Annotated in this window: 107 protein-coding genes, 1 pseudogene and 1 riboswitch (2 of these 109 running past the window's edge); of the genes and pseudogenes, 61 read left to right on the forward strand and 47 right to left on the reverse strand. The window is 51.6% G+C overall.

The features are described from left to right. Both AC5JLP_RS16640 and recN read right to left on the reverse strand, forming a co-directional pair. On the reverse strand, positions 1-14 hold the start of the coding sequence (locus tag AC5JLP_RS16640) for an alpha/beta hydrolase fold domain-containing protein (RefSeq protein ID WP_496069047.1). It extends 1,255 nt beyond the left edge of the window; 14 of the gene's 1,269 nt are visible here — the first part of the coding sequence; its start codon is at positions 12-14; its stop codon lies beyond the left edge, outside the window. Positions 15-41: 27 nt separating this feature from the next. Beyond that, the gene (gene recN / locus AC5JLP_RS16645; protein WP_496069048.1) at positions 42-2,021 is read right to left on the reverse strand and encodes a DNA repair protein RecN; all 1,980 of its coding nucleotides are present in this window, start codon (positions 2,019-2,021) and stop codon (positions 42-44) included. A 254-nt stretch (positions 2,022-2,275) separates the two neighbouring features. Here recN and AC5JLP_RS16650 point away from each other — a divergent pair, with 254 nt between their 5' ends. The 3 genes from AC5JLP_RS16650 (at position 2,276) to AC5JLP_RS16660 (ending at position 6,994) form a co-directional block, all read left to right on the forward strand. Further along, positions 2,276-4,207, forward strand: coding sequence for a tetratricopeptide repeat protein (locus tag AC5JLP_RS16650; protein WP_496069049.1), 1,932 nt, complete (start codon positions 2,276-2,278; stop codon positions 4,205-4,207). Between the two features lie 112 nt (positions 4,208-4,319). Beyond that, a complete protein-coding gene (locus AC5JLP_RS16655; RefSeq protein ID WP_496069355.1) occupies positions 4,320-4,697 on the forward strand; it encodes a GNAT family N-acetyltransferase in 378 nt (125 codons plus the stop codon). Positions 4,698-4,930: 233 nt separating this feature from the next. Then, positions 4,931-6,994: an ABC1 kinase family protein gene (locus AC5JLP_RS16660; RefSeq protein WP_496069050.1), complete on the forward strand. Its 2,064-nt coding sequence runs from the start codon at positions 4,931-4,933 to the stop codon at positions 6,992-6,994. Positions 6,995-7,156: 162 nt separating this feature from the next. Here the strand turns inward: AC5JLP_RS16660 and lexA are convergent, their stop codons facing one another. The 6 genes from lexA to AC5JLP_RS16690 all read right to left on the reverse strand — a co-directional run bounded on the left by lexA (position 7,157) and on the right by AC5JLP_RS16690 (position 11,843). Further along, positions 7,157-7,792, reverse strand: coding sequence for a transcriptional repressor LexA (gene lexA / locus AC5JLP_RS16665; protein WP_496069051.1), 636 nt, complete (start codon positions 7,790-7,792; stop codon positions 7,157-7,159). Positions 7,793-7,874: 82 nt separating this feature from the next. Next, a complete protein-coding gene (locus tag AC5JLP_RS16670) occupies positions 7,875-9,104 on the reverse strand; it encodes an aspartate aminotransferase (protein WP_496069052.1) in 1,230 nt (409 codons plus the stop codon). After that, positions 9,101-10,312, reverse strand: a complete 1,212-nt coding sequence (locus AC5JLP_RS16675; RefSeq protein WP_496069053.1) for an iron-containing alcohol dehydrogenase family protein — start codon at positions 10,310-10,312, stop codon at positions 9,101-9,103. Before AC5JLP_RS16675 ends, AC5JLP_RS16670 begins: the two co-directional genes overlap by 4 nt. Before the next feature lie 99 nt (positions 10,313-10,411). Continuing rightward, on the reverse strand, positions 10,412-10,930 hold the full coding sequence (locus AC5JLP_RS16680; RefSeq protein ID WP_496069054.1) for a Ycf51 family protein: 519 nt from the start codon (positions 10,928-10,930) through the stop codon (positions 10,412-10,414). Positions 10,931-10,974: 44 nt separating this feature from the next. Then, positions 10,975-11,397, reverse strand: a complete 423-nt coding sequence (locus AC5JLP_RS16685; protein ID WP_496069055.1) for a tetratricopeptide repeat protein — start codon at positions 11,395-11,397, stop codon at positions 10,975-10,977. 89 nt (positions 11,398-11,486) lie between these two features. Further along, on the reverse strand, positions 11,487-11,843 hold the full coding sequence (locus AC5JLP_RS16690; RefSeq protein WP_496069056.1) for a HesB/IscA family protein: 357 nt from the start codon (positions 11,841-11,843) through the stop codon (positions 11,487-11,489). 327 nt (positions 11,844-12,170) lie between these two features. Here AC5JLP_RS16690 and AC5JLP_RS16695 point away from each other — a divergent pair, with 327 nt between their 5' ends. Further along, on the forward strand, positions 12,171-13,802 hold the full coding sequence (locus AC5JLP_RS16695) for a DUF6930 domain-containing protein (RefSeq protein ID WP_496069057.1): 1,632 nt from the start codon (positions 12,171-12,173) through the stop codon (positions 13,800-13,802). Positions 13,803-13,842: 40 nt separating this feature from the next. Here AC5JLP_RS16695 and AC5JLP_RS16700 read toward each other — a convergent pair whose 3' ends face one another. Then, positions 13,843-14,772 (reverse strand): Sll0314/Alr1548 family TPR repeat-containing protein, encoded by a 930-nt coding sequence (locus AC5JLP_RS16700; RefSeq protein WP_496069058.1) that lies wholly within the window; start codon positions 14,770-14,772, stop codon positions 13,843-13,845. Positions 14,773-15,201: 429 nt separating this feature from the next. Between AC5JLP_RS16700 and AC5JLP_RS16705 the strand changes: the two genes are divergently transcribed. From AC5JLP_RS16705 to AC5JLP_RS16725, 5 genes are all read left to right on the forward strand, one after another. Continuing rightward, positions 15,202-15,876 carry an ABC transporter ATP-binding protein gene (locus AC5JLP_RS16705; RefSeq protein WP_496069059.1) on the forward strand — a complete coding sequence of 225 codons (675 nt, stop codon included), beginning with the start codon at positions 15,202-15,204 and terminating at the stop codon, positions 15,874-15,876. A 19-nt stretch (positions 15,877-15,895) separates the two neighbouring features. Beyond that, a complete protein-coding gene (gene rsmG, locus AC5JLP_RS16710; protein ID WP_496069060.1) occupies positions 15,896-16,852 on the forward strand; it encodes a 16S rRNA (guanine(527)-N(7))-methyltransferase RsmG in 957 nt (318 codons plus the stop codon). 64 nt (positions 16,853-16,916) lie between these two features. Further along, positions 16,917-17,123, forward strand: coding sequence for a DUF4258 domain-containing protein (locus tag AC5JLP_RS16715; protein WP_496069061.1), 207 nt, complete (start codon positions 16,917-16,919; stop codon positions 17,121-17,123). A 94-nt stretch (positions 17,124-17,217) separates the two neighbouring features. Further along, on the forward strand, positions 17,218-17,460 hold the full coding sequence (locus AC5JLP_RS16720) for a YgiT-type zinc finger protein (protein WP_496069062.1): 243 nt from the start codon (positions 17,218-17,220) through the stop codon (positions 17,458-17,460). A gap of 175 nt (positions 17,461-17,635) precedes the next feature. Further along, complete coding sequence (locus AC5JLP_RS16725) at positions 17,636-19,531, forward strand: M48 family metalloprotease (protein ID WP_496069063.1); 1,896 nt, start codon at positions 17,636-17,638, stop codon at positions 19,529-19,531. Between the two features lie 91 nt (positions 19,532-19,622). On the opposite strand, the gene AC5JLP_RS16730 is transcribed toward AC5JLP_RS16725, so the two are convergent. Beyond that, complete coding sequence (locus AC5JLP_RS16730) at positions 19,623-21,011, reverse strand: DEAD/DEAH box helicase (protein ID WP_496069064.1); 1,389 nt, start codon at positions 21,009-21,011, stop codon at positions 19,623-19,625. Positions 21,012-21,220: 209 nt separating this feature from the next. Beyond that, the gene (locus AC5JLP_RS16735) at positions 21,221-21,943 is read right to left on the reverse strand and encodes a pentapeptide repeat-containing protein (RefSeq protein ID WP_496069065.1); all 723 of its coding nucleotides are present in this window, start codon (positions 21,941-21,943) and stop codon (positions 21,221-21,223) included. A gap of 634 nt (positions 21,944-22,577) precedes the next feature. On the opposite strand from AC5JLP_RS16735, the gene AC5JLP_RS16740 reads away from it, so the two are divergent. The 5 genes from AC5JLP_RS16740 (at position 22,578) to kefC (ending at position 29,472) form a co-directional block, all read left to right on the forward strand. Next, complete coding sequence (locus AC5JLP_RS16740; RefSeq protein ID WP_496069066.1) at positions 22,578-23,483, forward strand: hypothetical protein; 906 nt, start codon at positions 22,578-22,580, stop codon at positions 23,481-23,483. Between the two features lie 424 nt (positions 23,484-23,907). Further along, positions 23,908-25,470: a peroxidase family protein gene (locus AC5JLP_RS16745; RefSeq protein ID WP_496069067.1), complete on the forward strand. Its 1,563-nt coding sequence runs from the start codon at positions 23,908-23,910 to the stop codon at positions 25,468-25,470. Positions 25,471-25,888: 418 nt separating this feature from the next. Next, positions 25,889-26,821, forward strand: coding sequence for a WD40 repeat domain-containing protein (locus tag AC5JLP_RS16750; protein ID WP_496069068.1), 933 nt, complete (start codon positions 25,889-25,891; stop codon positions 26,819-26,821). A 118-nt stretch (positions 26,822-26,939) separates the two neighbouring features. Further along, positions 26,940-27,590: a glutathione-regulated potassium-efflux system oxidoreductase KefF gene (gene kefF / locus AC5JLP_RS16755; RefSeq protein ID WP_496069069.1), complete on the forward strand. Its 651-nt coding sequence runs from the start codon at positions 26,940-26,942 to the stop codon at positions 27,588-27,590. Then, positions 27,583-29,472, forward strand: a complete 1,890-nt coding sequence (gene kefC / locus AC5JLP_RS16760; RefSeq protein WP_496069070.1) for a glutathione-regulated potassium-efflux system protein KefC — start codon at positions 27,583-27,585, stop codon at positions 29,470-29,472. The genes kefF and kefC overlap by 8 nt, the downstream gene beginning before the upstream one ends. 80 nt (positions 29,473-29,552) lie before the next feature. Here kefC and AC5JLP_RS16765 read toward each other — a convergent pair whose 3' ends face one another. Continuing rightward, positions 29,553-30,533, reverse strand: a complete 981-nt coding sequence (locus tag AC5JLP_RS16765; protein ID WP_496069071.1) for a DMT family transporter — start codon at positions 30,531-30,533, stop codon at positions 29,553-29,555. A gap of 145 nt (positions 30,534-30,678) precedes the next feature. On the opposite strand from AC5JLP_RS16765, the gene AC5JLP_RS16770 reads away from it, so the two are divergent. Together AC5JLP_RS16770 and AC5JLP_RS16775 are read left to right on the forward strand one after the other, a co-directional pair. Next, a complete protein-coding gene (locus tag AC5JLP_RS16770) occupies positions 30,679-33,255 on the forward strand; it encodes a single-stranded-DNA-specific exonuclease RecJ (RefSeq protein WP_496069072.1) in 2,577 nt (858 codons plus the stop codon). A gap of 73 nt (positions 33,256-33,328) precedes the next feature. Next, on the forward strand, positions 33,329-34,033 hold the full coding sequence (locus tag AC5JLP_RS16775) for a hypothetical protein (protein ID WP_496069073.1): 705 nt from the start codon (positions 33,329-33,331) through the stop codon (positions 34,031-34,033). A 92-nt stretch (positions 34,034-34,125) separates the two neighbouring features. Here AC5JLP_RS16775 and AC5JLP_RS16780 read toward each other — a convergent pair whose 3' ends face one another. The 5 genes from AC5JLP_RS16780 to AC5JLP_RS16800 all read right to left on the reverse strand — a co-directional run bounded on the left by AC5JLP_RS16780 (position 34,126) and on the right by AC5JLP_RS16800 (position 38,409). Next, positions 34,126-34,467: a Dethiobiotin synthetase gene (locus AC5JLP_RS16780; RefSeq protein ID WP_496069074.1), complete on the reverse strand. Its 342-nt coding sequence runs from the start codon at positions 34,465-34,467 to the stop codon at positions 34,126-34,128. 107 nt (positions 34,468-34,574) lie between these two features. Continuing rightward, on the reverse strand, positions 34,575-35,636 hold the full coding sequence (gene aroF, locus AC5JLP_RS16785) for a 3-deoxy-7-phosphoheptulonate synthase (RefSeq protein WP_496069075.1): 1,062 nt from the start codon (positions 35,634-35,636) through the stop codon (positions 34,575-34,577). Between the two features lie 54 nt (positions 35,637-35,690). Then, positions 35,691-36,218: a PAM68 family protein gene (locus AC5JLP_RS16790; protein WP_496069076.1), complete on the reverse strand. Its 528-nt coding sequence runs from the start codon at positions 36,216-36,218 to the stop codon at positions 35,691-35,693. 35 nt (positions 36,219-36,253) lie between these two features. Further along, positions 36,254-36,523, reverse strand: coding sequence for a 30S ribosomal protein S15 (rpsO, locus tag AC5JLP_RS16795; RefSeq protein WP_496069077.1), 270 nt, complete (start codon positions 36,521-36,523; stop codon positions 36,254-36,256). Between the two features lie 224 nt (positions 36,524-36,747). Beyond that, the gene (locus AC5JLP_RS16800; RefSeq protein WP_496069078.1) at positions 36,748-38,409 is read right to left on the reverse strand and encodes an alpha-amylase family glycosyl hydrolase; all 1,662 of its coding nucleotides are present in this window, start codon (positions 38,407-38,409) and stop codon (positions 36,748-36,750) included. 349 nt (positions 38,410-38,758) lie between these two features. On the opposite strand from AC5JLP_RS16800, the gene AC5JLP_RS16805 reads away from it, so the two are divergent. Next, entirely contained in the window at positions 38,759-39,178 is a 420-nt protein-coding gene (locus tag AC5JLP_RS16805; protein ID WP_496069079.1) for a hypothetical protein, read from the forward strand. Between the two features lie 201 nt (positions 39,179-39,379). Here AC5JLP_RS16805 and AC5JLP_RS16810 read toward each other — a convergent pair whose 3' ends face one another. The 3 genes from AC5JLP_RS16810 to AC5JLP_RS16820 form a co-directional block, all read right to left on the reverse strand. Beyond that, positions 39,380-39,622, reverse strand: a complete 243-nt coding sequence (locus tag AC5JLP_RS16810) for a hypothetical protein (RefSeq protein WP_496069080.1) — start codon at positions 39,620-39,622, stop codon at positions 39,380-39,382. A gap of 280 nt (positions 39,623-39,902) precedes the next feature. Further along, a complete protein-coding gene (locus tag AC5JLP_RS16815) occupies positions 39,903-40,763 on the reverse strand; it encodes an alpha/beta fold hydrolase (RefSeq protein WP_496069081.1) in 861 nt (286 codons plus the stop codon). Between the two features lie 107 nt (positions 40,764-40,870). Beyond that, positions 40,871-42,292, reverse strand: coding sequence for an amidohydrolase (locus AC5JLP_RS16820; protein ID WP_496069082.1), 1,422 nt, complete (start codon positions 42,290-42,292; stop codon positions 40,871-40,873). 174 nt (positions 42,293-42,466) lie between these two features. Between AC5JLP_RS16820 and AC5JLP_RS16825 the strand changes: the two genes are divergently transcribed. The 10 genes from AC5JLP_RS16825 (at position 42,467) to AC5JLP_RS16870 (ending at position 51,259) form a co-directional block, all read left to right on the forward strand. After that, positions 42,467-42,763 (forward strand): DUF8820 family protein, encoded by a 297-nt coding sequence (locus tag AC5JLP_RS16825; protein WP_496069083.1) that lies wholly within the window; start codon positions 42,467-42,469, stop codon positions 42,761-42,763. A gap of 126 nt (positions 42,764-42,889) precedes the next feature. Beyond that, positions 42,890-43,225 carry a DUF433 domain-containing protein gene (locus tag AC5JLP_RS16830; RefSeq protein WP_496069084.1) on the forward strand — a complete coding sequence of 112 codons (336 nt, stop codon included), beginning with the start codon at positions 42,890-42,892 and terminating at the stop codon, positions 43,223-43,225. Then, positions 43,197-43,532, forward strand: a complete 336-nt coding sequence (locus tag AC5JLP_RS16835) for a DUF5615 family PIN-like protein (RefSeq protein WP_496069085.1) — start codon at positions 43,197-43,199, stop codon at positions 43,530-43,532. Before AC5JLP_RS16830 ends, AC5JLP_RS16835 begins: the two co-directional genes overlap by 29 nt. Before the next feature lie 8 nt (positions 43,533-43,540). Further along, entirely contained in the window at positions 43,541-44,584 is a 1,044-nt protein-coding gene (locus AC5JLP_RS16840; RefSeq protein WP_496069086.1) for a DUF6745 domain-containing protein, read from the forward strand. Between the two features lie 43 nt (positions 44,585-44,627). Further along, on the forward strand, positions 44,628-44,819 hold the full coding sequence (locus AC5JLP_RS16845; protein ID WP_496069087.1) for a hypothetical protein: 192 nt from the start codon (positions 44,628-44,630) through the stop codon (positions 44,817-44,819). Positions 44,820-44,871: 52 nt separating this feature from the next. Further along, the gene (gene sat / locus AC5JLP_RS16850; RefSeq protein ID WP_496069088.1) at positions 44,872-46,098 is read left to right on the forward strand and encodes a sulfate adenylyltransferase; all 1,227 of its coding nucleotides are present in this window, start codon (positions 44,872-44,874) and stop codon (positions 46,096-46,098) included. Between the two features lie 213 nt (positions 46,099-46,311). Beyond that, positions 46,312-48,627 (forward strand): caspase family protein, encoded by a 2,316-nt coding sequence (locus AC5JLP_RS16855; RefSeq protein ID WP_496069089.1) that lies wholly within the window; start codon positions 46,312-46,314, stop codon positions 48,625-48,627. Positions 48,628-48,781: 154 nt separating this feature from the next. After that, positions 48,782-49,843, forward strand: coding sequence for an LLM class flavin-dependent oxidoreductase (locus AC5JLP_RS16860; RefSeq protein WP_496069090.1), 1,062 nt, complete (start codon positions 48,782-48,784; stop codon positions 49,841-49,843). A gap of 110 nt (positions 49,844-49,953) precedes the next feature. After that, on the forward strand, positions 49,954-50,343 hold the full coding sequence (rutC, locus tag AC5JLP_RS16865) for a pyrimidine utilization protein C (RefSeq protein WP_496069091.1): 390 nt from the start codon (positions 49,954-49,956) through the stop codon (positions 50,341-50,343). Positions 50,344-50,542: 199 nt separating this feature from the next. Continuing rightward, positions 50,543-51,259 carry an isochorismatase family protein gene (locus AC5JLP_RS16870; RefSeq protein ID WP_496069092.1) on the forward strand — a complete coding sequence of 239 codons (717 nt, stop codon included), beginning with the start codon at positions 50,543-50,545 and terminating at the stop codon, positions 51,257-51,259. Positions 51,260-51,319: 60 nt separating this feature from the next. Here AC5JLP_RS16870 and hemB read toward each other — a convergent pair whose 3' ends face one another. Further along, positions 51,320-52,303, reverse strand: a complete 984-nt coding sequence (hemB, locus tag AC5JLP_RS16875) for a porphobilinogen synthase (RefSeq protein WP_496069093.1) — start codon at positions 52,301-52,303, stop codon at positions 51,320-51,322. Between the two features lie 322 nt (positions 52,304-52,625). Here hemB and AC5JLP_RS16880 point away from each other — a divergent pair, with 322 nt between their 5' ends. Continuing rightward, positions 52,626-53,009: a nuclear transport factor 2 family protein gene (locus AC5JLP_RS16880; protein WP_496069094.1), complete on the forward strand. Its 384-nt coding sequence runs from the start codon at positions 52,626-52,628 to the stop codon at positions 53,007-53,009. A gap of 65 nt (positions 53,010-53,074) precedes the next feature. Here the strand turns inward: AC5JLP_RS16880 and rpiA are convergent, their stop codons facing one another. Further along, positions 53,075-53,788, reverse strand: a complete 714-nt coding sequence (gene rpiA / locus AC5JLP_RS16885; RefSeq protein WP_496069095.1) for a ribose-5-phosphate isomerase RpiA — start codon at positions 53,786-53,788, stop codon at positions 53,075-53,077. A gap of 224 nt (positions 53,789-54,012) precedes the next feature. On the opposite strand from rpiA, the gene AC5JLP_RS16890 reads away from it, so the two are divergent. Then, complete coding sequence (locus AC5JLP_RS16890; RefSeq protein WP_496069096.1) at positions 54,013-55,011, forward strand: tetratricopeptide repeat protein; 999 nt, start codon at positions 54,013-54,015, stop codon at positions 55,009-55,011. A gap of 235 nt (positions 55,012-55,246) precedes the next feature. On the opposite strand, the gene AC5JLP_RS16895 is transcribed toward AC5JLP_RS16890, so the two are convergent. From AC5JLP_RS16895 to AC5JLP_RS16925, 7 genes are all read right to left on the reverse strand, one after another. After that, positions 55,247-56,569, reverse strand: a complete 1,323-nt coding sequence (locus AC5JLP_RS16895; protein WP_496069097.1) for a voltage-gated chloride channel family protein — start codon at positions 56,567-56,569, stop codon at positions 55,247-55,249. A 69-nt stretch (positions 56,570-56,638) separates the two neighbouring features. Beyond that, positions 56,639-56,731, reverse strand: a riboswitch (Fluoride riboswitch). A gap of 117 nt (positions 56,732-56,848) precedes the next feature. After that, positions 56,849-57,076 carry a hypothetical protein gene (locus AC5JLP_RS16900; protein WP_496069098.1) on the reverse strand — a complete coding sequence of 76 codons (228 nt, stop codon included), beginning with the start codon at positions 57,074-57,076 and terminating at the stop codon, positions 56,849-56,851. Between the two features lie 99 nt (positions 57,077-57,175). Continuing rightward, a complete protein-coding gene (locus tag AC5JLP_RS16905; protein WP_496069099.1) occupies positions 57,176-57,691 on the reverse strand; it encodes a hypothetical protein in 516 nt (171 codons plus the stop codon). After that, positions 57,681-58,082: an alr0857 family protein gene (locus AC5JLP_RS16910; RefSeq protein WP_496069100.1), complete on the reverse strand. Its 402-nt coding sequence runs from the start codon at positions 58,080-58,082 to the stop codon at positions 57,681-57,683. The genes AC5JLP_RS16905 and AC5JLP_RS16910 overlap by 11 nt, the downstream gene beginning before the upstream one ends. Before the next feature lie 79 nt (positions 58,083-58,161). Then, a complete protein-coding gene (locus tag AC5JLP_RS16915; RefSeq protein WP_496069101.1) occupies positions 58,162-58,410 on the reverse strand; it encodes a hypothetical protein in 249 nt (82 codons plus the stop codon). A gap of 248 nt (positions 58,411-58,658) precedes the next feature. Continuing rightward, complete coding sequence (locus AC5JLP_RS16920) at positions 58,659-59,402, reverse strand: precorrin-8X methylmutase (protein ID WP_496069102.1); 744 nt, start codon at positions 59,400-59,402, stop codon at positions 58,659-58,661. After that, entirely contained in the window at positions 59,360-59,620 is a 261-nt protein-coding gene (locus AC5JLP_RS16925; protein WP_496069103.1) for a hypothetical protein, read from the reverse strand. The genes AC5JLP_RS16920 and AC5JLP_RS16925 overlap by 43 nt, the downstream gene beginning before the upstream one ends. 137 nt (positions 59,621-59,757) lie before the next feature. Between AC5JLP_RS16925 and AC5JLP_RS16930 the strand changes: the two genes are divergently transcribed. Further along, positions 59,758-59,919, forward strand: coding sequence for a hypothetical protein (locus AC5JLP_RS16930; RefSeq protein WP_496069104.1), 162 nt, complete (start codon positions 59,758-59,760; stop codon positions 59,917-59,919). A gap of 328 nt (positions 59,920-60,247) precedes the next feature. Continuing rightward, a complete protein-coding gene (locus AC5JLP_RS16935; RefSeq protein ID WP_496069105.1) occupies positions 60,248-61,069 on the forward strand; it encodes an HAD-IC family P-type ATPase in 822 nt (273 codons plus the stop codon). A gap of 206 nt (positions 61,070-61,275) precedes the next feature. Here the strand turns inward: AC5JLP_RS16935 and AC5JLP_RS16940 are convergent, their stop codons facing one another. The 4 genes from AC5JLP_RS16940 to AC5JLP_RS16955 form a co-directional block, all read right to left on the reverse strand. Continuing rightward, a complete protein-coding gene (locus AC5JLP_RS16940; protein ID WP_496069106.1) occupies positions 61,276-62,853 on the reverse strand; it encodes an FAD-dependent oxidoreductase in 1,578 nt (525 codons plus the stop codon). Between the two features lie 296 nt (positions 62,854-63,149). Beyond that, positions 63,150-63,575, reverse strand: coding sequence for an NUDIX hydrolase (locus AC5JLP_RS16945; RefSeq protein ID WP_496069107.1), 426 nt, complete (start codon positions 63,573-63,575; stop codon positions 63,150-63,152). A 96-nt stretch (positions 63,576-63,671) separates the two neighbouring features. After that, positions 63,672-64,133: a DUF3531 family protein gene (locus AC5JLP_RS16950; RefSeq protein WP_496069108.1), complete on the reverse strand. Its 462-nt coding sequence runs from the start codon at positions 64,131-64,133 to the stop codon at positions 63,672-63,674. A gap of 25 nt (positions 64,134-64,158) precedes the next feature. Further along, positions 64,159-65,523 carry a glycosyltransferase gene (locus AC5JLP_RS16955; RefSeq protein ID WP_496069109.1) on the reverse strand — a complete coding sequence of 455 codons (1,365 nt, stop codon included), beginning with the start codon at positions 65,521-65,523 and terminating at the stop codon, positions 64,159-64,161. A gap of 122 nt (positions 65,524-65,645) precedes the next feature. Here AC5JLP_RS16955 and shc point away from each other — a divergent pair, with 122 nt between their 5' ends. From shc to AC5JLP_RS16975, 4 genes are all read left to right on the forward strand, one after another. After that, a complete protein-coding gene (gene shc, locus AC5JLP_RS16960; RefSeq protein WP_496069110.1) occupies positions 65,646-67,685 on the forward strand; it encodes a squalene--hopene cyclase in 2,040 nt (679 codons plus the stop codon). Between the two features lie 316 nt (positions 67,686-68,001). Next, on the forward strand, positions 68,002-68,262 hold the full coding sequence (locus tag AC5JLP_RS16965; RefSeq protein WP_496069111.1) for a hypothetical protein: 261 nt from the start codon (positions 68,002-68,004) through the stop codon (positions 68,260-68,262). Between the two features lie 94 nt (positions 68,263-68,356). Continuing rightward, complete coding sequence (locus tag AC5JLP_RS16970; RefSeq protein WP_496069112.1) at positions 68,357-68,581, forward strand: hypothetical protein; 225 nt, start codon at positions 68,357-68,359, stop codon at positions 68,579-68,581. A gap of 18 nt (positions 68,582-68,599) precedes the next feature. Next, positions 68,600-68,809, forward strand: coding sequence for an STAS-like domain-containing protein (locus AC5JLP_RS16975; RefSeq protein ID WP_496069113.1), 210 nt, complete (start codon positions 68,600-68,602; stop codon positions 68,807-68,809). Between the two features lie 190 nt (positions 68,810-68,999). On the opposite strand, the gene AC5JLP_RS16980 is transcribed toward AC5JLP_RS16975, so the two are convergent. The 3 genes from AC5JLP_RS16980 to AC5JLP_RS16990 all read right to left on the reverse strand — a co-directional run bounded on the left by AC5JLP_RS16980 (position 69,000) and on the right by AC5JLP_RS16990 (position 71,982). Next, positions 69,000-70,226 (reverse strand): cytochrome P450 family protein, encoded by a 1,227-nt coding sequence (locus tag AC5JLP_RS16980; protein WP_496069114.1) that lies wholly within the window; start codon positions 70,224-70,226, stop codon positions 69,000-69,002. A 120-nt stretch (positions 70,227-70,346) separates the two neighbouring features. Next, the gene (locus AC5JLP_RS16985) at positions 70,347-70,928 is read right to left on the reverse strand and encodes a TetR/AcrR family transcriptional regulator (RefSeq protein WP_496069115.1); all 582 of its coding nucleotides are present in this window, start codon (positions 70,926-70,928) and stop codon (positions 70,347-70,349) included. A gap of 265 nt (positions 70,929-71,193) precedes the next feature. Then, a complete protein-coding gene (locus AC5JLP_RS16990) occupies positions 71,194-71,982 on the reverse strand; it encodes an OB-fold protein (protein ID WP_496069116.1) in 789 nt (262 codons plus the stop codon). 238 nt (positions 71,983-72,220) lie between these two features. Between AC5JLP_RS16990 and AC5JLP_RS16995 the strand changes: the two genes are divergently transcribed. From AC5JLP_RS16995 to map, 6 genes are all read left to right on the forward strand, one after another. After that, positions 72,221-72,883 carry a hypothetical protein gene (locus AC5JLP_RS16995; protein WP_496069117.1) on the forward strand — a complete coding sequence of 221 codons (663 nt, stop codon included), beginning with the start codon at positions 72,221-72,223 and terminating at the stop codon, positions 72,881-72,883. Positions 72,884-73,409: 526 nt separating this feature from the next. Continuing rightward, the gene (locus AC5JLP_RS17000; RefSeq protein ID WP_496069118.1) at positions 73,410-74,108 is read left to right on the forward strand and encodes a Crp/Fnr family transcriptional regulator; all 699 of its coding nucleotides are present in this window, start codon (positions 73,410-73,412) and stop codon (positions 74,106-74,108) included. Positions 74,109-74,151: 43 nt separating this feature from the next. Then, positions 74,152-74,553, forward strand: coding sequence for a response regulator (locus AC5JLP_RS17005; RefSeq protein WP_496069119.1), 402 nt, complete (start codon positions 74,152-74,154; stop codon positions 74,551-74,553). Positions 74,554-74,846: 293 nt separating this feature from the next. Next, positions 74,847-75,428, forward strand: a complete 582-nt coding sequence (locus AC5JLP_RS17010) for a hypothetical protein (protein ID WP_496069120.1) — start codon at positions 74,847-74,849, stop codon at positions 75,426-75,428. Between the two features lie 32 nt (positions 75,429-75,460). Continuing rightward, positions 75,461-76,048 carry a pseudouridine synthase gene (locus AC5JLP_RS17015; protein ID WP_496069121.1) on the forward strand — a complete coding sequence of 196 codons (588 nt, stop codon included), beginning with the start codon at positions 75,461-75,463 and terminating at the stop codon, positions 76,046-76,048. Between the two features lie 11 nt (positions 76,049-76,059). Continuing rightward, positions 76,060-76,845 (forward strand): type I methionyl aminopeptidase, encoded by a 786-nt coding sequence (gene map / locus AC5JLP_RS17020; protein WP_496069122.1) that lies wholly within the window; start codon positions 76,060-76,062, stop codon positions 76,843-76,845. 81 nt (positions 76,846-76,926) lie between these two features. On the opposite strand, the gene AC5JLP_RS17025 is transcribed toward map, so the two are convergent. Then, positions 76,927-77,073, reverse strand: a complete 147-nt coding sequence (locus AC5JLP_RS17025) for a hypothetical protein (protein WP_496069123.1) — start codon at positions 77,071-77,073, stop codon at positions 76,927-76,929. A 69-nt stretch (positions 77,074-77,142) separates the two neighbouring features. Here AC5JLP_RS17025 and AC5JLP_RS17030 point away from each other — a divergent pair, with 69 nt between their 5' ends. Further along, positions 77,143-77,991: an Rpn family recombination-promoting nuclease/putative transposase gene (locus AC5JLP_RS17030; protein ID WP_496069124.1), complete on the forward strand. Its 849-nt coding sequence runs from the start codon at positions 77,143-77,145 to the stop codon at positions 77,989-77,991. A 133-nt stretch (positions 77,992-78,124) separates the two neighbouring features. Then, a complete protein-coding gene (locus tag AC5JLP_RS17035) occupies positions 78,125-78,763 on the forward strand; it encodes an HD domain-containing protein (RefSeq protein WP_496069125.1) in 639 nt (212 codons plus the stop codon). Here AC5JLP_RS17035 and AC5JLP_RS17040 read toward each other — a convergent pair. The 3 genes from AC5JLP_RS17040 to AC5JLP_RS17050 all read right to left on the reverse strand — a co-directional run bounded on the left by AC5JLP_RS17040 (position 78,704) and on the right by AC5JLP_RS17050 (position 81,281). Continuing rightward, positions 78,704-79,270 (reverse strand): DUF2808 domain-containing protein, encoded by a 567-nt coding sequence (locus tag AC5JLP_RS17040; RefSeq protein ID WP_496069126.1) that lies wholly within the window; start codon positions 79,268-79,270, stop codon positions 78,704-78,706. The two genes, AC5JLP_RS17035 and AC5JLP_RS17040, sit on opposite strands and share 60 nt — an antisense overlap. An 86-nt stretch (positions 79,271-79,356) precedes the next feature. After that, the gene (locus tag AC5JLP_RS17045; protein WP_496069127.1) at positions 79,357-79,935 is read right to left on the reverse strand and encodes a DUF2808 domain-containing protein; all 579 of its coding nucleotides are present in this window, start codon (positions 79,933-79,935) and stop codon (positions 79,357-79,359) included. Between the two features lie 161 nt (positions 79,936-80,096). After that, the gene (locus AC5JLP_RS17050; protein ID WP_496069128.1) at positions 80,097-81,281 is read right to left on the reverse strand and encodes an NAD(P)H-quinone oxidoreductase subunit H; all 1,185 of its coding nucleotides are present in this window, start codon (positions 81,279-81,281) and stop codon (positions 80,097-80,099) included. Positions 81,282-81,533: 252 nt separating this feature from the next. Here AC5JLP_RS17050 and rsmH point away from each other — a divergent pair, with 252 nt between their 5' ends. Further along, the gene (gene rsmH, locus AC5JLP_RS17055; RefSeq protein WP_496069129.1) at positions 81,534-82,460 is read left to right on the forward strand and encodes a 16S rRNA (cytosine(1402)-N(4))-methyltransferase RsmH; all 927 of its coding nucleotides are present in this window, start codon (positions 81,534-81,536) and stop codon (positions 82,458-82,460) included. A 389-nt stretch (positions 82,461-82,849) separates the two neighbouring features. After that, complete coding sequence (locus AC5JLP_RS17060) at positions 82,850-83,512, forward strand: class I SAM-dependent methyltransferase (protein WP_496069130.1); 663 nt, start codon at positions 82,850-82,852, stop codon at positions 83,510-83,512. 189 nt (positions 83,513-83,701) lie between these two features. On the opposite strand, the gene AC5JLP_RS17065 is transcribed toward AC5JLP_RS17060, so the two are convergent. After that, positions 83,702-87,886 (reverse strand): CHAT domain-containing protein, encoded by a 4,185-nt coding sequence (locus tag AC5JLP_RS17065; RefSeq protein ID WP_496069131.1) that lies wholly within the window; start codon positions 87,884-87,886, stop codon positions 83,702-83,704. Between the two features lie 339 nt (positions 87,887-88,225). Between AC5JLP_RS17065 and AC5JLP_RS17070 the strand changes: the two genes are divergently transcribed. From AC5JLP_RS17070 to AC5JLP_RS17080, 3 genes are read left to right on the forward strand one after another with little or no spacing between them, the layout of a single operon-like run. Next, positions 88,226-88,606 carry a trypco2 family protein gene (locus tag AC5JLP_RS17070; protein ID WP_496069132.1) on the forward strand — a complete coding sequence of 127 codons (381 nt, stop codon included), beginning with the start codon at positions 88,226-88,228 and terminating at the stop codon, positions 88,604-88,606. 21 nt (positions 88,607-88,627) lie between these two features. After that, a complete protein-coding gene (locus AC5JLP_RS17075) occupies positions 88,628-91,240 on the forward strand; it encodes a CHASE2 domain-containing protein (protein WP_496069133.1) in 2,613 nt (870 codons plus the stop codon). Continuing rightward, positions 91,237-92,079, forward strand: coding sequence for a DUF928 domain-containing protein (locus AC5JLP_RS17080; protein WP_496069134.1), 843 nt, complete (start codon positions 91,237-91,239; stop codon positions 92,077-92,079). Before AC5JLP_RS17075 ends, AC5JLP_RS17080 begins: the two co-directional genes overlap by 4 nt. Before the next feature lie 43 nt (positions 92,080-92,122). Here the strand turns inward: AC5JLP_RS17080 and AC5JLP_RS17085 are convergent, their stop codons facing one another. Then, entirely contained in the window at positions 92,123-92,737 is a 615-nt protein-coding gene (locus tag AC5JLP_RS17085; protein ID WP_496069135.1) for a Uma2 family endonuclease, read from the reverse strand. A gap of 118 nt (positions 92,738-92,855) precedes the next feature. Between AC5JLP_RS17085 and AC5JLP_RS17090 the strand changes: the two genes are divergently transcribed. Both AC5JLP_RS17090 and AC5JLP_RS17095 read left to right on the forward strand, forming a co-directional pair. Beyond that, positions 92,856-93,437: a Crp/Fnr family transcriptional regulator gene (locus tag AC5JLP_RS17090; RefSeq protein WP_496069136.1), complete on the forward strand. Its 582-nt coding sequence runs from the start codon at positions 92,856-92,858 to the stop codon at positions 93,435-93,437. A 61-nt stretch (positions 93,438-93,498) separates the two neighbouring features. Then, positions 93,499-93,936, forward strand: coding sequence for an SRPBCC family protein (locus AC5JLP_RS17095; RefSeq protein WP_496069137.1), 438 nt, complete (start codon positions 93,499-93,501; stop codon positions 93,934-93,936). A gap of 134 nt (positions 93,937-94,070) precedes the next feature. Here AC5JLP_RS17095 and AC5JLP_RS17100 read toward each other — a convergent pair whose 3' ends face one another. Further along, a complete protein-coding gene (locus tag AC5JLP_RS17100; protein ID WP_496069138.1) occupies positions 94,071-94,235 on the reverse strand; it encodes a hypothetical protein in 165 nt (54 codons plus the stop codon). A gap of 28 nt (positions 94,236-94,263) precedes the next feature. Continuing rightward, positions 94,264-95,133, reverse strand: coding sequence for an oxygen-dependent tRNA uridine(34) hydroxylase TrhO (trhO, locus tag AC5JLP_RS17105; RefSeq protein WP_496069139.1), 870 nt, complete (start codon positions 95,131-95,133; stop codon positions 94,264-94,266). A gap of 364 nt (positions 95,134-95,497) precedes the next feature. Here trhO and AC5JLP_RS17110 point away from each other — a divergent pair, with 364 nt between their 5' ends. From AC5JLP_RS17110 to AC5JLP_RS17120, 3 genes are all read left to right on the forward strand, one after another. Further along, positions 95,498-95,989, forward strand: coding sequence for a hypothetical protein (locus AC5JLP_RS17110; protein ID WP_496069140.1), 492 nt, complete (start codon positions 95,498-95,500; stop codon positions 95,987-95,989). A gap of 84 nt (positions 95,990-96,073) precedes the next feature. Beyond that, complete coding sequence (gene speA / locus AC5JLP_RS17115; RefSeq protein ID WP_496069141.1) at positions 96,074-98,173, forward strand: biosynthetic arginine decarboxylase; 2,100 nt, start codon at positions 96,074-96,076, stop codon at positions 98,171-98,173. Positions 98,174-98,365: 192 nt separating this feature from the next. Then, entirely contained in the window at positions 98,366-98,674 is a 309-nt protein-coding gene (locus tag AC5JLP_RS17120; protein ID WP_496069142.1) for a hypothetical protein, read from the forward strand. Positions 98,675-98,790: 116 nt separating this feature from the next. Here AC5JLP_RS17120 and AC5JLP_RS17125 read toward each other — a convergent pair whose 3' ends face one another. Both AC5JLP_RS17125 and AC5JLP_RS17130 read right to left on the reverse strand, forming a co-directional pair. Beyond that, complete coding sequence (locus AC5JLP_RS17125) at positions 98,791-99,087, reverse strand: ankyrin repeat domain-containing protein (RefSeq protein ID WP_496069143.1); 297 nt, start codon at positions 99,085-99,087, stop codon at positions 98,791-98,793. A gap of 67 nt (positions 99,088-99,154) precedes the next feature. Further along, a pseudogene (locus AC5JLP_RS17130) lies at positions 99,155-100,696 on the reverse strand (ankyrin repeat domain-containing protein); the annotation flags it as partial. 316 nt (positions 100,697-101,012) lie between these two features. Here AC5JLP_RS17130 and ccmP point away from each other — a divergent pair. The 4 genes from ccmP (at position 101,013) to AC5JLP_RS17150 (ending at position 104,234) form a co-directional block, all read left to right on the forward strand. Further along, the gene (ccmP, locus tag AC5JLP_RS17135; protein ID WP_496069144.1) at positions 101,013-101,654 is read left to right on the forward strand and encodes a beta-carboxysome protein CcmP; all 642 of its coding nucleotides are present in this window, start codon (positions 101,013-101,015) and stop codon (positions 101,652-101,654) included. 115 nt (positions 101,655-101,769) lie between these two features. After that, positions 101,770-102,681: a pentapeptide repeat-containing protein gene (locus AC5JLP_RS17140; protein WP_496069145.1), complete on the forward strand. Its 912-nt coding sequence runs from the start codon at positions 101,770-101,772 to the stop codon at positions 102,679-102,681. Between the two features lie 211 nt (positions 102,682-102,892). Further along, on the forward strand, positions 102,893-103,291 hold the full coding sequence (locus tag AC5JLP_RS17145; protein ID WP_496069146.1) for a hypothetical protein: 399 nt from the start codon (positions 102,893-102,895) through the stop codon (positions 103,289-103,291). A gap of 208 nt (positions 103,292-103,499) precedes the next feature. Next, positions 103,500-104,234, forward strand: a complete 735-nt coding sequence (locus AC5JLP_RS17150) for a Uma2 family endonuclease (RefSeq protein WP_496069147.1) — start codon at positions 103,500-103,502, stop codon at positions 104,232-104,234. Between the two features lie 162 nt (positions 104,235-104,396). Here the strand turns inward: AC5JLP_RS17150 and AC5JLP_RS17155 are convergent, their stop codons facing one another. Continuing rightward, on the reverse strand, positions 104,397-105,032 hold the full coding sequence (locus tag AC5JLP_RS17155) for a peroxiredoxin (protein ID WP_496069148.1): 636 nt from the start codon (positions 105,030-105,032) through the stop codon (positions 104,397-104,399). Positions 105,033-105,309: 277 nt separating this feature from the next. Between AC5JLP_RS17155 and AC5JLP_RS17160 the strand changes: the two genes are divergently transcribed. The 4 genes from AC5JLP_RS17160 to AC5JLP_RS17175 all read left to right on the forward strand — a co-directional run. Next, the gene (locus AC5JLP_RS17160) at positions 105,310-105,471 is read left to right on the forward strand and encodes a hypothetical protein (RefSeq protein ID WP_496069149.1); all 162 of its coding nucleotides are present in this window, start codon (positions 105,310-105,312) and stop codon (positions 105,469-105,471) included. A 342-nt stretch (positions 105,472-105,813) separates the two neighbouring features. After that, complete coding sequence (locus AC5JLP_RS17165) at positions 105,814-106,590, forward strand: peptidylprolyl isomerase (RefSeq protein ID WP_496069150.1); 777 nt, start codon at positions 105,814-105,816, stop codon at positions 106,588-106,590. Continuing rightward, on the forward strand, positions 106,587-109,181 hold the full coding sequence (locus AC5JLP_RS17170; protein WP_496069151.1) for a type I secretion system permease/ATPase: 2,595 nt from the start codon (positions 106,587-106,589) through the stop codon (positions 109,179-109,181). The genes AC5JLP_RS17165 and AC5JLP_RS17170 overlap by 4 nt, the downstream gene beginning before the upstream one ends. 365 nt (positions 109,182-109,546) lie before the next feature. Further along, positions 109,547-115,055: the 5' portion of a cadherin-like domain-containing protein gene (locus AC5JLP_RS17175; RefSeq protein ID WP_496069152.1), read on the forward strand. It continues 2,696 nt past the right edge of the window; the window shows 5,509 of its 8,205 coding nt (coding positions 1-5,509); its start codon is at positions 109,547-109,549; the stop codon falls past the right edge of the window.

The following is a 115,055-nucleotide window of genomic DNA, read 5'->3' on the forward strand; positions in this document are numbered from 1 at the left end:
AGTAAATTCTGCATTCAAAGAAAACTGTAAACGGTGTGCGATCAGCTTTTGCGAGAAGCTTTGCTTTTAGTGGTTTTGGCTTTTGGTTCAGGTGCAATAGCTAGTGTGTCAACCGATCGTGCCTCCCGTAAATTGGCAGCTTGGGTCAGCAGAGAATCGGCAAACGCATAGGCAACGGCATCGATCGTGTCACTGGCTTCAGAAGTAGATTGTCCGCCAGCCAGTTGAGCCAATTCTTCGCGCCGTTGTTGACTGTCAAGCGGCGTCACGCGGACAACTGTGCGAACATCGGAGTCAAGGGAGTGGGGAGTCGGGAGTGGAGAGTCGGAAAGGGAGGACGCGAAAGTTTTAAGTTTTGAGTTTTGAGTTTTGAGTTTGCCATTCTTTGTCTCCCCTGCTTCCCCCTCTCCCCTTGCTTCTTCTGTACCTCCTACCTTCTGCCTTTTGCCTTCTGCCTCCTGCCTCTCCAACTCAATCACTTGTTTACTCACCCGCCAGTGATGGTCTGCCATCGCCGCGACGATCGGCTGGTGGGTTACGCATAGCACTTGATGATGCTGGCTAAGCTGGTGGAGCTTTTCTGCGATCGCTTGCGTCACGCGCCCCGAAACGCCCACGTCAATTTCGTCAAAAACCAGGGTACCAACCGGGTCAATTTGAGAGAAGCTGGCTTGCAATGCCAATAGAAAGCGGCTCATTTCGCCACCAGAGGCAATTTCGGTCAACGGTTGCAGCGGCTCACCTGGATTGGGACTGAAAAGGAACGTCACGCGATCGGCTCCCAGTGCTGATGGCGCAGCGGGGGAAATCCCAACCTGAAACTTTACCTTCTCCATTGCCAGCGGCTTGAGTTCGGCCACTAACCGCTCCTCTAAATCTTTTGCCGCTGTTTGTCGTCGTTGGGTTAAGACCGCGCAAGCGGCTGTTAAAGCCTCCTGACGTTCCTGGTAAGCGTGTTCTAAATCTTCCAGAGATTGTCCACCACCCGTGAGTTCGTCCATATCAGCTTGCAGGCGCTGATAAAGGGCGATCGCATCCCCCAGAGTCGGACCATACTTGCGACAAACCTGCTTCAGTTCAACAATCCGCTCCTGTACTTCCTGAAGCCGTTGTGGGTCAGCCTCCAGCGTTTCTCCATACATATTGATTTCCCGTCCGGCTTGCTCTACTTGGGCCAGAGCATTGCTGACGAGTTCCAGAATGGGCTGGATCTGTGCGTCATATTCCACCATTTCTTGGAGGGTGATTTCGGCTTTGCCTAGCAAATCAGCACAGGCTTCTGCGCCTTCATCGTTTTGATAAAGCGCCTGGTACACCTGATAGCTCTGATGCTGAAGCTCAACGCTGTGGCTGAGGCGTTTGCGTTCTTGCTCCAACTGCTCTAGCTCATCCGGCTCGGTGAGATTGGCAGCACTCAGCTCCTTCAGTTGGTACTCAAACAGGTCAAGCTGCTGAAGGCGCTCTTGTTCCGATTTGCGGCGCTTTTCTAAGGCTTGGAGCGCTTGTTGATACGCCGCAAAGGCTGTCGTCACGATCGCCCGCTTCTGAAGCAAAGCATCGCCACCATAACTGTCTAGCCATTCGCGCTGGAGAGGAGGCTGACCGATTTGCACCGTTTGTCCTTGTGCCGTTAGTTCAACCAGCCGATCGCGCAAGTACTCTATTTGCTGCTTGTTGACCAGCACACCGTTGATGCGCGATCGACTCCGCTGACTGCTTTGACTGGCGACAATTTCGCGGCTACAGATCAGTTGCTTCTCGTCCGTCAGTGAAATCTCTTGCTGCTCTAGCCAGGTAGCCAGGTCAGGTTCCAACCGAAAGATGGCTTCTACGACGGCGCGATCGGCTCCTGTCCGAATGGCACGACTGGTTACTTTGCCACCCAACACGGCGTCGATCGCATCCAGGATGATTGACTTCCCTGCACCCGTTTCGCCAGTGAGTACAGTCAGCCCTGCGCTCAGCCCTAGCTCTAGGCGGTCTACCAGGGCGAAATTTTCGATTCGCAGGGAAAGCAGCATGGGCGGGGAAAGAGTAAGGGGTGTAGGGAGTGGGGGATAAGGGGGAAGGATGAGGAAGTGTAATGGATGAGCAATGAGAGCGTTTAGACTAGAATTTTGGGATGACTAGAATTTTGGGATGTAGTTGTAGTGTACTACCAGGGTCTGACTGTGCTGACTGGTTGACAGATTGACTCGCTGATAGAGTGTTTCCATTTCTCACACCCTACACCCTACACCCTACACCCTACACCCCATTCCCCACGCCCCTCTAAATGGTAGCGATCTCTGAAGTAATGGCAACGGCTTTGCAAGCGTACCGAGTGGGAAATTTGGTGCAGGCAGAATGGTTGTGCAATCAGGTGCTGGAACAACAGCAAACCTATGTGCCTGCGCTACACCTGTTGGGCGCGATCGCGCAGCAAACGGGCAGGCTAGAATCGGCGATCGCTCACTATGAAAGGGCGATCACGCTTGACCCCCGACATGCCGAAGCGCATGGCAATCTGGCAGTAGCATTCCAGGAGCGTGGGGAGTGGGAGAACGCAGCAACACACTTCCAGCGATCGCTGGCACTCAACCCAAATCATGCTCCAACCCATTTCAATGCTGGAAATCTGGCATTAACGCAAAAGCGATTGGATGAGGCGATCTTGCACTATCAACATGCTATTGCGCTTAACCCTAACTACGCCAGAGCTTATACCAATTTAGGGAATGCATTCAGAGCACAAGGTCAGCTTGAGGCGGCGATTGTGCAGTACCAACAGGTGCTCACGCTGGTTCCAACCGATGCGCAAGCCTACACCAATTTTGGAAATGCCCTACAGGCGCAGGGACAGCCAGAAGCCGCGATCGCCTACTATCAGAGCGCTCTGGCGCTTCAACCCACAAACGCTGAAGTGTACTTCAATTTGGGCAATGCGTTCAGGCTGATGATGCAGGCAGAGAACGCGATCGCCCACTACCAGCAGGCGCTGACTCTAAAACCCTACTGGGCAGCCGTACACAGCAACCTGGCACTGTGCTTGCAGGAAGAACAACACTATGAAGCTGCGATCGCCCATTTTCAGCAGGCTGTAGACCTGGAACCGACTGATGCTGAGGCACACAACAATTTGGGCGTGATGCTGTATGAGATGAACGAGTTAGCGCGCGCAATCGCACATTGTCAGCAGGCGATCGACCTCCAACCTGAGTTTGCCGAAGCTCACCTAAACCTGAGCATGGCGCTCTTAGCGAATGGGGATTATCACCAGGGCTTTCGTGAATATGAGTGGCGCTGGCAGGCTCAAGATGCGAAACAACCGTCTTTGCCAGGAAGCAGATGGGATGGCTCGGCTTTAGAAGGACGCACGTTATTGCTTTACACAGAACAGGGCCTGGGCGATGCGATCCAATTCATTCGCTACGTGCCACTGTTGGCAAGGCAGCATCGTGTCCTTGTCGAGTGCCCCAACCCCTTACTCCGCCTGTTTGGGATGATTCCAAACGTAGAACTGATTCCTCAAGGTTCTTCCTTGCCTGCGTTTGACGTTCATCTCCCGCTGATGAGCTTGCCGTACATTCTCGGCACCACTCTGGAAACAATCCCTCATCAGGTTCCTTATCTCTCAGTGCCAGCAGACTGCAAATGGTCGATCGCTGATCGCACACATTCTCTCGAAACCAGCACCGAATCTAGCTCTGAACGCGCAACCGGAAAACGGGTCGATCCCCCTCTCAGACTCGGCATTGTTTGGGCGAGTGGTTTACCCAAAGACCCTAGGCAGCGCAGATTCTCTCGCAATCGCACCGCGCCTCTTACAGCCTTTATGAACAGGTTGCGCCCGCTTAAGGTGGAGTTGTACAGCCTCCAGGTTGGTGTTCATGCGGCTGATATTGCTCGGTACGGGTTTCAAACCTGCCTGCATGACTTGAGTTCCCAGCTTCGGGATTTTGGAGACACCGCAGCCGCGATCGACCAGCTCGATCTCATCATCTCAGTAGATACGGCGGTGGCTCATCTAGCAGGCGCACTGGCGAAACCTGTATGGATTGTGCTGCCGTTTGCGGGTGACTGGCGCTGGCTACTGCATCGGAAAGATAGCCCCTGGTATCCCACTATGCGCTTGTTTCGCCAACCGTCTCCCGGTGATTGGGAAGGCGTGATGGCTGAAGTCGTACAGGCATTAGAAGAAAGGCTTGACCATGAACATTCGTCCTGAGACCCCTACTGATCATGCGGTGCTCGCAGCGGTGCTCACTCAAGCTTTTGGTCAAGCAAATGAGGCGCAACTTGTGGATCGCATTCGGTAGAGCGATCGCTGTATTCCTTCGCTGTCGCTTGTTGCAGAGCGTGATAAGGCAGTGGTTGGTCACATTTTATTCAGCTACGTTGATCTGGTTAGCGATGAGACACGACGCATCTTGGCACTGACTCCGGTTGCCGTACTACCCACATATCAAAATCACGGCATTGGGAGTGCATTGGTGAACGCAGGGTTAACGATCGCAGATTCAATGGGAGAAGCGTTAGTCGTTGTCCTGGGACATCCACTGTTCTACCCTAAGTTTGGGTTTGCACCTTCCATACAGTACGCGATTGCAGCCCCTTTTCCAGTGCCAGAAGATGTTTTCATGGTCAAACCGCTGAAACACTTCCAGCCCATGTATCGAGGCAACGTTGTTTACCCACCTGCCTTTAATGATGCTTAGTTCGGGAAGTTCGCCTTGCATTTGTCCCGCTGGGCAGAGCACAGTAGAGAGGCGTGATGGTTAACTTAAAGAAGGCGTGCCTTTTGCAAACTTTCGGCGTAGTAACCGATGTCTGACCAGTGCTCATCAACGGTAGACATGAAGGCTGAGACGCTGACGGTCACAGAGGTCAGTTAACGCAAAGATATTGTTACAATGTGTTACATCACTAGCTCTTATCCGGCTGCACCCTCATGAATGTTAAGACCGCACCGCATAAATCAGATTCATTTGCGCCAGAGCATACTGCTTTAAATTCTACAGAGCAGCGACATCATGAGGCGGAAGGAACCCTCGTCACGCCCACGCTGGTGTTGGATAGTGAGATTTCGATCGAAGAAGAGGAGCGCCTACTGCTGGCAAACATTCTTCCGGCTGACGAAGAAGATGGTTCGTTGCGCTACGACCCAGTGGCGATCGCGGCTCATTATCGCCAGCATCCCTTTCAGGTGTGGGGACGGGTTTTTAATATCTTCTTTCCCTTCCTGACATTTGGGCTGAAATGGTGGTTGAATTCTCGGCTTGGCTTTACTGTGCAGAAGCATCGCCAACAGGCTGTTCGTCTGCGTGAAATGTTGACGCGTATGGGGCCTGCTTTTATTAAAGTGGGTCAGGCGTTGTCCACTCGCCCCGATCTGGTGCCGTCAGATTATTTGGAAGAACTCACCCATCTGCAAGACCAGTTGCCACCGTTTGATAATGCGGTTGCCTATCGGTTTATTGAAGAGGAACTGGGCGATTCGCCTGACATGATTTATGCGGAGTTGACTGCAAGCCCGATCGCGGCGGCTTCTTTGGGGCAAGTGTATCGCGGTCGGCTTAAAACGGGTGAGGAGGTTGCTGTGAAAGTGCAGCGTCCTGGCCTTGCTCAAAGTATTGCGCTGGACACCTATATTTTGCGTGGTTTGGCGGCCCTCACCATGCGACTGGTCAAGCGAGTGCGCAGTGACCTGGTCGGCATTATGGACGAGTTCGCTGCTCGCATCTTTGAGGAGATGGACTACAACCAGGAAGGGCGAAATGCTGAACGCTTTGCTCAACTGTATGGGCACATGCAAGACATCTATGTGCCTAAGATCTACTGGCAGTACACGGGACGGCGAGTCCTGACAATGGAGTGGATTACGGGCACTAAGCTGACTCAGCCAGAAGCGATTCGAGCGCAAGGTGTTGATGCCAGCTACCTGATTGAGGTGGGTGTGCAGTGTTCTTTGCGCCAGTTGCTCGAAAATGGTTTTTTCCACGCTGACCCCCATCCTGGCAATCTCTTGGCAACGCCCGACGGCAAACTGGCGTATCTGGACTTTGGCATGATGAGCGAAGTCAAACCCGCCCAGCGGTATGGCTTAATTGAGGCGATCGTCCATCTGGTCAACCGTGATTTTGAAGGCTTGGCTAAGGATTACGTCAAACTGGAATTCTTGACGCCCGATACAGATCTGACACCCATTATTCCTGCCTTTGCCACCGTTTTTAGCGATGCACTGGGAACCACCGTTGCTGAAATCAACATTAAAAGCATCACCGATCAACTTTCCGCGCTGATGTACGAGTTTCCGTTTCGGGTGCCTGCCTACTATGCGCTCATTATTCGATCGCTCGTGACGCTAGAAGGCATTGCCATCAATGTTGATCCCGAATTTAAGGTGCTTAGCAAGGCATACCCCTATGTCGCCAAGCGCTTGCTCACTGACCCGGCACCCGAACTGCGAGCCTCTTTGAAAGACTTGCTGTTCAAAGACGACAGTTTTCGCTGGAATCGTCTAGAAAACTTGCTGCGAAATGCTCGTAGCAGCACAGATTACGACTTAAGCAAAGTTGTGGATCAAACGCTGGACTATCTGTTCTCAGAGCGCGGCGGCCTGATTCGCCATCAGATTGTGGAAGAGGTTGTAAAAGGCGTTGACTCGATCGGCAGCAATGCGCTCAACAACCTTCGATATAGCTTTGCCGAACGGTTTGGTTTGACTGTTAATCGCGCCGATGCCGTGCCAACCGAAAGTCAGCAAACGTTAGAGCATCTCAAGCGCATCTGGGACATCTTGCAAGAAACGCGCGGGTTTGACCCCACTAGGCTGTTGCCAGTGCTTCCAAAGCTGTTGTTTAAGCCAGAAGCACACCAGATGGGTCAGCAAATTGCTGAGGGATTGGCTCAGCGTGCGATCGCTCGCTTCATCCGCGAATTTCTTCTTGCTGATGAACCAACCCGTGCGACTCCCCCTACAGCCCAACCCCGACTACCCGCATCTCGTGCCTGACCGTATGGAAGGCTGATGCAAAGCCTGGTTATACCAGTTCTCAGTTTTGAGTTGAAGAGCGGTCAGCGGTCAGTGGAGAAGTGTTGAGTGTTGAGTGCCCGAACCTTGGTAGTATCGCTGTTTGAAGCACATCACCTGTAGCTCAATGAAAGGGAAATGGTATTAGACCAGTCCTCTCAGTAGACCGACATAAATGCCTTGAATCTCTAGCTCTTCAACGTTCATATCAACTACTGTTGGCTCGTAGGCTGTGTTGGCAGGCTGAAGTGTAATCTGCTGTCCATGCCGATAGAGATATTTGAGTGTAGTCGTCCCGTTCTTTCTCGCTGCGACGATCGTGCCGTTACGAATGGCACGCGGGTTCGTTTCTCGCCGCATGATGACGACATCGCCATGATCAATCAATGCGCCTGTCATGCTGTCGCCCCGCACCTGAAGTGCAAAATGCTGGGAACGCTCGTGCTGAGAAAGATGTACCAGTTTCGGTAAACAGGAAAGCTCCAAGTGCTGTTGCTCCTGATCAGAAAAGGTTTCTACCAGGCTATGCGCCGCGATCGCCCCAATCAGCGGAATGCCATTACTGGGGCGCAGGATTTTGAGCGATCGAGATTTGCGGGGGGCATGGCTGATGAGTCGCTTGGTTGTCAACGCATCAATGTGAAGTTGCACCGACGCGAGCGATCGGTACCCCAATCCTTTCTGGATTTCACGGTAGGTGGGGGCCATCCCATACTGCGCCATGAAATCCTCAATCCAGGTAAGCACCCGTTGCTGCGAGGCGGTAAGTAGCGGCTGCATAAAGCGACAAAAGAGCGTTTGTACTACTTTACACTATTTTTCTACTAATGGCGGTCATCTTGCCAAATCTAGCGCCCTTTAGTCAGGCTCTGGTGCTGCGCTGATCGGCGCTGGAGACGAGATCACTGGATTGGTAGCGGATGCCTGCTTGCTTGAAGCGGTGTAGGGCTTCACCGAGGCGATCGCACTCGGCAATCAAACTAATCCGCACGTAGCCTTCACCACCCGTCCCAAAAGCATTGCCAGGAGTCACCACGACCCCGGTTTCTTGCAAGACAGAGAGCGCGAAATCAGTGGAGCCAATGCCAGGAGGACAGGCAACCCAGAGATACATTGTGGCGTTAGGTTTAGGCACCGTCCAACCCAGGTCTGCCAACCCTTGAATAAGAAAATCGCGACGGGTGCGGTAGCGTGCCTGCACCTCATGCAGATACACATCTGGAAGCTGTAGTGCGGTTTCGGCGGCGGTTTGTAGGGCTGCAAAAATTCCGTAGTCCAGGTTGGTTTTCAGCGTGCGTAACCCTTGCACAATGTGGCGATTACCGACGACGAAGCCTACGCGCCAACCTGCCATGTTGTAGGTTTTAGAGAGGGTGTGAAACTCGACCCCAATGTCTTTCGCACCGGGAATTTCGAGCAGGCTGGTGGGCTGGTAGCCATCAAAGGCTAGTTCGGCATAGCAAAGGTCATGCACCAACAGAATGTCGTAGTGGCGTGCGAAGGCAACGATCTCTTCAAAAAACTCGCGGGGTGCCGTAGCAGCCGTCGGATTGCTGGGGTAGTTGAAATAAAGGATTTTAGCTTCTCTGGCGATCGCCTCAGGAATGGCTGACACATCAATGAGCCAGTCATTTTCAGGCTTGAGGATCAGGCTATGAATGGTTGCCCCTGCAATCAGCGGGCCTCGAAAGTGCGCCGGATAAGCAGGGCTAGGCACCAAGACTAGATCACCCGGATTCACGTAAGCCAGCGCCAGATGCGTTAAGCCTTCTTTAGACCCCAACAGTGGTAGCGCTTCGCCTTCTGGGTCAAGTTTGACGTTGTAGCGGCGGTAATACCAATCGGTGATGGTGCGTCGAAAGCTAGCGGTGCCCTCAAAGGGAGGATAGCCGTGATTCGCTGGATTTTGTAAGGCCGCGATCGCCGCCTCTACAACAGGCTGCGGCGTTGGCCCATCGGGATTGCCCATCCCCAAGTCAATCAGGTCTAGCCCCTGTTCTCTGGCGCGTACCTTGAGTTCGTCTAACCGCGCGAAGACATAAGGCGGCAAGGAACCCAGGCGATCGGCGGGTTTGATCCAGTCTGGTTTCATGCCATTACCTCATCGTTAAGGGAGTGGGGAGTGAATGCTGATCCCTGGCTTCTGCTAAAGTCATTCACACCAGCTTCTTCTCGCCGTGTGCTTGCAGCCGTAGTGCTTGCAGCCGTAGTGGAAACCATTGCAGCCATCAGTTGCGCAGGTTCGACTGCAAAGGGCAGACGGTGGATATCGGACTGTTCGGCACAGGCAATGACTGCCGCTCGTTGTAAATCGGTTAGGGCTATATCTGCTAAACCCAAGTCGTTGAGACTTTTGGGTAGCCCAATATCACCATAAAACTTTAGCAACTGCTGACGGGCCGTCGCAGCCAGTTGGTTCCCCTGGACAATTTCTTCCAGACGCAATTGTACCAGAATGCCATACGCGACTTTCTCACCGTGCAGTGTGCCGTGACTGTCAAGGAGATGGGTCAAACCGTTGTGCACGGCATGGGCGGCTACTGTGCGACATTGGGCACCGCCTAAACCACCAATGACACCTGCCATCAGCACCGTAGCATCCACAACCTCTTGCCACGCTTCCCCCCCCGGTTCTTGAAGGGCGATCGCAGAGGTTTGAAACAACAGATCGCGCAACACTCGCGCTTGCTGCACGGCGGCGATGATAAGCGTTTGCTGCACATGCCCGCTGCTGACAGAGGCTTCGTACCATTTGGCAATCGCATCCCCAATGCCTGCTATCAACGTGCGGCGGGGTGCCGTTTGCACCACATCATAGTCCAGCACCAGCAAATCTGGGCAGCGTGTCAGCGCCACGTCGTACTGAAAGGCACCCTGATCTGTATACACGTTAGAAAGGGCAGTCCAAGCGGCACAGGTAGCGGCTGATGTGGGCACCGTCACAATCGGCAAATGGTGCTGATGCGCCACCAGCTTGGCAGTATCGATCGCTTTGCCACCGCCAATGCCAATGACTACATCGGCTCGGTGCAGGTCGATCGCTTGATGCAGTGTCGCTAATGTAGTCTCGCTACAGTCCGCACCGTATGTCATCCAGGCAATCTGAAGCGGTTCATGCTCCAATACTGTCTGCAACTGCGGTCTAATTGCTGCAAGAGTCTGGTTGCCGCCAATGACCAGCGGATGTTGCCCTAGGTGCGCGATCGCGTTCCCTACCTGATTCACTACCCCTCGACCACGCAGCACCTGTGCTGGGGCAATTGTAAGCGGTGGTTGACAAGCAATACAAGCGGTAGACATGGCGGAATCGAGTGTAAACGCTAGACAAAAAACGGGCAAGAATGCGTTTTACCAATCTAAAGCATCGTCACACATCAGGTTGTGAGCCAATTTCTAGACTCAAACCGACGGTTTGGGCAAACGCGCAAATTGTTCGCGATCGATTTCAATGATCGCTTGCTGATCGGTAGGAGAAGACAGGGAGGGCTTGATTTGTCCCAGATACACGGGTTGAGACACGCCTAGTTTGGGATGGAGCAGAGAACGAGCGCGAATGGTCATCGTCGCTTCGTCCTGAGCGAGCCGTCCCGTTGAGTACAGATCTACAGCCGCTTGACGCAGGGTGGCATCCAGTTCTGTCTCGGTGATGGTGGGCGGAACCACAATCACAACCTGAGAAGCACCAGAGTCAAAGACCCGCGTAAACTTCACAGCCCCTGGAATTTGAGGTCGATCGTGCAGGCCCAATCCCAACGCAAAGAGGCCGCCTGTCAGCACACTCATAAAACCCGTGACGCCTACCAGACGAAAGCGGATGCCCCACTTCAGCACCCAGCCTAAGATCATCAGCACAGCGCAAAAAAGAGTGAGATATCCCGACCAGAGGGCGATCGTAACGAGTGGCAAACCAAACAACATGCGATTTATGAAAAAGGGGCAACAGATTTAAGCTTCAGACAACCTTACGCTTCGGACAGCCAGGCTCTGACCCGCTCCAGGCTCAGCCAACCTGGTTTACGGACAAAACCATCTTCAATATTTTGGGCAACTTCCTCACGCAGTTCTGGAACTGCCATCACAAGCTGCTGCACAATTTCGATGTGTTGCCGCACGCCTTTTTTCGAGGTTTCCAGCATTGCCAACACTAAATTCACTCGTGCTTGCGGATCTTGCGGGTTCAGCTTCACGGCCTTTTGTGCTGCCTCGTAGGCCTGGTTGGGCTTTTCGATGAGGAGATAGAGCCATGCTAAACACGTCCAGGCAGAGCTACTCTTACGGGAGCGATCGCACACTTCTTTAAAGACTGGAATCAGCGTTTCAGGCGCTTCACCTGCCTTGTAGCGCTCAATGCCTTCATCAAAAAGTGAGTCAACAGTTTGAGTCATAAGGGAGAAAGAAAAAGTTGTTGGTTCTTAGTTTTTAGTTGTTAGCAAATTGGACTAAAAACTAACCACTGGCCGCTAGCAACTGTTCTTTACGCAGAGAACGATTTGCCACAGCCGCAGGTTTGCTCGGCATTGGGATTGGTAAATTGAAAGCCACCACCAATCAAAGCATCACTATAGTCCAGCACCAAACCATAGAGATAGAGCAAGCTTTTTGGATCGCACACAACTTTGAAGCCGTCGTAGTCATAGACTTCATCCGTTGGCTGAATATTAGCAGCATCCTCAAAGTTCATGGTGTAGGACATGCCAGAACAGCCGCCACCCCGAACACCGACACGCAGGCATAAATCCTGCCCTTGCTTCTCCCGAAGCAGTAGAACGTGCTTCAGAGCGGCATCTGTCATGAGAATGCCCTGCTGTTGCGATTGCGCTGTTTGCGTCATTGCTCGTAAAGCTCCTTGCCAAAATCCAGTCTTAAACGTGCAGACTTCTGCCTCCATACTATCAGGGATAAATCACACCTGGTTATCCACGTGAGAGGATAGACAACTAGCAGGGACAAGCGATTTCTTCTAACCTGGAGACTTAACGCATCGCCATCTCGTTGTTTGTACATTGACTGCAAGCAGACCTCTTTACACAAACCGATGGAACCACGATCGGCATCGGGTTAGTTAGTGTTTAAGATGGGTATCTGTTGAACTTTATGCTGCGGCTCACTGTTGCCTACGTTTAGTCGCTCTTTCTAGCATCCACTGCTGCTAATTTTTATGACTGCGCTCAACCTCTCAACTCGTCGTCGCCTGAAGCAACTACCGCAAATTGCTAGTGTTTGGGAAGGCGATCGCCGCCCATTGGTCACTGGCATGCCATCGAATAGCGACTGGACAGATGCGGGCAGCGAACCACAGCCAAATGGTGAATGTATCTTGTGGGTCGATGGATCGCAGGGCATGGTGCGGGCAATGGATGTAGTGACTCCAGATACGGGGCCAGAAGCGGTTGTTCGCGCCCTCCTGCGGGCAATGGAGTATCCCCATAACCCCAACAGTCCTGCGCGTCCGCAAAAAATTGTGGTCAGCGATCGCGAACTGCTGTTCTATCTGCGCGGGGTGCTGCAAGATCTGGACATTGTGCTGGACTACGTGCCATCGTTACCGCTCATTGATGAAATTTTTCGAGGTTTTCAGGAAGCGGTTAGTAGCCGTCCACCCCAACTGCCGCCACAGCATGCGGATGTCTTACCCGATCGCGCGATCGACATTTGGCACGATGCTCCTTGGGAGGTGCTGGCCGACCATCAAATTGTGGCGATCGAAATCAATCGCTGGGACTTAACCACGCTCTATGCCTCTGTGATGGGCATGTTGGGGATGGAGTTTGGGGTGTTGTTCTATCGTTCGCTCGATTCTCTCAAGCGCTTTCGGCAACGGGTGTTAACCAATGAATCACTCGAAGCAATGGAAGAGGCGTTTTTGGGACAAGATTGTCTCTTTGTCACCTTCGAGAGCGATCGTGACGAGGAAGACGATATTGACCTCTCGACCGTGCCAATCGGCGCGATCGAACCCGTCTTTGGCAACTTGCATCCGTTGGAAGGGCTGCGATCATTCTTATATGACGAAGAAGCGGCTGCCCTACTGGTGGCGTTAGAAGCACTTCACCGCTTTCTCCGTCAACATCACACTAAGTTCGAGCACAATGCGTTTCCAACCGTGAGTAGCCGCTACCGCATTCCGTTGCCCGACGATGAAACCGAGAAACCAACACCCGTTTCGATCAAAGTTTCCACGATGCCTGAACTTGCCGCTGAGTTGCTAGCGATGGCAGATGCTGAAGAAAGCGGCAGTACTGATGCCCCGGTTGTGCGAGATGATCTGGTGCCAGCCAATGCGTTTCTCAGCTTGGGGGTTGTGCCGTGGGATATGCTGGACGTTTTGCGATCGGGCACCGCAGAACATCACCAACTGCAAGAGGTGAAAGCGGCGGGAGATGGGTTTCCGGTTGTAATGATTCAAACCTCACGCCCCAAAGCCAAAACGTTGATTGAAGCGCTGAAAGCAGCGGGTGGACTGCAAGCTATTTGCTTTAACCCAGGGGCAGACCCGCTGGGGAGCGAACGCTACGATTTGGGGTTATTTCAAACTGGGAACGGTGACTTGCACCTGTTTGGCGAGTTTGGCGATGGCGATCCGACCCACACGGCTGCCCGCAAAAAGTGGGATCAGCGCTGCAAGAAAACCCACGGCTGCTGCGGCCTGATCATTGCTAAAGGGCTAACCGGAGCCAGCCGAGGCAATCCCCAATTCAAGGACATGGTGGCACTCTTTGAAGCCCGATCGCTGACTGCAAAAGATCTGGGGTTGGGCACGCTCCAACTTCAGGTAGCAGATTGGCTCTAAGGGACGATCGACGCAAAGGACGATCGTCCTTCAACGCACACTATTGCCCCGCATTCACCAGGCGATTTTGCGCTCTAGTGCGTTCCTTGTCAATTTGCTTAATTAAGCCCGGTGGCAATTGCTTTCTTTTCGTCAGTGCTTTGTCAAAATATGCCAGACTACCGCGATTGTCACCCTGACGCACAAGAATCTGGGCTTTCAAGTACAACACATCGGGGTTGTTTGGAGTAGCCTTGAGTGCGCTATCAACGGCTGCCAGGGCTTTAGCAGGTTGGTTCAAATCCCGATAGCCAAGCGCGAGGCCGCGATAGGCAAGATAGCGTGGACTTGCGTATTTATCCAATCGATTAATGGCATCCGTAGGACTGGAAAACGGCAGATTGAGAGAGACAAATAAGTCGATATAGCCCCGCAGCAAGTTTAATTCTGGGTCGCTAGGATCAACTTTTTCGGCATTATCCAGGTACTTAAAGGCTTGCTGAATTTCGCCCAATGCTTGAGGTGTGCCCTTCACGGTGCCGTCTTTACTGAAAATATAAGCGCTTTGCAGAAAATGCCCCACTGCCTGGTAAAGATTACCGCGCAGAGGGTCTTTTGCAACTAAAGAGAGGGCTGTTTCACGCGTCTCAGTGGCATCGTCTCTAAACTGATCTAGCTGAGCGGCTTTTTGGCTATCATCCCGTTCGCCTTGCCATTTGATGAAAGCTAGAGAGGCTCTCAGAGCATAAGTTAGCGGATCGCTCGGATCTGCTTGCTGAGCGTACTTGTCGGCTGCAATGTAGTCTCCTTGTTCAAACAAGCTTTTAAACGCTGCCTCGGTGCGATTATCAATAGCTTTGGGATTCGTCGTCCGAAACGGATCTTTTGCCAGGGAAGGACCCGCCCACAGGCTTAGCGAAACGATCGCCGCACTAACAAACTGTAGGCGGCGTTTGGGGGCATGCGAATGGATAAACAACTGAGCAGGCATAACGTTCCTGTTAATCAAGTTCTAGAAACAATACATTCAAGAAAATACATTCAAGAAAGAAATGACGGCTGGGAAAGAAATCCCGTTGAGAAGTCAATAGTAACTTGGAACCAAGTTCGTTAGAGTGATAAGAACAACCCTTACTAAAGAATCTGCTGCCGCTTGAGAACACTGTGCTGAAAACACTGATTGTGCGAAGCGTTTGATGGAGTGGGTAGAGTGCCGTTCAGTCAGGTAAGGATGGTGACGCAAGTTCTGGAAACAAGTTCCAGAGGTAAGCTCCATTCGCGGCTTAGGGATTTGCGTGAAAATAAATTCCCTCTGATGCGTTACGGTTAACACCTAACACATCCTACTGCTGGGACGTTATTAAGTATCAAATCGCTTAGCACGATCGATTGTTTCTTTATCTTTCACCAGCCAAACGGAATGCTTCAGCTCAGAAACCTGTCCTACCATCCACCTGCAAGCCATACGGCTATTTTGAACGCTATCAACCTTCAGATTGCACCCCAGCAGTTGGGCCTGATCATTGGCCCCAGTGGGTCAGGCAAAAGTACGCTCTTAGAGATTCTGGCAGGGCTGGCAGAACGGACCAGTGGCGGCGTTTTTTGGCGTGACCAGGAACTCATTCCACTCCAGCTACAGCAGCTTAGCGGTCTGGTGTTTCAGTTCCCTGAACGCCACTTTTGCGGCAGCAGCATCCTAGAAGAACTGCGCTTAGGGCATCCAGAACTCACGAGCGATCGCATTGAGCAAGCCCTGGCTGAAGTAGGGTTGACTCATCTTCCCCTGCGTACCTCTCCTAACGCCCTCAGTGGTGGACAACAGCGCCGCCTCGCCTTTGCCGTTCAGTTGATTCGCCAGCCTCACATCCTTTTGCTCGATGAACCTACCGCTGGCTTAGACTGGTCAATGCGGCAACAGTTGGTTGGGTTGCTGGCAAAGCTTAAAGCTCACTGGAGTCTACTTGTCGTGTCTCACGACGCAGGTGAGCTGGTAGATATTGCTGACCAATGCTGGACGCTGAGCCACGGTGAATTGACCGCTGTGCAGCCAGAGGAGCTAAAGCAGCGCACGAAAAAGCCGCAGGTAGCGATTTAGGGGAATTGGGGAGAGGGGCATGAGGGAGCAAGGGGAGCAGGGGGAGCAGGGGGAGCAGGGGAGTCTTACACTTGATTCGCGATCGTCCCTCCTACCCAGCATGGAGGCACTGTGGCAATCGACGCTAAGTTGGCAACCCAACGAGCAGCAACAAGCGCAGTTTCAGCAGCTTTATGACCTGACGCTGGCGGGAAATCGTCAGTTCAACTTGACGCGTATTACAGAGCCAGCGGAATTTTGGGAAAAACATCTGTGGGATTCGCTGCGAGGAGTGCGACAGTTTTGGGGGCAGGAGCCAGAAGTCAGAAGTCAGAAGTCAGAAGTCAGAGAGCAAGAGGACGGTTCAACTCAAAACTCAAAACTCTCTAGCGTTCGCGTAGCGTGTCCAACGGACTCAGCGGCGCAAAGCGCTACTCAAAACTCAAAACTCAAAACTCAAAACTCTTTTAAGATCATCGATATCGGCACTGGTGCTGGCTTTCCAGGTTTGCCTGTGGCGATCGCCCAACCCAATTGGTCGGTCACGCTGCTGGATGCGACGCGCAAGAAAATCGTTTTTATCGATCAGGTCATTGCTCAGTTAGAACTTGCGAATGTCAGGACGTTAGTAGAGCGAGTCGAGCAGGTTGGACAACAAAAACACCAGCGGGAAAGCTATGATTTGGCGCTCATTCGAGCCGTAGCCGCTGCCCCTGTTTGCGCTGAATATGCACTACCCCTCTTGAAGGTTGGCGGTATAGCCGTGCTTTATCGAGGACAGTGGACAGAGGCAGAAACCATTGCTCTGGAGTCTGCGATCGCAATCTTAGGTGGCAAAATTGACACAATTGAAGCCTTTACAACTCCACTCACTCAGGGCGATCGTCACTGCATCTACGTGAAAAAGATTGCATTGACACCGAATGAATTTCCACGTGCGATCGGCATTCCAGCCCAGAAACCGCTTGGGTCGCAAGATACTACTGAGGGCGCATAAGTCAGTAGATGTGACCTGCTTTCTCGATCCTTTTCGTATTGCTCCAATCTCGCCGTAGATTTCTGTGCCGCGTAACGACATTGACCGCATTAGGGAGAAAATCAGGCTTCGTCAGTACGATATGTCAGCCCACTCAATGGAAGAAATGGCTGAGGATATGCTGACTATACTGGACGTAGAAGCGGCTATCTTGAGCGGTCAAGTTATTCGAGTTGAAAAAGATGACCCTAGGGGAACTAGATATGTGGTTGTGGGAACAGCGATCGGTTAACAAACACCTGTTGGTATCGTTGGACGGTTTGCTAGCAACGGGCGTTATCTGAATCATTACAGTTTATGAAGTCACTGAGCTTGAGATTTAACCTATGTATGGCTACAGATGTGAGTGTTGCGAAGGAACCGTTCAACCTCGCACTGTCAAGCGGGAAGCATTCAAACACAAAAATGGATTCGTCATTCTTGAAGACGTGACGATTGGGGTCTGTGATACCTGTGGCAATCGGTACTACTCGGCTGACATTCTTCATGCCGTTCATGCGATCGCCACTGGAGCAAAAGCACCTGAACGAACCGAAGCAATTCCTGTTGCTCATTTAGAATCGGCATAGATAGCGCGATCGGCATTCTGACGCAGAGACCGCTTAGTTTGCAAAGTGCCACTGAGAGTACGTAAGAGACGATCAATAGTAGGGTAGGCACTACCCACCCTGCTTCTACTTCTTGTTGCCTTATCTTCTCCTATGGGCATTTTAGAGATAAGCAACCAACGGGGGAAAATTAGTGATGTTGTGGAATAGAGAGCGTTACGAAACACTCATTCAGCAATTAGAAACACATGCCAATCGCCATCCGGCAGTCTACCGTCTGCAAGTGAGGCTACTGGCTGGGCTGGGATATGCTTATCTTTTTATCATTCTGGCAGGTTTAATTGGTCTATTAGTAGGTTTGTTATGGCTAATCGTAAGTACTCAAAACGTCGGTAGAGGTAGTATTCAAAGCATAGTCCTCTTAATTTTTCTTTTAGTTATTATTCTGCAATCGCTATGGATTAAATTTCCACGTCCTAATGGGCTTAAGTTGGAGCGATCGCATTTTCCTCATTTGTTTGGACTCATTGATGACCTTACCTGTAAGCTCCAAGTTCCAACGATCTACCATGTTTTGCTAACCGATGAGTTTAATGCATCTGTTTGTCAAGTCCCACGATTAGGCATTTTGGGTTGGTATGAAAGCTATCTCATCCTGGGGTTGCCTTTCATGCAGGCAATTTCACCAGATCAATTTCGGGCTGTTCTTGCTCATGAATTTGGGCATTTATCTGGCAACCATTCTCGATTTGCTGGTTGGATTTACAGAGTACGTGAATCCTGGCTAAATGTTTTAGACCGATTACAAAATGGCGGTAATCATGGCTCAACCTGGTTCTTTAAACCTTTTTTTAATTGGTACGCGCCGTTTTTCTATGCTTATTCCTTTGTGTTAGCCCGCCTGGATGAATATGAGGCAGATCGCTGTGCTGCTCAACAAACAAGCCCCCAACAAGCTGCCGAAGCACTCTTGAACATAGAACTGCAAAGTCAAAAATTACATTACTACTGGGAAAACGTTTACGAACAGGTTGAGCATCAGATTGAGGTGCCCGCAATGGTTTATTCCCAACTGTTGTCTCATTTGAAAACACCGATTGAATCGAACAATTATCAAACCTGGTTAGAAACTGCTTTCGCCCGAAAAACAAACCTCGCAGATACGCATCCCTGTTTGCGCGATCGCCTCGCTGCACTTGGTTACCCTTCCGATTTTCCCAAACGAGTGCACCTACCTATGCCTGTTGCAATCACTGCTGCCGAGAAGCTGCTGGGCAGACAATTAGAACAATACGTAACGCAATTTGATCACAATTGGAAGCTAGCTTCAGAAGCTCCCTGGAAACAGCAACATGTCTATATTCAAGAAACTCGGCAGGCAGTTAAGCAACTCATGCAGAAATCTGAAGTGACACCGCTGACGAGCGATGAAGCATGGGAACTATCTTGTTACATCAATAAGTTAGATGGTTCCAAAGCAGCCTTGCCCTATTTTGAAGCAGTCATTAAGCTCAATAATAGCCATGTTGCAGCTAACCGAGTCTATGGAACCTTACTACTAGCTGAGGGAAATTTTACTGGTATTCAATATCTTGAAAAAGCTGCCGCTCTCAATCCGAAAATTGCTCCTGATTGCTACGAAACAATCTATAATCAACTACATGAGCAAGGCAAACTAGAAGAGGCGAAAGCTTTCTTGCTTAAGTGGAAAAAGCACAGTAAAGTTGCTAAAACTATCGAAAGAAAGCAATTCAGTATTAGCCCTAGAGATCATTTTAAGCCTCATGGGCTAGGAGAAGAAGTTGTTAGTCATCTGTGCCAGCAAATAGCTCAATATCAACAGATCAAGGAAGCATACCTTGTTCAAAAAGTTGTCAAAGAATTGCAAGATTTACCAACGTATTTTCTAGTAATTTGGTACGAATTCACTTTTAGCCAAAACCTAACTGGCGAACCGTCTATTGATCAAGTTCAACAAAAGCTGACGAACGAGATCAGTTTTTTAGGAGGAGAATATTTTTTGACAATCCAAATCTCCTCGCTGAGAGGCAAGCTTCGTAAGATTCCTGGCTCAAATATCTACAAGCGGTAGTTTGAAATTAATTTGTAGGGTGGGCACTGCCCACCCTACTTTTAGATAACAACTAACAACCAACAACCAACAACCAACAACCAACAACTAATCAGTGTCTTCCACTAGGACGACGGGAAATGGGCGATCGTGCACTCGATCCACCATCCGCATGATGTACAGTACGAGGCTTTGGAGCGGGATGGGGCGATCGAGAGGGAGCGCGATCGGGGCGTTTGCTGCGAGAGGCTTGTCCGCGCTGTCCGTTTTGGATCGGTTCTGGCTTGGCGTGGGGATTTGGCTCAAAGCCTGGAACAATTTCTCTAGGCAAGGGCTGTTTGATGAGGCGTTCAATATCGGCTAGCAACTTCAGTTCATCGACGCAAACTAACGAAACCGCTTCGCCTTCCGCACCTGCGCGACCTGTACGACCGATGCGATGAACGTAATCTTCAGGGACATTTGGTAACTCAAAGTTGACGACGTGAGGCAAATCGCTGATGTCAATGCCGCGTGCTGCAATATCGGTAGCGACTAATACCTGCATGCTACCGTCTTTGAACTTTGCGAGGGCACGGGTTCTAGCCGCCTGACTTTTGTTGCCGTGAATGGCTAGCGAAGGGATGCGATCTTCAGTAAGCTGTTTGACCAGGCGATCGGCTCCATGCTTGGTGCGCGTAAACACCAGGACTTGAAACCAGTTGTGTTCTTTGATGAGATGCGTGAGCAGGTGCCGCTTTTGCTCACGATCGACGGGATACACTTTTTGCGCAACGGTATCAGCCGTCAGTTGACGACGCTCGGCCTCAATGATGGTAGGGCGATCGAGCAAGGTGGAGGCAAGCGCCTTGATATCGCCAGAAAACGTGGCAGAAAACAGCAAATTTTGCCGTTCTTTCGGCAACAGTCCCAGAATGCGACGAATATCGCGGATAAAGCCCATATCCAACATGCGATCGGCTTCATCCAGCACCAAAATTTCAATGCGCGATAAATCGACGGTTCCTTGCTGAACATGGTCTAACAACCGTCCTGGGGTCGCTACCAGAATGTCCACACCACCTTTCAAGCGTTGAATCTGCGGATGCATCCCCACGCCGCCAAAAATGGTCATGGAGGTGAGCCGCAGATACTTGCCATACTCACGCACACTTTCTTCTACCTGGGCGGCAAGTTCACGTGTGGGCGCGAGAATGAGCGCTCGGATGGGCGATCGCTTGCGAGGTTGACTGATCTTTGCGGGCAAGCGTCCGTTGGATGAGGGGCGATCGCTCCCACGATTGTCAGGAGAAGCTGTATAGCTGCCTTGCGACAAGAGGTGCAGAATCGGCAAGGTAAAGCCAGCGGTCTTGCCTGTACCTGTTTGAGCACCCGCCATCAGATCACCACCCGATAGCACCGCCGGAATTGCCTGTAATTGAATGGGGGTTGGTTCGGTGTAGCCGCGCTCAGTGACAGCACGCACGATCGCATCGGACAGACCGAGGTTTGAAAACGACATAGAGCTCCAGTAGTAGCATCAGCCCCCGCCGTTTGCAGCGTCAGTCTTAGGCGGACAGAAATCAACGTTGAAGGGCTAACAAGGCAGTGACGCTAGGACTGGAAGCGAATGCCACAGCTTTGCATTCTAGCAGAGTGCCGCCACTTGCGGTTGAGCCAGTACCGAACCCCAAATAAGCCCCTCCCGTCACCGAGGTTTCCAATGTTGAATCAATAGGGAACGGTGCCTTGATAGCTGGTGCCATCGGGCATGATGGCCCAATCTAACCGCGCGTTGGACAGGTTGGTGCCGTTCAAGTCGGCATCTTTGAGATTGGCGTAGCGGAGATCAGCCCCGCTCAAATCTGCGTTTTTCAAGTTGGCGTTGATAAGAATGGCACCATATAAGCTGGCATTTTGCATCTGGGCGTGCTCAACGCTGGCGTTTCTCAGATTGGCATCCCGTAATTCTGCCTGCTTTAGCGTGGCATCCTTCAAATTGGCTTGGGAGAGGCTGATGTTTAACAACTGGGCTTGGCTCAGGTTGGCCCCGCTCAAATTCGCTTGGCCTAGATCAGCCCCCTGTAAGTTGGCTGCTTTAAGGCTGGCTGCACTCAATTGCGCCCCTCGCAACGTGGCATTGATCAGCTTCGTTTGGCTCAAATTCGATCGTGCGAGGTTGGCTTGGCGAAAATTGGCTCGGCTTAAATCCATGCCGCTCAAATCGATGCCGCTTAAATTACAGCGAATGCAGGTTTTCGTTTGCAAAAGCTGGGCTGAAGTCGTCGCTGACTTATTAGCGTTTGCAGTCGCGGGGCGATCGTTTTGCTCAACGCGATCTGACACTGATACTTCAGCAGCCACAGGAGGCTGTAGCGCTTGCCGAACTTTGACTGCGCTGAAGAGACAGGTTGTGAGTAGTGTGACAGCAATTAAGAGTGTTCTCAGATTCATGAATTTTGGTCAAGCCATTGTGAAGCAATGCATCCGGTTAATAGCGGCGCGTTACTGATACTATTCGCGCTTAGCCCCCTGCACCGGGACGAGGTGCTTAAAGTTTCAGTAAATCCACGGTGAAAAGACTGTTGAAAGCTTAGCGTGCGGGTTAAGAAGTGTATGTAGCCACTGTTTCTTAGACCATTGACCTGGATGTCGCAACTGCCCATGAGTGCGTCACCCCAAATGTCTAGCCGCAGCAGAGCGAAGGTTCAGTTAATACATCGGTGCTTTAACGGACAGTTCAGGGATGATCACATTCACTCTGTAGATTCACCAGTCTGTAGGTTCACTAGTCTGTAGGTTCGTCAGTTTACGGATTTATCAGTCTTAATTAGGACTTACGCAAAAGCGGTCATCCTTCGCCCCCTGGCCCCCAATTCATAGCCCTAGCGGGCATACCCTTCGGGAAGCAAGCTACAAGAAAGGGGGGAACCGAGCCAATTAAAGCCCCCAGCATTGGGGGTTGGGGCAAATGCGTAAGTCCTACTTAAGTTTCAGAGCCGCGATCGCCTGAGCGTGATCAATTTCAAGGTTGCACTACCGCTCTCCAGCACGTTAAAGAAGCCTTTTGCCCCTTGGAGCGGTAAAGATGAATAGTTCTGCCTTTGAGAAAGTTTTATTGTCCGCTATCCTCACCTCTTGTACCGTCTTCTCGGTTTCAATGGTGGCCTTTATTCCACGCCGACCACAACCCATCACGGTTGAGCCGCCCGATCGCATCGAGTCCACTGAACAAATTAATCAACGCGATGTGGTGATTCGGCATATTGGTATGTCGATCGTGATTAGCGTTGGAACTGGCATTACAACGGCAGAACTGCTTCGCAAGTGGGGGCGATCGCGGGAAGCTTCTCTCTCAGGTCAGCAAGGGTTTAGTGCCCAGGCCATGCTACAGGCTGTTGCCCCAAACCTCGCGCCCGATCTGGCTCTGGCAGGTGATGGGTTTACCACATCCCTGAAGAGTATGACCGAAGCAGATCACTGGTCAGTCGAGCAGCAGGAGTTGCATCAGCAAGCTGTGGCGGTGATGGCTCCTGATCGCGCTGATGGTTTAGAGCAACCAGAACTACCGCTGTTTCTCTTCCAGCCTTCTGCCGTCCCCCTGCAAAGTGAAGATGTCAACTGGTTTCAACCCTTTTTGCCTGATGTGGCTCCGCTCGACTCTGTACCCGACTCGCCATTAGAGACGATCGACGAGCAATCCACTGCATCGCGGTTGCTGTCATCACGCGAACAGTACCAGACCTGCCGGATTGCTTCACCAAATGCATCAGAACGGGTGTTAGCTATCCTGTTTGATGAGCAATACTACCGCTTTGTTAAACTCACGAGCGATCGCACGCAGGCACTCCGCATAGCGCAACGGGTTGATCAGCGCGGCGAAGCAACGGTCATCACGGCAATGGGCGATCGCTATGCCATCTGGTCTTTAGAGCCAGAAGCGCATCCGGCGGCGATCGACTCGGAGATGGCGCTTTCGACCTTGATGGCGTAGAAGGACTGCGGGTAGCGGGTAGGTGAGCGCAGTTTCGCGATCATTTTTCCTTCACACATCGTTAACAAGAGGCGATTGCATAGGACAAAACATGCCATCAGGCGACTGATTCGGTTAAGCGAGCGGAATCTATACCCTTTGGCAGGCAACGGATATACCATTTCCCTTTCATTGAGCTACAGATGAGGTACTCCAACCAGCGATGCTACGCAGGTTCGGTCGCTCAAAACTCTCTAGCTTGTCGGCGCAAAGCGCTACTCAAAACTCAAAACTGGTGTTACTGGGGCAGATGACAACCTCAGGCTCGATTGTCGCGCTAATATCGCCGCCCAAGGGAAAATACCCCCAACGGGTACCATCAACTTTTTGGGAGGTCGTTTAGGCTGTCTTCGTAGCCAAACTAGAGTTCTTTCTAGAGGAAATTATGTCATCACCACAACACGGCTTTAGCGTTCGTAACGGAGACAACACGCCTCAGGGCGCTTTTGCAGAGACAGGCAAATTCGGCAGGATGTTCCCGGAACTACCCGCCTTTACACCGTCGATCGACAGCCTGGTAGCGCTGGGCAATGCCATGATCGACGATCGCACCGATCCGACTGAGCCACAGAGAGACCATCCCGATGGCGATAATCGCAATGTGCCAGCCGGGTTTACATATTTGGGGCAGTTTGTTGATCATGACCTGACCTTTGACCCCACCTCATTAAAAGAGAAGCGGGTTGATCCGCAAGCCGTCGTCAACTTCCGCACGCCTGCGCTGGATCTGGATAGCGTTTACGGGTCAGGCCCAGATGATCAACCTTACCTGTATCAGCTCAAGGACAAAGAGAAGTTCCTCATTGGTAAAAACGAGGCCAGTAATGATGCTAACGGTCCGCTGAATGTCAAAGGCGACCATGATATTCCTCGCGCCCCCAGCACGATCGCCTTGTTAGGCGATCCGCGCAATGACGAGAACCTGTTGGTAGCGCAGACCCATCTGGCGATCCTGAAGTTCCACAACAAGATTGTCGATGGACTCAGAGATGGCTCGATTCCCCGGAAAGCTGCGATCAGCAAGACCATCTTTGAAGAAGCCAGACAGCTAGTAGTTTGGCACTATCAATGGATTGTGGTATTTGACTTCCTCGATCGCATTCTTGACCCCAACCAGGTCAACAAAGTGCTGAATGAGGGGCGCAAGTTCTATAAGTTCAACACCTTTCCGTTTATCCCCGTGGAGTTCTCGGTGGCAGCGTACCGTTTGGGTCACAGCATGATCCGTAGTTCCTACGACTACAACCGTGTCTTTACCTTCAAGGATATCTCTCCCAACAGCTTCGTCCCAGCCTCGCTCGGTTTGCTGTTTAACTTTACGGGCAAATCCAGACGCATACCGCCCCAAGGTCCAGGATTGGAAACCCTCTTGCCCACTAACTGGATTGTGGATTGGCGACGCTTCTTTGACATTGATCCAGCCGTGCCAGTGAACCACTCTCGCAAGCTTGATCCCTTCCTCGTCAATCCGCTGAAGGATATTCCCAATCTCCCGAACGTGCCAAACCTTCAGCCTCCTACATCGCTTGCGGTGAGAAACCTGCTGCGGGGACGTAGTATGGGGCTACCGTCTGGTCAGAGTGTGGCACGCTTCATGAATCTCAAGCCCCTGAGCGCGAGTGAGATTGCGTCGGGTTCAGATGGCGCAGTGGCAGCACGGTTTGGCTTTGATAAGGAAACACCCCTCTGGTACTACATCCTTAAAGAGGCACACGTACAGCAAAAGGGCTTGCGCCTGGGTGAGGTGGGTAGCCGCATTGTGGCCGAGGTCTTTTTGGGTCTCTTTGAGGGCGATAGCGATTCATTCTTTGTGCGCAATCGTCAATGGAAGCCCACGCTGCCTGCTAAGGTGCCAGGAACGTTTACAATGGCTGACTTGATCCGGTTTACGGGAGAGATTAGCGCGATCGATGGTCTCGAAGCTCCTGTCCCCCCTCCTGCTCCCTAACATCACGATCGCAACGGTGATTGTGTAATGAGATAACCGTGAAGCGGACTGGAGTCACCTCTGGTCTGCTTCGCGTTTTTGGGAAGCAGAAGGTGGGAATCAGAAGTCAGGAGTTCAGGAGCCAGTAGCAGTATACATTCTGATTCCTAACTTTCCAAGCCTGCTGTGTGCTGCCTTTGAAAATCAAGTTGGTCTCGTATCAAACGCTCAGATGACATGTGGCATAGCAGTATTGTTCGCATCGGCACACCACAATGCTTGCGAAAGGTCAAAGCGGCTTCTGGCTGTAAAAACCAGCAGCAGCAAAATTCCATGCCATCATGCAGAAAGACGATCGCAAGGCAATGTCTGGTGAATGATCATGTTGAGCCTGCAAAGGATGCAGCCGTTTTAGGCAAGCGTAACAGGGTGGCTGAAAATGCTTGTTGTGTTGGGCGGTATGGAGGGATTGCAGCAACGCCTGACGCATGCATCAATTGAGGATAAGTTACGCGCGATCGCTGAGGCAGACGCTTACGGGGATGATGGCCTAGCCTTGCTGCTGCCACTGCTGGAGCATGACTCTGTACGCTTAGCGGCGGCAGCGTATGACGTGCTGCGTGAAGCAGACTCGCCTGACCTGCAAAGCCAGCTTGTGGCACACATCCCCTATGAAATGTTTGAGTGCCTGCACAAACTGCCCGTCCAGTCTTCCGCAAAAACACATCTCTTCATCAGTCCAGACAGCCAGAAACTGATTTTTGTCTTTGAACACGGCAACATACAGGTGTTTGATCTGCATTCTGGCAAGCAACATTCAGACTTACAGGGCGACTGGAACGTAAAGGAGACCATTACGGCGGCGGCCCTCAGCCCAGACGGCACGATCGTGTATGTGGGCGGCAGCAACGGCAGCTTTCGAGCGATCGCACTGACAACTGGAAGGGTGGTGCGATCGTTTCCGACTCAAATCCCCGCGTTTGGCAGTCTTTCCATCAGTCAAGCAGGACGCATTCTCGTGGCCTCGGTTGCCCAAGGCTACGGTCAATGCTTTGAACTGTGGGATGTGCAAACCGGAGAACGGCTGCAAACCTGCCAGGAGGCGTATCCCATTTCCAACATGTATCCCACCGAAGAAGCGCTGGTGCGTAATTTTTTGAAGGGCGGAGCACGCAATGGCTATCAGTTCTCAGTTGAGGATGTTCGTCGTCGAGTTGTCTTTACGGAAGGGGGCAATCATTATTACTACCAGCTTGGCGATCGACGTGCTACGCATGACACAGAGCACGCTAAACCTCTACCGCCACTCAACATGGAGCGTCCTGATATTGATGTATATCAGACAGGTCAGCTTGTGCGATCGATGGATTGAGTGCGATCGCCGCTCGTGCCGTGTTGTGGGAGGTCAAGCTTTACTACAGCCATGCTTTAGGCGCTGAAATGTTATCCTTTGCACAGCATTCCTCACCCGCACGTTGCACGGCAAAACTATGAGCACTCCGAACCAGATTTTGATTTTGTTTGCTCACCCAGCCCTCGAAAAGTCGCGGGTGAATCGGCGTTTGGTTCAAGCCGTGGATGGGCTAGATGCGGTGATGGTGCATGACCTGTATGAAACCTATCCCGACTTTCATATCAACGTGAAGGCAGAGCAAGACCTGCTTTTAGCACACGACATTATTGTGTTTCACCATCCGTTTTACTGGTATAGCAGTCCAGCCATGCTGAAAGAGTGGCAAGATCTGGTGCTGGAGCATGGTTTTGCGTATGGGCAGGGCGGCACGGCGTTACGGGGCAAAAAATGTTTGACTGCCATTACCACTGGGGGCGACAAAGAAGCTTACTGCCAGAAGGGCTATAACCGTTTCACGATTCGGGAATTGCTGGTGCCCTTTGAGCAGACCGCCGCTCTCTGTGGCATGGAGTATTTGCCGCCGTTTGTAGTGCAGGGAACGCATCGCCTGCAAGAGCGCCATCAAGTTGATCAGCACGCAGAGGATTACCGCGCGGTGATTACGGCATTACGAGACGACACGATCGCCTGGGATGAGTTACGGCAAGCAAAACATTTCAATTACAGCCTTGATCGCATCCTGGTAGCACCAGAGACACCACAACCAGAGGCTGCGCAACATGCATGACAATTTGTTGTTTCAAGCGTTTGTCTATTTGGTCGCGGCCGTGGCTTCGGTGCCGATCGCCAAGCGGCTGGGGCTGGGGTCTGTGCTGGGCTATCTCATTGCTGGGGTGATCATTGGGCCGTTTGTCCTGAAGTTTGTAGGCGGTGGTGAAGAGAGCGATGTCATGCACTTCGCTGAGTTTGGCGTCGTCATGATGCTCTTCCTGGTGGGGTTAGAACTGCAACCGTCGTTGCTCTGGCGCTTACGCGTGCCGATTTTGGGTTTGGGTGGCTTGCAGGTCTTAGTGACAGGGAGCGTGATCGCCGCGATCGGCATACTGCTCGGACTCCCCTGGCAAACCGCGCTGGCAGTCGGCTTGATTCTGGCCCAGTCTTCTACGGCGATCGTGCTGCAAACCCTGAATGAAAAAGGCTTGACGAAGACAGAAGCCGGACAGTCCGCGTTCTCAGTGCTCCTGTTTCAGGATATTGCAGTCATTCCCATCCTGGCGTTTCTGCCGCTGCTGGCGATGCCGATCGCCTCAGCGATGTCAACCAACGAGGTAGTTTTAGTGGCCGCCGAAACGGCAGAGCATGGCACTGCTTTACCCCCGTGGCTGCAAGCGCTGCTGGTCATTGGCACCGTGGGCGGCATTATTTTGGGCGGACGCTTTCTCACCCGCCCCATCTTTCGCTTTATTGCCACCACAGGACAGCGAGAGATTTTTACCGCAACCGCCTTGCTCCTCGTGATTGGCATCGCGCTGGCAATGGAGCAAGTGGGACTGTCCCCTGCACTCGGCACCTTTGTTGCAGGTGTCGTGCTGGCAGAGAATGAATACCGTCACGAGCTAGAAAGTGACATCGAACCCTTTAAGGGCTTGTTGCTGGGACTGTTCTTTATCTCCGTAGGAGCCAGCATTAACTTTAGCCTGCTGCTAGAGCAACCGTGGTTGATTTTGGGCTTAGTGCTGGCGCTAGCGATCGCTAAGTTTGCCGTACTGGTTGGTCTGGGGCGCTTCTTTCGGATGGAACTGAGCCAAAGCTTGCTGTTTGGCTGTGCACTGGCCCAAGGCGGCGAGTTTTGCTTCGTCCTGCTGTCCTTTGCAACCCAAAACAAGGTACTGGCTGAAAACGTCGCTGGCCCTCTGGTCGTAGTGGTTGCCCTCTCAATGGCGCTGACCCCGCTCATTATGATCCTCAACGACAAGGTGATCCAACCCCGCTTTATGGCTACCGAAGTGGAACGCGAAGCCGACGAAATTGACGACGGTGAAACGCCAGTGATCATCGCTGGCTTTGGGCGCTTTGGGCAGATTGTCGGTCGCCTGCTGATTGCCAACGGCTTTGAAGCGACCGTCCTCGATCACAGTCCGACCCAAATTGATCTACTGCGCCGCTTTGGGTTCACAGTGTTTTACGGCGATGCGTCCCGTCTGGATCTCCTCCATGCCGCTGGGGCAAAGGAGGCGCGGCTGTTTGTGGTGGCGATCGACGATCGCGATCGTGCCCTGCAAATCACCGATCTGGTGAAGAAGCATTTTCCCCATCTGCGCATTCTGGCCCGCGCCATCGATCGACGCCATGCCTATGAATTCATTCAGCGCGGAGTCGAAGTCGTCCAGCGTGAAACCTTCGACTCTGCCTTAGAAACGGGCGAGAAAGCCCTGAAGCTACTAGGCTTTCGTGCGTACAGAGCGCATCGCGCCGCCCGCATCTTTAAAGAACACGACGAACAAGCTCTGTGGGAAGCTGCAATGATCGATGACGACAAGGGAAGGGTTGCGCGCACCCAACAGCTCCAGCGAGATCTGGAACGAGTGCTGCAATCAGACAACCAAGAAATGCCTCGCGACGACATCGAGCGGGCGTGGGATATATCTGCGCTGCGGAAGGGAGAGTAGGAGGGATGAGGGATGAAAAAGTTTTGAGTTGCTTCCCCTACTCCCTTTGCTTCCTCTACCTCCCCCACTCCCTTGCTCCCCTACTCCCTTCGCTCTACCTCCCTACTCCCCATCCCCCTCTCCCGTCCCAACAGTGCCACGCTTAACGTCACGATCGCTACTCCCGTAATCTGCACTACGTTCAGCGTTTCCTGAATCGTGAGCCATGCCAGCACGACGGTCAGGGCAGGATTGCTGGCACCGATCATGGAGGCTGTTGTGGCACCAATCAGGCGGATGCCAATGTTATTGAGTAAGTGACCTGCAAAGGTGACGATCGCAGAAAATAATCCGCCAATCCATAAGGGGGGCCAGGGTAAGGGTGCACCTTGCTCATGCCAAACCTGTTCATGCCAGAGCAAAAGGCTCACGCCCGACAAAATCAATGTGGTCAAAAAGCTGATCCAGGTGAAGGGCACCGGATGCAGGGTTTCAAAGCTTTTTTGGGCAACGACAGTGTATAAGGCGTATGCGATACCTGACGCAATACCCATCATGATGCCAATCACGCTGGTATGGCTCATCGCAGGGTTGACGTGCGGCAACGTGAGGGTGCTGCCCAGCAGAACAAGCCCCATCACGCTCCAGCGAAACACGGTGGGACGATCGCCAAAGAAACGCCACGAAAAGAGCGCGGTGAAAACGGGGTAGGAAAAAAACAGCGTGATCGCAATGCCCACTGGAATCAGTCCCATCGACACATAGAGCAGCGCTAGGTAGAGAAACATCAGCCCACCACCCGCGATCGCCCGTTGTAAGAGGGGATATTTCGCTGGCTCACGCAATTGCCCAATAGCTTTCCAGGTCGGTGGGTACAGCTTGCCTGCTAACGCTGCCATCAACGGGACGACGAGCAGCATTCGCATGAACATCAGCAGAAACGAGTTGGGTAAAGTCGGCGCAACAAACCCACCTGTGTGGAACACGCTCAAAACCGTCTGCTCATGAAAGAGCGTTCTCACAATAACGTTTTGAAAGCAGAAAAAGAACGAAGCCAGTAAAACCGTCAGAAAACCAACCACTGCGAACCATCATGAAGGATAGCTTGATCCTACTCAGCAAATTGGCTCAAGCGGCTGCACGCATCGCTTGTCTAACGTCGAGTTTTCCATCGAGTAGCATGGTACAAGAGTATCGTTAGGTGTGATGATCGCTACCCTGTCACCAATGCCTGTCTCTGATACTGCTTCATGGCACGTTCACCCGATCGCCCCACTGCCAGACTGGTTTGTTCAGGCAGTCCAACAGCATGCGCCAAATGTGCCAGGGCAGTATGCTGCCCAACTGTTGTGGCAACGAGGTCTCCGCGATCGAGAAACGCTGGCAGGCTTTCTGGATGCCAATCAGTATCAACCCGCTAGCCCCTTCGACTTTGGGCCGGAGATGCAGCGGGCGATCGATCGCTTGCAGCAGGCATACACCAACCAGGAGACGATCGCCATTTGGGGCGACTTTGATGCCGATGGTGTAACCGCAACCGCTGTGCTGTGGGACGGATTGGGACAGTTCTTTACCCAACAGCAAACCCTGTTCTACTACATCCCCAATCGGTTAACGGAGTCGCACGGGTTATCGCAACAGGGGCTTGATAGCCTGCACGCCAAACACTGTCGCCTCATCATCACCTGCGACACGGGCAGCACCAATCTGGCAGAAATTGACCATGCCCGCAGCCTGGGAATGGATGTGATTGTGACCGATCATCACACCCTACCAGAAGCGCGTCCGCCCGTCACTGCCATCGTTAATCCCCGCTACTTGTCGATCGACCATCCCCTAGCCACCTTGTCGGGTGTAGCGGTCGCTTACAAGCTGGTAGAAGCGCTTTACGAGACCTTACCGACCGTGCCACAAGAGCCACTGGAGAACCTGTTGGATTTAGTGGCGATCGGTCTGATTGCCGACCTGGTTGAACTTAAAGGCGACTGTCGCTATCTTGCTCAGCGAGGCATTGAGCAATTACAAAAGCAGTCTGATCCCACAACCGCAACACGACCGGGACTGGCTAAACTGCTGGCATTGTGTAAACGCAGCGGCGATCGGCCTACCGATATCTCCTTTGGTCTGGGGCCGCGCATCAATGCTGTGAGCCGCATTCAAGGAGACGCGCACTTTTGCGTTGAGCTTCTCACCAGCCAGGATGTCACTCTCTGCAACCACCTGGCAGAAGCCACAGAACTGGCAAACACCCGCCGCAAAGCCCTCCAGAAGGATGTAATGCAGCAAGTTAAGGCCCGACTGACCCAGATCGATCTTTCTACCACAAGCGTCATTGTGTTGGCAGATGAGCAATGGCAAGTTGGCGTTCTGGGCCTGGTCGCGGGGCAAATCGCGCAGGAGTATGGGCGACCGACGATTTTGTTGCAGACGGAGTTGGCAGGGAGCGGGGAGTGGGGAGTAGGGAGTAGGGCAGAGGGAACAGGGGGAGCAGAGGGCGTAGGGGAAGCAGGGGAGGCAGAGGGAGTAGGGGGAGCAGAGGGCGTAGGGGAAGCAACTCAAAACTCAAAACTCAAAACTCAAAACTTTTTCATCCCTCACCCCTCATCCCTCATCTCTTCATCCCTCCCTCCTCTCGCTCGTGGTTCTGCCCGATCGGTCAACAACATTGACCTGTACCAACTGGTGAAAGACCAGGCGCATTTATTGCATCGGTTTGGTGGGCATCCGTATGCAGCAGGATTGAGTCTGCCTGTAGAGAATGTGCCGCTGTTTACTGAGGCGCTGAATCAGCAAGCGCGACAGGTGGCTGAGTTAGGCCGTTCTGCAATACAGGCTGGCTTAACCGTGATGGTGGCTGATCTGGGGAAAGAGCTGTTTCAAGCGTTAAAACTGCTGGAACCTTGTGGGATGGGCAATCCAGTTCCCAGACTTTTCTTACAAAATTGCTGGTTTGAGAATGTTAGCAACAAGAATATTAAGGACTGGAGGGGGGGCAAAGTTCGTTATATCAAAACTGAGTTTGAGTTGCGGGATGACTCAGTTCTGAAGGGCTTTCCGGGTCTGTGGTGGGAGCATTACCAGGATGAGGTGCCGAAGGGCAGATGTGATGCGATCGTTGAGCTGGATTTCAACACTTACCAGAAACGCTACGAACTTCGCCTTGTCGTCGTCCGTTCTTGTAAAGCAGACGTAACTTCTCGACGCGCTGATGGAGCATGGATTTTGGACTGGCGGGGGTTGAATCATACAGCAGGGGGGATGGGGGCACCACAGAGACGCGGAGACGCGGAGAACATCCAGACCTCACACCCCGACCCCTACACTCCGACCCCTACACCCCTCATTCTCTCCCGGTGTCCGACGAGTTGGGCTGAATTGCAGAGGTGGTTTCGCCGTGCGGTTCAGGAGCAACGATCGCTAGCGATCGCCTATGCTGCTCCATCTCGCACTACGCCGCATGACATCTGGCAAACCCTGGTTGGCATTGCTAAATACCTGAGCCGCACTGGGCAGACAGCGACTCGTACCCAGCTATTAGACAAGTTGGAAATCGGCGATCGTGCCCTAAGGCTGGGGTTTCAGTCGTTGGCATACTTGGGCTTCACCCTCCGCTATGCTGACAATGCGTTTCAAGTCACGTGGCAAGAGCAAATGTCGCACACAAGTGCCAATGCCGCACTGGTGGCAGCCGTAGAGCAGTTTACGATCGCGATCAACGAAGAGCAGTTTCGTCGTCAATACTTCTATCAAGTGCCGCTTGCCACCATTCAGGCGATCGCCGCTCAAACTACAGCAAGCGAATAAGTTAAAACGTTGCAGTGCCAAACATCGAAAGTAATGGCAAGATGGCTTCACGCTCACCAATAGGCTTCGGACAATGAATGAGATTGTAGTAACGCCCGGTCGGATCAGGAAGAAGCAGGGGACGGGGGATAGGGGACGGGAGACGGGGTTTTGTAGACCTGTGGTGCAATCCCTTGTACCCAAAACGCTGCGATCGACTCGGCGGTTCTTCACGGTAGGATTAAGTCTTGCTCTCGGCTTGTTAGCAGGGCGTGTAGAAGCACTGCCAGGGCAAACACCCAGTGAAGCTGTGGTGTGGATTCAGGCGAACCCGACGTTGCGGCCTGTTCGTGGCGAAAAGCTTTTGGTGCGTAAAAGCGACACACCTGCTCAACGCTTTACGTTTTCGGCGACTCCGTTGCAAGTAGGCAGAGCTTCGTCGGGTGCAACGGGCGGCATTATCCGTACCGAGGAAATTTCGTTTTTCGATATCCAAAATGGCGTGACCCGCGATCGCTTGCAAGAAGCCCTCCGCGCGATCTATGGCCCAACTGTTTATCAGGATTACACTCAGGCCAGAACGCTTTACGCCTATCCCACCCAAAAAACGCTTGACCAATCAATCAATCGAGATGCACCGTTGCTTGCCGCTTTGCAGGGAGAAGTCCGCGAAGGCGATCGCTACGCCTATTGGCTCGAAATTGCTCGACAAAAAAACAGCTTTGCTTACACTGGCAAAATCACTGTTTTCCTGAGAGATGACTTACCAAAGCTAGAAGCTGAACTGCGCAATCGGTGAAAGAAAAGAATACGGGTTAAGTTGGCTTCGCGTCACGGGACAAAAGGCAGAGTTTTCTCTTCCCCTCTTTCCCCTCTGCTTCCCTTCCCCCTCTACCCCTGCCACACGCCGATAAAAATACTCTTCACCGCTGCGGCAATCCGGCTGAGGTCTTCATCCAGCAAAGGAGGCCAATCGACTCCTGCTTGCTGCCCACTTTCAAACGCTTGCCGACTCTCTGTCGCTAAAACATGCAAAGAACAGGCCAGTTCTCGCTCAAAGTTTGGGCTTTCCTGAAGCGACTCAAACACCACTTTTAGCGCCAGCAGAAGGGACGTAACCTGACCAGGAATGGGAGGATACCCTTGTTTCAGACGTGTCAGGAGCGCGTCTGGATTGTGGTCTGCCGCTGTTCCTTGGTTGACCAGCAGACTCCGAGCGGTTTGGTAATCCACAGGTAAATAGTGAACGATAGAAGTGCTCTCTGACTGTACCGCAGCAAGACCATGAATGAGCTTGCTGAGACAAAGTTAGGGCTATGGGTTAGTGAATGCGACGTAAACTAAACAGCGATCGTCGCAGGTTCTTCAGTCCATCGCCCCACAGCTTTGCCAATCACCGACAGCTCTTGCATCAGACGATCGAACCGCTCTGGTGTCAGCGATTGAGGTCCATCAGACAGGGCTTTCTTCGGGTTGGGATGGACTTCAATCATCAAAGAATCTGTCCCTGCCGCGATCGCCGCCATTGCCATCGATGGCACATATTCCGATCGCCCGGTACCGTGACTGGGATCGATCATGATTGGCAAATGTGTCAGCGATCGCAGCACTGGAATGACCGAAAGGTCCAGCGTATTCCGCGCATACTTGTTGTCAAACGTGCGAATGCCACGCTCACAAAAAATCACGTTCGGGTTTCCGGCAGCAAGGATATATTCAGCCGCCATCAGCCATTCCTCGATCGTGGCAGACATGCCGCGCTTTAGCAGCACAGGTTTATCTTGCGCCCCGACCTTCTTTAGCAGGGAAAAGTTGTGCATGTTGCGAGCGCCAATCTGGATGACATCCGCGACCTCGCCCACAAGCTCCAGGTCTGCTGCATCCATCAATTCGGTAATGATGCCTAACCCTGTTGCTTCGCGTGCGGCGGCTAGCAACTCCAGCGCACTTTCGCCATGTCCCTGAAAGGCATAGGGTGATGTACGAGGCTTAAACGCGCCACCCCGTAGAAACTGTGCGCCTGCTGCCTTGACGCGCCGTGCCGTTTCAACGATCATTTCTTCGTTTTCGACAGAGCACGGACCTGCTACAACGACCAGCGGATGATGCTCACCAAAGGCGATCGCGCCATTCGGTGTAGGGACAATCACCTCACTCGATTCACCATGATGGTATTCACGGCTGGTGCGCTTGTACGGCTTTTCTACGCGCAAAACCTGCTCAATCCAGGGGCTAGACTCCTGAATCTGGAGGGGATCCATATCCACAGTATCGCCCACCAAGCCAATGACGACTTTGTGCTTCCCAACAATCTTTTCTGGATTCAAGTTCCAGCTAGAAAATTCGTCGGTAAGACGAGTAATTTCGGCTTCTGGAGAGCCAATTTTCATGACTACGATCATGGGGTTTGTCCCTCCTTGTGCGTAAATTAATCGGGCTAGAATGACGGGTGTAAATCAATCAGAAGAATTGTCGTTGGCCGCCTTGGCCGTACGCCAGGATTCCCGGAGCCGCCCAAAATTCAGTTTGAATTCGTCAAAGCCTAGCGCGTTTCCCAAACGCTCTTCATCCCATGACGCGGAAAGAGGGCCGTAGCTTAAGCCCAACACCCCTAAGCCAAAGAAGCCCAAACTGACTAGCAAGACGGCTACCGTCGGGGGCTTAAAGAGATCGTTGGCGATCGCAAAATAGCTCACCACAAACGTCAGGATGGCACAAGCCGTCGGCAGGCCACAAAAAAAGGCCGCACGCTTCACCATCCGGCGGTTGACGACCTCTGGAATATTGGAGTTGCTAGGCATCCCCTTAAGCGACTGCTTACCCTTAGCCATAGTCGGCTGATTACTTGGACTTGGCTTCGCTGAGGCAGCAGTCGTCGGTTGTGGTTGCTTTTGGCGAACAGGCTCAAAGGGCAGGGAACTAGATGCCGCTTCTTTTTGCGTTGAAGCGGTATTCCCTTGAGCTTTTTTCTTTTTCGCAGTCATAGACAAACCAGTCCTTATTTAGCCGCGAACACTCGTCAACCGCGAATCCCTAGTCGAGTGATGAGTGCACGGTAGCGAGCGTTGTCCTGCTTTTGAATATAAGACAAAAGGCGCTTTCTCAAGCCAATCATCCGCAACAGCCCTTTACGGGAAGCGTGATCTTTTTTGTTGGTCTTGAGGTGTTCGCTCAGGCGATTAATCCGCTCGGTCAGCATGGCGACCTGAACATCCGCAGAACCAGTGTCCGTTTCGTGAACCTGGTAATCAGAAATGAGTTCTTGTTTGCGCTGTTGCAGCAGAGGCATGTCTCGTAAGTCTTCCTGGTTGGTATATAGTCGCAGTCTATTATCTTACCACAGCCTAATCGGAGATCGAGTAAGTTTGTTGAGCCACATTGAGCTTTGGCGTTGTGAGAAAGCAGGGGAAGCAAGGGGGGCAGGGGAGGCAGAAGAAGGCAATTCAACTCAAGACGTTTTACCGCCGCCTAAAAGGTTGCCTTCTCATTCCTCATCTATCTCGTATCTTTAGCTTAAGCTTGCCAGACTAGAACTTTCGCTTCAAAGGGGCCGATGTCGATCGCCAGACTGCGATCGTGGGCTTCGACATCGTAGTTGCCTGTCCATTCATGCCAGGTGCCATCTGCAGGAAAATCTGTGACCGTGTAGCCGCCTAAAAATTGATCGGAGAAGTTGGCAATGACTACGACGCGAGAGCCTTCATCGTTCCAACGTGTGTAGGCAAGCACTTTGCCTTCGGAGTTCTCATGAAAGAATTCGATGTTTTCGGTGTAGAGAGCGTGGTTTTCCTTGCGGAGATGAATTAGACCTTTGTAGTACTCAAACAGACCCTGGTTTAGATCGCCACCCAGCAGCGTCCAATCAATTTTTGCCTGGTCGATCGTCTTGTACTTGTACTCGCCAAACTCTTCGCCCATCCAAATTAAGGGAACGCCCACTGCGGTCATGAGCAGATCGGCACCCAACCTCGCCCGACGGAAGGCTTCGTCGTCAAGGATGCCACGATCGCCCAGTTCTGCCATCACGTGATTGTGGTCGTGGTTGGTCAGATAGTTTACGACATTCGTAGCACCCATAAAGCCCTGACGCTTAGAATCCAGCACATCTTTCAACCGCTCCAGGTCGAAGGTGTCGCCGCAAATGTGCTCCAGGATGCAGTGGTAAAAGCTGTCGTGCCAGCAACCATCCATCGGGCCATCCACGTTGGTAATGCTGGGAGTCTCAGGAATGTGTTCTGCAATGGCGTAAAAGGGTTTGGCACCTGCTGCTTGTTTCGCTTCCTGGACGACCCAATGCATGAAATCATAGTTGGCGATTTGCCGTGCGGCATCAAATCGGATGCCATCAATGTGATATTCCTCAACCCAATAGCGGACAGCATCGCCCGAAAAGCGACGGGCGGGATAGGTTTCTAAGTTCTCGTCGTAGTGTTCGTAGTTAAACTCTGGCCCCCAGTTGTTATCAGGATCACGGGGTTCGTGATGGTACCAATAATCGTGATCAATTTGGGTAAGCGGGCAGGATGATTCAGAGTGATTGTAAATGCCATCCATAATGATGCGAATGCCTCTAGCATGACAAGCATCAATGAGTTTCTTTAAATCTCTACTTGAGCCATAGCTTGTTTCCGCTGCAAAGAAATGACGAGGATTGTAGCCCCAACTATAACTACCTGGATATTCTTTGATGGGCATGAGTTCGATCGCATTAATCCCCAGATCGCACAGGTAATCGAGTTTATCAACTACATGTTTGTATTGTCCCCGTGCCTTTTTATCGTCTTCTCCTCCCGAAAAATCGGCAACGTGCAGCTCGTAAATCACCAGCTCATGATCAGCGGGCAGAGGCTTGTTATCATGCTGCCAAACATACGTATCGACAATGCGTTGACCACCTTTGATGCGAACAATGCCGTTTTCTTCGCTACTATTACCATCCACATCGGTTGCATAGGGATCAGTCACGTCAACCCATTGATCGGGTTCAAAAAACCAGCTTTTCGATCGCACCCGAAACTTATATTGATAAACACCATCGTCTAAATCAACGCTGACTTTGAAAACGCCATCCTTTCCCTTCTTCATGGGCAATGCTTCCCACTCCGAGAAAGAGCCAATCAGCGCGACTTCCTTGTTATAAGGTGCAAACAAACTAAACTCAATAGCACTTGCCATAATGCTCCTTTAAGATGCGGCAGCACCAAAAAATAATATGGCAGCATCTTCTACTGAGCGATCGCAAAGCCGCATCTGACGCAGGGTATAAGTCTTAAAAAAGCATCTATCAGCGGTCAACGATCAGCCGTCAGCGTAGAAGTTTTGAGTTTTGCGTTAAAGAGCTATTAGCGGTCAGCGTAGAAGTTTTGAGTTTTGAATTAAAGAGCTATCAGCGGTCAGCAGTCAGCGGTCAGCCTACCTTTCGGAAAGCAAGCTACAGCCTTTAGCCTTCATCCCTCATCCCTCATCCTTCTCCCGTCCGATCGTATACTAGCCCTGTGGAAGCTGTTTGCTAGGGACATTGAGAATGCAGAGAATTTGGAAAGGACTGTGGGCAATGGTTTTCGTTGTCTTGCTAACAGCTTGTAGCTTACCGATCAATGCACCGGGCCGCCATTTGGTCGAACAGGCGATCGTGCAACAACTGCATGAAACCCAGGCAGTGCTCAATCAGCAGCTTCGGCTTACGGTTCAGCCCACTGACCTCACCATTAAGCGAGTTTTGATCAAAGAAGAAACGCCACTCACGATCGAAGGACTGAGCGCTTACCGGATACAAGGCACCTACAATGCCACAATCAAACTACCAACACGACAGGTTACGGAGCAGCAGAATCCGTTTGATGTCTATCTTCAGCGGCAGAAAGAGGGTAAGACTTGGCGCTTGGCACGGTTATCAACGGATGATGAGGGTGAGCCAATTTGGATCACACAGCGCCTTCAGTAAGCTTGGTAAACCTGATTGATAGCACTTCTTAACCAGTTGCAGGCATCAACATCAAGCTTTCAGCTAGCAGCAGTCAGCCAATCCTGTGGGACGTAAACTACAGCTTTCTGTGCCTTTTGCCACACAAGAAAGGGCTTCATGAGTTTGCAACCTCACGAAGCCCACCACTCAGCTCGCTGTATGTTTCACAGACTACGATCTTTAACGACGATATTCGTAGTGACCGGGAATCCAATGGCGCTGGCGGTTTGAATAGTCCCAACGCCCAGCGACCCAAACGCGACGCTCAGCGCGACGGGGTGCTTGTACAACAACTGGGGCACGACGTACAACTACGGGTCTGCGAATGACAACTTCGGCAGAGGCTGGCTGTAATACCAGGGCTGTACCCGCGATCGGAAGTGCCATGATTGCCGCAGCAATCACTCCTTTAATTCCTTGCATGTTCAAATCTCCTTGTGTCTAGAGTTTTAGACGAAGACAGCTTGTCTTCAGGTGATGCACCATCACTGAAGCGTTAGAGAGACCGTAAACTAAGCTTTGCGAGACCTTCATTGGGGTCATCTTCAGATGAATGGTTAAACCAGCCAGACCACAGCGGTTACCCGTATTGGTTGGTTTACGTAGCTTAAGACTGAGTGGCATGCTGACTGGTTCAACTGAACCGATGGATCTCTCTAGAGAGGTAGCAATTGAATGTCACCGTCTGTACTCGATGAATGCGCTACCGCTTGTAGACAAGGAAGCCCGCGATCGCATCCAGCAAAGCTTCAGGTTCATCCGCACGAATAGAATGACCACTATTTTCAAAAATTCGCAAATCGGCATTGGAAATCGCGCTGGCAATTTCTTCTGAAAATTCAGGCGGGCAAATCCAATCATGCCGTGCGCCGATAACTAGCGTGGGAGCGGTGATTTTGGGTAACTCACTGCGAATATCGTAAGTCCGCAAAAAGCCTCCAAAGGCAACATTGATGGCATCGGGCGAAAGGATGGCACGATCCCACGCTTTGGGCGGCGAGTCTGGATCGGCAGTGATGGAATAGAGCGATCGCGTGACGGTGAAATACTCCCGCAACTGGTCTTCATTCTCAAAGTTGCCATCCCATAAGCGCTGGGCGATCGCTTTCTGCTCCTCAGTACCCCGTTCTGCCAGGATTTCCTTGGCTCTTTCTAAGAAACGGTAGTCGGGCACGGTGACGATCGCGATCAGGTGCGATACGTTTTGCGGATAGCGACTGGCATAAGTCAATGCCACCATACCGCCATACGATGCCCCGATCACTACAATCTGCTCTAAGCCAAGATGTTGACGGAGGGCTTCCATATCCTCCACGTTATTGTCCAAGGTGTAAGTTTCTTTCGCCCCACGTGCCGATCGACCCTGACCGCGATGATCAAAATAAACCAGTTGCATTTTCTGGCTCAATGGCGACAAAGTTGGCTTAAACGACGTATGATCGGCTCCCGGCCCTCCGTGAATCAGGAACGCCACAGGCTTTTCCCGCATCCGCTTGCCATCCGGCACCAGACCCGCACCTTCAATATCAAAGTAGATTTCGGTATCGCGTAACTTGGCTCGCATGGAAAATCCTAAGAATGCAGTGATTAGCGGTTATGCAGGAGCCAGGAGTCAGGAGTCAGAAGTCAGCTTTTTAGCCTTTAGCCTTCATCCTTTGCCCTCTGCCTCTCTCACGAATATCCCTTTATCTGCGCTGGCAAGCTCATGACCGATCGATAGTGGGCTTCTACTTCCGCAATCTTGGTGGATTGGCGGTTGGTGATCCACTGGCTGCGATCGAACAAATTCTGCCGCAAGTCATCTACATTGATCGTGGTGACGTTGCCATTGGCGACAATGCGATTGCCCCGCACCCAGACGCTATCAACCGCTTGAGTAGGACGACCGAGTACCAATAGCCCAATTGGATCGGTACGCGGCAAGAGGGAGAGATTTTTCAGGTCATACAGTACCAGGTCTGCTTGCTTGCCAATGCTGAGTGATCCAATTTCATCAGCCATCCCCAGTCCTGTAGCACCGCCGATCGCAGCGACTTCAACGGCTTCGCGGGGTGTCATCCAGTGGCGATAGTCAAAATCAGTGATGTTATGCAGAATCGAGCCGATCTTAATGGCTTCCAGTAGGTCTTGCCCATCGTTACTCGCAGAGCCATCGCAGCCAAAGGCCACATTCACGCCTGCCCGCAAATATTTGAGAATCGGCGCAATCCCGCTGCCCAGACGCAGGTTGCTGAGAGGGTTATGCACAACGGTGGCCTGCGTTTCGGCGAGGATGGCAATGTCGGCATCGTCTAACCAGACGCAGTGTGCCAGAGAGGTACGATCGCTCAAGAAACCAAGTTCTTTCAAATGTGCAACCGCGCTACAGCCATATTTTTCGTGGGCTAACATCTGCTGCGCTTTGGTTTCCAACAGATGAGTATGGAGTGGTAGGGTGTAGCGATCGCTTAACTCAATAAAGCCTTCAAAAAGGGCATCGGAGCTTAACTGCAACCCTGTTGGGGCAGGCAAAATCGTGATTCCTTCCTCTGGCTCATGAAACTGGAGGATGGCTTCCTGAAGCACCGCGATCGATTCCTCCGTTGTCCGCTGATAGGGAATATGTTCGCGCTCAATTCCCCCTGATGGAATGCTGGCGGTCAACGGCTCATCCTGCATCAACGGGCCAATAAACGCACGAATGCCCACTTCACGGTAGGCCCGTACAGTAGCGGCGATCGACTCCAGTTCGCGCCCCGGAATCATCACGAGATGATCCACAACGCTGGTGCCGCCTGTGAGCAAGGTTTCGACGGCTGTACCCAAGGCACTCAGATACAACTGCTCTGGGTCGAGTGGCTCAAACTCATACAGCTCGGCAATCCACAATTCCAGCGGTGTGGGCGGAATGATGCCCCGTTGCCACATCTCTGGTGAATGGGTATGAGCATTCACAAAGCCAGGTAGCAGCAGCTTATCGCGCCCATCCACAGCGGTTCCGACTACTTCCAGGTTGGGTGCGATCGCCGCAATCCGCCCCTCTACAATCTGCACATCAACCGTTTCGTACCCCTGCTCAGCGGAAATGATCGCACTCTGAATGGTGAAATCCACGCACTTAAATCCTTTCTAAAATGAGAAATTGATCACCAAAGAGAGCTTTTACCCGTCCATCTCTCTTAGTTGTTGATACTGTGTTTCATTGTTTGAAGTCAAGCGTCGAGGACTTTGCAGCCGCTAGAGTTGAATTAAGCGATGGTGGGGAATCCTATCTACAAAATGAGGATTATGATGCAACCAATGCGACAGGGGGATGTCATTTTGCTCCCCAGCAAGACGATCGAAGGGAAACCTTTACCTCATCTCACGCTGGCAGAAGGCGAAGTCACGGGACACAAGCACCACATCAGCGATGGGCAGGCAGCACTATACGAAAAAGATGGCACTCTCTATCTCAAAGTGCTTTCAGAAACGGCAACGTTGACGCACGAGGAACATAAGCCGATCGACATTCCCAAAGGCACCTGGATGATCCGCATTCAGCGCGAATATGAGCCAGAAGGATGGCGGTATGTGGCGGATTGAGGAGGCAGTGGGCAGGAGTCAGGAGCCAGGAGTCAGAAGTAGAATGGAGATTGAAACTGAAAGCGAAGTTTTTGATTTCTGTGTAAATTTGAGGTGTGCGATCGTCCCTTTCTTAAAACGACTCCCATGATTAAACCCGTTATTGCTGAACACATTGAAATGACTCCCGGTGTGTGTGGCGGCAAGCCTCGCATTGCAGGTCATCGCATTCGCGTTGAAGATATTGTGATTCTGCACGATCTCATGGGCATGTCACCCGACGAAATTTTGCTGCACTATCCCACGATTACCTTGTCCGATGTGTATGCAGCCCTAGCTTACTATCATGATCACCTTGAAGAAATTCGACAAGAAATTCGTGATGGAGAGGCTTTGGCAGCAGAAATGCAAGCGCAAACACCTTCTAAAGTTCAACAGAAACTAAGAGGCAGGCATGGCGCAAACGATTCGATTTCACCTTGACGAAAGTGTAAGTGGTGCGATCGCAGTTGGGTTGCGGCGGCGTGGAATCGATGTCACTACAACACCAGAAGTTGGTTTGCTCTCCGCATCGGATGAAACACAGCTAAGCTTTGCAATCAGTCAAAACCGCGTCATTGTAACTCATGATGACGATTTCTTGGTGATTCATCGACAAGGAACCCCGCACTCAGGTATTGCATACTGCAAAGCAAATCGTCGCTCAATTGGTGAGATTGTGCAAAACCTCACTTTCCTTTGGGAAGTTCTCGACCCAGAGGATATGCATAACCATATCGAATTTCTCTAGAGATTACGATGACTCAAATGATTAACCAACTCACGCCGGACCAAGAAGCGCTGATTCCGGTTTATCAGGAGAAGTGGCGAAAGATTGCGCTTTCGACGGAGAGAATCGATCAACAAAAAGCTGCTGAAGCAGTCAAAATAGCTTACACAGTTATTGATGAAAGAGAACCTGAGATCATCTTTGTAGAAAGTCCTTATGCAGCTCTAGCTCTTATTACTAGCAAAACAAGAGAAGGACTTAAAAGTAAGTTGGAATCTGAGATCAAACAGAAGCTGAGATTTCCAATACTACATGAATTATCAAATCAACTACTATTCAAGATAGGACATGGATTGAGTAATTTGTTGTGGAATCGAGTTGATGAATCACAACAAAGTCCAATCTGGATTCAGCTTCGAGATCAAATTCCAATCAAGCAACGAAAGCAGTTTTTCAGCGAGTGTATGCCAATTGAAACATGGGTTTCCTGGGGTAGTTACTTTGATTTTAACTTTTCAGTTTTAAAGTTGCCTCACACTCAGGATAAGTGGTTAGCGTTTCAAGCTCTGGTTACTGAGTGCGGTTGGATTTTTCCTTATAAACAGCTTTGCATAGTTTGCGATCGTCCTACAGTTTTCTCGTTTGATTTAGAGAACCGTCTTCATGCCGAAGGCCTTCCTGCTATTCAATTCACCGATGAATTTAGTGTTTATTCATATTGCGGATTAAGACTGCCCTTTAAATATAGGAAGATGCATCCAAATCAATGGAAGCCTTGCTGGATTCTAGAGGAAAAGAACGTTGAGCTTCGCCGAGCGTTAATTCAAGGCATTGGTTATGAACGAATCTGCAAGGAGCTTTATGCTGCGGAGTTAGATTCCTGGCAGGGATACACTCTGCTGGAAGTCGATGAGGATATTGATATTGAGCCAATTCGATTGCTGAAAATGATCTGCCCTAGTATTAGTTTGATTTACATCATTCGAGTTCCGCCTGATATTCAATCTGCTAGAGAAGCGATTCGGTGGGTCAACTGGGATGTTGATCCAGAGGCGTTTGCGGTGCAGACGTGAAACGTTAAACCCAAAGGGTGTCTCACTCCATCCAAGGTCGTTTATGACGGGACTTGAAGCGTTACAGTCTGTGCAGTTTGTCATCGTGAAGGGCAAGCGTCTTGCTGTTCTTGATGCCGAAGATTGGGATACGTTGATTGAGTGGGTGGAAACATTAGAGGATACGTGGATCGCTCAGTCGGCGGTTGCCGAGCTAAAAGGGCAGGGGGCGATCGCGATCGGGTTGGCTGGTTGAAGTAGGATGACGTGGAGGTTGAACTGATCGCACAGCCTAGTAGGATGGATGGGTGAGCAAAACTGCGATCGACATCCTGCCATTCTCAACTCCCATGACTCAGCCAGACAGCATTGCGCCTCACGGTGGGCAACTCATCAACCGCATCGCCACGCCCGAACAGCGCGCCGAATTTCTCGACAAAGCCGACTTTTTGCCTAGAGTGAAGCTAGAAGCGCGGGCAGTTTCAGATCTGGAGATGATTGCGATCGGTGGCTTTAGTCCCCTCACTGGTTTTATGAACGAGGCTGATTACCAGGGGGTTGTCAATGAGATGCACCTGGCGAACGGGTTGCCCTGGTCAATTCCCATCACGCTCCCTGTATCGGAAGAGGTAGCGGCACCGTTGAAAGAAGGAAGTTTGATTCGTCTGGACAATCCCTACGGTACGTTTGTCGGTGTGTTGCAACTGGCGGAGAAGTATCGCTACGACAAGCGTCACGAAGCGCTGCTGGTCTATCGCACCAATGAAGAAAAGCATCCCGGTGTCTCAGTGGTCTACAAGCAGGGTGCTGTGAATTTGGCGGGTGAGGTCTGGTTGCTAGAGCGCAATCCGCATACTCTCTTCCCGACCTATCAGATTGATCCACAGGAATCACGATCGCTCTTTCGAGGCAAAGGTTGGAAGTCGATCGTGGGCTTCCAAACTCGCAACCCGATCCATCGCGCTCATGAGTACATCATCAAATGTGCACTGGAAACTGTGGATGGACTGTTTCTGCATCCCCTTGTGGGTGCCACCAAAGAAGATGATATTCCCGCCGATGTGCGGATGCGCTGCTACGAGATTATGCTGGAACACTATTTCCCTAGAGAACGGGTGATTCTCGCAATCAACCCTGCTGCCATGCGCTACGCTGGCCCTCGTGAAGCTATTTTCCACGCGCTGGTGCGGAAAAACTACGGCTGCACTCACTTCATCGTTGGTCGAGATCATGCGGGTGTAGGCGACTACTACGGCACTTACGACGCACAATACATCTTTGATGAATTTCAACCCGATGAACTGGGCATCACGCCGATGAAGTTTGAACACGCCTTTTACTGCTTGCGAACTCAGTCGATGGCAACGACCAAAACCAGCCCCAGTACCCGCGAAGAGCGTATCCACCTATCAGGAACGAAAGTGCGGGAACTGCTCCGTAAAGGCGAACTGCCACCACCAGAGTTCTCTCGCCCCGAAGTGGCGGCTGAGTTGTCGAGAGCGATGCAGGCTCCAGAGATTTCGTATGAAATTTAGGGATAGGGGATGAGGGATGAGGGCAGGAGGCAGGGGAAGCAGGGGGCAGAAGGAGATGAAGACTTTTGCTTCCTTCGCTGGTGGCAAAGCGCCCTCTTGTTTTCCCTATTTCCCTGGCTTCCTCTGCTTCCCTGGTTTCCTCCGCTTCCCCTACTCTCTATACCTCCACCTCTCTTCAACCCTGATACGCTAGTAGCTGACGGCTAAGCGCTGATGGCTCAAATGAAGCGGCGGGATTTTCTACAACGATCGGGTTTAACGCTGGCGGCTTTAGGAGTTAGTGACTTGTCGCTAACGTCGATCGCGCAACGGTATCAGCAGGCACTCGCAGCCCCAACGCCGCGCAAACTGGCTTTGTTAGTTGGCATCAATCAGTATCGTTCGATGCCGCTCTATGGCTGTGTGACGGATGTGGAGTTGCAGCGAGAGTTACTGCGCTATCGCTTCGGCTTTCAGCCCAGTGATATCCTCACGTTAACTGACCAGCAAGCAACGCGGGAGGCGATCGCGAATGCGTTTGTTGAGCATTTGATCGAGCAAGCGCGACCCGGCGACGTGGTTGTGTTTCACTTCAGTGGTTATGGTGGCAGGGTGGCGCTGAGTAGTGCGCCCGGTGCCGTGCAGTCCGGCTCGATCATACAGCCGAGTTTGGTAATGGTCGATGAGCCATCCACCCAAAGTGATGGGGTGGTAAATGATTTATTGGCGGATACGCTGCTGTTGCTGTTGCGATCGCTCCCGACCGATCAAGTCACCACAATTCTAGATATCAGCCATACCGCGCCTGACAAACCACTGCAAGGGAACCTTCGTCTTCGTAGTCGCCCCGATATGGTGCCTGCTCAACCCAGTGAGGTGGAGTTGGCATTTCAGGCGTCGCTGTTAAATCAAACGAATATCGATCGCGCACGCCTAGCGGTTCAGCGACAGTCTGGGCAGATGCCAGGAGTGGTACTGTCTGCGGCAGGAACCGAGCAGTGGGCAGCCGAAGCAAAGTGGAGCGGCTTCAGTGCGGGACTGTTTACTTACGCACTCACGCAGCAACTCTGGCAGGCAACTCCCGCAATGGCTCTACGGCTTAGTTTGCGACGAGCGACCGAACAGGTATATCAACTGGGCAATGCGATGCAACAGCCCCAACTAAGCGGACAGAAAAGCCAGGAACGACCACTAACGCCTTACCACGCGCAGCCATTGCCACCTTGGGGTGCGGATGGGGTTGTGGTGAACCTTGAGGATGGTGGTGCCACAGCGCAACTGTGGCTCGGTGGACTAACGGCTGCGGTGCTGGAGCAGGTTGAGCCAAATGCATTGTTGCGCCTGGTCGATCAATCTGCTCCCGATCGCCCCTCCACGGCTCTAACGTATCTGCAACTGGTATCGCGCAACGGGTTAATGGCAAAGGCAAAGGTGTATCCAGGTGCAACAGAGTCTACGCTTCAGGTGGGGCAGTTTGTCCGCGAACAGGTCAGAATGGTGCCTCATACCGTTGGGCTGACGATCGCCCTCGATACCAACCTGGCACGCATTGAGCGAGTGGATGCCGTCAGTGCCATTTCCGCCATACAGAGGGTGTCTGTGACGATCGCGGGCGAGCAAGCTGCCGATTACGTGTTCAGCAAAACCCAGACAGTGCAACCTACGCAGATTGCCGCTTTACCTACGACGACGCTGCCTGACGTACTTCCTACAAAGGCTGCTGTGCAAAGCAGCTACGCACTTTTTTCTCCCGGTCACAGCCCGGTGCCGCATACAACAGGCGATGGGGGTGAAGCCGTCAAAGTTGCAGTGAAGCGACTGGTGCCCAAACTGCAAACGCTGCTGGCTGCAAAGCTGCTGAACCTGACCGTTAACGAGGGGGCTTCTCAACTAGCGGTACGAGCCACGCTGTCTGTGCTAACCCCTCCGGCGCGAGGACTTATGCAGCGTGAAACTGCCACGATCGCGCAGCAAACACCAATCCCAAAAATGCTGCCAACCATCCTCACGCCTGAAACCTCAAAACTGGTTAGCATTTCTACAGGTAGCCATATTCAGTACCAGCTCGAAAATCACAGCAAGATCCCACTCCATTTTTTGTTGTTGCATCTAGACAGCAACGGTGATTTGGTCTTGCTACGTGCGCCCCTTGTTCATACGCCTCCCCTCTCGCCAGAGCCGCCAGCGACAGATGCTCAGCCCGTAAGTGATCGCTCACTCAACACGATCGCGCCCGCAGAAACGCTCACACTGCCTCAACCATCTGCCTCCTTTCAGTGGTTAGTCACGGGCTCAGCTGGGTTGGTGACGACGTATCTACTCTGTAGCCGTGCCCCCTTTAGCCAAACGATGACGCTACTGGGTGCGCGATCGTCAGATGCGTCCTCTCTTCAAACGTTGTCTAAACCGCTAGACTTAGTGCAGGCGATCTTTCAAGATTTGCATGATGCGGGCGATCGCTCCACTCTGCCTCCTGGCAATCTTGCCGATAGTTTTGTCCTGGATATGAGCGCTTGGGCAAGTCTCCGCTTTATCTATCAAATTGCTTGATGAGGCACATCGTTTGATGAGACCGTATTGCAGTCAATGTCAGACAGTCCTTTTGTAGTCTCTGCGTCATTTCCAAAGCGACTGATCTTCGTACAATGACACCGAATCATCATGCTGGTCACTGAAAAAGCAGCATGAGTGCGAACAGGCTGTCATGAATTATTTGGATTTTGGCATTTTTATTCCGATTGCCAACAACGGTTGGATTATATCCAAAGCATCGCAGTACATGCCATCGTTTGATCTCAACAAAGAGATTACCTTACGAGCCGAAAAGTATGGCTTTGATTTTGCGTTTTCAATGGTGAAATGGCGCGGCTATGGCGGTGAAATTGAGCATTGGGACTATGCGTTGGAATCGTTTAACTTGATGGCAGGCTTGGCGGCTGTCACTAGCACGATCGACCTCTACGCGTCTATAGCCATTCCCACGATTCATCCGGCTGTTGTGGCGAAGATGGTCGTCACGATCGACGATATTAGCAAAGGTAGATTTGGCATCAATATTGTCTCCGGCTGGAACAAACTTGAATATGCTCAAATGGGTTTATTAGCGGATCATTCCTATTTGTCTTACCGCTATGAATATGCCACTGAATATGTGCAAATTCTCAAAAAGCTGTGGGCAGAAGGTCGCGTTACTTACAAAGGAAAATTCTTTGAATTAACGGATTGTCTCTGTCAGCCAAAACCCTCCCGCGAGATTCCCATTGTCTGCGCGGGACAGTCCGATCGCGGTATTCAATTCACCGCTGAGTTGGGGCATTACAACTTTGTCTTAGGCGAACTGGAAACCATCAGCGACATCAATCTGCGCCTCAAACAGAAAGCGAAGGATTGCCAGCGACAGGTAGGTACCTACGCCCTTTTTACCGTCGTTGCTGCGCCCACCGATGCCGCCGCCGAAGCACGCGTGCAGGAACTGGCCGAAAACGCCGACATTGCTGCTATCCAAGCCTGGGGCGGCGCTTTAGCTACCGACAAAGACGGCGGCATGTCCAAAGCCATGCAGGCAGAAATGTTCATGGGCATCCCCACGATCGTCGGCTCCTACACCACCGTTGCTGCCAAACTCGATCGACTGGCAACCGAAACCACGATCGACGGCATCCTGTTCACCTTCCCTAACTTCGTCGATGACATCACCACCTTTGGCGAAGCCGTCATGCCCTTGCTGCAATGCCGTCAGAAGGTAAAGTCGGCGATCGCGGCGTGAACAGAAAGGAGGCAAAAGGATGAGGGATGAAGGATAAAAAGCTGACCGCTGACTGCTAACCGCCGAACTCAAAATTTAGAACTCAAAACTCAAAACTCTCCCCCTCCCTCATGCCTGGAACCCCTATCACCCCTGAAGGCTCTCCCCCTCCCCTTGCCCCTTACTCGCCCGGAATGCTGGCAGCGGGCGAAGCACTCTACGTCTCTGGTACGCTGTCACTGGATGCGGATGGCAAGCTAGTGGGTGAGGGCGATGCGACGGCGCAAACTCGTCAGGTGTTGGAATCGATCAAGAGCGTGATTGCGGCAGCAGGGGGCACAATGGCGGATGTCACCTTCAACATGATTTTTCTGAAGGATTTTGCCGACTATCCCAAAATGAATGCAGTATACACCGAGTATTTTCCCAGTCCATGCCCTGCCCGCTATTGCATTCGCGCTGATCTGGTCAAGCCAGAATTTTTGGTCGAAATTGCGTCGATCGCGCACATTGTTCGGTGAGGCAGAAGGCAGAAGGTAAAAGGCAGAAGAAGTTGTTGGTTGTTAGAAGAAAGATGACGGCTGACGGCTGATAGCTCTTTAACTCAAAACTTCTACGCTGACTGCTTAAACATGAAAGGCAGAGGACAGAAGTCAGGAGTTAGGAGTCAGGAGTTGGAGAAACGCGGAAAGCTCATACCATTACCTTCATAGGGCTAAAATGTCATCACTAATTACCATTCCGGCTAAACCAGAGGCGATCGCCATCAATCCCCGTGAAACGGCGGTGATCGTGGTTGATATGCAAAATGCCTATGCGTCAAAGGGCGGCTATTTAGACATCCTGGGCGTTGATCTATCGGGTGTGGCAGCGGTGGTGGAGGCGATTCAGGGGACGATCGTGGCTTCTCGTCGTGCGGGGATGCAAATTGTGTTTCTGCAAAATGGATGGAGCGCCAGTTTGCATGAAGCGGGTTCGCCTGCTTCGCCCCACTGGCACAAGTCTAATGCGATGCGGCTGATGCGCGAGAATCCCGATTTGCAAGGCAAACTCACCATCAAAGGCACCTGGGACTACGACTTTATCGATGCCATTCAGCCGCAGCCGGAGGATTACATTTTGCAGAAACCCCGTTACAGCGGTTTTTTTGGCACCAATCTGGATATGCTTTTGCGCGGCAACGGCATTCGCAATTTAGTCTTTGCGGGTGTGGCAACCAACGTCTGTGTCGAATCAACGCTACGGGATGCGTTCTTTTTGGAGTACTTTGCGATCGTCCTTGCCGACGCGACTCACCACATCGGTTCCTCAGCCATTCAGGAAGCAACCCTTTTCAATATTGAAAAATTCTTTGGCTGGGTGACAACGACGCAGGATTATTTAGGCGCACTCAACAACCTGGCAGGCGAAAGCCTCCAGCCGCAAGTCATTACCTGAGAGGGCAAAACTATTTATCCTTCTGCCCTAATATCTCAATCCATCCCAACCCAAATGAGACTACGCTCCCAACCAGCGAGCGGCATCCTTGGCATGATAGGTCAGAATCATATCGGCTCCAGCCCGCTTGAAGCCCGTTAAGGTTTCCAGAACGACACGCTGTTCGTCAATCCAATCATTAAGGGCAGCAGCTTTGACCATAGAGTATTCGCCAGAGACGTTGTAGGCGGCCACGGGTAGGTTGGTCGCTTCTTTGACGCGCCAGATGATATCCATGTACGCCAGAGCGGGCTTCACCATCAGCATGTCTGCCCCTTCGGCGATGTCCAGCTCAATCTCTTTAATGGCTTCACGAGCGTTGCCAGGATCCATCTGGTAGGTGCGCCGATCGCCAAACTGAGGAGCAGAATCGGCAGCATCGCGGAAGGGTCCATAGTACGCTGAGGCATACTTCGCCGCGTAGGACATGATGGGCGTATCTTCAAAGCCTGCCTCATCCAGCCCTGTCCGAATCGCCTGCACAAAGCCATCCATCATGCCAGACGGTGCGATGATATCGGCTCCTGCTTGCGCCTGAGAAACGGCTGTTTTCTTGAGGAGTTCCAGGGTAGGATCGTTCAGCACCCGCCCAGTCAAGTCGCCCACTTCCAGATAGCCGCAGTGACCATGAGAGGTGTATTCGCAAAGGCAGGTATCCGCCATCACGATCAAGTCGGGAACCGCTTGTTTAACCGCTGTTGCTGCTTTCTGCACAATGCCGTGATCGTGCCATGCTCCCGTCGCGTCCATATCTTTATCGGCTGGGATGCCAAACAGAATGATCGCGGGAATGCCCAGGTCGTAGACTTCCTTCGCTTCTTCCACAATTTTGTCGATCGACAACTGAAAGACTCCCGGCATCGATCGCACTTCTTTGGCAAACCCATCACCCGGTACCGCAAAGAGGGGATAGATGAGATCGCTTGTAGTCAACACGGTTTCGCGCACCATCCGACGAAGCTGAGGGTGGTTGCGGAGACGACGGGGACGCTGGTTTGGAAACATAGGAGTGATGCGGCGAGAGGACGGTATGAATAGCGATCAGCGATCAGCAGCGAATGTTTGAATATGAAGTGGGTCGCTGAGGGTTCAATGATGTGCCAAAAGCGTATGAAACTCAAAGTGGATGAAACTCAAGCTGAACGCTGACGGCTTTAAAAGTCTAAAACGTTCTGTGGCCCCTTACTCACGTCTTTCGTTACGTTGTGTTGCAAATGTCAGTTGGTAATGAGGAAGCGGTTTAGGTTCTGTTTTATGTAGCAGGCGTTAAGAAGCTTGGAAATTTCCTTGCTTCCCCTACTCCCCACTCCCTACTTCCTCCCATCGCATGACTCCAGAACAAGCGGTGCTTGCTGCCAATGAGACGTTTTATCGATCGTTTGAGAAGAAAGATCTTGAGGCGATGACGGCTGTGTGGTCGCAGGGGACGAGTAGCGTGTGCATTCACCCAGGACGAAAGGCGATTTGTGGATGGGACGGGATTCGATCGTCGTGGGAAACAATTTTTCGCAATACCAGCTATCTGGAAATTGAGACCGAGATTGTGCGTATTGAGGTGAACGGCGATCTTGCTTACGTGGTGCTGGTGGAAACGGTGCTGCAAGTGACAGGTAAGCGCCAGAACAAAGCACAATCAGTGGCTACGAACATCTTTGAACGCCTGGGGCAGAAATGGTATTTGGTGCACCATCACGGTAGTCCGTTGATATAGGGTAGCTATCAGCGTTCAGCGTTCAGCGTTAAAGTCTTAGGCTGACGGCTGACCGCTCTCTTACCTCAAAACTCTCTCACCGATGGCTTACCGTCCTTCACTTCACCGACCATGATCAGGCTGGCGACACCGACAAATAAACCATTTTCGAGTACGCCAGGAATATTGTTGAGGGTTTTCTCCAGTGCGGCGGGATTGTCGATGCCACTGTCAAATTTCACGTCGATGACAAAGTTGCCCTGATCGGTGATGACAGGCCCAGCTTTCTTCACGCCCATGCGGAGTTGGGGTTTGCCGCCTAAAGCCACGATCGCCTTCATCACAGGACTCATTGCCATTGGAATCACTTCTACAGGCAACAGAAAAGTGGTGCCCAGCTTATCGACTAATTTGCCGCTATCAACTACCACAATGAACTGATCGGCAAATCCATCCACGATCTTTTCCTGCGTATGCGCCGCACCACCGCCTTTAATCAAATTCTTTTGTGGATCGACTTCATCAGCACCATCGATCGCCACATCAATGCGATCGATTTCATCCAGCGTTGTGAGGGGAATGCCATTTTCTTTCGCCAGCACGATCGCCTGAAACGATGTTGTCACGCCTTTAATGTCCTTCAGGTCGCCACGCTTGAGCCGATCGCCTAACGCTTGAATGGCAAAGGCTGTCGTTGACCCAGTTCCCAGTCCTACAATGGAACCAGACTGCACTCGCGCTGCGGCAGCTTCGCCAACCTGCTTTTTTGATAATGTTGTCGGGTCAAGTTCGGTACTCATAACGGCATTGTGGAAGGGGGTAGTTGTTAGAAAGGCTAAGGGCTAAAGGATGAAGGCTAAAGGATGAAGGCTAAAAATTGAATGAGTGCGGAAGCTAGGATGCAGAAGCCATCGTTAGAATTCAAAACTCAGAACTCAAAACTAATCCTTTAGCCTTTGTCCCTTATCCTTTTATCCTCTCCCCTCACCTCCAAGCAAGTCTACTATCGATGGGCGATCTTCCTATGAGTTGGCACGAAGATTTTTCTGAGGCAGACTATCAGTACTACTGGCATCTGCCACCCGAAGCACGCAGCGAGATGCTGGCGGATGAGCAGATTGGCGAATCTCTCAAGGCGTTGTTGCTTTACCAGCAGGGACGACAGGCGTTAGAGAGCAATGATGTGAACACTGCGATCGCCTGCTTTGTGGAGGTGCTAGCGCTCAAGCCGGGTTGGCACGATGGCTGGGCAGGACATGCTGCCGCGCTCATCAAAGCAGGTGAACACGAAGGCGCGATCGCCAGTTGCACGCGGGCTTTGGAATTAGCACCAGAGCATGCAGAAGCCTGGAGTCTGCAAGGTATAGCGCTCTCTCGCCTGGGACGGTACGAAGCATCAGCGAACAGTTGCGATCGCGCCTTGGAGCTACAGCCCGACGACCAGCAAGCCTGGAGTACGCTCAGCGATGCGTTGAATCATCAAGGACGCTACACCGAAGCCGTCGTTAGCTATGACAAAGCGTTGGCACTAAGCTCGGATGCCCCTTTTCTTTGGGGACATCGGGGCACAGCACTGCAAAAGTTGGGTCGTTACGAGGAAGCGATCGCCAGCTACGACAAGCTCTTACAGGCAGAGCCAACCCGCTACAAGCTCTGGCATCTGCGTGGTCTGGCAATGCGAAAGCTACGTCGCTTTGATGCTGCGATCGCCAGCTTTGACGAAGCACTCACCCATCAACCAGATTTCTACCCAGCAATCCGCAGCAAGCTATTTACCTTGTTCCAAGCAGGGCAATTATGGCGCTATGTTATGGGCGACAAAACACTCGCTGAACGGGGCAACTTGATGAACGACCTACGGCATGTGCTGGATTCTGTCGTCAAAACGAAACTACCAACGCTCGTGGTCATCGCACTGGTTGTGCTTTCCAGTACCCATAGTCGGGTTACAGCGCTAGCGATCGCAGGCGTGTTTCTGCTCATTGCCGCGATCGGCGATCTCATCGCTGAGTCACAGAGGTAGCGGTTTTTGAAGGCAGAGGGCAGAAGGTAGAGGGCACAGAAGGGGCAGGGGAAGCAGAGGAAGCAAGGGAAGCGGAGGGAGCAGCACTAACTCAAAACTTCTACGCTGACCGCTGATAGCTGATAGCTCTTTCGCTCAAAACTCAAAACTTCTACACCCACCGCTGACGGCTCTTTCACTCAAAACTCAAAACTCAAAACTTCTACACCGACCGCTGCTCGCTGAAAATTTAACGTTAAGAGTCAGGAGGTTGCTTCGGTGCTTTGTCCTCTTGCGATCGTGCGTTGGGGTGCGTGGCGAGACTGACTCCTTTTTCTACCAAAACCCTGGGATACTTGCTGAGACCAATGCGCTGAGCGCGGTAGATGCCTGCATGACCCGAAAAGATGTAGCTCACGACACAGGCAATGCCAGCGAAGGCTCCGGCAGGCAGCCCAAACAGCTCCATTGCCATAATCGTTGAAGCCAGTGGGGTATTGGCAGCGGCCCCAAATACGGCGACAAAGCCCATGCCTGCAAGTAAAGACGTGGGCAGTGGCAGAACGATCGACAGCGCATTGCCTAACGTGGCACCGATGTAAAACAATGGGGTGACTTCGCCGCCCTTAAACCCAGCGCCTAAAGTGAGTGCCGTAAAGGCGAGCTTGGCAGCAAAATCCCAGGGTGGGAGTTGCGTCTGAAACGCTTCCACAATGGTAGGAATGCCGAGACCAATATATTTTGTCGTGCCCACTGCCCAAACTGCGATCGCCACCATGCTGCCACCAATCAGAGGACGCAACGGTGGATATGCAATTTTAGACTTAAAGATCTGCCCAATTGTGTGGGTCGCTTCGGCAAACAGAAGTGCTACTAGACCAAACACGGCACCCGCAAGCACCGCTGACAAGAGAGCGGCAGAGCCATCGGAAAAATCTCCCAGGCTGAGTAAGGGGATGCTTGTCAGGCGATAGTCCGTATGGTGAATGCCCCACTTCAGGGTGACGTAATCGCCCACGATCGCCGCCACCGTGCAGGGAAACAACCCGTCGTAGCGAAGCTTGCCGATCGTCAGCACTTCTAGCCCAAAAACGGCCCCAGCTAGCGGTGTGCCAAAGACGGACGCAAACCCTCCACTTAGCCCTGTCATCAAAAGGATGCGGCGATCGGCCCCCTTGAGTTGCAACAGCTTGGTGAGTTGATCCGCCAGGGATGCCCCCATCTGTAATGCGGTGCCTTCTCGCCCTGCAGAGCCACCAAACAAGTGGGTCATGACCGTCCCTAAAAGCACTAGGGGAGCCATGCGGAGGGAAATGGTCTCCCTGGGATTGTGGATCTCCTCCAGTAAGAGGTTGTTGCCCGCTTCGACCGATCGACCAAAGTAGTAATAGATCAAGCCACTCAGTAGCCCACCCAACGGCAGCAAGGCAATAACCCAGTGATGCGCTTCTCGCCAATCGGTGGCCCATTCTAATGAAGCTAACAGTGCCGCCGAGGCCGTTCCGCAAAGGACACCTGCTACTGTGGCGATGGCTAGCCATTTTGCAGTTTGCGGTAGGGCAAAAACTTGTTCGATCATCCGCACTGCTCTCCAAAAATCCAATAGTCAACACTTCACAGATGCTTTTTAACAAAGCATCGATCGAACGATGAAGTAGAAACTATCAGCCTTGAAGGCAGTTCTCTGACTGTGCTAAAAGGAAGCCTGTGTCAGAAGGCGAGTTCCATCGCCCTGAGGTGAAATATAGCAAGACCTGTAGGCTTTTACAAGCAAAAAACTTCTTGATTAGGAGGCAGGGGGTAAAAGGTAAAAGGCAGAAGGTAAAAAGTAGAAGGCGGTAACTGAGTAGCCGTTGTGTTAGAGAGACTCAAATTGAGCGGTAAAGCCTTCTAGCGTCATGCACTCATCTTGAAAGGCTTCAGCATCGCTCACATCGTCTAACTCAAACGTCATGATGCGCCGTTCATCGTCTTTCATCTTTTTAGTCGAAAGCGGTTTTACGGCATACTTCGCCACGATCGCGTTAAACGCAGTCGCCGCCTTGCGCCAGCTTTCGGCAGAACAATAAACCGTTACAAGCCACATGATGAGTCAGCCTCCTGCATACATTCGTCATCGTAGGCGATTCAGGTCGCCACTTGATACACAGTGCGCGCTTTTCTTGCTTCTACTCAGCAGCCACGTTTACGGTAAAGGTTGCAAATCTGGCTCAACCCAATCTGTGCGCGCTTCCCACGACATCAAGCGATCGCGGCTGTAGTAGTGGAGCGGCAACTGTGGATCACTGCATCGCTGGATGAACTGATTGACCTCATCCAACGCCAGGGCAGAGATGCGCTGCTCTGCGAGGTACCACAGCCCAATCCAAAGCCAGAAGAGGGTAATGGTTTCGTGATAGCCGCTGTTTTTTGTTTGCTGTATGCCCATTGCCGCGTTATACCGCTGAATGCCTTCGCGCATGCAGTCGATCGCCTGTGAAGGCTTGTGATGCACCAAATACCACAGAGCAAGGGTGAGATGTGCGGTATGAGTCCAGCACGATCGAGGCAACGTACAGCTCTCGAAGGCTGCCACTAACGCTTCAATCTCGTCGATTGTTCGATACGTCATAAGGCTCGATTCAATAAAGCTTTGACAGGAAGGAAAGCGTGGGCGATCGACAGCGAGGACTGCTCGGATCACCCACGTTTTAGCGTCCATCACCGATGGCTAAGGACGATGCATGTACTTGCGTTGCCTGCCAGAGCTTGTGGACAAAGAATTCGGCGCGATCGGAGAAAGCCGTCAGAAACATGCCTTCGTGCGCGTCTACACCCTCTGCCAACCAGCTACCCTGCAAGCTCACTTCTACAAAGGCATCATCAACAGGGGCTACGGTGATGTTTTGGACACGATCGCGCTTCAGCGTCAGCTCTAAATAGCTCAAACCGAAGGCGTCCGCAGGCAGCAAAAAGGCCGCTTTGCTCGGTTCAACGTAGAGTTTTTGCCCAGCACGCAATGCCAGCAGTACGCGTTGTGCAATCAGCACTTCCAGGGGAGCCGCCATCCGCTCCAGGTGTAACCCGTCCTCAATATAGGTCAGCTTCAACATCCTGCTTGCCTCCTAAAAAACAACCCCCGCTTCTGATACTCAGGAGCGGGGGTTAACAGCTTCAGTCCTTACTGGCGCTTTATGTTGGTGCAAGACCGCGCCTGCACCACCCGCTTTGTGTTGGTCGATCAATAATCTGTAGCTCTGCAAGGGTTTTCGTCATACCTGTGACCAAAACTCCTGTATGAAGCGCATTGCCTTGAAGCAGATTGCCTCTAAAGCGTGCAGACACACCTTTAGCCCCAAACAGCGCTATTGCCAACGACCACTCGCTGTGGGGTCGCTGCTGCGGCGCGCTATATGAGGTGAGTAAAGGTGTGCAAATCATGGGATGGCTCTAACAAAAACTCGCTTTGTATATGCTACACGTGTAGTATGTCTAATGTCTACTCTTTTGAGTGAGAATTTTTCAGACAGAATTGTCCGAAGGATGGATACATTTAAGACGAGGGGGATTGCGGAAACGTTAAAGAGAATTTTGGTGGAGGGGGAGGCAGAGGGCAGAAGAAGGCAAAAGGCAAAAGAAGGCAGAAGGCTGACCGCTGCTAGCCGTCCCCCGTCCCCTAAAGTTTTCTCTCACGCTTTGCTTAGATAGCAGTGGCAGTTGGGCTTTTCAATAGTGGAAGCTACGATCGCGTTCAGAGCGACAGCAGCGAGTAAGCCGCCCCCGATCGTGCCATCTAGAGTAATGAAGGGAACGTCAGACTGCATTAACTGGCGCTTCGCTGCTGGGGCATGGCTAAAGCCGATCGGCATGCCAATGACCAGGGCTGGATGAAGATGGTGTTGTGCGATCGCGTCACAGACGGCCAACAACGCGGATGGAGCATAACCCACGACTACGATGCAGTTTTTGGGTAAGTGGTGTAGCTGCGCTTTCCACGCTGAATCTTGCCAGAATGCCTGTTCTGCTTCGGCAACGCTGGTGATGTGGCGATCGTCCATCAAGATTTCTGTAGCACAGCCTAAATGTGCTAGGCGAGTGTGGTCAAGTGCGGCATGAATCAGCGGGACATCGGTTACTACGTGACAGCCTGCCTTGAGCGCAGCACGACTGGCTGCGATCGCCCCTTTTCCCACATGGACGAATGGCACCAAGCTCACATCCCCACAGGCCAGCACTAGCTTTGAGAGCAGATCGACTTCAATTTCGGAGCGATCGGAGAGGTCGGGCAACAACCATTGCAACGATTCTTGAAACGCTTCAGGATGGTCATGAACGACCGCATCTAAACCGCTCCACAGTTTTTCTAGCCCGCCCAACTGGGTTTGCGTTTCTACATCCAACAGCTTGAGTTGCGCGATCGCTTCTGCTTGCACACGCTGACAATCGCCATCCCTCCCCAGCAAACTTTCCAGTGCTGATGCCGTTTGTCGAGGTGTGCGATTTGCTGAATGATCGATCGATACTGCTGCTGAAACTGCACCACGAGCGTTTCTGACCGATCGACATCTGGTTCACTGTCCAGTAGCTTATGAATATGGGAAAGCTGAAAACCCTGTTGCTTGAGCGCCACAATGCGCTGGAGTCGCTGCACATCGCGCTGGCTGTAAAGGCGATAGTTCCCGCGCGATCGGGCAGGCTGCGGCAGCAGCCCAACTGATGATAATGCCGCACCATGCGAGGCGAAATGCCACCCCCAACGGCATCTGTAAGTTCTTTAATCGTCAATGATTGTTCAACCATGATGGAGTCTCAGCGGTTAGCGGTCAGCAGTCAGCGGTCAGCGATCGACAAGCAGTGAACAGTCGTCAGTCGCTAGTGAATAGTGAATTGTTGCCGCTCAATGACGAATTGCCATCAGTCAACGGTGCATTAGCTACCACTCAGCAGTAAATTGACACCATTCAACAGTGCGTAGCCATTAGTGAACAATGCATTGTCATCGTTCAGCAGTGAATATTTGCTATTCAACAGTCAATAGTTGCTACTCAACAGTGAATTGCTACTACTCAACAGTGAATTGCTACTACTCAACAGCGAATTGCTACTACTCAACAGTCAATCGACGTTAAAAAACTGATGACTGATCATGGTTAACGGCCTTCTACCTTCTGCCTTTTGCCTTCTGCCTTCTCTACACCCAACTTCCCGTTTCCAACTTCCTTGACATTAACACCAATGTCAACGTTTAGCGTGGAGGGGTGTTTCAACCGCGATCGCGATGCTGTATCCGTCTCGCTTTACCCAACTGACCAAAGACCACTCTGATGTGGCGGCGGCTATTCTCTGCGGCATTTTGCTGCTGCTGGGGTGGCTGACACTGCATTGGGGATGGATAGAGCTGTCGTTGTTGTTATTGCCTGCTGCCTATGTGATTGGTGGCTATGAAAGTGCTCGCGAAGGGCTGACGACCCTCTTCCAGGAAAAGGAACTGGATGTGGATTTGTTGATGATTGTGGCAGCGCTGGGGGCAGCAGGACTGGGACTGTGGCGGCGTGAATACTTTTTTATTGTGGATGGGGCAACGCTGATTCTCATCTTTGCAGTGAGCGGTGCGCTGGAAGGATATGCGATGCGTTGTACAGAGCGCAGTATTCGCGGCTTGATGAGCTTGACAACTGATACCGCGAGAGTGGTGCGTCATGGTCAGGAAACTCTGGTGCCTGTAAGTGAGTTACAGGTAGGCGATCGTATTCTCGTCAAGCCTGGAGAACTGATTCCAACCGATGGCCTCATTTACGAAGGCTACAGCACGCTCAACCAGGCGGCGATCACAGGTGAATCCATGCCTGTGGAGAAAGCGGCTGGAGATGTAGTATTTGCGGGCACCGTGAATGGGAATGGTGCGCTACAACTCACTGTGCATCAACCACCCGAAAGCAGTTTGATTCAGCGGGTGATCCGTCTAGTGAAACAGGCACAAACCGAAACGCCACCATCGCAGCAATTCATCGAGCGGTTTGAACGTAGCTACGCCAAATTGATTGTGGTGTGTGGCATGCTTTTAGCGCTGCTGCCGCCCGTTCTCCTGCATTGGAGTTGAGAAACAACCATTTATCGAGCGCTGATTTTTTTAGTAGTGGCGTCTCCCTGTGCGTTGATGGCAGCCACCATGCCAACGCTGTTGTCTATTGGGGGGAATTAGGACCCCACATAGCGGGGGACCGGGGGGAAGTCCCCCGGACAAAGGTTCCCAGCGAAGCCCAAATTTACGTCCACGATAAACTCCGCAGAGATTACACAATCAAATTAAGCAATCATAATCGACTCAAAATCCTGTAAACGACTTGCTTCCAGCGCATAACTTTGCCCATAAATGCGAGGCAGCTTTCCAGTCGTTGCTAGAGCCTGTCTGACCTCAGCATTCATAATTGACGCTAATGTGCGATCGCTCGACAGCGCAATCCCAGCCGCAATCCCTACCCCATTGCCCACCGCCGTATTAAACTCCACAATTCTACCTGCCGCACAGGCATACCCATCAAACCCAGAAGCCGGACTCACCACCGCCAAATTTGGCACGGACTGTATGAGCGCATGGCGAATCCCCACATTAAATAGCGGCGGATGGTGAAAAGAAATGCTGCTCATGCCCTTCGCTGCTGCCTTTTTACCCAGCCCCGCAATACCACCTCGTACATCCAGATAATAGCCAAACGTTGCGATCGCATTCGCCTCAGAGACTCCTCCCATGAGCATCTGAGCACCACTCAAAGGTTCCACTGCGCCTTGAATATTGCCTGCATGTCGAATGTACAGTTCCGATGCTGCTTTGACAGCCGTTGCGCCAAAACTCTTCAGCCATTTCGTCACAAAGCCCATTTCATCCACCATTGCAGGTGTGGGCTTCGCGGCTCCCCGTGCCAGTGCTTCAGCCTGTGCACCCGTCACGTAGAACATGAGTGCATTCCAGGAAAGCCGATTGGCCCCTAAGACAGCAATATTTGCCTGATCGAGCAGCACGCCACTGTCTGCCAAAGACATCATCTTGCCCCGGAAGGCGTGATACGTCACCGATAACGCCTGACTACGCACATCGATGTGGTCTTGCCCGACGTACATCGTTCTTAGATTGCCATGTTCGTCTACAAAGCTTTTGCAAATCTTGTCCATCAAGGTTGGATCAGAGCCAGCGGCGATCGCAATGTAGTGTTGTGCTTCCGCATCGTTGGGATTTGTAAAGCGCTTGAGGTAGTTCAGCTCAATCTCTTTCAGACGTTGAATGCTCAGCCCCTGGCTTTCAAACACCAGCGTTACGGGCAGTTCAGAATCTGGTAACCCAAACGTGCCAAAGCCCTGAAGCTTTTTTACACCCGTTGTTTGAGCCAGTTCCGCATTGACGCTAGAGTCAATAAATTGTTTACCTAAAAAGACACTGCCAGTCGTAAGCTGAATGCCCTTTAGCTTAGCCCCATCGCGCAGCACCGACTGAATTTGCACACGACTAATGATATCTGCTCCAACCTCGCTTAACATGGCGCGCAACGCTGCATCTGCCTTGCGTGGATCGAGGGCAATTTGGGCAACGCCTGCCCGATGCAAAAACTCTTGATAAATAGCAGATGGCTCACCAAACGTCGGTAACCCATACGATTGACGGATCTCGGCAGGTAGCGAGCAGCGATCGAGGTACGCCAGCCCTCCTCGCACCAAATGCCCACCAACCCCCTCCTGAGAATTGCCCTTAAACATCAGCAGCATTCGCAGCGCTTTACTTGTGCGACGGCGATACTCCCTGGCCGCACTGACCAGCGCCAGCACTCCGGGAACTTCATCCCCAAACCCAATGACATCGTAGGAGCGTGGCGGTTGTGTAGCGGCGGTCATAGTCGTATTAGAAGAGACATTACTTCAAGACACACAGAATAACCGATGCGTTTCGGAAGCGGTGAATTTCTCTTCATTTTCTTCCGTGGGGAGTGGGAGGGGGGAAGCTGAGGGGGCAGAGGGAGCAGGGGGAGCAAGGAAAATTCTGACTTCTGACTTCTGATACCGATTTAAAGAATGACGGCTACAGATCAATCGGTGGGTAGGGGCAAGGCAATGCCTTGTCCCTACAGGATGTGTCGCATTTTCAATTCAAATTGGTATGACTTCTGACGCCTGACGCTTAGCTCCTGAACTCAAAACTCGATGTATTGCAGCGCTTCAGGAGGTACCAGGCGTAGTTCACCGGACTGAAAACGATCGCGTTCAATCCACTGAGCCGTGTAGGTTTGATCGCTATCTGAGAACAGGATTTCTTCTCGCTGGTAAAAGGTTCGATCAGCGAAATCACAGCGATACAGTTGAACCAGCTCATGCCCTGGCTTGCCGTCATAGGTGAACAGGTTTTCCAGGCAGCCGAGATAGCGAATATTCATCAATTCTGCCTGGAGTTCTTCGTGAAATTCTCGCTTCAGTGCCTCTAGGCTCGTTTCGCCAAACTCAATGCCACCCCCCAGCGCCCGATAGAAATAATTCTGCTTGACCGGATCGAATCCCTCCGAAACCAACAAGCGCGAATCCTGTTGAATCATTCCCAACACGATCACTCGAATCCTTGGCATCTTAATCTTCTGCCTTTTACCCTTATGTTTTGAGTCATCAGCAGTCAGCGGTCAGCCTTCTGCCTTTTACCTTTTGCCTTTTTTCCTCACTTCTCACTAATTCATCTCACTATCCGCAAACGTGTCCGATCGATAGCGACTTTCCCCAGTCGGCCAATCATCGTTTTCGCCGCCGATAATTAGGCTATCCAAAACCACATAATCTTTGCTGAACTGTCGCAGCGCCATGATGAGCACATCCAACGCGATCGCATCACTGGTACCCAGGTCAAACCAGCAACGTCCCCAGTTGCCCTCATATTCGACTTCTCCTATGTTGTGCATAAGTGCAACCAGGCTTTCATCAGCAGCATCGTTGTCATACTCCATGTAGCTGATGTCCAGTCCCACGTCCTGCACTTGGAGGTTCTCAGCATTAAAACCGCCCAATTTGCCCAAAAAGAACCACGAATTGAAGACTTCCTCAACGTATTGCTTTTCCATCTCTGAGGGGACAGTATTAAATTCAATCCAGATCCAGACGCTAAACGGGTCAAATTCCCGAAACTGCACGTCCATAGTGATACTCCTGTGTGTTCGTGGATTAGTAGACGCGTCCTTTCCAAGCTCCACCCTGACCGCGCCAGTGACGCAGAGCCGAATCGAGCGTCATCAGGGTGTAAAGAAAGGCGATCGCAGGTAGCCCAAAGGCCAGCAGTGGAGGGCATTGGTAGAGCAATAGGGTTGGCAAATAGGCGATCGCCAGCAGCAGCCAGGTTGCCAGCCCAAGGAAGGCAATCAGCCAATGTCCGGTGATGAGTCCAGCGATCGTGCTAATTGGTGGCACTAGATAAATTACCGTCATTCCCACCAGCGTCCCCAGCAGCAGTAGAGGCGAATAGTACAACTGGGTATACGCTGTGCGAGCCACCATATCCCAAATCGTTTTGAGCGATGGGTAGGGACGCAGGCTGTGAGTTTCGCGGGTAAGACCCAGCCAGATTTTGCCGGAGGGGTTTGGGGAGAAGGAGTTATGAGTTATGAGTTTTGAGTTTTGAGGTGGAAGAAGAAAAGATAAAGGATGAAGGATGAAAGATAAAAAGTTTTTCGTTTTGAGTTCAGAAGATTGCTCTTTTACTTCCCCTATCTTCTGCCCTCTGCCTTCTGCCTTCTGCCTCCTCCCCAACCCCTTCACCGCTTGCGCCAACGAGCAATCATCAATCAACGCCTGACGCAGAATTTGGAGTCCTCCAATTTGCTCCAGCGCTTCACGACGAATGAGAATACAGCCTCCCGCCGCCGCCGCAAGTTTGCGTTTGGGATCGTTTGCCCAACGGAAGGGGTAGAGCTTTTGGAAGAAGAAGACGAAGGCAGGAATCAGCAGTTTTTCCCAGGTACTCTTGCAGCGCAGCAGCACCATCAGCGACACCAGATCGAGATCATCCGCCAGTGCTTTCGCAACCAGTTGTTGCAGCTTTTCGGGATGATGTTCAATATCGGCATCGGTTAGCAAAAAATAGTCAGGTTGGATTGACAGCGTTTGCGTGTAGCGAATGCCCTGCTCCATTGCCCATAGTTTGCCCGTCCAGCCAGTTGGGAGTGGCTCAGCCGTAATCGCCGTCAGCTTTGAGGCTCGATCGCACGTCTGAGCGGTCTGCCGTGCTACATCAGCCGTGCCATCGGTACTGTGGTCATCCACCAGCACAATCTGAACGTTGGGATAGCTTTGGGTGAGGAGCGATCGCAGCGTCACAGGCAGCAAATCGGCTTCGTTGCGAGCGGGAATGATGGCGCAGATGGAGGGATGGGGGATGAGGGATGAGGGATGAAGTAAATTATTTTCATCCCTCATCCCTCCGCCCTCATCCTTTAGAAACTGATCCGATCGCCAAAACTGCCCGCGTCCGAACAGCAGCACCAGCCAGATGATGAGTGACAGTGCTGTGATTCCTAACCCGATTTCAGCCATTTCTCACCCGTTACTAATTGCCAAGACTCTGCACTAAGAGGCAAAATACAACATCTGCTAATTGTAACGATAGGTGTATCGATAGGATTGGCTGGATTGGTGTGTTGAGAGTGAATGACGCTATGCAGACTCAAGAGCAGGGTGCAATTAATAGCCCAGAGGTTTCACGTGCACAGGTAGAGGACGCGATCGCTCGCAGTCAGAATTACCTTCTATCGCTTCAGTATCCAGAGGGTCACTGGTGGGCAGAACTGGAATCGAACGTCACCATTACGGCAGAAGTAGTGCTGCTGCACAAGCTTTGGGGTACGGACAAAACGCGCCCTATGCACAAGGTAGAAGTGTATTTGCGATCGCAGCAGCGCGAGCATGGCGGTTGGGAACTGTTTTACGGCGATGGTGGCGAACTGAGTACCTCTGTGGAAGCGTACATGGCACTGCGGTTGCTGGGAGTGCCTGCGAACGATCCGGCATTAGAGAAGGCGCGATCGTTCATCTTGAAGCGGGGCGGCATTAGCAAAACCCGCATTTTTACCAAATTTCATCTGGGGCTGATTGGCTGCTACGACTGGCGAGGACTCCCCTCCATTCCCTCCTGGGTCATGCTGCTGCCAGATGCGTTTCCGGTGAATATCTACGAGTTGTCGAGTTGGGCGCGGGGAAGCACGGTGCCGTTGCTGATTGTGTTCGATCGCAAGCCTGTTTACATCACCGATCCAGCCATTAACCTGGACGAACTGTATGCTGAGGGACGCAGCAACGTGCGTTTTGAGCTACCACGCCAGGGCGACTGGACAGATCTGTTTGTGCATCTGGATAGTGCGTTCAAACTGGCAGAGAACCTGAATCTGGTGCCGTTTCGTCAAGAAGGCATCGACGCGGCGGAAAAGTGGGTGCTGGAACGCCAGGAAGTCACTGGCGATTGGGGTGGCATCATTCCCGCCATGCTGAACTCCTTACTGGCTTTACGAGCGCTTGACTATGACGTGGCTGACCCAATCGTCGATCGCGGCCTCAAAGCCGTTGATAACTTTGCGCTGGAAACCGATGAGCACTACTGGATTCAGCCCTGCATTTCGCCCGTGTGGGATACCGCGTTGGTGATGCGATCGCTCGTCGATTCTGGCCTTGCTCCCGATCATCCTGCCCTGGTGCGCGGGGGTGAGTGGCTGCTAGAAAAGCAAATCTTCGACTATGGCGACTGGGCCGTCAAAAACCGCAACGGCAAGCCCGGAGCCTGGGCGTTTGAGTTTGATAACCGCTTTTACCCGGATGTGGATGATTCGGCGGTCGTCGTCATGGCGCTGTGTGCCGTCCAGTTACCCAATGAGCCGTTGAAGCAAGCCGCGATCGCCCGTGCCGTAGACTGGATTGCCACCATGCAGTGCACCCCTGGCGGTTGGGCCGCCTTCGACATCAACAACGATCAAGACTGGCTCAACGCCATTCCCTACGGCGACCTCAAAGCCATGATCGACCCCAACACAGCAGATGTAACCGCGAGAGTGCTGGAGATGGTGGGGAAGTTGGAAGGCAGTCAGCGGTCAGCGGTCAGCGGTCAGCCATCAGCTTCCACTCAAAGCTTAGAACTCAAAACTCAAAACTTAGAACTCAAGACTCATTACTCTCCCCCCACTCCCCACTCCCTACTCCCCACTCCCGCTCTCGATCGCGCCCTCTCCTACCTCCGCGCCGAGCAAGAACCCGAAGGCTGCTGGTTTGGTCGTTGGGGTGTGAATTACATTTACGGGACGAGCGGGGTGTTAGCAGCGTTGTCGTTGGTGGCACCGAAGACGCATCAGCGAGAAATTGAGCGGGGTGCACGTTGGTTAGCCGGATGCCAAAATGCGGATGGTGGCTGGGGCGAAACCTGCTTTAGCTACAACGATCCGTCGCTGAAAGGGCAGGGAGACAGTACCGCATCGCAAACGGCCTGGGCGCTGCTTGGGTTGATGGCAGCAGGTGATGCCGTTGGGACGTATGCAATGGAGGCGATCGATCGCGGCATTCAATACCTCCTGCAAACCCAGCGACCCGATGGTACTTGGGATGAAGACTACTTCACAGGTACGGGCTTTCCCTGCCACTTTTACCTGAAGTACCACCTCTATCAACAGCACTTTTCACTGACGGCGATCGGTCGCTACCGACTCATCAAATAGGAAATGTTCGACTATCACAGCATTCAAGGTTGACAATAACAGCGTAAGGTTGACAATAAGGAGTGATAAGGTTGACGCTGTGGGTGGGTAAACGCTAATGGTCAAGGTTCGTCAACGAGGGGAGCAGATTCGTCAGTTTATCTTGACGAACCTAGAAGAGCATCCAAACGACGTTGCTACGTTGACTGCTCAAATGTTCGGCATTAGCAGGCAAGCCGTTAGTAAGCACATTCAACGTTTAGTTGAACAAAAAGCGATTGCGGCTGAAGGGTCTACGAAAAGTAGAATCTAAAAACTACATCCATTAATTGAATGGATGCAGACATATCAGCTAAATAGCAAGCTCGAAGAAGATGTTGTTTGGGATTCCGATATCAAACCTTTAGTATCCGATCTACTTGATAACGTCAAAGAAGTCTGGGTGTATGGCTTTACTGAGATGTTGAATAACGCTATCGATCATTCATCTGGTACCAAGGTCATCATTCAAGTTGAGAGAACAGCAGTCGATACTGGGATTTTTATCGTTGATGACGGAGAAGGAATTTTTAAGAAAATCCAGAGAGTTGTGCCTTGATGATGAGCGTCATGCAGTGCTTGAACTAGCGAAGGGTAAGCTTACAACTGATCCAGATCGTCATAGTGGTCAGGGTATCTTTTTTACATCGCGTATGTTCGACGAATTTGTCATCCGCTCTGGAAATGTCTACTTCTCGCACGAGTTCAATGATTCAGAAGACTGGATTGTAGAAGAAAATCGGTTTCAAACTGGAACACTGGTTTGCATGAAGCTCAACAACAATACATCGAGAACTTCTAAACAAGTTTTCGATCAGTTTTCCTCAGATGATGACTATGCTTCTACGAAGACAGTGGTGCCAGTTCGTCTTGCTTAATATGGCGATGAGCGCTTAGTGTCACGTTCTCAAGCAAAACGGCTACTTGCTGGAGTTGATAACTTCAAAGTAGTTGTCTTTGACTTTTTGGGTATAGAAGCGATCGGTCAAGCATTTGCAGATGAAGTTTTTCGCGTTTTCAAAAAGCAACACCCAGAGATGGAACTGACGAGTCTAAATGCTAGTAAAGAGGTTTCACAGATGATTCGTAGGGCACAGAGCCTTTGATACCGACCAGACCGCCATGCCGCTATACCTGTGAAATCTTCAGCAACGATTTTGATGTAATGACACAGTAGAAGCCCGTCTTGCAAATTTGTAGGTACATAGAGCGATGAACTTTTAACGATCGTCCCCTTTGACGTAACATTTGCATCAGTAGTATCTCTATCTTTTCCCCATTTAGTGTTTGGTCAAGTCAGAACTTGACGGGAAGGGCTTTTACGCCACGGGTAATCAGGCTCGAATGCCAGCGCAACTGTTCAGGCGGAACGGCGAGTCGGAGCTTGGGCAACTGCTCAAAAAGTACCTGAAACGCAATGCTGGCTTCCAGTCGTGCGAGGGGCGCACCCAGGCAGTAGTGTATACCTGAGCCAAAACCAACGTGCTGATTGTTGGGTCGATCGAGCATAAGGGTTTCTGGATCTTCAAATTTTGATTCGTCGTAATTCGCTGATCCCAATGCCGCCAGCACCATCTCGCCTTTGGGAATCTGAGTACCCGCGATCGTCAGATCTTCACGGGCATAGCGAGAGGTGGCAAACAAGACAGGAGGGCTGTAGCGCATCAGTTCTTCGATCGCAGCTTTCATCAGGGTGGGGTCAGCGCGAAGGCGATCGCGGTCTGCTGGGTGCGTCAGCAAGGCCAACACTCCGTTCCCAATTAAGTTGACGGTTGTTTCGTGACCCGCGCTGAGCAAAATCCCCACCATCCCAATGAGTTCGTCTTCGGCTAATTGCGAGCCTTCAGCTTCGGCTTGCAGCAGGGCGCTCGTTAAATCATCCTGTGGGTTAAGGCGGTGTTCGTGGAACAATCGGCGCAGAAACCGCACGAGTTGGTACAAGTTGGGGATTGCCAGCACACCGTCAAGGGGTTTAGTCACGCTCACCGCAACATTTGACCAACGGTGAAAAGCGGCCCGATCGCGTTCAGCCACGCCAAACATTTCGCTGATCACAACCATTGGGATGGGCAAGGCAAAGTCATTGATCAAATCCATCTCGCCGTTCGCTTGAACGTGACCAATCAGTTCATGAGCCAGGAGGTGAATGCGGGCTTGCATCTTTGCGATTAGTCGTGGCATAAACGCTTGATGCACTAAAGACCGCAGACGTGTGTGGTCGGGTGGGTCAGTCTCCAGCATGTTGTGCTGGAGGGGTCTGATGAATCCCGGTAGCCACACCTCTCGGTGCTTTTTGGTTGGATCTCGAACATTACGGCGATCTTTGACGAGGCGATCGTCTGTGAGCGCAGCCATTACATCGTCATAGCGAGTAACAATCCAGGCACGTTCCCCAAACGCTCGAACGGGCACAACAGGCCGGGATGCTCGCCAGCGTTTGAAGGTTGGAAACGGATTGGCTCTGAAACTAGGTGCTGTAATATCTACCGGGTCGAGGTGGATGCTCGGATGTGTTGCCGTCATGGTGCTTAGTCCTTCGTCTTGATGAGCAGAGGGTCAGTGAGCGCTTGAAAGCGTTTATGGAAAAGGTGAATTTATAAGTAATTGATTAGTTATTTTTGAATCGAAAAAAGCTTGCGAGGTCTATTCGTTGGGGTCGAGTCCGCGCCAGAGGAGATTGACAAAATCCTCCAGAAAACGGCTTGTATCAAGGTGAACTGCCGTGCTTTGCAGGGTTTGGCTCATCACAAATCCCACAACCGTATGGAATAACGTGAGCGCTGGAATAGTTGGATCGCCCCGTGCAATGCGTCCAAGTGCCATCTCACGCGCGAGGTAGGCAGTCAGCGCGGCAAAATCAGACTCAACATCAGGCGGCATGACGATTTCACCGGGTTGTCGCACCGACCAGGCCAGCATCATGCGTGGCAGCATTACTTCTGTGTAAGCCGCAGTCTGCAAGGCGATTTTGAGTAGATCTGATCGCGGATCACCCTGTCCAATGTCAGCTTCGAGTGCGTTTGTCCAAAGACGATCGCGGCTCGTGTCTGACATTGACGCAAAGAACAGCGCTTCTTTAGTGGGGAAGTGCTTAAAAATACTGGCACTGGAAATACCCGCACGCTTTGCCACATCTACCGTTGTCGCGTTGAAGCCTTGTTCTAAAAAGACGGCGCGAGCGGCCTCCAGAATCTGAGCCTGGGTAATGGTTGGAGTTCTAGCCATGAACAAATAGTAACTGATGAGTTATTTATTCGTCAAGGCGATGACATTCAGGTTATACCGATTTAAAGAATGATGACTACAGATCCATTGCTGGGTAGGGTCAAGGCAATGCCTTGACCCTACAGGGTGTGCCGCATTTTCAATTTAATTTGGTATTATCTGCATCAGCAGCACGTTCTGTTGACTGGGCTTGACCAATATCAACTTGTCCAGTTGTATTAAACCGCCACTAAAGCTGGAATTGATCAGCGAAAAATCTCAAAACTTAGCGCCCAATGCAGTCTTGTAGTTGAATGGTATTCACGTTGCGGTCAAACCTTTGAAACCGCCCCACTAAAGTTGCACGCTGATTGGTCTGCAACGCGGCGACTGCAGCATCCTGGTTTTTAGCCATCGTACACAAAACCGTCGTTCGATTCGTCTTGTCTGTGGAGACCTTACTTGGTGCGGTTTGGCTGCTGTCAAACGATACTGTATAAGAGCCAGCACTCTCTGCAATGTCGAGCACTTTGCCGTTTACCCGAAACGTTTTGCCAGTAAAATTCAAGCGCAGACGGGCAGGGTTGTCTGCCGATTCTTTGACTTGTTTCGCGAGAGTTGCGGCATCGACTTCAATCGCCGTAGCATCATCCTTCACTGGCACAGCCGACACTGTATCGTCTTTGGGCAGCAATTGGTTAAGCGCACTACATAGGTGATCTCTAACGGTCTCTCGACGAGCGCCCACCCCACTCGGAAGGGTAAAGACCATTTCGACGTTGAGCAGAGTGCCGTCCACAGTGGCATAGACATCGATCGGCAAGGCACGCTGAAAGGCTGTAGCGGGATTTTCGGCTTTCATCACGCCCATGCTGGTATCAGTGCTGATCGTCTTGATGCCATCGCGGGCCAGAATGGGACGCAACTGGGAAAACGTTTTCTCGACAGTGCCTCCCTCAATCTGAACTCGTGCAGCAAAGGCGCTGCCGTTGAAAAAATCACCTTTTTTCTGAAAGCTTTCTTCGCATGTAGCGGACAGAGCAGGACTGGCTATACCCACAAGTACTAGAGTCAAAATAATGGATCGCATATTTGCTACGTCAGGAGAATGAACGGGTCATCTAGCCCAGCATGAACCAGCAAACTGTGGACGGCAAGAGATTTCAGGATGGACTTGATTGAAACTTTAAATTGCTCTAGCGACAAAGAGCTCTCGCGATCGCACTCCAGATCTTGAGCAATCTGCCTTGGGGAGGTGTATTTGACCCGACTCAGCTTTAACAATCAAGCGTAGGCAATGGGGATCGCCTGTTATGGCACGATCGCTGACACTCTGGTTGATTTGGCTTGGTTTCATTCTTTATGTGCTGTTTTTGGCTCCGCCCTTACAGCCTGATACGTTTCAACCCCTGCAAGCGCTATTAACAGGACACCTTCCGTCGATTAATCCAGTGATTCTGTCGCTGTTTAGCCTGGTGGGTATTTGGCTCTTGATCTACAGTTGCCTCATTTTTGCCGATGGCAGAATGCAGTCCTTATCGGCGTGGATGTTTATGCTGGCCTCGATCGTCACTGGCGTGATTGCGCTCATTCCCTACCTGGCGTTGCGTCAGCCCAATCAATCCTTTGCGGGTGAAAAAGATCCCTGGCTGGCTGTACTAGATTCGCAAAAGACTGGCATCGTTTTAACGATCAGCACGATGCTGCTGCTGCTTTTTGCCCTTGTGTGTGGCGATTGGGCTGCTTTTGCGCAGGAGTTTGTGACCAATCGGTTTGTGTATGGCATGAGTCTTGCCTTTTGTCTGTTCTGTGTGCTGTTCCCCTACCCCACGCTGTTACAAGATGATATGGCGCGACGTGGGTTGGCAAACGATTCTCGCCTCTTTCAAGTGGCTGTATGGGTTCCCTTGCTAGGGCCTCTCGCCTACTTGTGTCTGCGTCCTTCGCTGCTGGCCTTTCGGTTTGGTAATGCTTAAGCGCACCGTTGCTTTGAAGCGTTAGTGGGTGTAACGGAGCGTTTCTACTGTTCGGAACTGAACGGATCTTTGCTTTCGCAACTATTACTGTGGATCATTAAGTAGGACTTACGCATTTGGCCCCCAAACTCCTAATTCTGGGTATTGGCTTGGTTCCCCTTTCTTGAATGACTAAAGCAGGGTGGTTTCATACAAGGAAATCAAATGAGCAACGGATGGCAAACCGCTGAAATGGATGGGTTATACCGATTTAAAGAATGACGGCTACAGATCAATCGGTGGGTAGGGGCAAGGCATTGCCTTGCCCCTACAGGATGTGTCGCATTTTCAATTCAAATTGGTATTAGGTGGCTTTTTGTTTGGGTTATCTGTTTCATCCGCTCCACAATCTGTTGCCAACCTTTTTTCTTCTGATACATGAAACCACCCTGCTTTCTTGAATGACTAAAGGGCTATGAATTGGGAGCTAGAGGGCGAAAGATGACCGCTTTTGCGTAAGTCCTACCACCCTGTTTTTGAGGCTTCTATGACCGCTGAAAATCAAATACTGGCCGCGCTCCCGGCGGATGTACACGATCGATTGACGCCTCACCTTGATCAAGTCACTTTATCTCAAGGTACGATCATTCACCATCCTGGCGAACCCTTGACCCAAGTCTATTTCCCGCTTAACTGTCTCCTCTCAATCACGCTTGCCATGCAAGATGGGATGACAGCAGAGGTTGGGATGGTCGGCAGTCGGGAAGTGTTAGGTCTTAATGCTGTGATGGGCATACGTGAAAGCACACAGACGACCTACATCGCCCAAGTTGGAGGCGACGCGATGAAAATTGAGGCTCAGATCTTGCGTCAAGAGTTCGAGCGTCATGCTGAACTATATGAGTTGCTCTTACGCTATACGCAGGCATTTTTGGCGCAGGTTTCGCAAACGGCGGCTTGCAACGCACTTCATACGCTCGATCAACGCCTGCCGCGCTGGTTGCTTGAAACGCAAACGCGCATTCAGTCCAATTACCTGCCTCTAACGCAGGAGTTTATTGCTGAGATGCTGGGCGTGCGGCGATCGGGGGTGACGCAGGCGGCGCAACGGCTGCAAGAGCGCAAACTGATTCAATATCGGCGGGGTAAGGTTCAAATCTTCAACCAGACGGCGCTAGAAGCCTCTGCTTGTGAATGCTTTAAAGCCACTCAAGCGGAGTATGCGCGCCTGTTGAGGGAATCATAATAAGTCAAACGCAGCTTGCCTTTTGTCCTTCCTCTTACGAACAATGAACCAGCGACACACTCTATCACCTCGCCTTTTTGTCGTTGAACCCGATAACGATGTCCGGCCCAGTTTGAAGACTAATCTGCAAAATTGGGGGTATGACGTCATTATGGCGCTGGACGAAGCCGATGCGATACAGCGATCGCAGGGAGTCCATCAACAGTTTGGCCTCATCCTACTCAATCAATACAAGCAACCAATTGAGGCGACGCTGGCGATCGGGCAAAGAATTCGTGAAAACACAAAACCTGCTCGTGATGTACCGATTCTCATCCTGGCGGAGCAGTACGGGGACGATCTGGAAGGACAAAACGTCCCGATCGGCGACCATGAGTATGTGTTGTATCTAGAAGATGCAGAACAGTTGAAGGTCATGCTCCAGCGTTTATGTCCGGTGGCTTGAAGCATTGGTGTGACCTTGCTGGCAGACCGTCAGCCGCGCGCTTTCGGATCATCTAACAGATTGTTAGCTTTAGTGAATGGGGCAATGGGTGGCTGAGTGCCTGTACTGAACGACTCGTTGACGCCTCCACCCATCCATGCGCTGCTCAACAGGGCGATGGCACTTTACCTCTTGCCTTGATAAAATCCTGAAGGCGTTTGGCTGTGAATGTCTAAAAGCCCTGGTGCTGTCATGGCTCTAGCCTCAAGCAACGTTGGAAAAGTGCTTTAGTGCGACACGCGATCGAAAAGCTCATGTTTAAACGCTTTAGTTTTTTAATGTCAGGCATTTCGGCTGTCCTCATGACCATGCCTGCTGGCGCGATCGCCCCCGGCGCAGACAAAATCGGTGCCTGTGGTAGCTTTACGGCGAGTAAATATCGCGTTTCGGGTAATCAACTCATTGTCAAAATCAGCCAACGTACGGCCTATGGTTATTTGCTGGACTGGAGCGTTAAGCCGTATGGTGCGGCGGGCTACTGCTTTGTGACTAACGCCAACCAAACGACGCAATGGGTGGTGCGACGCGGCCCCCGTCCCGAAACCATTGCGCTTGGCCCCAATGAAAAACTCTTCTCAAATCTCCCCGGTTACGGCGACGTTGTTGTGAACCGAGGGCAGAGCGCGACTGGCGACAAGCAATATTTTTTGGTGCGCCCTATCAGCACAGCGAGAAGCCTGACCTGGTATGCCCGATGTGGCAACAATCGCGATCAGGTTTACGATGCCAGCGGTCAATACGTCGGCTACGATGCCCGCATGAGCGTCATGTTTCCCTACGTTTGCGAGTTTAGTCCTCTCAAGCCCAACCCGCCGCTTCGCCCTCAGCCAAAATAGACGAACCCTTCGTTGATATTGCTTCTAAGCCTGTGCCCTACCGCTACCTGCTGTTCTATAAACCCTATGATGTGCTGTGCCAGTTTACGGATGACGGCTCAAATGGGGTGCGGCGCACGCTCAAAGACTACGTTCCGGTGACGGGCGTGTATCCAGTGGGGCGGCTCGATCGTGACAGTGAAGGACTGCTCCTGCTGACCAATCACGGCTCCTTGCAGCATCGCTTGAGTGACCCCAAGTTTCAGCATCCGCGTACTTATTGGGTGCAGGTCGAGCGAGTGCCCGATGCGGCGGCGCTGCAACAGCTACGGCAGGGGGTAATCATTCAGGGCACTAAAACACGTCCAGCGACGGTCACGCTATTGGCAGAAGAACCAGCGTTGCCGCCACGCGATCCGCCCATTCGGTTTCGTAAAACGGTGCCGACAGCATGGTTAGAACTAACGCTGACAGAAGGGCGTAATCGACAGGTGCGTCGGATGACAGCTACAGTCAATTTTCCCACGTTGCGACTGGTGCGGACGGCGATCGGGCACCTTCAACTCACCGGACTCGCCCCCGGTCAATGGCGCGATCTAACTCCCGCAGAACTCCGCCCGTTGCAAGCCCTTTGTCAGTAGAATAGTGGTCTATGGAACGCGAAGTCATTACTCTCCTGTCCCCAAGGGAAATCGACAAAATGCGTCAGGCGGGACACCTGGCAGCAGAACTGTTGCATCACCTTTCTTCCCTGGTGCAGCCCGGTGTGAGCACCCTCGCACTCAACGACGAAGCCGAACGATGGACTCAAGCGCATGGGGCGAAGAGTGCCCCGTTGGGCTATAAAGGGTTCCCCAAATCCATTTGCACCAGTGTGAATGAGGTGGTTTGTCACGGCATTCCAAACGCTAAGCAAATTCTGAAAGATGGCGACATCATCAACATTGATGTCACGGTCATTTTGGACGGCTATCACGGCGATACGTCCAGGATGTTTTTTGTTGGCGAGCCGTCTTCGATCGCCCGTAAACTCGTCGAAGTCACCGATGAATGCCGTCGTCGAGGCATTGCTGCGGTGAAGCCCGGTGCCAAGATTGGCGACATTGGTGCAGCCATTCAGGAGTATGCAGAATCGCAAGGGTTCTCAGTGGTGCAAGATTTTGTGGGACACGGCATCAGCAAAATCTTTCATACTGCGCCTCAAATTCCCCACTACGGCAAAGCCGGTACGGGCAAAAAACTGCGCTCAGGCATGGTGTTCACCATCGAGCCGATGATCAACGAAGGCACCTGGGAAGTGAAAGTCCTCGCCGATAAGTGGACGGCAGTGACGCGCGATCGCAAACTTTCTGCTCAGTGCGAACACACGATCGCCGTTACCGATACAGGCGTCGAAATTCTCACCCCCTATCCTGGCGAGGATACGCTCAACACGTAAGGCTATCTTGGCAATGAGTGCCCCCCATCTATATGAGCCTGTTACATGAGCCTGTGCAATCACTGCCTACCTGAATCAGTTTTATGCCATTGAGCGATCAATCGTCCCCTTCAGAAAACGAATCGCCGCATCGACCAGGCGAATCAACTCGTCGAGAACGCGCATTAATTCGTTGAATCGGTAAATTGCTTCATCAAGTAAGCGAATCAATCCATCAGTAGAACGCATTGACCTGTTGATCGATCGAATTGCCCCATCAAGATGAAGGAATGGTAAAGGCTATGTCACAATGACACGATGTTCGACAACATCTGCAAATTTTTGGTGGAAGCCTTTCCCACCGATTTCGCCACCTGGCTGCTTGGAGAACCCATCACGCTCACGGAGCTAAGTCCATCGGAACTCTCGTTAGAGCCAATCCGCGCTGATGCTTTGATCTTGCTGCAAGCCGAGACAGTGGTGTTGCATCTAGAGTTCCAAACACAGCCCAAGCCAGACATTCCCTTTCGCATGGTTGATTACCGCTTGCGGGTCTATCGCCGCTTTCCTCACAAACGGATGCGACAGGTGGTGCTTTACTTACAGCCAACGACTTCCGATCGAGCACGGCAAACGACATTTGAGCTGGAAAGCACTCGTCACGAGTTTACAGTCATCCGTTTGTGGGAACAACCGACTCATGCGTTCCTCCAGTCTCCTGGCTTGTTACCCTTTGCTGTCTTAAGTCAAACAGCCGATCGCCTTGGCACGCTTCAGCAAGTCGCGCAAAAAATTGATCAGATTGCGGATGCCCGCACCCAGAGCAATGTGGCAGCCTCAACGTTCATTCTAGCTGGGCTACTATTGGAGCAGGCAGCGATTCAACAAGTCTTGCGGAGGGATGTGATGCAAGAGTCAGTCACCTATCAAGCTATCAAAGCTGAAGGACGACAAGAAGGACGACAAGAAGGGCGACAAGAAGGACGACAAGAAGGAGAACGATCGCTCGTCCTCCGCTTGCTGACGCGCCAAGTTGGAGATGTTCCAGCGACACTTCGCTCACGCATCGAAACTCTGTCGTTGGAGCAGCTAGAGACTCTAGGTGAAGCGCTCTTGTCGTTCAACGTGATCGCGGATTTGGAGCGGTGGTTTGACGACTTGGAGTAGCGCGGCCACCACACCCTTCCATCGTCTTTTCCACCAGATCAATCACGCCTATGTTCGCTATTCAGCAGTTTTATAGGCAACACCAGCCGTCTTACTCATTGTCGCTATTGGGCAGTCCTTAAAGGAGATTTGCATGCCGTCCGCTCGACTCGCACAGCAGATTCAGTTTGTGATTGAAGTTGATAAGCTCAAGCAAGTGCTGCGACAAACCTTACTCACGAATGGCTCCCGTCGCGAAAATAGCGCTGAGCATTCCTGGCACATTGCGCTGATGGCGATCGTCCTGGCCGAATATGCACCAGCCTCGATCGATGTCCTGCATGTGATCAAACTGCTGCTGCTGCACGATCTGGTGGAAATCGATGCAGGCGACACATTTTGCTACGACGAGCAGGGCAACCAGAGCAAAGCCGATCGCGAAACTCAGGCCGCCGATCGCCTCTTTGGTTTGTTGCCACCCGATCAGGCTGTAGCTTTTCGTGCCTTGTGGGATGAGTTTGAAGCCCAGGAAACGCCTGCTGCCCAATTTGCAGCCGCGCTCGATCGCCTTCAGCCCCTCCTCAACAACCAGCAAACGGGCGGACATACCTGGAAACTGCACCAGGTCACCAGCGATAAAGTGCTTCAGCGGATGGCTCCCATTCAGGTTGGCGCGCCAGCATTGTGGACCGTTGTGCAACAGGTCATTGATGACTGCATCGCAGCGGGTCATCTAAAAGAACCCACGACGGAAGAAACTGGGGTCGGTAATTTGGATGCGGCCATACCCTAAGAATTGACCGTAGGGCTGTTCTCCTGTGGGATAGGCTGTCACGCCATACAGGTATACGCCACCCACATCTGGGTTGCGAACAGCGTAGAGCCCAATTCTGACTACACTGCCCGGTGCTACAGGTTCGTTAAACGTGACCATGATCTCACGGGTTTTCGGATCTTGAATGACCTCCCTGAGTGGTACTCTCACTTCACGATCGCCTGTTTTCGCCCCCACTTCTGTTTGGCTGACATCAAACCGGGCACGATCGGGGCCATCTTCTGGCGCAATCATGACCTTTTGCAACGACTCACCAGCGTTCTTTGGTATCGATAGCGTGAAATAGTAAGTCGATCCCCAGAAATATGCCGTTTTCTGTGTTGCCGTTGCCCCTTCAAACCGGGGTGGCTGCACGAAGTAAGTTCTGCCGTCTGCTAACTGCACAGCCTGCGCTGGTAAGCCAAGACACAAACCACTTGCCGATAGCGCTAGCACGGCACTTACGCACCATTTGCTGATGTTCATGTTGCCTTTTTCCTCGATACTCGGTGGTAATGTTCAAAGCGAAGCCCTGATCTCAACACCTGCACCCCCTTTAGAGACATTCAGCTTTAGCGGCGAAAGGAAGAGTTTTGGCCGTTATCGTAAATCTGGATACGGCCATAGCCTAAGAACTGCCCATAGGCTTGCTCTCCAGGTGGAAAGGCGGTGACACCATACAGGTAGGTACCGCCTATATCTGGATTACGGTCAGCGCGCAGCCCAATGGTCAGTGTCTTACCAGCCGCCACCGCAGGATCAAACATGACGGTAATCGCCTGTGTTTTTGCATCTTGAGTGACCGTCTGTAGCGGTATCTTGGTCCCTTCTCGTTCGGCAGTGCCTTCAAATGCTTCGGTCTGGTTGACATCAAAGTACACGCGATCGGGTGCTTCTTGGGGGGAGATGACCACTTTTTGCAGCGGTTCTCCCGCCGTTGCAGGCAGTGTCAGCGTGAAATAGTACGTTGATCCTAAAAAGCGAGCGGTTTTTTGCGTGGCGATCGCGCCGTCTAAACGGGGTGGCTGCACAAAAGCGGTCGTGCCATTGGCTAATTTCACCGCTTGCGCTGAAACACCCACAAACCCAACTGCCCCCAGAGAAAGTGCGATTACCGCTGCCAAGCGCGATCGCCAGTTCATAGCTTGCATCCGATTGCGTACACCTCTGTTCTAGCAGGTTCAGCCGCAAATTGCTGTCATGCTTTGGATGAAGGCGATCGTGGTTGGCGATCGTGTTCAGCAGCACTAAAAGAAGTAGGGACATAGCACTGCCATGTCCCTACCTGCCGTGTCCCTAACGGGATTATCGGTTAACGATCAACTGATCCCATCACCACGTCAACGCTGCCCAGAATGGCAAAAATATCAGCAACCTTGTTGCCTCTCACCAAACTGGGAAGCACCTGGAGGTTATTGAAATCACCCGGACGGATTTTCCAGCGCCAGGGGAAAACATTATCGTTCCCAACGATGAAGATCCCCATTTCGCCACGACCCGCTTCCAGTCGGACGTAATGTTCGCCTTTGGGAATCTTGAACGTAGGTGCAATCTTTTTGCCAATGTACTGGTAGTCAAACTCGTTCCATTCTGACTTCGGTCCCGACTCGATGCGCTTAGCCTCCAGATTCTCGAAAGGCCCGCCCGGTAGCCCCGCGATCGCCTGCTGAATGATCTTGATCGACTCGCGCATTTCTGCCATCCGTACCACGTAGCGTGCGAGGCAGTCACCCTCCGTTGCCCAGGCAACCTTCCAGTCAAAGTCGTCGTAACATTCGTAGTGATCCACTTTACGTAAATCCCACTGCACGCCAGAAGCCCGGAGCATCGGCCCAGAACAACCCCAGTTAATCGCTTCTTCGCGGCTCAGCACGCCAACCCCTTCCAGCCGACGCCGAAAGATGGGGTTGTTGGTAATCAGCCGCTCGTACTCATCCACGACTGGCATCATATACGTGCAGAAGTCGGAGCACTTATCAATCCAGCCGTAGGGCACATCCGCCGCCACGCCACCAATACGGAAATAGTTGTGATTGACCATCCGGTAGCCCGTCGCCGCTTCGTACAGGTCGAGAATCATCTCGCGATCGCGCAGGGTGTAAAAGAATGGCGTTTGGGCACCGAGGTCAGCCACAAAAGGGCCAAGCCACAACAAATGGTTGACCAAGCGTCCCAGTTCCAGCATGATGACGCGAATGTAGCTAGCGCGTTTGGGTACGGGGACGTTGGCTAATTTTTCGACTGCATTGACGGTAATAGCCTCATTAAACATCCCGCCATAGTAGTCCCACCGACTGGTGTAAGGGACGTACATGATGTTGGTACGGTTTTCAGCAATCTTCTCCATGCCTCGATGCAGGTAGCCCAACACAGGCTCACAGTCGATCACATTTTCACCATCCAGCGTCACAACCAGGCGAAAACAGCCGTGCGTCGAGGGATGGTGAGGACCCATGTTGATCACCATAGGTTCTGTCTTCGTCTCGATCATTGTCATAGCTGGACAATCTCCCGTGTGAGCAGTTGGTTCGTTTTTAGTTGCTGGCTGTTAGCGAAGAGCATATCTAACACCTAACCACTAAAAACCAAGAACTTATGCGTGTTCTCTTAGATTATACGGACTGTTCGCCCAGAGAAGGTGTCTAAGCTGACGACAACGCATCAAGCTTTGAGCGGAAAACGATAGAGTAGGGTCGAACGCTCTTGTCTTTCCTGACTCTTGACTCCTGATTCCTCACCTACCCCTTGCATGGCATCTCTACAAGATTCACCCCACGAGGCGACTGATTTACCTGATCCGTCGCTAGCTGCCGCTTTTGTGCATATTCCCGTCCTGAGTCGTGAGGTGCTAGACGGGTTGGGTGTGCGATCGGGCGGGCATTACCTGGATGCAACGGTGGGTGGAGGTGGACACAGCGCGTTGATTCTGGCAGCGGCTCCAGAGGTACAGGTGACGGCGATCGATCAAGATGAGCAAGCGATCGCAGCCGCCCAGACCAAATTGTCAGCCTTTAACGGGCGCGTTCAGTTTCAACACACCAATTTTGCGCATTTTCAGCCAGGAGAGCAGCAGTTCGATGGCATCTTGGCAGATTTAGGCGTGAGTTCTGCGCAGTTTGACATTCCCGATCGCGGCTTCAGTTTTCGCCACACGGCCCCGTTGGATATGCGGATGAATCAGCAGCAAGACCTGACTGCTGCCGCGATAATTAACCACTGGGATGAAGCGAAGCTGGCAGACATCTTCTACACCTACGGTGAAGAACGGCTTTCACGCCGCATTGCCCACCGCATTGTCGAACGCCGACCGTTTGAAACGACGACAGAACTGGCAGAGGCGATCGCCTACTCGGTGCCCAAAGCCTATCGCTACGGGCGCATTCATCCCGCCACCCGTGTTTTTCAGGCGTTGAGAATTGCCGTCAACCAAGAATTAAGCGTGTTGGAAACCTTCATCGATCGCGCCCCTCACTGGCTCAAACCGGGTGGCAAACTCGCTATCATCAGCTTCCACAGCCTCGAAGACCGCATTGTCAAACATCGCTTCCGTGAGTCGGAGCGACTAAACGTGCTGACTAAAAAGCCCATTCTGCCGCAGGAGGATGAAGTGGCGGAAAATGTGAGAGCGCGATCGGCTAAGTTGAGGATTGCAGAAAAGGTGAGGGGGGAGGCGTAAGGGGAGAGGAGTCAGGAGTCAGGAGTGAAGTGCAGAATAGGAGGTTTTCAGCCTAAATTTTGACTTTCCGAGTTCACGCCTCGACACTCCGGCCTCAAAGCTCGACGTTCCGAGTTCCAAGCTCCATCGTTCGAGTTCCAAGCTCGACGTTCCGAGTTCCAAGCTCCATCGTTCGAGTTCCAAGCTCGACGTTTCGAGTTCTAAGCTTGGTACACCAGCCTCCAAGCCCCACCTTTCCCCCTCCAAGCTCGACACTTCGAGTTCAGCACTTCACCTTCCGAGTTCAAACCTCGACCTTCCGATCTCCAGGCTCGATACACCAAGTTCAAAGCTTGCCCACTCAAACTCCAAGCCCTTGCCTTTTATCCTTTACCTTCTCTCCTCTCCCCATGTCCAGCCAATCAATCAACCTCGACGATCGACTTTACAATTACTTCCATTCGGTTTCCTTGCGGGAACCGGAGATTCTCACCCAGCTACGGCAAGAAACTGCCCAGCATTCTATGAGCCGCATGCAGATTTCGCCAGAGCAAGGACAGTTCATGGCGCTGCTGGTGCAACTGATGGGCGCGAAGAAAACGCTGGAAGTTGGCGTGTTTACTGGCTACAGTTCTCTGGTAGTGGCGCTGGCCTTGCCAACTGATGGCAAAGTGGTGGCCTGTGATGTGAGCGAAGAGTATACGGCGATCGCCCGCCGCTACTGGCAGCAAGCTGGAGTTGCCGACAAAATTGACCTCCACATTGCCCCCGCGCTAGAAACGTTGGATGCATTGCTGGCAGCAGAACAGGCAGGCACGTTTGATTTTGCGTTTATTGATGCGGATAAGGGTAATTACGAGGGTTATTACGAGCGATCGCTGCAACTGGTGCGATCGGGCGGACTGGTGGCGATCGATAATGTGCTCTGGTATGGGCAAGTCGCTGATCCCACAGTGCAAGACAACAGCACAAACAGCATTCGTGCCTTTAACCAGAAGTTGCATCAAGATGAACGAGTGAGCCTCAGCATGGTGCCGATCGGCGATGGATTGACGTTAGCCAGGAAGCATTGAAGTGCAGAGAGTCATCCGTAGACTTGAAACGTCACTGAAGGTATTCTGAGCGTCGCTGTTGAGATTCATAGTGCGATCGGTTGAACGACGCTGGCTGATCGAACCCTCGGAGTGTTGAGCGATCGGCCAGCCAATGCCAAATCCCTGGTTTAAAACTTCAAGGTTCGCGAAAGCCCAGCCTCAGTTGCACTATTCCCATTCGCCATAGAGGTTAAACGCAGCCCAATTATAGGGCGTTTGCCAGCGCTCATCTTGCCATAGGGACAGTTGGGCTGATCGAAGCGCTTGAGCGGGAGAAAGCTTGTTTTTGTACATGTTTCGGTAGAACAAGGTCATCAACTTTTCAGTTGCCTCGTCATTGACGCTCCATAAGCTGACAACCACTCGCTCTGCTCCAGCCGCCATTAAGCCACCTGTTAGCCCAGTCAAGCCTTCCCGAATCAGGTCTCCACTTAGCCCTGTACGACATCCACTCAACACAACCAGATCGGCTGCGGACAAATCCATCTTGAGAGTAGCGGCGGGTGTGATCGAGCCTTGCTGTAGTTCGCCATTTTTACGAATGGCTGATAGCACAATGCCCGATTGTTCTGGAGCTTTGATGTTAAAGAATCCATGTGTGGCAAAGTGGATGCGGCGATACTGTTTTAACGTGTCACTAATCGCGGTTTCATAATTGGCATCAAAGCCCAAGAACTGCGATCGCTGCTCTGGAGCCACAAACTGAGAAATTTGCTCCACTTCTTGTTTCGTCCCAGGCAATGCATTGTAAATCGGCTCCCCTGGTTGGGACAGAATCGTGTGAGTCTGGCGTTTGGATCGTGCCAGAGCCGTTTGATTGACCCGTTTATCTTCGTAGTTGAATACTGGGTCAGCAAAGACTGCCAGTTCTTTCGTTGGCGCTGGACGGCTGCTTTTATTCTGGCGAAGTTCGACCATTGCTGAGGCAGAGAGCAAGTTAACAACCTCATGATTGACTAGCAGGGGTTGCATAGAAGGAGCAAACTCACCCTTGAGTGCATCAGGGTTGGAGTCAGATGTTGCAGCAGGATCAGGCAACGTGCTGAAGGGAATGTATTGCAGAATGCCATCACCCACAACAAGCAACCGTTTCTGTCCCAGTTGGTCAGCGATCTGCCCCAAAATCATGGCGCTGAGTTCTTTCCCGACTTTGGCAGTGGTTTGAGGACGAACCCTGCCTGTTGGAGCCGTGAGCAGATCGTAAAATTCTCGTCCTTTAGCTTCAATGGTTGCGCGTCCACGCAAAGAGTAGGTCTTGAGGGAATCTTTAGACACTACCCATACATAGCTTTCCTTGTCTCCCAAAAAATATTCCAGGAGCAGAGTCTTGTCATCCAGAAGTGCCTGAATTTCGGGCAAATGGGCTGGACGAGTCCGCCCTGGCTGACGATTTGAGTTGGTCGGCTTGCCGTTGGGTGGGTTCTCAGACGTTTGATTGGCTGGAACCGTATCACTGGCTCGGAACACATCAGTTGTCACAGTACGGGCACGCTCACTTGCCTCAAAAGCTCCAGTGTCGTCGGGCTGCTGTTGTTTGAGCAGCAAGTTGATGTAGAACTCAAAATAGTTCTGCTTGCAGGCGAAGTACGTTGAGATGGTACTGCACGGATTAGCCGGATCGGGTTTGTCTGAAGTGGCTGTGTAGGGATCTAAGGTTGCACTGGAGAGAACAAAGCTAGCCGCGATCGAACCCCTATTACCTCCTCCCTCAGCCTTCAGCCCATATCCGTATTTCATTTCGGCAGAGGCGAATCCAGGTCCATAGCTTTTTCCAGTCAGAGTAGTAGGAGGCCGTTCGCTATTGGCGATCGCTGTCTCAATCCCAGCCTTTGCTTTAGCAGCACTACCAAGCAGCAGTTCCGCTTTAGCAATCCCATAATTGGCTTCAGCACTTCCTAGCGTACTTCTAGAGGTAGGAGGGAGTTTTAGGAATTGATCGTAGGATGCACGAGCGTTTTCAGGTTCGTTGAGGGCTTCATAGGTTTTACCAACGGCTAGCAGTCTGGAAGCGCTTTGGGCAGATTGGAAGAACGGCAACAGCGAAGCAAAGTCTGATGATACAGAAACACTGACACTTGGAGTGGCAGAATTTTTGCTAGGAGTTGTCTGAGCGGCTGGATTTTGCCTGGAGCCAGATGCTTCTGCGGCTTGACGGTAGGCTACTAGTGCCTCTCGGTAGCGACGTAATCTAAAATAAGCGGCTCCTTGCTGGTCGAACATGAGCGACTTGATCCAGGGAACGCTAGAGTTTAGCCAGTCGGGCTGCTTACCTGAACCGTTTTGAGAAGCATCTAACAGCTTCAGGACTTGATCTGAAATGAGCAACGATTGTTCATCATTATCTAACTTACCCAAACTACTTAAAAGTAATGAAACGTAAGGTCGAACCGCAGGGATTAGTGATTGCAAGCTTTTATCGTCTGTCTCACTCATTAATGCGCTCAATGATTCGCCAAGTCGTTGTGCCTGGGCCGCTACTTCTTGATCATTCTTCTTTTCTTCAAGCAAGAAACTTATGAAGTCTAAAGCCAGCTTAATAGACTGAGTAACTTTATCGGTGTCCTTTTCATTAATCGAGTGCTTCCAGATATCCAATAACGCTTGAGTTTTCTTTTGCGCTTGTTCCGTATAAATTCTTCCTTCTACCGGATCGCCGACGCTGGAGTAAAGAAGATTGTACGGCAGTAAGATGAGAATTTCAGAGAGACGAGAGAACGTTTGGTTAATTTCATTTTCAAATTTTTCATAAAACGTTTTGTATTGCTCATGAAGTAACTGAGAAAGTTCCTCGTTCAATTTGGTGAGAGAATTTGTCAGGGCAGGATAGGCGTTATCGAGAACATAAAACGCTTGCTGATAGCTACCGATCGCTGCATAGGTAGTAGCTAGATCAAAAAGTAAAGCGGGCTTTTGCAAATAACTAACCAATCGATACGGCCCTAGCTCCTCCTTGTCGGTCAGGAAATAATACTTCTTGGGAAGTGAGCCAAACAGAACGAATGATTCAGAGGTTTCCTTAAGTGAAGACTGAATTTGAAATGCTCGCTGGTATGCATCTAATGCCTTATCAGGTTCTCCTAGCTGACGATAAACTTCTCCTAAACTAATATAAATAATGAGTTCCATCAAACGAGCATTAAAGCCTTGAAAGATTTCTAATGCCTGATGGTAGGAATCTTTTGCCTGCCGATAGTTCTTGTTTTCTTTGTAGATATGGGCAATATTTTCCAAAGTGAACGCTTCATCTGCTTTAGAATGATTACTTCTTGCCAACTCAAGCACTTTTTTGTACTGATTAACCGCGCTAATGCTATTATCCTGACCTTGCAAATCGAGCGCTGCGGCGGCTGCCCGTTGTAAGGCAGTGTATTCATTAATCATTTTAAGGACAATCACCACCTTGCGCGGGTCTTGTCCCGGTTCTAAAGCAAGCCTCACGTCTTCAACTAGATTAAGACCAAGTATTCGTTTAATCTCAGCTTCAACTTTTGTACGATCGAAAACTTCTCCTACTTTAACGGTGGACTTAGCTAAAATTTCTTTGACAGACGTTCTTCCTCGCGCTGGAAACTCTCTAGCATCTTTTCGATCGCTATCTTTCTTCAAAAATTGAATCTGTATGCGCTCAATGATGCCTTCAGCTACAGCGAGTGTGACAATGCCATCTGGAGTTACTTTTGGTGCATCTATAACTTGCGACAAGACATAACCCTTATCCTGATACCACTTATTAACTTTCTTGATCCCCACCTGCAACTGCACCAGGTTTAGTACGCTGCCATACTGCTTGCTAAATGCCTCTGCAACCACAGCCTCTGGTAAAACGGTTGTTCCTTCTACCTGCACCTTTTGAAAGATTGGATTGAGTTCGACTTCAAACGTCACTCGGACTCCTAACGGAGTATCCTCTGGAATTGCTTTGACGTTACTAAAGTAACCTGTAGCAAAAATGGCATTGATGTCTTCCTGGAGTCGCGCCTTGTTTATTTTGTTTCCTGGTTTGGTTTGAGTGACTCGATAGACTTCATCGATAAACTTGACTGGTAGTTTCTCCTTGCCACTGCGAACCACAACCTCTGCAATGAGAACCCGAGGTTCGGGCTTGTTTCCATTGAAAGGCTTCAGTTGGGGTTGAGGTGAGCGGGAGCGATCTTGTGCCACTACTCCAACGATCGGGGTCACCAACGTCAAAAAGCTCGTCAGGACTGCGAGAAAACAGCAGAACAGTCTGAAGCTCCAACGTTGCCAAACCAAAAGCCGCCTGCGTCGCTCTACCATTGCTGCTGCTCCACACCAGAACATCGCAGTGATTTTTCCAGAACCAGTAAAAATCACTACGTAAGGTTCTAACACCTTAATTGATGGTTAGATAATATCGTAAGGACTTACGCAAAAGCGGTCATCTTTCGCCCCCTAGGGCGTGTTTTAAAACCCTTGAAAGCCCCCCACCCCCAATTCTGGGGGCTTTCAAACAGGCTTCAAAGTCCCCAATCTTGGGGGATTTGGGGGGCAGAAGCTTCAGCAACGAAGCGATTAGGAGTTTTAAAACACAGCCTAGCCCCCACTTTTGGGGGAACCGAGCCAATGAAGGCCCCCAGCGTTGGGGTTGGGGCAAATGCGTAAGTCCTAATCGTGTATGGTGAGGCTGAGAATGATGATATTCACTCAAGATTCACCGTTTGGAGGTTCGAGATGGCAGATGAGAACCCGGCTGGAATTGGGCTGGCAGAACTGATTCAACAAGTGAAACAGGAGTTGTTGACACCTGCCGAGAGTGAAGGTGTAGATTTTCCCCTCCTGGCAGTAGACTCAGTAGAACTGGAATTGCAGGTAACGGTGAAGAAGGAAGGCAAAGGTGGAGTCAAAATCTACGTCCTGGAAGTTGGGGGCGGCGGTAGCCGGGATGATGTTCAGAAAGTGAAAGTCACTCTCTCGCCACTGTTAACTAAAGAAATGCTGTTAGATTTGTACCGCAAACGACATCCCGAACAGTTAAAAGAGTTCGTTGCTCAAAATCTGGAAGGCTTGATGAAGACCGTTGAGGATGGCAGTCGGCTTGGCGACCAATTCTAGCGACTGTACTGAGGTAAGTGGATGGAACTGTTCGAGCTATATCTTGCTCCTGGTGAAGCCGCCAACCAATTCAAAGTAACGGTGAGCCAGTCTTCTGTGGGGGAAGGCTCGGTTGAGTCACTACTACCATTTTTTGAGGGGGAGCATGACTGGCGGACAACCCTACTCAAAACGATGGAGTCCACCGCCTTCGATCCTGACAACTTTCAAATCCCAAATGAGCAAGCCTGGATGGTTCATGCAGGTCTTCTTTCCAACGATCGCCAGACCCTGCATCCCACCCGATTGAAAACGATTGGGCGATCGCTCTATCAGGCGTTGTTTCCCCAAGACAGTGTGGTCAAGCAACGGTTGCAGTCTGCTCTAAGCTTTGCCGAGAGCAAGGATATACGCTTGCATATCCGCCTAAAATTTGATGCCAATTCTACTCCGCGATCGCGCTTGGCAGACTATCCCTGGGAACTGATCCACGATGGTCAACGGTTTCTCGCGCAACATCAGGTGACGTTCTCCCGCTACATCGCGCATGACACGGTTCCGCCAAACCTACCAGCAACCAAGCAAATCACGGTTTTGCTGGTCTCGTCCTCTGCATCCGATGTGGCTCAAGGGTTGAAGCCAATCTCCACAACCGAGCAACAGGCCATTCAGCAGGGATTGGAAAAAGCAACGCAAACAGGAGACATCCGCTTAGTGCAACTGGAGCGCTCAACGCTCAGGCATTTGAGGGCATATCTGACAGAACAGACTGGAGATGCCTACCCTCAGGTACTGCACTTTGATGGGCACGGCTTGTTTGGTAAGCGCTGTGTCAATGAGCAGTGCCGCGCTATCCATAAGGGAATCAAAGTTGAGCGTTGTCGAATTTGCGGGACAGCATTGCCAGATGCTCAGGGCTATCTGGTCTTTGAGCAAGAAGACGGGAAGCCAGACTATGTTAGTGCAGCGGCATTAGGGGCATTGCTCCAACAAACGAGTTTTGCTGATGGCACTCGCTCATCCAACAGAATTGCCTTGACAGTGCTGAGTGCGTGTCAATCTGGGATGTCTGTTGTAGGCGATTCTCTCTTTAATGGTATGGCCCAAAACTTGATCAGCCATCGGGTTCCTGCGGTCGTGGCGATGCAATATTCCGTCAGTGTGCAATCAGCAGCCCAGTTCGCAGAACAGTTTTATCGGTCATTAGGACAAAAAAATGCGCTGGCGATCGCGGTAAGCCAGGGTAGAGAAGCAATGGGTGCAGAAGGAAACCAATGGTATCGTCCGGTGCTTTATTTGCGCTGGCGAGACAATGGCGGGGGGCAGTTGTTTGCAATCACCCACCCGTCTGATGTTTTCTCACCAACAACCAAAGCTTCTAAACCAATTGAGCAAGCTGTTGGCTGGCTTGGACGCTCCTGGTATCGCTGCGTTTCGATCGTAAGTTTGGGGGTAACGAGCATTGTCTTTGGATTACGCCTTCAAGGAAATTTGCAACCTTATGAGCTAGCGGCGTTTGACAGGTTACTCAACATACGAATCAATGACCAACCGGATGATCGGTTGTTGATTGTTGAGATCAATAAGAATGACGTGAAGCGATGGGGAGGAGGACAGACAAAGGAGCGAGCCACTTTGTCAGATGACGTCATTACTAAACTATTGCAAACGCTTGACCGTTACGAACCGAAGGCGATCGGGCTAGATGTCTATCGCCCCTTTGCTGCTGAACCCAATAGCGAACTAGAGCGGCGTTTGAGAACAGATCAAAAAATTGTTTCTGTCTGCAAAGCTTCTGATCAGTCAGATTACGAAGCTGATGCCTATGCTCCTCCTCCTGAGCTGCCATTAGAGCGTCAGGGTTTTAGTGATTTTATTTACCTGGAAGATGGTGGAGCTAATGGTGGAGTTATCCGGCGCTATCTGTTTGCAATGAAACCAGATGCGACATCTCCTTGTAAGGCTGGGTTTGCCTTTAGCTTTCAGTTAGCGATGAAATACTTGAGCGTTGAGCCAGAATTAACTGATGAAGGATACAAACTTGGTGATACTCTTTTTACTCCCATGAATTACCCAGCAGGGGGGTATTGGAACTTCGACGATCGGGGGCATCAAGTATTGCTTGATTATCGGGCACCAGAAGGTTCAGTCAGAAAGATTGCTACGACCAAAACGCTGACTGAGATTCTTGAAGAAAAAGGTATTAATGAGGACTTAAAGAGACGGATTATCATGGTTGCGGTCACCGATCCAGAGTTTCGGGACTATTGGCATACACCTCTCAGTGATAACCCAGTACCGGGAATTATCATCCATGCACAAATGGTTGGTCAGATCCTGAGAGTTGTTGAGGATAAGCAGCGTATGATCTGGTACTTGCCTTCAGCAGCAGAATTACTTTGGGTTGTGGGTTGGACAGTCGGCAGTAGTTTACTTGTTTGGAAAAGCTACCGTTTTCTACTATTTGCTTTATCCCTGGCAACGGTATCGAGTATTTTGGTAGCAAGTTGTACTCTTGCATTTGTTCTTCTCCGACTCTGGCTGCCACTGATCCCTACATTATTTGTCTTAATTCCTACAGGTAGTTTTGTTTTTCTAGTCAAGTTTTACGCCGACAAAAGCTTCACAGAATCTGATACTGAGGGACGTGTATGAACCCCTGGCTTAAGCAAGTCAAATTTGTCCATGCTTTGGCAATTGCTATTGTCATATCTACAATTTATGTTCCTGAAGCATTAGCTAAGCCAGCTCGATCGCCAAATCTTCTAGTGCAAATTCTTCGCTTTTTTACTCCACGCGATAATCGTAATCGGGAGTCGCCCGCTGGACGACAAAAAGGTGGGGCCACTCGCGATCGCTGTCCCACGATCCAACCACCCCAACCACCCCTAACGGCACTCGTGCCTGCAACACCTGATGGAACTCCATTTGTCGAAAAGACGATTCAAGACCGTCCCATCTTCTGGTTTTATGTTCCCTTCGTGCCAACCTCAAGCCGCAATGCTGAATTTGCGATCTTTGATGAAAGCGAAAAGGATGTCTATGCTGCAAAATTTCTCCTCACTCAGCAACCAGGCATTGTGCGTCTGCAACTACCCAACACGATGCCAGCTTTGCAGGAAGGCAAACGGTATCGCTGGGTTTTTTCCGTTATTTGTAATGCAGCCAACCGCTCTGGGGACGCAACCGTTAATGGTTGGGTACAACGAGTGTCATTAACCCCAGAACTCAACCGTCAGTTGCAACAGAAGAATGAGTTAACAGTGATTTCAGCTTATGCCAATGCAGCATTATGGCACGAGATGTTGACCGCTATGGCAGAGTTTCAACGGCAAAAGCCTCAAAATTCTCAAGCTAAAGCAACCTGGATGTCTACATTACATCTGCTTGGGCTGACCAAACCCGTCTCAGATCATTGGAACACCTATCGACTGCCGCTAACCTCTCCACTTCCGCAAACCTCGGGGGGTTTCACCAAGAATCAAGCAATGTGACCAACAGACTGGCTTAAACCTCCGAGGTTTTGGTAAAGTGCGGCTATTTCTGCGATCGCGCCTTCAGTGCCTCACGAAACGCCATCACTGCATCAAACTGCTCCTCTGGTTTCACATACCTCGCTAACAGCTCAACATTACAATCTGGTAGCAACTCACTCACTGCAACTAATTCATATACCTCAGCCCGCAAATGATAGATTGCAAAGCGTCCATTTTCCCACACCCATACCTCCGTAACCTCCAGCCCTCGGTAAATCTCAAGCTTATCCACCATGCCGCTACTCAGTACAACCTCAATTGCCAAATCAGGAAACTCCTTTTTCTGCCCCAGGCAATAGCACTCATCCGGCTCCAATCCCCGCTGTTTAGCAACCTTGCGAAACGTTGCCGAACCAATAGCATGAAAGCGAGTGCGGGTTTCCTGAAAGTATGCCTCCATCAACATCCCAATCATTTTCTTGAGTTCTTCGTGCAGAGGCGATGTGGTCATAATTTCTAACGCGCCTTCCAGATAGCTCAACCGCAAAGCAGGGAAATCATCACCCAGGGTAGCTAGCAAAATCTCATACTGCTGCCAACTTACACCCTGAAGCACCACGCGCTGTTCTGGCAAAGATTGTTCGTCAATCGATGAAGACAGAAGTTGAGGAGCCATAGGATTCACGTCAAATTCGTCCTTTCATACTAGGCGATTAGCGCGTCCTCTATGTAGTACGATCGCCCCTGATTGTAGATTGAGTAGAACAAGGTTGCCACTATGCATGATTGTGAGTATGCATGAACCTTTGGAAACGTTTGTTCGACAGATTGCGCCCCAGTTCACCATTGACTGGAATCGGGTAGAGCCGCTTCTCATGTCAAAGAAACTGCGAAAGGGAGAGTTTCTGTTTCAGGAGGGCGATCGGTGTGAGTTTGTCGGCCTCACGCTGAAGGGTTGCTTACGGATGTTTTTTCTCAAAGACGGTAAAGAACTCACGCTGTTTTTCCAGCCTGAAAAGCATGTCTTTGGCGACTACCAGAGCTTCCGGCAACAGCAGCCAGCTTGCTTTTCCTGCCAAGCGATCGAAGCATCCGAAGTACTGCTGATCAATCAACAGGTCATGCAAACCTTGGAAGCCGCACCCGATGGTCAACGCTTACTGCGGCTGCTTGTTGAACATCTGGCCTTTCGGTTGCGCGATCGGTTGCTGTCCCTGTACCGCGATACACCAGAGCAACGATATTTGTGTTTATTGGAAACAGAGCCACAGCTTTTGCAGCGGCTGCCCCAGCATTATCTCGCCTCTCATTTGGGTATTGAAGCAGAATCGCTCAGTCGGTTAAAGCGAAGAATTTATCAGCGCAGGCTTTCTTAACCCATGTCAATGCAATGGGCTGTGGAGGGCGGATAGCATAATCTTGCTGCAATTGAGAACAATGATGGAAATTAATGCAAATGCACCTGCGATCGCGCGTCACGAACTGTTCATTCACGCATCCAGTGAGAAAATCTGGCAACTCCTTGCCGACATCAACCATTGGCCTACCTGGCATCCAGCCATTGCAGAAGCCAAGCTAGAAGGCTTACTCCAATCCGGTTCGACCTTTCGTTGGAAGTCTGGTGGCACTGCGATTCAATCGACGCTGCAAGAGGTACAGCCTCAGCACCGCTTGAGTTGGACAGGCAAAGCACTTGGCACACGCGCCATTCATGTCTGGATTCTAGAACCGCAACCCAATGGAGTGCTGGTTAAAACCGAAGAATCCTTTGATGGTTGGCTGGTCGGTTTGCTGAAGGGCATGATGCAAAAAACGCTGGATACCTCGCTAAAAAGCTGGCTGGAGCGTTTAAAGCAAGTTGCTGAAACAGCTTAACAGGACTCAAAATTTGAGTTCTATACTGCTGATCGTCCACCGTTGCTGTCTACGTAACCGCGTAGAACCGAATTGATTAAGGCTTGATAATCTTTATCTTCGGCTTGAAACCATCTCAGAATATCTGAATCAATCTAAACCAGTCGCTGTGCTTGAGAGGCGGGAATTCTTACAGTAGCCTTTTCAAAAAACGCTTCCGTCAAGGGTGGAATATCAGAATAGTCAATGCCTTCGTCATCCATTGCTTCGAGTGCTGCCCAATTAGTACGAGAGGTATTGCTCAAGTCTTTGCCGTTCATAACGATTTGCCCTTCGTGCTGAAAAGTTTCATCTTGCTTGCTGTCGTCGTGCTTCTTGACGAGTGCGTTTGGCTTCTGTGAGTTGATCAACACAATGGGGACAGGCAACCCCATCTTCGTAGTCTGGAGAAGCTTTGTCTTCCTCAGAGATAGGATGTCCACAGGCGCGACACATCTCATGGGTGCCAGGTTCTAGCCCATGCTGCACGGCAATCCGTTGATCGAAGACAAAACATTCGCCCTCCCATAAGCTTTCATCGGCAGGCACCTCTTCCAGATACTTGAGGATGCCGCCCTTGAGGTGATAGACCGCCTCGAAGCCCTGCGTCAGCATAAACGCAGACGCTTTTTCACAGCGGATGCCACCTGTGCAGAAGAGCGCGACTTTTTTGTGTTCTACAGGATCGAGGTGGGTGCGGACATATTCTGGAAACTGACGGAACGATCGCGTCTGAGGATTTTCTGCTCCCTGAAAGCTGCCAATGCTCACTTCATAGTCGTTGCGTGTGTCAATCACAGTGACATCAGGATCGGCGATCAGTGCATTCCAATCGTTTGGATCGACATAGATGCCAACTTGAGTATTCGGATTGGCTTCAGGTACGCCGATCGTCACAATTTCCGCTTTCAGTCGTACCTTCATGCGATCGAACGGCTGTGACTGAGCAAACGATTCCTTATGTTCTAAATCTGTCAAACGAGGATCGGCGCGCAGAAAGGATAATACCGCATCGATCGCGTCACGTGAGCCTGCGATCGTGCCATTGATCCCTTCCTCTGCTAGCAAAATCGTCCCCTTCACGCCTTCTAACTGGCACTGTGCTAGCAAGGACGACTGCTTCTCGGCAGCATCCGGGAGGCTGATAAATTTGTAAAGTGTCGCAACAACTACCGTCATGGGTTTATCAATCGCTTTGGCGTTCACCACCGGGCCGCGAATCCCAACTCTGCCGTTGTCTCAGCTTGCCAGCCTTCAAAAATTACTCGCTGCAAAGAAATGAGAGATTAAGCAACGTAGAGATCTAGCCTACGGCAGGGAATCTTTAGACCAGTTTAGATATTCTAGTGAAGACGATCGTACCGTGTAGCCACTAGAACTTAGCGTCGTGGTGCGATCGCAGTATGTATGATCTGGATCGAACATCTTTAGCAAGTGCGTCTCTGGTGCCGTCAGCGATAGTTGCGGCTAAAAATCTAGCAGCAGCACTTACAGCACCACCATTGACGCTTATAACTAAATCAGGGCATGAGGAGATGATGAGATGAATAATCAAGTGCAATCACAAGCAGCAAAAGTTTGGGGCATTATCAAAGACCCCGCCACTGGCGCAACCTACACTCAAACGGTTTCCACAACCTGGTTGATTCTCAAGGAAACAGGCTACCTGCTGTGGTTGGTTATCTGTTTGACGCTGGTGTTTGGCGACTGGATCTGGCGAACGGGCTACCGCACAGGCTGGAGCACCCGCGAATGGATCAACAATTTTGAGAAGCCGAATCCCGATCGCGTAGCTCAAGATGCGGGCCAGGGGCTACTCGAAGCCAGTAAGTCAGCGCTTGCCAGCACACTTGCTACAGCCAGAAATCAGCTTGGCATTGAAGCTAAGCCTGAGCCGCTGCCAACCCGTGCGCCCATTGCGGCTACACCCACGCCCACCCCCACGCCGACACCCCCGCCACGCCCAACCCCCGCGCCCACCTTCACGCCTTCAACACCCCCAACGCCTAAAACCGAAGAGCTAGACTCTGAATAAGTGTTGGGTGCCCTACCTTACCTACGACATCAGAAGGGATGCGGTAGACTAGCACTTCAGAGATGATTGCGAGGGCAAGGAACAATGGGGGCACGGTCAACTGCTGCGAAGGCGGGGTCAGAAACGGGCGCGATCGAGGCAAGCGATCGTTCAACCGTAAATGTTGTTAAACAGACAAGCAACGGCACCGTTGAAACCAGTGGTAGCCGTACTTCAGCCACTTGGTCGATCGAAAAAAGTGAGGAACTCTACCGCATCACAGGCTGGGGCGAACCGTATTTTTCGATCAACGCTGCCGGACATGTGACCGTTTCTCCCGAAGGCGATCGTGGGGGCTCACTCGACCTGTTTGAACTGGTCAATGCCCTCAAGCAACGGAATCTTGGTCTGCCTTTGCTGATTCGGTTCTCGGATATTCTCGAAGACCGCATCGAACGCTTGAATGCCGCGTTTGCAAAGGCGATCGCGCGGTACAACTATCCCGGCGTGTATCGGGGGGTGTATCCTGTTAAATGCAATCAGCAGCGGCATCTCGTCGAAGCCCTCGTCAAATTTGGCAAACCTCACCAGTTTGGCTTAGAAGCGGGCTCCAAGCCCGAACTCATGATCGCGCTGGCAACGCTGAAAACGCCTGGTGCCTTGCTGATTTGCAACGGCTACAAAGACCGGGAATACATTGAAATGGCAATTCTGGCACAGCAGTTGGGACAAACCCCGATCATTGTGCTGGAGCAAATTGAAGAAGTGCCGCTGGTGATTGAAGCGGGTCGCAAGCTGGGTATTCGTCCTATTCTCGGTGTCCGTGCCAAACTCAGCAGCAAAGATGTGGGGCACTGGGGAACTTCAGCAGGCGATCGCGCCAAGTTTGGCTTGACCATCCCTGAAATTCTCAGCACGGTGGAGCAACTCAGCGCGGCGAACATGCTGGACTCGCTGCAACTGCTGCACTACCACATTGGTTCCCAGATCGCGTCGATCGCCGTTGTCAAAACTGCTATTCAAGAAGCCAGCCAAATTTATGTGGAACTGGCTAAACTGGGCGCAGACATGAAATATCTGGATGTCGGTGGCGGCTTGGGCGTGGATTATGACGGCTCCAAAACCAACTTCTACGCTTCCAAAAACTACAATATGCAGAATTACGCGAATGACGTGATTGCTGAAGTCAAGGAAGCCTGCGACGAGCGCAAGTTACCCGTACCAACCTTGATTAGCGAAAGCGGACGGGCGATTACCTCGCATCAATCTGTCCTCGTGTTCGACGTGCTCAGCACCAGCGAAGTCCCCTCTGGCGTACCGGAACCTGTGCAAGAAACCGAACACCTGATCATTCGCAATCTTTACGAAACCTACGAGTCTATCACTGTCGAGAACTATCAAGAGGCGTACCACGACGCAACTCAGTTTAAAGCAGAAGCACTCAGCCTGTTCAACTTTGGCTACGTCAGCCTGCCTGAACGCGCCAGAGCCGAACGCCTCTATTGGGTCTGCTGCGAAAAGATCCTGGCGATCGCTCGTCAGCAAGAATACGTCCCCGATGACCTGGAAGATCTCGAAAAGATCATGGCATCGATCTACTACATCAATCTGTCTGTCTTTCAATCGGCACCAGATACCTGGGCGATCGACCAGCTTTTTCCGATTATGCCCATTCACCGCCTCGACGAGGAGCCTACTAAACGTGCCACTCTCGCCGATCTCACCTGCGACAGCGACGGCAAAATCGATCAATTCATCGACCTGAAAGATGTGAAGCCTGTACTGGAATTGCATTCACTGAAGTCAGAAGTCAGAAGTCAGGAGTCAGAAGGCGCTCATTCACTAATAACTAACAACCAACAACTAACAACTGCCCCTCACTCCCACGAACCTTACTACTTGGGCATGTTCCTCGTCGGCACTTACCAGGAAATTATGGGCAATCTACACAACCTGTTTGGTGATACGAATGCGGTACACATTCATCTCACACCTAAAGGTTACGAGATTGAACATGTGGTCAAAGGCGACACGATGACGGAAGTGTTGGGTTATGTACAGTACGACTCCGAAGATCTGATCGAAAGCATTCGTCAGCAAACCGAACTGGCACTACGAGAAAAGCGCATTACCCTCCAGGACTCTCAACTGCTGCTACAAAACTACGAGCGTAGCCTGAGCCGCTATACTTATCTGTCTGCATAGGATTTGCGATGTAGGGCTTGCCATCATGAGAAATGTTTCAAACACGTTGTTTTCGTTTGTGGGGACGTTACATGTAACATTCCTACAGAGGGTTAAACCACAGATGAGAACATTACGAGAGAAAAGCATGAGCTGTATAGACTCTTAAAATGCGATCGTATAATGCCCTCCTGTACGCCTCTGGTCAACGCGATGACTGATCACGGAAGCCCTGACACCCCAGATAAAATCGACATTCTGATTGACCAGGTTGGACACTTCACCGAGGGTTTAACAGAACTCAAGCTCTTAGTGCAGGCGCAGGCAGAAATTGCCCAAAAACAACTGGAAGCGATCGACAAGCAAGGCGAACGTATCGATCAATTGGCGAAGACCGTACAACAGCAAAGCCACAGCATTGATCGGCTTGCCACCGCGATGGAGGCAACCAACCATAGTCAATCGGAAGCCATTAATCGCTTGGCAGGCATTATCGATCGCCTACTGCCACCCCAGCCTTAATTGAGAATGCTGGCTGCATGGGCGATCGCATCTTTCCGAATCGCTCTGCAAGATCACAACATAAAGAACGCAACTGTTGCTCATCGCGCCTTGTGATAGTGACCGCTCGATCGTCCTTACCCACGCGGTTGACGGCTCAGAAGCTCAATAATTGCCGCGTGGTCTTTGCCTGGATGGTGTCCTTCAGCTTGTCCAAGTCGAGCGTAGTCCAAGGCATCATGAAACTCATCATCATGGGTACGCTGAAAGGGATCTGCCCCTGCTGCTAGTAGTCGTTCAACCACATCCAGATAACCTTGATACGCGGCATCTGCGATCGGAGTAGACCCAGTTTCCCAGCCTAAATTGACATCGGCTCCGGCTTGAATCAGGCGATCGACCATCGCTACGTTCCCTTTGCCCGCCGCTGCCACCAGGGCGTTGCCGTCTTTGTAATTCAACCTCAGCTCGATTAGAAGCAAAGAAACTGCTGGCAATGTACATCAACGCCGTTGTGCCTTCTTCAAACTCTTCGTCGCTACCAAGGTTGGGATCGGCTCCAGCATCCAGGAGGGCTGCGATCGCGCCTGTGTGACCATACATCGCCGCCATCATCAGCGGACTTTTGCCACATTCGGTAAGGGCATTGGGGTCTGCACCGTCTGCCAGCAGTTGCTGCACTTTGGTTGATTTGCCAAACAGGGCAGCATCCCCCAGTTTTTCTGCCAGTTTGTTGGCTTCACGGGCTTTGCTTTTAATCCCTTGAGCAATTTTCTTTTGTCCATGCTTGTCAGCATGGCGACGGGTTTCTTCATCCACAAGAGGATAGAGATAGTCGTATATAGCCTGGTGAGCGCCGCAAGCCGCACTCATAATCGCTGTCTCACCCTGACTCCAGGCGCTAACATCAGCACCGTGAGCCACCAAATGTTGCAACATTTCTAAGCGACCCCGTAATGCCGCCAGCATAATCACTCGATAGTCATCTTCCATGCCTGCATTTGGATCTGCGCCTGCTTCTAACAGCATTTGCAAGAGGGGCAGATTATTTTGCTCGATCGCAATTGCCAATCCGGTTTCCTCAAGATTGCCTCCTTCTGGGGAAGCGCCAGCATCAAGTAGTAACTTGACCAGATCGGGGCGATTTTGCTGGATCGCCATCCCGATCGGGCGAACATTGATGGAAAAGTCGAGTTTATCCAGGTTTGCTCCGGCGGCAATTAACTTTTGAATCATCACCGGATCGCCCCGATAAACGGCTGCGACAAGGGGAACTTCGTCCTCCCAACTACTGGGATTGAGTTCTGCACCGGCTGCTAGCAACCCTTCAACCTGAGCAAACTCATTTTGAAGAATGGCTCGAATCAGCGGTGATGCGTTGTCTTCATCGTATGCAATGCGATCGTCGTCAAGTTCTTTATCGTCGTCCTCGTCCTCATCATTTTCATCGCCCCCTGCCGCATCATCGCCCATCATGCAACTCACACTTGCCTGGGCAAAGCCACCCGCGAATTGTAACCAACCATGCCCCACATTGGCTTGCTGACGGGTCGTGTATTCATCCACCATTTGCGCGATCGCTAACAAATCGGCAAAGAGCGCCTGTGCTGCTCCATACCGCTGCTCAAACTCTTGTACAAACGTCAAATGCTGCTCCAACAGTTCTACAGCGTTCAAGCCAGGGAAGGAAAGGCGAAAGAGCTTTTGTTCGTCGTAGGCGTTGTGCAGGACTTGCACGGTGGTGGTGGTGAGAAAACTCTCGTCCAGAAACTTAGAAACGCAATCAATGCCACCTAACCCCGCTTCTGTTGCCATGACTGAGACCGCGATACGGCGATCGGGCGTGGCATAGGCGTACACTTCGACCTGAGAAAATTGGGAGCTGGTGAGTTTGCCTAAATACGCTAACCCTTGGCTCAAGAGCAGTTGCCCAACGGCGTGAATGCTGGGATGCACCTCAGCAGGTAAGCCTTCATATTCGGTGCCGAAGTAGGTTCCGGCTTGACCGCTATACAGTAAAGGAATGGGTTGCGCTGCACTCATAGAAGACCTCTGCCATCAGGCTTGAACCAAATGTCTCCTTAGAATGCCCTGATTTTTCTATGCTTTTACAAGAGTCAAATCAACGCCCTGTGTTCCAGCCAAACGGCAGTGCTACGCTATGTGTACGGTTAGCCTCAAAGCATCACCATCAGACGACGATCAATAATATCTGTTGATCAATTTGCTCACCAAGTCGCTCAGCCAGCCACCAGAAAGTAGTCAGAAGGTGAAATAATAGCAGACGGATACCCAACGTTCGGGTGCGATTGATCGCAACCAGTTAAAACTAAGTTAGCCATTCAGCCTTCATAAGACCTTGGGTATAGACCTTCGCAGCTACGTATATATCGATCGCCTGCAAGCCCAACACGCGGCTTACATGGGAACTGTTTCCATCGGGTTTCTACCACTTCCAGGCGATGCCTCTCTCTGGATCGAAATTTCTCCCGGTATCGAGATTAACCGCATTACGGATGTTGCTCTCAAATCAGCAGTCGTGCGTCCCGGTGTTTTGGTCGTTGAGCGCTTATATGGCTTGCTGGAAGTGCATTCCAGCAATCAAGGTGAAATTCAAGCAGCGGGTAGAGCTATCTTGGATACGCTAGGCGTGCGGCGACAAGACTGCCTCAGGCCCCGTGTGCTCTCCAGTCAGATCATTCGCAACATTGATCCACACCATACACAGCTCATTAACCGCAACCGTCGCGGACAGATGATTATGGCAGGGCAAACGCTCTACGTGATGGAAGTTGAGCCAGCTGCCTATGCGGCACTTGCCGCCAATGAAGCCGAAAAAGCAGCCATGATCAATATCCTCCAAATTTCAGCCGTAGGTAGCTTTGGTCGGCTCTACCTGGGTGGCGAAGAGCGCGACATCATCGCTGCTGCCGGAGCTGTGGTGGAGGCAATGGAAAATGTCTCTGGACGGAGCCATCCTGACGATCGTCGTGCAGAGTAGGTTGAATGGGAATCAAAGGTGGGTGCGGGGTTTAGGCAAAGAGAGGGGAAGGTTGTTGCTGCCTCTGTTTCGAAGCCCTCGTTTTAAGTCATTTGATGATGTATAGGACGCAAGTATGGCAAATCCAGAGCATCTTGCACAGCTAGACCACGGTGTTGCTCAGTGGAATGAATGGCGACAGCGATCGCCCCAAACATTGCCCGATCTCAGCTACGCCAAGCTCAGTGGCAAGCAGTTTGAAGGCATCAACCTGAGCGGTACGAACCTCAACGGCGCGATCTTTTACAACACCAATTTGAATGGTGCGCAATGCGATGGTGCAACTTTCAACGATGCCAACCTGACGCGAGTTAGCCTTGTCAATGCCACTTTGAGACAGGCAACGTTCATCAACGCTATCCTCAGCGCTGCTAGGCTCAACGGTGCCACGCTTTGTAAGGCGGTCTTCATCGGTGCCGATTTGAGAGTGGCTCTACTGCGACGTACCGACTTGAGCAATGCCGATCTGAGTGCGGCAGATCTGCGTGGAGCTAATCTACGAAACGCTGATCTGGATGCAGCAGATCTCAGCCGCGCCAACCTGAGTGAGGCTATGCTCATTGGTGCTAATCTCAGTAGGGCAACGCTCACCCGTGCGAATTGCGATCGCGCTGAATGTGGACAGGCCGTTCTTTACCGCGCGAATCTTCATACCGCGAATTTAACCGAAGCCCGGTTCGTCGGCACCTATCTCTACGGTGCCGATTTAAGCCAAACAGTCCTGTCAAGCGCTGACTTTTCCTGGTCAAACCTGAGTCGAGTGAATCTGTCTGGCGCGATCGCACACCAAACGAATTTGCGTGGCGTAAACCTCAGACGAGGCAATCTGCGCGATGCCAATTTCACCCAGGCAAATTTACGGGGAGCTAACCTGAGTGAAGCCATGCTCGAAGGCGCAATTCTAATTGAGGCTGATTTGAGTGAGGTGAGGCGCGATCGTACCCAATTTAACGGCGTAACGATGCCCGACGGAAGCTTTCATCGGTAGTAGAGTGACAATGCTGCCTGCTACAAGAAATGAGTGAGTGCATTCCGTGTAAGGTATGGGCACCCTAAAAGTTCAGGTGAGGATTCTACGGTCGCAGCGCTTGCCCCTGGTCTCTAGACTGAGATCACCGCAAGAACGCCATACCTTGATCCACGCTCTATTGCGGCAGTAATTTGTAGCGACTATAAAAACTATTGTGAGAGCAGTTGTTATGCCTAGCCTTGTAGAGCCACGGCTACCCAATCCGTTATCTTCCAATCATTTATCCATGTCCTATCCCGATTATGTTGTAGGAGCAGCCGTTTTTGACTTGAATGGCCTGCCCAAGGAGTACTTTACAACTCCTGAAGACAACAACATGAGTTGGGTGCAAACCATCTTTCAAGCCTTGGGGCTGCGATCGCTCCTCATGTCGTCGCTCCAACTGGAGGGGTTTCACCATGCCACAATTCTTGGTACCGATTATTCAGCCATTGTGGTAAAGCAAAAAGCCCATTACGTTGCGCTGCTAATTCAGCCGAAGGCCCTGATCGATACGGCGTTTATTGAATGGGTACAGGCGTTTGAACCCAGTGAACTCAAGCATAATCCTCGCTTTCATAGTGCTTGATTGCCTTGTAAAGCCATATCGCACGGCTAGCTGATACCAATTTGATTTTCAAAGGCGACACACGGCATGTTTGGGCAGTCAGGAGTTGGAATACATACGACTTCTGACTCCTGGCTTCTGACTCCATATTTTAGGACACCTGTCACAAATACTTATTCAAGCGGTATGAGAAGTACCATAAGGGTGTAGCGTATTGGCTTTGGCACTCATGACGACGCTTTTACCACAAGTTCCTGCGATCGTATATCCCAGTTCCGATGGTGAGCTGTTGGCAGAAACCTCCGTCCATGTTGATGCAATCATTGATGCTGTGGTGGTGCTAAGGCAGCATCTCAATGACCAGCCCGCTATCGTGTTGGCTGACCAATTCCTCTATTACACTCAGGGCTACCCTAGACTACGGGTTGCGCCCGATATTATGGTGGTTTTGAGCGTGACACCTGGGCCACGCGACAACTACAAGCTGTGGGAAGAGGGTCAGATTCCCGTTGTCATTTTTGAGATCACTTCCGAAGTCATCAAAAGCCAGGATCAGGGCTTTAAAAAAACGCTGTATGAGCAGCTTGAAGTGCAGGAATACTGGCAGTTTGATCCTAAAGGCGAGTGGATCGAGGAACAGCTAAGAGGGTTTCGGCTGCGGGGCGATCGCTACGAACCAATTACCGATCGCCGGATTGAACCGCTACAGCTACAGCTTGAGGTGGATGGTCAGCGAATTGCCTTCTACCGGGAAGATACGGGCGAAAAACTGTTAGCTTCTAGCGAATTGGCACAGGCTCTCCGAGAAGAGGTGCAATCTCGCCTGGAAGCGGAAGAACGGGCAGAACAAGAACGCCAACGAGCAAACCAGGAACGCCAACGGGCAGACCAGGCTGAAGCGCAGGTTGCTCAACTGAAGGAACGGCTGCGATCAATGGGTATTGATCCAGAGACAACCCCGTAAATTGGCAGCATCATGCGCTCAAAATCGCCATGACTTCTCCTTCGTGGACAGGTAGTATTTCTACACCACCTGTTGAGTTTCAACTGATTGTGCCAAAAAAGACACGATCGCCCTATGTTGGACGATCGTGACTCATCAACAATTTAGCTCGTGCCGATCAATCTACTTATCGGGCTGAGGTGTTAGACGCAGGTAAGGCTTCACTTCAGTCAGCCCCTTCGGAAACTTCTTCTTCGCGTCTTCGGTGGAAATGGAGGGCACAACGACCACATCATCGCCATCTTTCCAGTTGACGGGAGTTGCTACACCGTAGTTGTCGGTCAATTGCAGAGAATCAATGACCCGCAAGATTTCGTCAAAGTTGCGTCCGGTGCTGGGGGGATAGGTCAGCGTCAGGCGCAGCTTTTTCTGGGGATCGATGACAAAAACCGTGCGAACCGTGATCTTCGCATTGGCGTTGGGGTGCACCATGCCGTACAGGTCAGACACTTTGCGATCGGCATCTGCCAGCAGCGGATAGTTAACGGTCGTTTTTTGCGTTTCATTGATATCGTCGATCCAACCCTTGTGGGAATCATTCGGATCGACGCTAAGCGCCAGCACTTTCACATTGCGCTTGTCGAATTCGGGCTTCAATCTTGCGACTTCGCCAAGTTCGGTGGTGCAAACGGGCGTATAGTCAGCGGGATGGGAGAAGAGAACAACCCAGCTATCCCCTGCCCAGTTGTAGAAATCAATCGGCCCCTCGCTGGACTCTTGAGTAAAGTTGGGGGCGGTATCGCCTAGTTGAAGCGTCATAAGCGTCTTTCCTGCTTGAGTTGCGTTAGCTACATTTCGACAGTTTACCATCATGCCACGATACTCTGGTTTCCCGATCGGAGTTTAGATCTACTTAAGCTCCTAGCCTGGATACTTATACCGATTTAAAGAATGACGGCTACAGATCAATCGGTGGGTAGGGGCAAGGCATTGCCTTGCCCCTACAGGGTGTGTCGCATTTTCAATTCAAATTGGTCTTAAAGGTCACGTAAAGCAGAAGGGGGAATTTAAATACTACTATGTGGATGCAGTAAAGATGGGAGTAGAACTGTCTACGCCCAGCAAGTTTATTAACCTGTTAGCCCGAAATGAGTTGAATGGGCTAGCTCCGGCTGAAGCTGAATGCCCTCTCCGCTATGAATGCGATCCAAAATCAATATGGATTGAGCGATCGGCCCAGGTTTTGCGTCTGCTGTAGAATTCAGCCTGCTTTGAGATTGAGAAGGAATGCAAAACTTAAATGAACGATCAACAAAGCGCAGATTGCTTTGGTCGGTCATCGTGACAGGGAATGATGAGCGACGTTACGATTCTTAGCGTCTGAGTAATCTTGCGGTTTAACGGTCTTAGATCTCAGAGGAGAGGTCGGTGCGGTACGTTTTGATGGTTTCTTCCCGTCGTTGAGTCTGGGGAAAACACTGAGAAGCTTTGAAGTAGAACTGTGGAATTTTCGTAAAAACTTGCACGAGATTTCGGTATTGCTACGGCATATTCGGGCAAGATAACAACAGATTCTAGATCTTACAGACCTGATTATTTCATGGAAGCTAAAGTAGCAGACTCAAAAGCCTTGTTAGTTGTTGACGAGAAGCCCCTCTCCCTAAGGCAATGTTTGCGGTATTTACAGGCGGCGGGTAAGCTGCAAGGTTTTGTTGGGGATATCTTGCGCCAATATGTACTGGAGCAAGCGCTAGAGACTAGACAAGACATTGAAATTAGCCCTGCGATCGTCGAGCAGTCGGTAATCGATTTCCGGTTGCAGCAGCAACTTACCGATAGTAAGGTTTTTCAGGAGTGGCTGAACCGCAATGGCTTAACCTACGAGCAGTTTCATAGTCAAATTGTTGGCAGTTTTAAACTCGAAAAGTTGAAAGTACTTGTCACGCAAGAGCGTGTGCAAGAACACTTTATTGAGCGTAAAGTGTTTTTCGATCGCGTCGTGCTATCGCGGATTGTGGTGGCTAGCAAAGAGCTAGCAGAAGAACTGTACAGTCAAATTACGGAAGGCGCGCCTTTTGAGCAACTGGCGCGGGAATACTCAACAGCGGATGAACGCGTGGCAAACGGCATGATGGGCCCCGTGAGTCGAGGTACCCTGCCTGATGCGTTGAGAGCCGCGATCGATTCGTCTAGCCCAGGCGAACTGGTGGGGCCGATCGAAGCGGAAAAGTTTTGGGCAATCTTTCGAGTAGAACAGTTCTTACCCGCCACCTTAGAAGATACCCAGTTGCAACAGGCTTTACAAAACGAACTGTTTGAGCGCTGGCTGTCAGAGAAAATTCAGACCATGACCGTTAAGCTACAGGTGAACGAATGATTGCGAACGAACTAGCCACCAATTTACCGTGGGATGTACCGCCACTCTCGTTACTTGCGCCTGACCAACAAGTGCAATTCAAGCAAGACGCGACCATCCGTCGGTTTAGCCTGGGTGACATGCTGTGGTCTACGGATAGTCCCGGTAGCCAACTGCTGGTCATCAGTGGCAAGGTTCGTCTGGTGCCTGAAGACGGCCAATCCATCATGCTGAAGACGGGCGATTGGTTGGGCGATCGCTTAGATTTGCCTGGTTTCTGGAAAGCGAGAGCCGCCGATAAAGATGTAGTGGTGGCTCAGTGGCATGTTGCGTTGTGGGATCAGGTTTTTTCAGCCGAACTGGAGCGCTTCTGGGCACAGCAACGCAATCGCTATCTGCCCACAACTGTAGAAACGCCTCAGCCGATCTCTGGGTTTCCCTTTGTGGCGAGCGTCAACACAGCCGCCGCTTGCTTGACAATGGCCGCCAGCCACCTGCAAATTCCAGCTCAACTAGAGTGGGTGCAGCGGCAAGTGCGGGGGCAGCGATCGGCAGACGTGATAGAAGCTGCCGAAAAGCTAGGGCTACAACTGCGACGGATTGATACAGCCTGGAATAATCTTCGCCAGCTTGGGCTACCAGCTTTGATGCAATGGCGAGATGACGGCAGTAGCACGGCAACCGCGTCAGCCTTAATCTTGCCGCCTTCTGTAAAAACTGTAGAGGCTGCGACGACGCGCTGGGTGATTGCCTACGCCGTTAAGGGCGATCGACTCATTGTGGCCGATCCCCTCAATCCCAGTCGTACCTGCGAAAGTGTACCGCGTGCCCTGGTCGAAAGCGTCTGGGATGGGCAACTCTGGCAAATTGAACCAATTCAGAAGCAAGAGACGTTTAGCCTTGCCTGGTTTCTGCCAGCCATTTGGAACTATCGGGTGCTATTGAGTGAGGTGCTGCTGGCCTCCTTCACGCTGCAACTGTTGGGTTTGGCAACTCCCGTCATCACTCAGGTCATCATTGATCGCGTGATGGTGCAGGGCAGCCTCTCGACGCTGGATGTGATGGCGCTTGCCTTGGTCGCCGTGGCGTTTTTTGAGGCAGGGTTAGGCTTCTTACGCCTGTTCATTTTCACCCATACCGCACGCCGCCTTGATCTGAGCCTTTCGGCCCAGTTATTTCGCCATCTCATGCGCCTGCCGCTGTCTTACTTTGAGGCGCGTCGGGTAGGTGACACGGTGGCTCGCGTACAAGAACTCGAAAATATTCGTCAATTTCTGACGGGTACCGCACTCACAGTCATTCTTGATGCGGTATTTGCGGTGGTTTACTTGGCAATTATGATTGCCTACAGCATTCCGCTGACCCTTGTGTCTCTGGGAATGATACCGTTCTTTGCGCTGCTGACGTTAACGGTCACCCCATTTTTGCGACGGTGGCTGAATGAAACGTTCAATCGCAGTGCTGATAGCCAGTCGTTTTTAGTCGAAACCATTACAGGCATTCAAGCCGTCAAAGCGCATACGGCTGAACGAGTGGCGCGTGATCGCTGGGAAGGGCTGTTTGCCCGCTTTATTCGCACGGGCTTCAAAGCGTCCACTATTTCTAACAGCAGCAACAACATTGCCGATTTTCTCACCAACCTGTCATCCCTCCTCATCCTGTGGTTTGGTGCCAAGCTAGTGATCGAGCAGAAGCTCACGATCGGTCAACTGGTTGCCTTTCAGATGCTCTCTGGCCGCATGACTGGCCCGTTGCTGCGTCTGGTGCAGCTTTGGCAGAATCTCCAGCAGGTGTTGCTCTCGGTCGATCGCATCGGTGATATCCTCAACACAGCTCCCGAAGCCGAAGCGGGATCTGGCCTAGTACTACCGCCGCTTCAGGGTCAGGTAACGTTTGATCAGGTCTTTTTTCGGTACTACCCAACGCAAGAGCCTGTCTTACGGGGCATTTCGTTTAACGTACAGCCGGGAATGCTGGTGGGGGTTGTGGGGCGCAGTGGGTCTGGTAAGAGTACGCTTTCTAAGCTAATTCAGCGCCTGTATCCTGTCGAATCCGGCCGCATTTTAATTGATGGATTTGACATTAAGAGTGCGGATCTCGCCTCCCTCCGCCAGCAAGTGGCTGTGGTTTTACAGGAAGACTTTCTCTTTAACGGGTCTGTGTTGGAAAATATCAGCCTTGGAAACCCAGACATCAGTGCCGAACAGGTGGTTGAAGCTGCGCGGCTGGCAGTGGCTCATGACTTTATTAGTGAGTTACAGCATGGCTATGAAACTAGCGTCGGTGAGCGGGGAACGGCGCTATCGGGTGGTCAGCGTCAACGCATCGCACTCGCTCGACTGTTCTTGTCTAAAGCACCTCTTTTAGTGCTGGATGAGGCTACAAGTGCATTAGATGCCGAAACCGAACAACAGGTTCTACAAAACATTCAAAAAGTGTCCCAAAATCGTACCGTTTTTCTCGTTGCTCACCGCTTTGCTCCCCTTAAACGCGCGGATCTAATTGTGGTGTTGGAGAAAGGTGTATTAGTTGAAAAAGGCACTCACGACGATTTGCTCCGGAGTAAAGGGTTGTACTGGTCTCTCTACCAGAGACAGCAAGCATCGATCTAATGGGCAGTTTTGTGTGCTGTTGGTTTGAAGTCGATCGTGTTGGATTGTGCTTCAACAGATGGCGAGTTTACTGTTGAGAATCAAACTGCTTAAACACTCTGGTGTAGTGACTTAAGCTTGTTGTAAATTGCGCGATCGAGTGAGCTGCGATCGCTATTTTCGATCGTGTTTAACCTTTTATTTGGTATTAGGTTAACTATTTGAAGCTTCTACGTAGAAACAATTTGAAGCTTCTACGTAGAAACACCAGGTTTTCAGTGCATTCAACAGAATCTTCGTAAAGATATACGAAAATAACCATTGGCTTTGTTATCAAACGTGGAGGGGATGGGCACTATAGCAGAGCCATGTAGGTGTAGACAGCAATGCCCGCAGATTCTATCGGTAATACCTTAGCAACCGCTAAGCAAATCTTTCCAATCATTAGTACGCAGACACAGAGCGAATTCGTCGGGATTGACGCTGGTGCTCTTGATGCGAACGATTACTACAGTTTTAAGCTTTCCCGGACCAGCAGCTTTAGGCTGTCCCTCACCGGGCTAAGTGCAAATGCTGATGTTCAGGTACTGACCAGTTCTGGATCTCTTGCTACAGGTACAGATGGGGCTGTGCTGACTTCGACCAATACAGGCACATTAGCAGAGTCGATCAATAACATTCTTGATCCTGGCACCTACTACATTCGCGTCTCGCCAGGGCCAGCGACCGACCCGCTAAACCCGCTGACTACGACCCCTAGCACCAACTACAACCTTAACGTTTCGGCGGATAGCAACACCAAAACAGATATTCTCTGGCGAAATTACAAAACAGGCGAGAACCTGACCTGGGTGATGGACGGCACGACGCTAGTGTCTGCTACAAACCTTCTAGCCGTCGGAGATATCAATTGGACGATCCAGGCGACCGGAGACTTTAATAACGACGGAAATACTGACATTGCCTGGCGTAACTATGCAACAGGGCAAGATGTAATCTGGCAGATGAATGGGACAACGTTGGTGTCCGGTTCATCCATTCTTGCGGTGACGGATCTGAACTGGAGGATTCAGGGCGCGGGTGACTTTAACGGCGATGGCACCAGCGATCTCTTTTGGCGGAATAGTTCAACCGGGCAAAACGCGGTCTGGTTCCTTAAAAATCTGACACTAGCCTCCAGCGTTTTGATCGAGTCGTTGGCGGGTACCAATTACAACGTTCAGGCGGTTGCTGATCTCAACAATGACGGTAGCGCGGATCTGGTCTGGCGCGATAATACGCCTAATGCAAGCAACTTCGTTTGGTTGATGAATGGTGTCACAAGAGCTGGCTTTGTCAACTTGCCTGGTGCAGACCCCAATTGGCGAATGCAGGGCACCGTTGATCTCAATAGCGACGGTAATTCAGATCTCCTCTGGCGCAACTACGCTACAGGACAGGATGCTGTGTGGTTCCTCAAAGGCACAACTTTTGCGTCGTCAGCTTTCTTGCCTACCGTCACCGATACGAACTGGCGGGCAGTGGCACCGTTTGCTCGGACGCTGCCTGCGGTGCGAGCCGATGCGGCGGGCAATACTACAACGTCTGCGTTCTCGATCGGCCCCATTAATGGCAGTGGCATCTACCGCGATGTGGTTGGTGGTACAGATACTAATGATTACTACCAGTTTTCGCTGGGCAGTACGACCCAACTCGCGCTGGCATTGAATGGTCCAGGGGGAGGGGCACTGAATGGCGATCTAGATCTGCGGGTTTATGATGCGTTTGGCAATGTGGTAGCCAGTTCCGCCAATGGTGGCAATGCGTCAGAGTCGATCGCCAGCAGTTTGATTGCAGGCACTTATTACATTCAGATTGCCGCTGCGTCTGGCAGCAGCGCCTATGAGCTGAACATTAATGCAAACAACCTGCCTGTGTTGCTCAGCAATAATGCGCTGACGATCAGTGAAGGGGCGGCACTCACGATCGGCAATACGTTGCTACAAGTCACGGATGAGAACAATACAGCGGCGCAACTGGCCTATACGCTGGTCAACCCTCCCGATCCGACCAAGGGAAATCTCAGCCTCAATGGCGCTGCGATCGCTCAAAACAGCATTTTCACCCAGGCGGATATTAACGCGGGTAAGCTCACCTATCAGCAGAATGGTAGCGAGACGCTCAGCGATAGCTTTGTCTTTAGCGTGTCCGATGGGGTAGGTGGCACTATTGCCGCTACAACATTCACTATCAATACGATTCCTGTCAACGACGCGCCTGTCTTGGCAACAAAGCAAGCCTTAACGCTGAGTGAAGGCACTGCCGCCAACCTTTCTGCGCTCAACCTGCTGGTAACGGATGTAGAGCAAACGGCAGCGCAGTTGATTTATAGCCTCAATAGTGTGCCAGGCAATGGCAACCTGTTGTTAAACGGTACGGCGATCGCGGCGGGAAGTACCTTTACCCAAGCTGACATCAGTACAGGCACCAGGCTAAGCTACAGCCACAACGGCACTGAAACCACCAGTGACAGCTTTACGTTTACTGTCACCGATGGTGCAGGCGGTACCGTGCCCCTATCGCCGCAAACCTTTAGCCTCGCCATTACACCTGTCAACGATGCACCTGTCCTAGTCTCCAACTTTGGCTTGACGGTCACTGAAGGGGCGTCTCCCATCATCACATCAGCGCTACTGCTCACAAGTGATGCTGAATTGACAGGGCCAGCCATCTCGCCGCAGCTTCCTGACCAAATCATTTACACGGTCGGCACCTTACCCATCAACGGCACGATCTTTGTTGGCACCAATGCCCTGGCTGTGAACGGCACATTTACCCAGGCAGACGTTAACAACAACCGTATTCTCTACAACCACAATGGGAGTAAGACCAATAGCGACAGCTTCGTCTTCCGTGTCTCTGACGGCAATACAGTAACGACCGACTCCACCTTCAACATCATTATTTCGCCCATCAACTCGCCGCCTGTATTGAACACAAACGCAGGCTTAACCCTCAGCGAAGGGACAACAGCGAGTATTAATGCCACACTGCTGCAAGTCACTGACCCAGACAACCCACCGCCCCAGGTAAAATACACGCTGGGTCAAAAACCTCTCAACGGTACCCTGAAGCTGAATGGAACGGCTTTAACGACTGGGCAAACCTTTACGCAGCAGGACATCAACACGCTCAATCGCCTAACCTATCAGCACAACGGCAGCGAAACAACCAGCGACAGCTTTAGCTTTACGGCCTCTGATCCGTTTGGCGCGGCAATTCCCAGTACCACCTTTAGCATTGCCGTGACTCCGGTTAATGATGCCCCGACACTGCTATCTAACGCTGGTCTAACGCTTTCTGAAGGAGCCGCTAGCAGCATTACAACGGCGCTGTTGAGTGCAACCGATGTCGATAATCTGGACGCGCAGATTACTTACACCGTCTCAACTCCAGCCCACGGTAATTTGGTTCTAGGCGCAACGACCGTAACAAGCTTCACCCAGGCGGATCTGGCGGGTGGTCAACTCAAATATGTGCATGACGGTAGTGAATCGACGGCGGATAGCTTTACCTTCACCCTTGGCGATGGTGCGGCAACAACGGCAGCGAGAACGTTCAATGTTGGGGTGATTCCGGTTAACGATCCACCCGGCATTTCCAACAATTTAGGGCTGACGCTGGCAGAAGGGGGCACCAGCACGATCGCCAGTGCAGCTCTAGCAATCACCGATAACGATGGCCCTGGCCCTCTGACCTACACCGTAGGCACAGCGACCGCCAAAGGCACATTGAAGTTAGGCACAGCGACCCTTACGGCAGGACAAACCTTTACCCAGGCGGATATTCTCGGTAATCGGCTCTCGTATACCCACGATGGGTCAGAAACGCTAGCGGATAGTTTCACCTTTACGGCCTCTGATGGTTCGACAGGCACGCTGCCGCTTACGACCTTTAGTATTGCTGTGACCCCGGTTAACGATGTACCTGTTCTGGTTTCTAATAGCGGTGTCACGCTTGCTGAAGGTGCGTTGACGACGCTGAGCAGCAGCGTGCTACAGGTCAGCGATGGTGATGGCCCACCCGCGACCAGTCTGGTCTATAGCGTAACCAATGCACCTACGAACGGCACGTTGCGCTTGGGTGGCAATGCGGTGACTAGCTTTACGCAGGCAAATCTGAACAGTGGACAACTGGTTTATCAGCACAATGGGGGTGAGTCGCTGTCGGATAGCTTCGCGTTTACGGTAACGGATGGTGTGGTGACAACGCCTGTGGGGCCAAGTACCTTCAATATCACGATCACGCCTGTTAACGACGCACCCGGTCTTTCCAACAACCTGGGGCTGGTGCTAGCAGAAGGCGCAACCAGCACGATCGCCAACACCGCACTGGCGATTACCGATAACGATGGCCCCGGCCCCTTAACCTATACACTGAGCGCTGGCACGACGAAAGGTAGCTTAAAACTGGGTACAGCAACCCTGTCAGCGAATCAAACCTTTACACAAGCAGACATCGACAGTAACCGACTCTCGTATACGCACGATGGGTCAGAAACAACCGCCGATAGCTTCAGCTTTACCGCCTCGGATAACTCGACTGGAACGATCGCCCTCACCACGTTCAATATCAACGTCACGCCTGTCAACGATGCGCCCGTGCTGACCGTACCTGGCTTCCAGGCAGTGGATGAAGATCTTCCCCTTGCGTTTACAGGCTCCAAGCTTGTCAGCGTCAGCGATGCCGATATTGGTGGCAATCCGCTGGTCGTGACTCTCTCGGCATCGGGCGGCACGCTCAGTCTCAACCCTGGCAGCCTGACGGTGAGCAACAATAGCACCAGTCAAGTCACACTCACTGGACAGCTCACTGCCGTTAATAATGCGCTCAGCAGCTTGACCTATAGAGGCTTGGCGAATTTCAATGGGCCTGATACAGTCACCATTGGCGTAACCGATCAGGGCAGCACAGGAGCAGGCGGCCCGAAGACCGATGCGAAGACGATCGATCTGATTGTGAACCCCATCAACGACGCTCCGACCTTAACCGTTCCAGGAGCGCAGACGGTTCTCGAAGATACGGCCCTCTCTCTGGCGAATCTCATTGACACCACCGATGTCGATTCGGGTACCAATCCCGTCAAGGTGAACGTTGGCACGTTGAATGGGAAGCTTACGCTAGGGACAACAGGCGGACTCACCTTTGCCGATAGCACCAACAATGGGGATGGGACGCTCAGCTTTACAGGCACGATCGACAGCGTGCGAGCCGCGTTGGCAACCCTCAGCTACCAGGGCAATGCTGACTACTTTGGCGCTGACACGATCACCATCAAGGTAGATGATCAGGGTTTTGTGGGTGCCTCCAGTGCGTTGAGCATCCAGAAAACGATCGGCGTGACGGTTGTGCCCGTGAACGATGTGCCGACCTTTACCGCTGGCACCAATCTCGTGGTGAATGAAGATGCCGCACCGCAGACCGTGAACTGGGCTACTGGCATTGCGACAGGCCCCGCGAACGAGTCGAGCCAAACGCTTAATTTCATCACCTCCAGCACTAACCCTGGTTTGTTTACCGTGGCACCGACGATCGACCCCACAGGCAAGCTCACCTATACGCTGGCACCCAATGCGAATGGTACAGCCACCGTGACGACGCGCCTGAAGGATAATGGCGGCACTGCGAACGGTGGTGTGGATACGTCACCCGACAGCATCTTTACCATTACGGTGAACCCCGTCAACGATGCGCCGTCCTTTACCAAAGGTGCCAACCAGACGATCGCAGAGGATGCAGGCCCACAAACGATAACGGGTTGGGCAACAGCCACTTCCGCAGGCCCAGCCGATGAAGCGGCTCAAACCCTCAACTTTGTGGTCAATACCGACAATGCCTCGCTGTTCTCCGCTGCTC

It is taken from the genome of Stenomitos rutilans (genome assembly GCF_059505485.1).

Excerpts from the sequence above, each read along its gene's own strand:
- recN (WP_496069048.1), bottom strand. The coding sequence starts at position 2,021 with ATGCTGCTTTCCCTGCGAATCGAAAATTTCGCCCTGGTAGACCGCCTA.
- AC5JLP_RS16650 (WP_496069049.1), top strand. The coding sequence starts at position 2,276 with ATGGTAGCGATCTCTGAAGTAATGGCAACGGCTTTGCAAGCGTACCGA.
- AC5JLP_RS16660 (WP_496069050.1), top strand. The coding sequence starts at position 4,931 with ATGAATGTTAAGACCGCACCGCATAAATCAGATTCATTTGCGCCAGAG.
- lexA (WP_496069051.1), bottom strand. The coding sequence starts at position 7,792 with ATGCAGCCGCTACTTACCGCCTCGCAGCAACGGGTGCTTACCTGGATT.
- AC5JLP_RS16670 (WP_496069052.1), bottom strand. The coding sequence starts at position 9,104 with ATGAAACCAGACTGGATCAAACCCGCCGATCGCCTGGGTTCCTTGCCG.
- AC5JLP_RS16675 (WP_496069053.1), bottom strand. The coding sequence starts at position 10,312 with ATGTCTACCGCTTGTATTGCTTGTCAACCACCGCTTACAATTGCCCCA.
- AC5JLP_RS16680 (WP_496069054.1), bottom strand. The coding sequence starts at position 10,930 with ATGTTGTTTGGTTTGCCACTCGTTACGATCGCCCTCTGGTCGGGATAT.
- AC5JLP_RS16685 (WP_496069055.1), bottom strand. The coding sequence starts at position 11,397 with ATGACTCAAACTGTTGACTCACTTTTTGATGAAGGCATTGAGCGCTAC.
- AC5JLP_RS16690 (WP_496069056.1), bottom strand. The coding sequence starts at position 11,843 with ATGACGCAAACAGCGCAATCGCAACAGCAGGGCATTCTCATGACAGAT.
- AC5JLP_RS16695 (WP_496069057.1), top strand. The coding sequence starts at position 12,171 with ATGACTGCGCTCAACCTCTCAACTCGTCGTCGCCTGAAGCAACTACCG.
- AC5JLP_RS16700 (WP_496069058.1), bottom strand. The coding sequence starts at position 14,772 with ATGCCTGCTCAGTTGTTTATCCATTCGCATGCCCCCAAACGCCGCCTA.
- AC5JLP_RS16705 (WP_496069059.1), top strand. The coding sequence starts at position 15,202 with ATGCTTCAGCTCAGAAACCTGTCCTACCATCCACCTGCAAGCCATACG.
- rsmG (WP_496069060.1), top strand. The coding sequence starts at position 15,896 with ATGAGGGAGCAAGGGGAGCAGGGGGAGCAGGGGGAGCAGGGGAGTCTT.
- AC5JLP_RS16720 (WP_496069062.1), top strand. The coding sequence starts at position 17,218 with ATGTATGGCTACAGATGTGAGTGTTGCGAAGGAACCGTTCAACCTCGC.
- AC5JLP_RS16725 (WP_496069063.1), top strand. The coding sequence starts at position 17,636 with ATGTTGTGGAATAGAGAGCGTTACGAAACACTCATTCAGCAATTAGAA.
- AC5JLP_RS16730 (WP_496069064.1), bottom strand. The coding sequence starts at position 21,011 with ATGTCGTTTTCAAACCTCGGTCTGTCCGATGCGATCGTGCGTGCTGTC.
- AC5JLP_RS16735 (WP_496069065.1), bottom strand. The coding sequence starts at position 21,943 with ATGAATCTGAGAACACTCTTAATTGCTGTCACACTACTCACAACCTGT.
- AC5JLP_RS16740 (WP_496069066.1), top strand. The coding sequence starts at position 22,578 with ATGAATAGTTCTGCCTTTGAGAAAGTTTTATTGTCCGCTATCCTCACC.
- AC5JLP_RS16745 (WP_496069067.1), top strand. The coding sequence starts at position 23,908 with ATGTCATCACCACAACACGGCTTTAGCGTTCGTAACGGAGACAACACG.
- AC5JLP_RS16750 (WP_496069068.1), top strand. The coding sequence starts at position 25,889 with ATGCTTGTTGTGTTGGGCGGTATGGAGGGATTGCAGCAACGCCTGACG.
- kefF (WP_496069069.1), top strand. The coding sequence starts at position 26,940 with ATGAGCACTCCGAACCAGATTTTGATTTTGTTTGCTCACCCAGCCCTC.
- kefC (WP_496069070.1), top strand. The coding sequence starts at position 27,583 with ATGCATGACAATTTGTTGTTTCAAGCGTTTGTCTATTTGGTCGCGGCC.
- AC5JLP_RS16770 (WP_496069072.1), top strand. The coding sequence starts at position 30,679 with ATGCCTGTCTCTGATACTGCTTCATGGCACGTTCACCCGATCGCCCCA.
- AC5JLP_RS16775 (WP_496069073.1), top strand. The coding sequence starts at position 33,329 with ATGAATGAGATTGTAGTAACGCCCGGTCGGATCAGGAAGAAGCAGGGG.
- aroF (WP_496069075.1), bottom strand. The coding sequence starts at position 35,636 with ATGATCGTAGTCATGAAAATTGGCTCTCCAGAAGCCGAAATTACTCGT.
- AC5JLP_RS16790 (WP_496069076.1), bottom strand. The coding sequence starts at position 36,218 with ATGACTGCGAAAAAGAAAAAAGCTCAAGGGAATACCGCTTCAACGCAA.
- rpsO (WP_496069077.1), bottom strand. The coding sequence starts at position 36,523 with ATGCCTCTGCTGCAACAGCGCAAACAAGAACTCATTTCTGATTACCAG.
- AC5JLP_RS16800 (WP_496069078.1), bottom strand. The coding sequence starts at position 38,409 with ATGGCAAGTGCTATTGAGTTTAGTTTGTTTGCACCTTATAACAAGGAA.
- AC5JLP_RS16805 (WP_496069079.1), top strand. The coding sequence starts at position 38,759 with ATGCAGAGAATTTGGAAAGGACTGTGGGCAATGGTTTTCGTTGTCTTG.
- AC5JLP_RS16810 (WP_496069080.1), bottom strand. The coding sequence starts at position 39,622 with ATGCAAGGAATTAAAGGAGTGATTGCTGCGGCAATCATGGCACTTCCG.
- AC5JLP_RS16815 (WP_496069081.1), bottom strand. The coding sequence starts at position 40,763 with ATGCGAGCCAAGTTACGCGATACCGAAATCTACTTTGATATTGAAGGT.
- AC5JLP_RS16825 (WP_496069083.1), top strand. The coding sequence starts at position 42,467 with ATGATGCAACCAATGCGACAGGGGGATGTCATTTTGCTCCCCAGCAAG.
- AC5JLP_RS16830 (WP_496069084.1), top strand. The coding sequence starts at position 42,890 with ATGATTAAACCCGTTATTGCTGAACACATTGAAATGACTCCCGGTGTG.
- AC5JLP_RS16835 (WP_496069085.1), top strand. The coding sequence starts at position 43,197 with ATGGCGCAAACGATTCGATTTCACCTTGACGAAAGTGTAAGTGGTGCG.
- AC5JLP_RS16840 (WP_496069086.1), top strand. The coding sequence starts at position 43,541 with ATGACTCAAATGATTAACCAACTCACGCCGGACCAAGAAGCGCTGATT.
- AC5JLP_RS16845 (WP_496069087.1), top strand. The coding sequence starts at position 44,628 with ATGACGGGACTTGAAGCGTTACAGTCTGTGCAGTTTGTCATCGTGAAG.
- AC5JLP_RS16855 (WP_496069089.1), top strand. The coding sequence starts at position 46,312 with ATGGCTCAAATGAAGCGGCGGGATTTTCTACAACGATCGGGTTTAACG.
- AC5JLP_RS16860 (WP_496069090.1), top strand. The coding sequence starts at position 48,782 with ATGAATTATTTGGATTTTGGCATTTTTATTCCGATTGCCAACAACGGT.
- rutC (WP_496069091.1), top strand. The coding sequence starts at position 49,954 with ATGCCTGGAACCCCTATCACCCCTGAAGGCTCTCCCCCTCCCCTTGCC.
- AC5JLP_RS16870 (WP_496069092.1), top strand. The coding sequence starts at position 50,543 with ATGTCATCACTAATTACCATTCCGGCTAAACCAGAGGCGATCGCCATC.
- hemB (WP_496069093.1), bottom strand. The coding sequence starts at position 52,303 with ATGTTTCCAAACCAGCGTCCCCGTCGTCTCCGCAACCACCCTCAGCTT.
- AC5JLP_RS16880 (WP_496069094.1), top strand. The coding sequence starts at position 52,626 with ATGACTCCAGAACAAGCGGTGCTTGCTGCCAATGAGACGTTTTATCGA.
- rpiA (WP_496069095.1), bottom strand. The coding sequence starts at position 53,788 with ATGAGTACCGAACTTGACCCGACAACATTATCAAAAAAGCAGGTTGGC.
- AC5JLP_RS16890 (WP_496069096.1), top strand. The coding sequence starts at position 54,013 with ATGAGTTGGCACGAAGATTTTTCTGAGGCAGACTATCAGTACTACTGG.
- AC5JLP_RS16895 (WP_496069097.1), bottom strand. The coding sequence starts at position 56,569 with ATGATCGAACAAGTTTTTGCCCTACCGCAAACTGCAAAATGGCTAGCC.
- AC5JLP_RS16900 (WP_496069098.1), bottom strand. The coding sequence starts at position 57,076 with ATGTGGCTTGTAACGGTTTATTGTTCTGCCGAAAGCTGGCGCAAGGCG.
- AC5JLP_RS16905 (WP_496069099.1), bottom strand. The coding sequence starts at position 57,691 with ATGGACGCTAAAACGTGGGTGATCCGAGCAGTCCTCGCTGTCGATCGC.
- AC5JLP_RS16910 (WP_496069100.1), bottom strand. The coding sequence starts at position 58,082 with ATGTTGAAGCTGACCTATATTGAGGACGGGTTACACCTGGAGCGGATG.
- AC5JLP_RS16915 (WP_496069101.1), bottom strand. The coding sequence starts at position 58,410 with ATGATTTGCACACCTTTACTCACCTCATATAGCGCGCCGCAGCAGCGA.
- AC5JLP_RS16935 (WP_496069105.1), top strand. The coding sequence starts at position 60,248 with ATGCTGTATCCGTCTCGCTTTACCCAACTGACCAAAGACCACTCTGAT.
- AC5JLP_RS16940 (WP_496069106.1), bottom strand. The coding sequence starts at position 62,853 with ATGACCGCCGCTACACAACCGCCACGCTCCTACGATGTCATTGGGTTT.
- AC5JLP_RS16945 (WP_496069107.1), bottom strand. The coding sequence starts at position 63,575 with ATGCCAAGGATTCGAGTGATCGTGTTGGGAATGATTCAACAGGATTCG.
- AC5JLP_RS16950 (WP_496069108.1), bottom strand. The coding sequence starts at position 64,133 with ATGGACGTGCAGTTTCGGGAATTTGACCCGTTTAGCGTCTGGATCTGG.
- AC5JLP_RS16955 (WP_496069109.1), bottom strand. The coding sequence starts at position 65,523 with ATGGCTGAAATCGGGTTAGGAATCACAGCACTGTCACTCATCATCTGG.
- shc (WP_496069110.1), top strand. The coding sequence starts at position 65,646 with ATGCAGACTCAAGAGCAGGGTGCAATTAATAGCCCAGAGGTTTCACGT.
- AC5JLP_RS16965 (WP_496069111.1), top strand. The coding sequence starts at position 68,002 with ATGCAGACATATCAGCTAAATAGCAAGCTCGAAGAAGATGTTGTTTGG.
- AC5JLP_RS16970 (WP_496069112.1), top strand. The coding sequence starts at position 68,357 with ATGTTCGACGAATTTGTCATCCGCTCTGGAAATGTCTACTTCTCGCAC.
- AC5JLP_RS16980 (WP_496069114.1), bottom strand. The coding sequence starts at position 70,226 with ATGACGGCAACACATCCGAGCATCCACCTCGACCCGGTAGATATTACA.
- AC5JLP_RS16985 (WP_496069115.1), bottom strand. The coding sequence starts at position 70,928 with ATGGCTAGAACTCCAACCATTACCCAGGCTCAGATTCTGGAGGCCGCT.
- AC5JLP_RS16995 (WP_496069117.1), top strand. The coding sequence starts at position 72,221 with ATGGCACGATCGCTGACACTCTGGTTGATTTGGCTTGGTTTCATTCTT.
- AC5JLP_RS17000 (WP_496069118.1), top strand. The coding sequence starts at position 73,410 with ATGACCGCTGAAAATCAAATACTGGCCGCGCTCCCGGCGGATGTACAC.
- AC5JLP_RS17005 (WP_496069119.1), top strand. The coding sequence starts at position 74,152 with ATGAACCAGCGACACACTCTATCACCTCGCCTTTTTGTCGTTGAACCC.
- AC5JLP_RS17010 (WP_496069120.1), top strand. The coding sequence starts at position 74,847 with ATGTTTAAACGCTTTAGTTTTTTAATGTCAGGCATTTCGGCTGTCCTC.
- map (WP_496069122.1), top strand. The coding sequence starts at position 76,060 with ATGGAACGCGAAGTCATTACTCTCCTGTCCCCAAGGGAAATCGACAAA.
- AC5JLP_RS17025 (WP_496069123.1), bottom strand. The coding sequence starts at position 77,073 with ATGCGTTCTACTGATGGATTGATTCGCTTACTTGATGAAGCAATTTAC.
- AC5JLP_RS17030 (WP_496069124.1), top strand. The coding sequence starts at position 77,143 with ATGTTCGACAACATCTGCAAATTTTTGGTGGAAGCCTTTCCCACCGAT.
- AC5JLP_RS17035 (WP_496069125.1), top strand. The coding sequence starts at position 78,125 with ATGCCGTCCGCTCGACTCGCACAGCAGATTCAGTTTGTGATTGAAGTT.
- AC5JLP_RS17040 (WP_496069126.1), bottom strand. The coding sequence starts at position 79,270 with ATGAACATCAGCAAATGGTGCGTAAGTGCCGTGCTAGCGCTATCGGCA.
- AC5JLP_RS17045 (WP_496069127.1), bottom strand. The coding sequence starts at position 79,935 with ATGCAAGCTATGAACTGGCGATCGCGCTTGGCAGCGGTAATCGCACTT.
- AC5JLP_RS17050 (WP_496069128.1), bottom strand. The coding sequence starts at position 81,281 with ATGACAATGATCGAGACGAAGACAGAACCTATGGTGATCAACATGGGT.
- rsmH (WP_496069129.1), top strand. The coding sequence starts at position 81,534 with ATGGCATCTCTACAAGATTCACCCCACGAGGCGACTGATTTACCTGAT.
- AC5JLP_RS17060 (WP_496069130.1), top strand. The coding sequence starts at position 82,850 with ATGTCCAGCCAATCAATCAACCTCGACGATCGACTTTACAATTACTTC.
- AC5JLP_RS17070 (WP_496069132.1), top strand. The coding sequence starts at position 88,226 with ATGGCAGATGAGAACCCGGCTGGAATTGGGCTGGCAGAACTGATTCAA.
- AC5JLP_RS17075 (WP_496069133.1), top strand. The coding sequence starts at position 88,628 with ATGGAACTGTTCGAGCTATATCTTGCTCCTGGTGAAGCCGCCAACCAA.
- AC5JLP_RS17080 (WP_496069134.1), top strand. The coding sequence starts at position 91,237 with ATGAACCCCTGGCTTAAGCAAGTCAAATTTGTCCATGCTTTGGCAATT.
- AC5JLP_RS17085 (WP_496069135.1), bottom strand. The coding sequence starts at position 92,737 with ATGGCTCCTCAACTTCTGTCTTCATCGATTGACGAACAATCTTTGCCA.
- AC5JLP_RS17090 (WP_496069136.1), top strand. The coding sequence starts at position 92,856 with ATGCATGAACCTTTGGAAACGTTTGTTCGACAGATTGCGCCCCAGTTC.
- AC5JLP_RS17095 (WP_496069137.1), top strand. The coding sequence starts at position 93,499 with ATGATGGAAATTAATGCAAATGCACCTGCGATCGCGCGTCACGAACTG.
- AC5JLP_RS17100 (WP_496069138.1), bottom strand. The coding sequence starts at position 94,235 with ATGAACGGCAAAGACTTGAGCAATACCTCTCGTACTAATTGGGCAGCA.
- trhO (WP_496069139.1), bottom strand. The coding sequence starts at position 95,133 with ATGACGGTAGTTGTTGCGACACTTTACAAATTTATCAGCCTCCCGGAT.
- AC5JLP_RS17110 (WP_496069140.1), top strand. The coding sequence starts at position 95,498 with ATGAATAATCAAGTGCAATCACAAGCAGCAAAAGTTTGGGGCATTATC.
- speA (WP_496069141.1), top strand. The coding sequence starts at position 96,074 with ATGGGGGCACGGTCAACTGCTGCGAAGGCGGGGTCAGAAACGGGCGCG.
- AC5JLP_RS17120 (WP_496069142.1), top strand. The coding sequence starts at position 98,366 with ATGACTGATCACGGAAGCCCTGACACCCCAGATAAAATCGACATTCTG.
- AC5JLP_RS17140 (WP_496069145.1), top strand. The coding sequence starts at position 101,770 with ATGGCAAATCCAGAGCATCTTGCACAGCTAGACCACGGTGTTGCTCAG.
- AC5JLP_RS17145 (WP_496069146.1), top strand. The coding sequence starts at position 102,893 with ATGCCTAGCCTTGTAGAGCCACGGCTACCCAATCCGTTATCTTCCAAT.
- AC5JLP_RS17150 (WP_496069147.1), top strand. The coding sequence starts at position 103,500 with ATGACGACGCTTTTACCACAAGTTCCTGCGATCGTATATCCCAGTTCC.
- AC5JLP_RS17155 (WP_496069148.1), bottom strand. The coding sequence starts at position 105,032 with ATGACGCTTCAACTAGGCGATACCGCCCCCAACTTTACTCAAGAGTCC.
- AC5JLP_RS17160 (WP_496069149.1), top strand. The coding sequence starts at position 105,310 with ATGGGAGTAGAACTGTCTACGCCCAGCAAGTTTATTAACCTGTTAGCC.
- AC5JLP_RS17165 (WP_496069150.1), top strand. The coding sequence starts at position 105,814 with ATGGAAGCTAAAGTAGCAGACTCAAAAGCCTTGTTAGTTGTTGACGAG.
- AC5JLP_RS17170 (WP_496069151.1), top strand. The coding sequence starts at position 106,587 with ATGATTGCGAACGAACTAGCCACCAATTTACCGTGGGATGTACCGCCA.